Source organism: Rhizobium atlanticum, from assembly GCF_030182485.1.
GTDB lineage: Bacteria > Pseudomonadota > Alphaproteobacteria > Rhizobiales > Rhizobiaceae > Rhizobium.
This window is the reverse complement of record NZ_JAQJCJ010000003.1, coordinates 1-115,343: the sequence shown is the minus strand read 5'-3', so window position 1 is coordinate 115,343 and position 115,343 is coordinate 1. Positions and strand designations below refer to the sequence as shown.

At 59.0% G+C, this 115,343-nt stretch carries 104 protein-coding genes and 1 pseudogene (1 of these 105 running past the window's edge); 62 read left to right on the top strand and 43 right to left on the bottom strand.

Translation table 11 applies throughout. From position 1 onward, the window contains the following. The 4 genes in view from PH551_RS05780 to PH551_RS05765 are tightly spaced (at most 12 nt apart) and all read left to right on the top strand, a layout consistent with a single transcriptional unit that may run on beyond the window. Window positions 1-467: the 3' portion of a DoxX family protein gene (locus tag PH551_RS05780; protein ID WP_285192226.1), read on the top strand. Its footprint begins 7 nt before the window's first position; the window shows 467 of its 474 coding nt (coding positions 8-474); its start codon lies off the left edge, out of view; the stop codon is at window positions 465-467. A 3-nt stretch (window positions 468-470) separates the two neighbouring features. Beyond that, entirely contained in the window at window positions 471-1,778 is a 1,308-nt protein-coding gene (locus PH551_RS05775) for an NAD(P)/FAD-dependent oxidoreductase (protein WP_285192225.1), read from the top strand. Next, window positions 1,768-3,630 (top strand): adenylate/guanylate cyclase domain-containing protein, encoded by a 1,863-nt coding sequence (locus PH551_RS05770; protein ID WP_285192224.1) that lies wholly within the window; start codon window positions 1,768-1,770, stop codon window positions 3,628-3,630. Before PH551_RS05775 ends, PH551_RS05770 begins: the two co-directional genes overlap by 11 nt. A gap of 12 nt (window positions 3,631-3,642) precedes the next feature. After that, window positions 3,643-4,026: a DUF3307 domain-containing protein gene (locus tag PH551_RS05765; protein WP_285192223.1), complete on the top strand. Its 384-nt coding sequence runs from the start codon at window positions 3,643-3,645 to the stop codon at window positions 4,024-4,026. 262 nt (window positions 4,027-4,288) lie between these two features. On the opposite strand, the gene PH551_RS05760 is transcribed toward PH551_RS05765, so the two are convergent. From PH551_RS05760 to PH551_RS05745, 4 genes are all read right to left on the bottom strand, one after another. Then, window positions 4,289-5,356 (bottom strand): cyclic nucleotide-binding domain-containing protein, encoded by a 1,068-nt coding sequence (locus PH551_RS05760; RefSeq protein WP_285192222.1) that lies wholly within the window; start codon window positions 5,354-5,356, stop codon window positions 4,289-4,291. Between the two features lie 338 nt (window positions 5,357-5,694). After that, window positions 5,695-6,078 carry a PIN domain-containing protein gene (locus tag PH551_RS05755; RefSeq protein ID WP_285192221.1) on the bottom strand — a complete coding sequence of 128 codons (384 nt, stop codon included), beginning with the start codon at window positions 6,076-6,078 and terminating at the stop codon, window positions 5,695-5,697. Continuing rightward, complete coding sequence (locus PH551_RS05750; protein WP_285192220.1) at window positions 6,075-6,275, bottom strand: type II toxin-antitoxin system VapB family antitoxin; 201 nt, start codon at window positions 6,273-6,275, stop codon at window positions 6,075-6,077. The genes PH551_RS05755 and PH551_RS05750 overlap by 4 nt, the downstream gene beginning before the upstream one ends. Before the next feature lie 56 nt (window positions 6,276-6,331). Further along, window positions 6,332-6,727, bottom strand: a complete 396-nt coding sequence (locus PH551_RS05745) for a hypothetical protein (protein WP_285192219.1) — start codon at window positions 6,725-6,727, stop codon at window positions 6,332-6,334. Window positions 6,728-6,859: 132 nt separating this feature from the next. On the opposite strand from PH551_RS05745, the gene PH551_RS05740 reads away from it, so the two are divergent. Together PH551_RS05740 and PH551_RS05735 are read left to right on the top strand one after the other, a co-directional pair. Further along, window positions 6,860-9,022 (top strand): ParB/RepB/Spo0J family partition protein, encoded by a 2,163-nt coding sequence (locus PH551_RS05740; protein ID WP_285192218.1) that lies wholly within the window; start codon window positions 6,860-6,862, stop codon window positions 9,020-9,022. A 119-nt stretch (window positions 9,023-9,141) separates the two neighbouring features. Next, window positions 9,142-10,329 carry a DUF932 domain-containing protein gene (locus PH551_RS05735; protein ID WP_285192217.1) on the top strand — a complete coding sequence of 396 codons (1,188 nt, stop codon included), beginning with the start codon at window positions 9,142-9,144 and terminating at the stop codon, window positions 10,327-10,329. Window positions 10,330-10,735: 406 nt separating this feature from the next. On the opposite strand, the gene PH551_RS05730 is transcribed toward PH551_RS05735, so the two are convergent. Then, on the bottom strand, window positions 10,736-11,101 hold the full coding sequence (locus PH551_RS05730; RefSeq protein ID WP_168302397.1) for a MarR family transcriptional regulator: 366 nt from the start codon (window positions 11,099-11,101) through the stop codon (window positions 10,736-10,738). Between the two features lie 101 nt (window positions 11,102-11,202). Here PH551_RS05730 and PH551_RS05725 point away from each other — a divergent pair, with 101 nt between their 5' ends. From PH551_RS05725 to PH551_RS05655, 15 genes are all read left to right on the top strand, one after another. Continuing rightward, on the top strand, window positions 11,203-11,742 hold the full coding sequence (locus tag PH551_RS05725) for a hypothetical protein (RefSeq protein WP_285192216.1): 540 nt from the start codon (window positions 11,203-11,205) through the stop codon (window positions 11,740-11,742). A gap of 2 nt (window positions 11,743-11,744) precedes the next feature. Next, window positions 11,745-12,416 carry a lysozyme family protein gene (locus PH551_RS05720; RefSeq protein ID WP_285192215.1) on the top strand — a complete coding sequence of 224 codons (672 nt, stop codon included), beginning with the start codon at window positions 11,745-11,747 and terminating at the stop codon, window positions 12,414-12,416. After that, entirely contained in the window at window positions 12,413-12,712 is a 300-nt protein-coding gene (locus tag PH551_RS05715; protein ID WP_285192214.1) for a TrbC/VirB2 family protein, read from the top strand. The genes PH551_RS05720 and PH551_RS05715 overlap by 4 nt, the downstream gene beginning before the upstream one ends. 8 nt (window positions 12,713-12,720) lie before the next feature. Then, a complete protein-coding gene (locus PH551_RS05710) occupies window positions 12,721-13,056 on the top strand; it encodes a VirB3 family type IV secretion system protein (RefSeq protein WP_285192456.1) in 336 nt (111 codons plus the stop codon). After that, a complete protein-coding gene (locus tag PH551_RS05705; protein WP_285192213.1) occupies window positions 13,049-15,415 on the top strand; it encodes a VirB4 family type IV secretion/conjugal transfer ATPase in 2,367 nt (788 codons plus the stop codon). Before PH551_RS05710 ends, PH551_RS05705 begins: the two co-directional genes overlap by 8 nt. Next, complete coding sequence (gene virB5 / locus PH551_RS05700; RefSeq protein ID WP_285192212.1) at window positions 15,412-16,113, top strand: P-type DNA transfer protein VirB5; 702 nt, start codon at window positions 15,412-15,414, stop codon at window positions 16,111-16,113. Before PH551_RS05705 ends, virB5 begins: the two co-directional genes overlap by 4 nt. Beyond that, entirely contained in the window at window positions 16,110-16,343 is a 234-nt protein-coding gene (locus tag PH551_RS05695) for an EexN family lipoprotein (RefSeq protein ID WP_285192211.1), read from the top strand. The genes virB5 and PH551_RS05695 overlap by 4 nt, the downstream gene beginning before the upstream one ends. Before the next feature lie 2 nt (window positions 16,344-16,345). Next, on the top strand, window positions 16,346-17,278 hold the full coding sequence (locus PH551_RS05690; RefSeq protein ID WP_285192210.1) for a TrbL/VirB6 family protein: 933 nt from the start codon (window positions 16,346-16,348) through the stop codon (window positions 17,276-17,278). A gap of 37 nt (window positions 17,279-17,315) precedes the next feature. Next, on the top strand, window positions 17,316-17,603 hold the full coding sequence (locus PH551_RS05685; protein ID WP_285192209.1) for a hypothetical protein: 288 nt from the start codon (window positions 17,316-17,318) through the stop codon (window positions 17,601-17,603). Window positions 17,604-17,605: 2 nt separating this feature from the next. After that, window positions 17,606-18,277 (top strand): VirB8 family type IV secretion system protein, encoded by a 672-nt coding sequence (locus PH551_RS05680; protein ID WP_285192208.1) that lies wholly within the window; start codon window positions 17,606-17,608, stop codon window positions 18,275-18,277. Beyond that, window positions 18,274-19,131 carry a P-type conjugative transfer protein VirB9 gene (gene virB9 / locus PH551_RS05675; protein WP_285192207.1) on the top strand — a complete coding sequence of 286 codons (858 nt, stop codon included), beginning with the start codon at window positions 18,274-18,276 and terminating at the stop codon, window positions 19,129-19,131. The genes PH551_RS05680 and virB9 overlap by 4 nt, the downstream gene beginning before the upstream one ends. Before the next feature lie 8 nt (window positions 19,132-19,139). Continuing rightward, window positions 19,140-20,315 carry a type IV secretion system protein VirB10 gene (gene virB10 / locus PH551_RS05670; RefSeq protein ID WP_285192206.1) on the top strand — a complete coding sequence of 392 codons (1,176 nt, stop codon included), beginning with the start codon at window positions 19,140-19,142 and terminating at the stop codon, window positions 20,313-20,315. An 8-nt stretch (window positions 20,316-20,323) separates the two neighbouring features. Continuing rightward, the gene (gene virB11 / locus PH551_RS05665) at window positions 20,324-21,340 is read left to right on the top strand and encodes a P-type DNA transfer ATPase VirB11 (protein WP_285192205.1); all 1,017 of its coding nucleotides are present in this window, start codon (window positions 20,324-20,326) and stop codon (window positions 21,338-21,340) included. Between the two features lie 89 nt (window positions 21,341-21,429). Beyond that, window positions 21,430-21,681, top strand: a complete 252-nt coding sequence (locus PH551_RS05660; protein WP_085781993.1) for an AbrB/MazE/SpoVT family DNA-binding domain-containing protein — start codon at window positions 21,430-21,432, stop codon at window positions 21,679-21,681. After that, on the top strand, window positions 21,678-22,076 hold the full coding sequence (locus PH551_RS05655) for a type II toxin-antitoxin system VapC family toxin (protein WP_285192204.1): 399 nt from the start codon (window positions 21,678-21,680) through the stop codon (window positions 22,074-22,076). The genes PH551_RS05660 and PH551_RS05655 overlap by 4 nt, the downstream gene beginning before the upstream one ends. Before the next feature lie 38 nt (window positions 22,077-22,114). On the opposite strand, the gene PH551_RS05650 is transcribed toward PH551_RS05655, so the two are convergent. Both PH551_RS05650 and PH551_RS05645 read right to left on the bottom strand, forming a co-directional pair. Then, a complete protein-coding gene (locus PH551_RS05650) occupies window positions 22,115-23,305 on the bottom strand; it encodes a DUF1173 domain-containing protein (protein WP_285192203.1) in 1,191 nt (396 codons plus the stop codon). A 117-nt stretch (window positions 23,306-23,422) separates the two neighbouring features. Then, window positions 23,423-23,623, bottom strand: a complete 201-nt coding sequence (locus PH551_RS05645) for a hypothetical protein (protein WP_350223846.1) — start codon at window positions 23,621-23,623, stop codon at window positions 23,423-23,425. Between the two features lie 376 nt (window positions 23,624-23,999). Between PH551_RS05645 and PH551_RS05640 the strand changes: the two genes are divergently transcribed. Then, on the top strand, window positions 24,000-25,031 hold the full coding sequence (locus tag PH551_RS05640; RefSeq protein ID WP_285192202.1) for a DUF7146 domain-containing protein: 1,032 nt from the start codon (window positions 24,000-24,002) through the stop codon (window positions 25,029-25,031). Between the two features lie 327 nt (window positions 25,032-25,358). Further along, window positions 25,359-26,300, top strand: a complete 942-nt coding sequence (locus PH551_RS05635) for a DUF2493 domain-containing protein (RefSeq protein ID WP_285192201.1) — start codon at window positions 25,359-25,361, stop codon at window positions 26,298-26,300. Window positions 26,301-26,378: 78 nt separating this feature from the next. On the opposite strand, the gene PH551_RS05630 is transcribed toward PH551_RS05635, so the two are convergent. The 3 genes from PH551_RS05630 to PH551_RS05620 form a co-directional block, all read right to left on the bottom strand. After that, window positions 26,379-26,885: an RES family NAD+ phosphorylase gene (locus PH551_RS05630; protein ID WP_285192200.1), complete on the bottom strand. Its 507-nt coding sequence runs from the start codon at window positions 26,883-26,885 to the stop codon at window positions 26,379-26,381. After that, entirely contained in the window at window positions 26,882-27,367 is a 486-nt protein-coding gene (gene parS / locus PH551_RS05625) for a type II RES/Xre toxin-antitoxin system antitoxin (protein WP_285192455.1), read from the bottom strand. The genes PH551_RS05630 and parS overlap by 4 nt, the downstream gene beginning before the upstream one ends. Before the next feature lie 183 nt (window positions 27,368-27,550). Continuing rightward, window positions 27,551-27,814, bottom strand: coding sequence for a WGR domain-containing protein (locus PH551_RS05620; RefSeq protein WP_285192199.1), 264 nt, complete (start codon window positions 27,812-27,814; stop codon window positions 27,551-27,553). Between the two features lie 627 nt (window positions 27,815-28,441). Here PH551_RS05620 and PH551_RS05615 point away from each other — a divergent pair. The 5 genes and pseudogenes from PH551_RS05615 to PH551_RS05595 all read left to right on the top strand — a co-directional run bounded on the left by PH551_RS05615 (window position 28,442) and on the right by PH551_RS05595 (window position 30,855). Continuing rightward, window positions 28,442-28,765 carry a DUF736 domain-containing protein gene (locus tag PH551_RS05615; RefSeq protein ID WP_285192198.1) on the top strand — a complete coding sequence of 108 codons (324 nt, stop codon included), beginning with the start codon at window positions 28,442-28,444 and terminating at the stop codon, window positions 28,763-28,765. A gap of 317 nt (window positions 28,766-29,082) precedes the next feature. Continuing rightward, a complete protein-coding gene (locus tag PH551_RS05610; protein WP_285192197.1) occupies window positions 29,083-29,250 on the top strand; it encodes a hypothetical protein in 168 nt (55 codons plus the stop codon). A gap of 332 nt (window positions 29,251-29,582) precedes the next feature. Continuing rightward, window positions 29,583-30,046: pseudogene (locus tag PH551_RS05605) on the top strand (hypothetical protein). Between the two features lie 129 nt (window positions 30,047-30,175). Next, window positions 30,176-30,445, top strand: coding sequence for a type II toxin-antitoxin system prevent-host-death family antitoxin (locus PH551_RS05600; RefSeq protein ID WP_285192196.1), 270 nt, complete (start codon window positions 30,176-30,178; stop codon window positions 30,443-30,445). Further along, window positions 30,442-30,855, top strand: coding sequence for a hypothetical protein (locus PH551_RS05595; protein ID WP_285192195.1), 414 nt, complete (start codon window positions 30,442-30,444; stop codon window positions 30,853-30,855). The genes PH551_RS05600 and PH551_RS05595 overlap by 4 nt, the downstream gene beginning before the upstream one ends. Before the next feature lie 24 nt (window positions 30,856-30,879). On the opposite strand, the gene traG is transcribed toward PH551_RS05595, so the two are convergent. From traG to PH551_RS05580, 3 genes are read right to left on the bottom strand one after another with little or no spacing between them, the layout of a single operon-like run. After that, window positions 30,880-32,796, bottom strand: coding sequence for a Ti-type conjugative transfer system protein TraG (gene traG / locus PH551_RS05590; RefSeq protein WP_285192194.1), 1,917 nt, complete (start codon window positions 32,794-32,796; stop codon window positions 30,880-30,882). After that, a complete protein-coding gene (locus PH551_RS05585; RefSeq protein ID WP_285192193.1) occupies window positions 32,793-33,026 on the bottom strand; it encodes a conjugal transfer protein TraD in 234 nt (77 codons plus the stop codon). The genes traG and PH551_RS05585 overlap by 4 nt, the downstream gene beginning before the upstream one ends. Further along, the gene (locus PH551_RS05580) at window positions 33,016-33,303 is read right to left on the bottom strand and encodes a TraC family protein (RefSeq protein WP_285192454.1); all 288 of its coding nucleotides are present in this window, start codon (window positions 33,301-33,303) and stop codon (window positions 33,016-33,018) included. The genes PH551_RS05585 and PH551_RS05580 overlap by 11 nt, the downstream gene beginning before the upstream one ends. A gap of 220 nt (window positions 33,304-33,523) precedes the next feature. On the opposite strand from PH551_RS05580, the gene traA reads away from it, so the two are divergent. After that, window positions 33,524-38,173: a Ti-type conjugative transfer relaxase TraA gene (gene traA / locus PH551_RS05575; RefSeq protein ID WP_285192192.1), complete on the top strand. Its 4,650-nt coding sequence runs from the start codon at window positions 33,524-33,526 to the stop codon at window positions 38,171-38,173. A 223-nt stretch (window positions 38,174-38,396) separates the two neighbouring features. On the opposite strand, the gene PH551_RS05570 is transcribed toward traA, so the two are convergent. The 3 genes from PH551_RS05570 to PH551_RS05560 form a co-directional block, all read right to left on the bottom strand. Continuing rightward, window positions 38,397-38,729, bottom strand: coding sequence for a type II toxin-antitoxin system RelE/ParE family toxin (locus PH551_RS05570; protein WP_285192191.1), 333 nt, complete (start codon window positions 38,727-38,729; stop codon window positions 38,397-38,399). Further along, window positions 38,726-38,965 carry a type II toxin-antitoxin system ParD family antitoxin gene (locus PH551_RS05565; RefSeq protein ID WP_285192190.1) on the bottom strand — a complete coding sequence of 80 codons (240 nt, stop codon included), beginning with the start codon at window positions 38,963-38,965 and terminating at the stop codon, window positions 38,726-38,728. Before PH551_RS05565 ends, PH551_RS05570 begins: the two co-directional genes overlap by 4 nt. Before the next feature lie 291 nt (window positions 38,966-39,256). Then, entirely contained in the window at window positions 39,257-39,502 is a 246-nt protein-coding gene (locus PH551_RS05560) for a hypothetical protein (RefSeq protein ID WP_285192189.1), read from the bottom strand. A 316-nt stretch (window positions 39,503-39,818) separates the two neighbouring features. Here PH551_RS05560 and PH551_RS05555 point away from each other — a divergent pair, with 316 nt between their 5' ends. Then, entirely contained in the window at window positions 39,819-40,502 is a 684-nt protein-coding gene (locus PH551_RS05555; protein WP_285192188.1) for a winged helix-turn-helix transcriptional regulator, read from the top strand. Between the two features lie 122 nt (window positions 40,503-40,624). After that, complete coding sequence (locus PH551_RS05550; RefSeq protein ID WP_285192187.1) at window positions 40,625-41,866, top strand: 8-amino-7-oxononanoate synthase family protein; 1,242 nt, start codon at window positions 40,625-40,627, stop codon at window positions 41,864-41,866. A 45-nt stretch (window positions 41,867-41,911) separates the two neighbouring features. Here PH551_RS05550 and PH551_RS05545 read toward each other — a convergent pair whose 3' ends face one another. The 4 genes from PH551_RS05545 to PH551_RS05530 form a co-directional block, all read right to left on the bottom strand. Continuing rightward, entirely contained in the window at window positions 41,912-42,970 is a 1,059-nt protein-coding gene (locus PH551_RS05545) for an ABC transporter substrate-binding protein (RefSeq protein WP_285192186.1), read from the bottom strand. 33 nt (window positions 42,971-43,003) lie between these two features. Next, window positions 43,004-43,774 (bottom strand): ABC transporter permease, encoded by a 771-nt coding sequence (locus PH551_RS05540; RefSeq protein ID WP_285192453.1) that lies wholly within the window; start codon window positions 43,772-43,774, stop codon window positions 43,004-43,006. A gap of 70 nt (window positions 43,775-43,844) precedes the next feature. After that, the gene (locus PH551_RS05535; protein ID WP_285192185.1) at window positions 43,845-44,753 is read right to left on the bottom strand and encodes an ABC transporter permease; all 909 of its coding nucleotides are present in this window, start codon (window positions 44,751-44,753) and stop codon (window positions 43,845-43,847) included. After that, window positions 44,754-45,863, bottom strand: a complete 1,110-nt coding sequence (locus PH551_RS05530; RefSeq protein ID WP_285192184.1) for an ABC transporter ATP-binding protein — start codon at window positions 45,861-45,863, stop codon at window positions 44,754-44,756. 240 nt (window positions 45,864-46,103) lie between these two features. On the opposite strand from PH551_RS05530, the gene PH551_RS05525 reads away from it, so the two are divergent. From PH551_RS05525 to PH551_RS05505, 5 genes are all read left to right on the top strand, one after another. Beyond that, window positions 46,104-46,802, top strand: coding sequence for a GntR family transcriptional regulator (locus PH551_RS05525; protein WP_285192183.1), 699 nt, complete (start codon window positions 46,104-46,106; stop codon window positions 46,800-46,802). A 107-nt stretch (window positions 46,803-46,909) separates the two neighbouring features. Next, the gene (locus PH551_RS05520) at window positions 46,910-48,271 is read left to right on the top strand and encodes an aspartate aminotransferase family protein (RefSeq protein WP_285192182.1); all 1,362 of its coding nucleotides are present in this window, start codon (window positions 46,910-46,912) and stop codon (window positions 48,269-48,271) included. A gap of 2 nt (window positions 48,272-48,273) precedes the next feature. Next, window positions 48,274-49,983, top strand: a complete 1,710-nt coding sequence (locus tag PH551_RS05515; protein WP_285192181.1) for an acetolactate synthase catalytic subunit — start codon at window positions 48,274-48,276, stop codon at window positions 49,981-49,983. Further along, window positions 49,980-50,756, top strand: a complete 777-nt coding sequence (fabG, locus tag PH551_RS05510; RefSeq protein WP_285192180.1) for a 3-oxoacyl-ACP reductase FabG — start codon at window positions 49,980-49,982, stop codon at window positions 50,754-50,756. Before PH551_RS05515 ends, fabG begins: the two co-directional genes overlap by 4 nt. 39 nt (window positions 50,757-50,795) lie before the next feature. Next, complete coding sequence (locus PH551_RS05505) at window positions 50,796-51,464, top strand: response regulator transcription factor (RefSeq protein WP_285192179.1); 669 nt, start codon at window positions 50,796-50,798, stop codon at window positions 51,462-51,464. 158 nt (window positions 51,465-51,622) lie between these two features. Here PH551_RS05505 and PH551_RS05500 read toward each other — a convergent pair whose 3' ends face one another. Then, window positions 51,623-52,531 carry a nucleotidyltransferase and HEPN domain-containing protein gene (locus tag PH551_RS05500; RefSeq protein WP_285192178.1) on the bottom strand — a complete coding sequence of 303 codons (909 nt, stop codon included), beginning with the start codon at window positions 52,529-52,531 and terminating at the stop codon, window positions 51,623-51,625. 1,096 nt (window positions 52,532-53,627) lie between these two features. Continuing rightward, a complete protein-coding gene (locus tag PH551_RS05495; RefSeq protein WP_285192177.1) occupies window positions 53,628-54,533 on the bottom strand; it encodes a restriction endonuclease in 906 nt (301 codons plus the stop codon). A 262-nt stretch (window positions 54,534-54,795) separates the two neighbouring features. On the opposite strand from PH551_RS05495, the gene PH551_RS05490 reads away from it, so the two are divergent. From PH551_RS05490 to PH551_RS05445, 10 genes are all read left to right on the top strand, one after another. After that, the gene (locus tag PH551_RS05490) at window positions 54,796-55,686 is read left to right on the top strand and encodes a hypothetical protein (protein ID WP_285192176.1); all 891 of its coding nucleotides are present in this window, start codon (window positions 54,796-54,798) and stop codon (window positions 55,684-55,686) included. Further along, window positions 55,683-56,306 (top strand): hypothetical protein, encoded by a 624-nt coding sequence (locus tag PH551_RS05485; RefSeq protein ID WP_285192175.1) that lies wholly within the window; start codon window positions 55,683-55,685, stop codon window positions 56,304-56,306. The genes PH551_RS05490 and PH551_RS05485 overlap by 4 nt, the downstream gene beginning before the upstream one ends. Window positions 56,307-56,308: 2 nt before the next feature. Next, on the top strand, window positions 56,309-59,644 hold the full coding sequence (locus tag PH551_RS05480; RefSeq protein ID WP_285192174.1) for a UvrD-helicase domain-containing protein: 3,336 nt from the start codon (window positions 56,309-56,311) through the stop codon (window positions 59,642-59,644). A gap of 74 nt (window positions 59,645-59,718) precedes the next feature. Then, on the top strand, window positions 59,719-60,210 hold the full coding sequence (locus PH551_RS05475) for a hypothetical protein (protein WP_285192173.1): 492 nt from the start codon (window positions 59,719-59,721) through the stop codon (window positions 60,208-60,210). A gap of 1 nt (window position 60,211) precedes the next feature. Beyond that, window positions 60,212-60,697: a DUF7665 family protein gene (locus PH551_RS05470; protein ID WP_285192172.1), complete on the top strand. Its 486-nt coding sequence runs from the start codon at window positions 60,212-60,214 to the stop codon at window positions 60,695-60,697. After that, entirely contained in the window at window positions 60,651-61,172 is a 522-nt protein-coding gene (locus PH551_RS05465) for an MPN domain-containing protein (RefSeq protein ID WP_285192171.1), read from the top strand. The genes PH551_RS05470 and PH551_RS05465 overlap by 47 nt, the downstream gene beginning before the upstream one ends. Window positions 61,173-61,174: 2 nt before the next feature. Continuing rightward, window positions 61,175-62,557 (top strand): ThiF family adenylyltransferase, encoded by a 1,383-nt coding sequence (locus PH551_RS05460; RefSeq protein ID WP_285192170.1) that lies wholly within the window; start codon window positions 61,175-61,177, stop codon window positions 62,555-62,557. A 475-nt stretch (window positions 62,558-63,032) separates the two neighbouring features. After that, window positions 63,033-69,014 carry a DUF3320 domain-containing protein gene (locus PH551_RS05455; protein WP_285192169.1) on the top strand — a complete coding sequence of 1,994 codons (5,982 nt, stop codon included), beginning with the start codon at window positions 63,033-63,035 and terminating at the stop codon, window positions 69,012-69,014. A gap of 2 nt (window positions 69,015-69,016) precedes the next feature. Further along, entirely contained in the window at window positions 69,017-70,141 is a 1,125-nt protein-coding gene (locus PH551_RS05450; protein ID WP_285192168.1) for a metallophosphoesterase family protein, read from the top strand. Beyond that, window positions 70,138-72,768, top strand: a complete 2,631-nt coding sequence (locus tag PH551_RS05445) for an AAA family ATPase (RefSeq protein WP_285192167.1) — start codon at window positions 70,138-70,140, stop codon at window positions 72,766-72,768. The genes PH551_RS05450 and PH551_RS05445 overlap by 4 nt, the downstream gene beginning before the upstream one ends. A 289-nt stretch (window positions 72,769-73,057) precedes the next feature. Here the strand turns inward: PH551_RS05445 and PH551_RS05440 are convergent, their stop codons facing one another. The 16 genes from PH551_RS05440 to PH551_RS05365 form a co-directional block, all read right to left on the bottom strand. After that, window positions 73,058-73,711: a hypothetical protein gene (locus PH551_RS05440; protein ID WP_285192166.1), complete on the bottom strand. Its 654-nt coding sequence runs from the start codon at window positions 73,709-73,711 to the stop codon at window positions 73,058-73,060. Between the two features lie 13 nt (window positions 73,712-73,724). Then, window positions 73,725-74,765, bottom strand: a complete 1,041-nt coding sequence (locus PH551_RS05435; RefSeq protein ID WP_285192165.1) for an ImmA/IrrE family metallo-endopeptidase — start codon at window positions 74,763-74,765, stop codon at window positions 73,725-73,727. 484 nt (window positions 74,766-75,249) lie between these two features. After that, the gene (locus tag PH551_RS05430) at window positions 75,250-77,469 is read right to left on the bottom strand and encodes a methyl-accepting chemotaxis protein (protein ID WP_285192164.1); all 2,220 of its coding nucleotides are present in this window, start codon (window positions 77,467-77,469) and stop codon (window positions 75,250-75,252) included. A 221-nt stretch (window positions 77,470-77,690) separates the two neighbouring features. After that, on the bottom strand, window positions 77,691-78,599 hold the full coding sequence (locus PH551_RS05425) for an alpha/beta hydrolase (RefSeq protein ID WP_184469858.1): 909 nt from the start codon (window positions 78,597-78,599) through the stop codon (window positions 77,691-77,693). Window positions 78,600-78,649: 50 nt separating this feature from the next. Then, window positions 78,650-79,582, bottom strand: coding sequence for an electron transfer flavoprotein subunit alpha/FixB family protein (locus PH551_RS05420; protein ID WP_285192163.1), 933 nt, complete (start codon window positions 79,580-79,582; stop codon window positions 78,650-78,652). A gap of 20 nt (window positions 79,583-79,602) precedes the next feature. Continuing rightward, window positions 79,603-80,352, bottom strand: a complete 750-nt coding sequence (locus PH551_RS05415; protein WP_285192162.1) for an electron transfer flavoprotein subunit beta/FixA family protein — start codon at window positions 80,350-80,352, stop codon at window positions 79,603-79,605. 148 nt (window positions 80,353-80,500) lie between these two features. After that, on the bottom strand, window positions 80,501-80,839 hold the full coding sequence (locus tag PH551_RS05410) for an SDR family NAD(P)-dependent oxidoreductase (protein ID WP_285192161.1): 339 nt from the start codon (window positions 80,837-80,839) through the stop codon (window positions 80,501-80,503). Window positions 80,840-80,842: 3 nt separating this feature from the next. After that, window positions 80,843-81,676, bottom strand: a complete 834-nt coding sequence (locus PH551_RS05405; protein ID WP_285192160.1) for an SDR family NAD(P)-dependent oxidoreductase — start codon at window positions 81,674-81,676, stop codon at window positions 80,843-80,845. Beyond that, window positions 81,673-82,527: a 5'/3'-nucleotidase SurE gene (surE, locus tag PH551_RS05400; RefSeq protein WP_184469868.1), complete on the bottom strand. Its 855-nt coding sequence runs from the start codon at window positions 82,525-82,527 to the stop codon at window positions 81,673-81,675. Before surE ends, PH551_RS05405 begins: the two co-directional genes overlap by 4 nt. Before the next feature lie 28 nt (window positions 82,528-82,555). Then, entirely contained in the window at window positions 82,556-83,710 is a 1,155-nt protein-coding gene (locus tag PH551_RS05395) for an NAD(P)/FAD-dependent oxidoreductase (RefSeq protein WP_285192159.1), read from the bottom strand. Window positions 83,711-83,722: 12 nt separating this feature from the next. Beyond that, entirely contained in the window at window positions 83,723-84,517 is a 795-nt protein-coding gene (locus PH551_RS05390; RefSeq protein ID WP_285192158.1) for an SDR family NAD(P)-dependent oxidoreductase, read from the bottom strand. Next, window positions 84,514-85,689, bottom strand: a complete 1,176-nt coding sequence (locus PH551_RS05385) for a saccharopine dehydrogenase family protein (RefSeq protein ID WP_184469874.1) — start codon at window positions 85,687-85,689, stop codon at window positions 84,514-84,516. Before PH551_RS05385 ends, PH551_RS05390 begins: the two co-directional genes overlap by 4 nt. A gap of 187 nt (window positions 85,690-85,876) precedes the next feature. After that, entirely contained in the window at window positions 85,877-86,833 is a 957-nt protein-coding gene (locus PH551_RS05380; protein WP_285192157.1) for a phosphotransferase, read from the bottom strand. Window positions 86,834-86,904: 71 nt separating this feature from the next. Further along, window positions 86,905-88,344 carry an aldehyde dehydrogenase family protein gene (locus PH551_RS05375; protein WP_184469878.1) on the bottom strand — a complete coding sequence of 480 codons (1,440 nt, stop codon included), beginning with the start codon at window positions 88,342-88,344 and terminating at the stop codon, window positions 86,905-86,907. A 334-nt stretch (window positions 88,345-88,678) separates the two neighbouring features. Further along, the gene (locus tag PH551_RS05370) at window positions 88,679-90,154 is read right to left on the bottom strand and encodes a cytosine permease (protein WP_285192156.1); all 1,476 of its coding nucleotides are present in this window, start codon (window positions 90,152-90,154) and stop codon (window positions 88,679-88,681) included. 12 nt (window positions 90,155-90,166) lie between these two features. After that, a complete protein-coding gene (locus PH551_RS05365) occupies window positions 90,167-90,382 on the bottom strand; it encodes a hypothetical protein (protein WP_086156681.1) in 216 nt (71 codons plus the stop codon). Window positions 90,383-90,708: 326 nt separating this feature from the next. Here PH551_RS05365 and PH551_RS05360 point away from each other — a divergent pair, with 326 nt between their 5' ends. Beyond that, on the top strand, window positions 90,709-91,407 hold the full coding sequence (locus PH551_RS05360; protein WP_285192155.1) for a TetR/AcrR family transcriptional regulator: 699 nt from the start codon (window positions 90,709-90,711) through the stop codon (window positions 91,405-91,407). A gap of 60 nt (window positions 91,408-91,467) precedes the next feature. Here PH551_RS05360 and PH551_RS05355 read toward each other — a convergent pair whose 3' ends face one another. The 3 genes from PH551_RS05355 to PH551_RS05345 form a co-directional block, all read right to left on the bottom strand. Then, the gene (locus PH551_RS05355) at window positions 91,468-91,836 is read right to left on the bottom strand and encodes a cupin domain-containing protein (protein ID WP_285192154.1); all 369 of its coding nucleotides are present in this window, start codon (window positions 91,834-91,836) and stop codon (window positions 91,468-91,470) included. Window positions 91,837-91,879: 43 nt separating this feature from the next. Further along, complete coding sequence (locus PH551_RS05350; protein WP_285192153.1) at window positions 91,880-93,394, bottom strand: class I adenylate-forming enzyme family protein; 1,515 nt, start codon at window positions 93,392-93,394, stop codon at window positions 91,880-91,882. Window positions 93,395-93,567: 173 nt separating this feature from the next. Further along, window positions 93,568-94,581 carry a beta-keto acid cleavage family enzyme gene (locus PH551_RS05345; protein WP_285192152.1) on the bottom strand — a complete coding sequence of 338 codons (1,014 nt, stop codon included), beginning with the start codon at window positions 94,579-94,581 and terminating at the stop codon, window positions 93,568-93,570. 138 nt (window positions 94,582-94,719) lie between these two features. Between PH551_RS05345 and PH551_RS05340 the strand changes: the two genes are divergently transcribed. The 9 genes from PH551_RS05340 to PH551_RS05300 all read left to right on the top strand — a co-directional run bounded on the left by PH551_RS05340 (window position 94,720) and on the right by PH551_RS05300 (window position 104,140). After that, window positions 94,720-95,895 carry a saccharopine dehydrogenase family protein gene (locus PH551_RS05340; protein ID WP_285192151.1) on the top strand — a complete coding sequence of 392 codons (1,176 nt, stop codon included), beginning with the start codon at window positions 94,720-94,722 and terminating at the stop codon, window positions 95,893-95,895. A 121-nt stretch (window positions 95,896-96,016) separates the two neighbouring features. After that, complete coding sequence (locus tag PH551_RS05335; protein ID WP_285192150.1) at window positions 96,017-96,721, top strand: CoA transferase subunit A; 705 nt, start codon at window positions 96,017-96,019, stop codon at window positions 96,719-96,721. Next, entirely contained in the window at window positions 96,722-97,351 is a 630-nt protein-coding gene (locus PH551_RS05330; protein ID WP_184469889.1) for a CoA transferase subunit B, read from the top strand. 406 nt (window positions 97,352-97,757) lie between these two features. Next, a complete protein-coding gene (locus tag PH551_RS05325) occupies window positions 97,758-98,747 on the top strand; it encodes a sugar phosphate isomerase/epimerase family protein (protein ID WP_285192149.1) in 990 nt (329 codons plus the stop codon). Window positions 98,748-98,775: 28 nt separating this feature from the next. After that, a complete protein-coding gene (locus tag PH551_RS05320) occupies window positions 98,776-99,822 on the top strand; it encodes a sugar ABC transporter substrate-binding protein (protein WP_285192148.1) in 1,047 nt (348 codons plus the stop codon). Between the two features lie 64 nt (window positions 99,823-99,886). Further along, entirely contained in the window at window positions 99,887-101,398 is a 1,512-nt protein-coding gene (locus tag PH551_RS05315; protein WP_285192147.1) for a sugar ABC transporter ATP-binding protein, read from the top strand. 17 nt (window positions 101,399-101,415) lie between these two features. Then, window positions 101,416-102,390 carry an ABC transporter permease gene (locus PH551_RS05310; RefSeq protein ID WP_285192146.1) on the top strand — a complete coding sequence of 325 codons (975 nt, stop codon included), beginning with the start codon at window positions 101,416-101,418 and terminating at the stop codon, window positions 102,388-102,390. Further along, window positions 102,387-103,259: a MurR/RpiR family transcriptional regulator gene (locus PH551_RS05305; protein ID WP_285192145.1), complete on the top strand. Its 873-nt coding sequence runs from the start codon at window positions 102,387-102,389 to the stop codon at window positions 103,257-103,259. Before PH551_RS05310 ends, PH551_RS05305 begins: the two co-directional genes overlap by 4 nt. Then, the gene (locus tag PH551_RS05300; RefSeq protein WP_285192144.1) at window positions 103,256-104,140 is read left to right on the top strand and encodes a ribokinase; all 885 of its coding nucleotides are present in this window, start codon (window positions 103,256-103,258) and stop codon (window positions 104,138-104,140) included. Before PH551_RS05305 ends, PH551_RS05300 begins: the two co-directional genes overlap by 4 nt. A 302-nt stretch (window positions 104,141-104,442) precedes the next feature. Here PH551_RS05300 and PH551_RS05295 read toward each other — a convergent pair whose 3' ends face one another. Together PH551_RS05295 and PH551_RS05290 are read right to left on the bottom strand one after the other, a co-directional pair. Continuing rightward, window positions 104,443-106,584 (bottom strand): methyl-accepting chemotaxis protein, encoded by a 2,142-nt coding sequence (locus PH551_RS05295; protein WP_285192143.1) that lies wholly within the window; start codon window positions 106,582-106,584, stop codon window positions 104,443-104,445. 17 nt (window positions 106,585-106,601) lie between these two features. Beyond that, a complete protein-coding gene (locus tag PH551_RS05290) occupies window positions 106,602-107,531 on the bottom strand; it encodes a substrate-binding domain-containing protein (RefSeq protein ID WP_350223847.1) in 930 nt (309 codons plus the stop codon). A gap of 928 nt (window positions 107,532-108,459) precedes the next feature. Between PH551_RS05290 and PH551_RS05285 the strand changes: the two genes are divergently transcribed. From PH551_RS05285 to PH551_RS05260, 6 genes are all read left to right on the top strand, one after another. Continuing rightward, complete coding sequence (locus PH551_RS05285; RefSeq protein WP_285192142.1) at window positions 108,460-109,398, top strand: substrate-binding domain-containing protein; 939 nt, start codon at window positions 108,460-108,462, stop codon at window positions 109,396-109,398. 134 nt (window positions 109,399-109,532) lie between these two features. Next, window positions 109,533-110,525 carry an inositol 2-dehydrogenase gene (gene iolG / locus PH551_RS05280; protein WP_285192141.1) on the top strand — a complete coding sequence of 331 codons (993 nt, stop codon included), beginning with the start codon at window positions 109,533-109,535 and terminating at the stop codon, window positions 110,523-110,525. A 32-nt stretch (window positions 110,526-110,557) separates the two neighbouring features. Further along, window positions 110,558-111,520: a Gfo/Idh/MocA family protein gene (locus PH551_RS05275; protein ID WP_285192140.1), complete on the top strand. Its 963-nt coding sequence runs from the start codon at window positions 110,558-110,560 to the stop codon at window positions 111,518-111,520. Window positions 111,521-111,638: 118 nt separating this feature from the next. Further along, window positions 111,639-113,213, top strand: a complete 1,575-nt coding sequence (locus PH551_RS05270; protein ID WP_285192139.1) for a Re/Si-specific NAD(P)(+) transhydrogenase subunit alpha — start codon at window positions 111,639-111,641, stop codon at window positions 113,211-113,213. A gap of 19 nt (window positions 113,214-113,232) precedes the next feature. Next, complete coding sequence (locus PH551_RS05265; protein ID WP_285192138.1) at window positions 113,233-114,666, top strand: NAD(P)(+) transhydrogenase (Re/Si-specific) subunit beta; 1,434 nt, start codon at window positions 113,233-113,235, stop codon at window positions 114,664-114,666. A 443-nt stretch (window positions 114,667-115,109) separates the two neighbouring features. Continuing rightward, a partial coding sequence (locus PH551_RS05260; protein WP_285192137.1) for a Gfo/Idh/MocA family oxidoreductase occupies window positions 115,110-115,343 on the top strand: 234 nt, incomplete at its 3' end.

Below are 115,343 nucleotides of genomic sequence, written 5' to 3'. Positions count from 1 at the left end.
TGATGTCCCCTTCTTCGACGCGACACAGAGGCGGTATTATCGGTCTCTATGTCGCCGCTATCGAGAGCCCCAACAGCCTGCCCTTGTCGCTCGTCCAGCTCGTTGCCCGTCTGGCGGCCGCCCACGTCTTCTGGCAGTCATCGCAGAGCAAGCTTGCCTCCTGGCCAGCAACAGTTCAGCTGTTCACGCTAGAATACCAGCTGCCCATCATCGATCCCGGCGTGGCTGCCGTGCTTGCGACGTCGGCTGAAGTCACTGGCTCGATCCTGATTTTTCTAGGCCTGTTCTCTCGTCCCGCCGCTCTTTTGCTGCTTTGCGTCATCGCGACGATCCAGCTCTTCGTCTACCCGCAGAACTGGCCGGACCATTTGCTCTGGACGGCGCCGTTGCTGTTGATCCTGACGCGCGGGGCAGGCGCCGTTTCGCTCGATTATCTGGCAGCGCGCCTGTTTCCGAGGGGGCGCTGAGCCATGCGCGCAGTTGTCGAAGAGACAAGTGGTGGCTCGCCGCTCATGCGTCAGGCGGCGGGTCACCGCCCGAGGGTCGTCATCCTCGGAGCCGGTTTCGGCGGCCTTGCCGCCGCCAAGGGGCTTCGGCACGCGGACGTGGATGTGACGGTCGTCGATCGTCGCAACTATCATCTTTTTCAGCCGCTGCTTTATCAGGTCGCGACGGCCGCGCTTTCGCCAGCCCAGATCGCCATGCCGATCCGCCGCATTCTCTCTCGGCAATCCAACGTCACTGTGCTGATGGAGCGTGTCGAGGGGATCGACAAGAAGAACCGGTTCGTTCAGACCACAAATAGTCGCATCGCCTACGACTATCTGGTCGTCGCCACCGGTGCAAGGCACGCATATTTCGGAAAGGATGAATGGGCGGAGACCGCGCCCGGGTTGAAAACAATCGCCGATGCGACCGAAATCCGTGCCCGGATCCTGTCGGCCTTCGAACGTGCCGAGGCAGCCGAGGACGAAGCCGAGCGGCGGCGGTTTCTCACCTTCGTCGTTGTTGGCGGCGGCCCGACAGGCGTTGAACTGGCTGGAGCAATCGCCGAGCTGGCAAGAAAGGCCATCGTCCGTGACTTCAGGCGCATTGATCCGTCCTCGGCTCGCGTGGTGCTGGTCGAAGCCGGCAATATCGTTCTGCCGACCATGCCGGCGAAATTGTCGGGAGAAGCCCGGCGACACCTGGAGATGCTCGGCGTCGAGGTGTCCCTCGGGGAAGCTGTAACGCGCTGCGACGCTGAAGGCGTAGCACTTGCCGGCGGCCGGCAAATCCGATCGTCCTGCGTGCTGTGGGCGGCCGGTGTCATGGCCTCCAAGGCGGCAAAATGGCTCGGCGTGCCCGCTGATCGCGCCGGCCGCGTCCACGTCGACCTGAACCTCAACCCGCCGGGCAATGACGAGATCTTCGTGATAGGCGACACGGCGGCGGTCGCGGACAGGAGCGGCAGGCCGGTTCCCGGAGTGGCACCGGCCGCCAAGCAGATGGGCGAATACGCGGCCCGCGCCATTCTCGCCGGTCTCGATGGTCGGACCGCTGGTCTGTTCGGCTATCGCGATTTCGGAAATCTGGCAACCATCGGACGCAATGCGGCGGTCGCCGACTTTCGCCGCATCCGCCTTTCAGGATTTTCCGCCTGGCTGGTCTGGAACATCGCCCATCTCTGGTTTCTCGTGGGCTTCCGCAATCGCGTCGTGGTGTTTGCGGACTGGGCGCTGGCTTATGTCCGGTATGACCGCGCCGCCCGTCTGATTACCGACCGCCATGAACGCTAGAACATTCCCACGCATAAAGATGGGACGTGCGGTCACTGCACTGCTGCTGCTAGCTGTGTTGTCGACGGCGGCGCTCGTGCACCTGGTCTGGTATCGTACCGCAAGCCGGAACATTGAAACGGTTGTTGCGAGCCTTGATGCTCAGAGCACCGCTGCGGTCCGCAACGAGCTTTCTTCTAATCTGGCGCTGGTTTCGAGCAGCGCGGAGATCGTCAGATCGGTCTTTTTCCAGGGAGCGATCAGGCCGGACGACGAGGTGAAGCGTGAATTCCTTTTCCTGTCGTTGCTGCGTGAACAGCCGGCGATTGCCTGGATCGGTTTCGGCTTTCCGGACGGCCAATTCTTTGGGGCGCACGCGCTGCCCGATGGCCAAATCGAAATGGTGGAGATCGGCCACGCACCTCTCGGCAAGCCGCGTCCGCTGCGCCGCGATCTCTATAAGCCAATTCCGGGCGATATCTTTTTCGAAAATCGGCTAAAGGCCGAGAGTGTCTACGTTCCGGAGGGCTCGCCATGGTACAGACTTGGCCGGACCAGTGCAGAACCGGCCTGGAGTCTCGTCAATATTCTTCCGAACGGATTCGAACCGGCGATCGTCGTCTCGAAGAAAGTCGAGGTGTTCGGCCATTTCGAAGGTGTGGTGATGGTGGCGGTCAGCCTGCATCGGTTGTCGGCCATACTTGGAGGGCTCAAGATGCCGGAAGGCAGCAAGGCCTTTGTGCTAGCGCGGGATAACGCGGTACTGGCGACATCCGAGCCGTCAGACGGTATGGTCGCTGCTCATCTCAAGGATTTTGCCGCCTCCGACGCTCTGGCCGCGGCAGTCGCCATGGCTGCCAGCTCCGATAAGCCCGACGGTTCCCGGACGCTGGTGGCAAGCAAGGCGCTCGGCCCAATCTTCGTGTCATCTGGCAAGTTGCCGTTCGAAGACTGGCGTCTGGTCACCGCCATACCGCGGGCGACTTTTGCCCGTGACATCGACGCCAATACCGAGCGACTGATCTTCATCATCGGGGGCATTGCTGTGCTGGCCGCTGTGACGGCGATCCTGTTTGCCAGAATTCTCTTCGCTCGGCCACTGTCGCGCCTTGCCGAGCAGCTGCATATGATCGAGAGGTTCGAACTCGACGCCGTGGAACATCGCCCGGCGCTGTTGACTGAACTCGATCAATTCTCCTCCGCCCTGAAGCGCATGTCGAGCGGCCTTGCCGCGTTCGCGCGCTTCATGCCCGTCGAGGTCGTTCGTCCCCTTGTCGATGGCGGTCTTAAGCCTCGTCCCGGCGGCGAGCTCAGGGACATAACGGTGTTGTTTGCGGATTTGCCAGGCTTTACGGAACTCACGGAAGAGTTCGGCGCTGGCGTTGAACCAAGCCTGACGCGGTTTCTGACCCTGTCGATCGCCGCTATTCATGCCGAAGGCGGCACAGTCGACAAATTCATCGGCGATGCGGTGATGGCGATCTGGAATGCCCCCGGCAATGTGCCGGATCACGCATTGCGCGCGTGCCGCGCCGCAGCGGCAATTCGCGATGCGATGCATGCCATGGCGCCGATTGCGCCCAAGCATGATGAGATTCGGGTGCGTATCGGCATCAACACCGGCGTGGCCCTTGTCGGCAATATTGGCTCGACTGAACGCCTCAGCTATACGGCGATCGGCGACGTCGTCAATCTCGCGAGCCGGCTCGTTGGCGTGGCCAAGGACAAAGGCGTGGAAATTGCGCTAAGCGACGAAACGCTTCGAAAGACCCGAGACATTATTCAGACAAGGCCGCTTGGCTGCGTTGGTATACGGGGAAGGATCGCGCCGGTCCGTGTGCACACGATCGATCCGGCTGATATGGCGGACTGAAGGAGCATGACGATGCTGCTGCTCACAACGCTGATCTGGTTGCAAACCAAGCACTTCATGGCTGACTATGTCCTGCAGCCCGAATGGATGATTGCCGGCAAAGGGAACTTCAAGAAGCCGGGCGCTTATGTCCACGCTGGCATCCACGCCGTCGCCACCGCGCCGATCCTCTTGGTTGCAGTCACGGATCCGACGTGGATTTTCGCCATTGCCTCGGGCGAGTTTCTGATCCATTTCCTTATCGACCACTTGAAGGCCATCCACGGTCAACGTCAGCCGCACCCGGTCAATACACGTTCATTCTGGATACTTCACGGCGCCGACCAGCTCGCTCATCATCTGACCTATTCGGCAATATTGGCGATCGTGGCCTGGGATGCCGACTTTATTCCATGAAGCAGACCTTCGAAATCGAACGGATGACGTCTTCGGAAGGAAACTGCTATTCCGCGCGATAACGACGGTGAGCGCTCTCCGAGCAGGTCGGAATTCCGGGGAGCGGAACCGGACACGATGCGATCGTCAGTCTCAATGCCGTTGCAGGCGATATAAAGCGACAAACTGACGCTCTACTTTTCGACCGCCTGGGAGCTCGCCATGAGCCGATCAAGGCGCAACCTCCACCGGCTGCGGCAATGCCGCAGCCATCAGGCTTTGATTATTCCTTCGGCGGCCCGCCCCGCCGCTCCAGCGCCGTCTTGCGGATGGTCTCCGCGATCTCCGGACTACTGCTCGACAATATCTGGAAATCCACGGCGTAGAGCGACAGCAGCGATACCTCGGTTGCTGCGCTGACCGTCGCTGAGCGAGGTTCGCCACTGATCAACGCCATCTCGCCAAAGAAGTTTCCGGTACCAAGTTCCACGGGATGGTCGGGTGTCGCCACGGTGACCCGCCCCTCGACGATGAAGAACATCTGATCGCCAACATCGCCCTTGCGGCAGATCACGGCACCTGCGGGGACAATGCGCGGTCGCAGCGCCCGGACGATCTCGATCAGTGCAGCGGAACCAAGCTTCTGGAACAGGGGTACGGCAGCGACCAATTGCCAGTTGCGAACGAAGTCTTGGCGGCGAACCTCTTCGTAGAAGCCGGTGGCGAGGATGCCGGCCCAAAGTGCAAAAATACCGATCCCGCTCATCATCACCAATCCGGCCAGAACTCGGCCGGCAAGGGTCTGCGGGATCTCGTCACCGTAGCCGGTCGTCGACAGCGTCACGACCGCCCACCACATCGCCTGCGGAATGCTGCCGAACTTATCGGGTTGGACATCTCGCTCGATGATATAACCAGCCAATGCAGCGCCAAAAAGAACGATGCCGAACACCGATGTCACGCCAAGGAGATTGCGCGATTCATTCGCGACCACCTTTGCCAGCAGCCTGAAGAAGGTCGAGTCGCGCAACGGCTTGAGAAGCCAAATGGCGCAATAGAGGTTTCGATCACGGGACCCAACGAACAAGAATGCAGCAGCCGGAACCAGCACCGCGAGCAAATCGATCACGAGGGCCGGCATCCCGCCCGACCAGCGGTGTCGCCGTGAAAGCAATGTCCCGCTCAATTGGAGGACATAGGCCAGCCAAATTGCCGCAAGTAGCAGCTCAAAGACAAACCTCTCCTGTCCAGTAAGGCCCTGCGTCGTCAGTGCGGCAACGACGAAGAGACCGATTGTAGCGAACAGCGCGTTGAGCGGAGTCGAGATCTTCGAGAACGGCACTGCCGACATTACATACTCCCAACCGCCCGGCATTCGTCGACAATAGATACCTTCGGGCAACAGGCAAGGAAACGAGGGACTGATGCAATGTGTCTTCGCACCAAAGAATTTGGCTTTCAAGCGCTGCGGAGCGTGGAATCAAAGGTGATGTTATTTCTAAGGCGGCCGCTCCAAGGGCGACCACGATAGTCAGCAGATAGCTGAACTTTCCGGCGGCACTTCCTGACCAAATGCGGATAAGTTCCTTAAATCGCAGATATTCCGCACGAGGGAAATCGCTTGGTCGATCGTTCAGATCTCTCAAGGCGAGAGACCAGAGAATCCGAAAAGTCGGACTATCTTGGTGTTTAGTTGCGGGGATGGGCGGGCTTATGCAATGAAGCGCCTGCTTTTTCCGCTGCCGCCTGCAGACGCTTGTCCTTGGTCCATAATGCCGCTCGCCGATCAAGCAGTATCGAGGCGAGTAAGTGGGCATCGGTATAGCCGATGCGCATACTGAAGATGCCGTGACGGTCGATCATTGTCATCACTTCGTCGTGCGTTGCGACGAACGCTTGGCGCTGGGCTGCCAGAAATGTAATCACACGCTCGCGATCTCGGAGGCTGCCAAGTGCCAGTTCGCCGACCACAGCCGGATGGCAGAGTAGACGATCGTGCTCAATGATCGTCCGAAGCTCGGCATCAACATGGCGAAAATGATCAATCCATATAGAAGTGTCTGCCAGTGTCACTTGGCCGTCGGGCTCCGGCGACGTGGAGCCGCCTCCGCATCGGGCATAGTTCCACCGAGCGCGATCAGGCGTTTTCCGGACTCTACTCGGACAAGCGTCTCCAACGCCTGGCGGACGAGAGCCGCGGTTTCTTTTGTGCCGGTCAGGGACCTGGCTCTTTCCATAAGAGTGTCATCGAGATTGATTGTCGATCGCATCGTTAATTATCCTTGTCCTGATGTTTTAAATAGCACCATTAGGTGAAAATCTACGCCTAGGTCCGACGGAGCGTGATAGTTTTTATCTCAACAGGATCGTTGCCATTCCGGCCATCGGCGCCCTGTGCGTTCGCCTTGTACAGCTTTAGTCCGTAGGTGATAGCGCCGAAGAGTTCTCCTATGTCTCCGTAGACATTCAGATGACGGCGTGTCTGAAGGTGGCAGCTTTCTGCCAGCGACAGGAGCTCCTCAAAATACGGAATCAAGGATGTGTCTGAATTCGTATTTGGCGCGCCAGTCATGAAATCGAAGCTGTTCTTCCACATCGGTGCAGGAAACCCATTCGCCGTCGTCATAGAAGGCTCGATCCCAGACATCAGCATCCATACCTCACGGAGTTCCAATTTTGCACCGCCGCCATCGCGGTCTTTCGCACAGAAACGCCATGCCAAGGCTCCTGGTGGAGGCCGACGGTGGGCGTTTCGCAAGCCGGGGGCGCCGCAGAGGGAGAGGAGGGAGGGGGATTTTCCGGCGGGTTTGGAAGGCTGGAGAAAGTTCCGGCCGGCTCGTCACGGAGAAACGATATGGCACAGGCCAATGAGAAAATCACATTGAACGTTGGACGCGACATCCCTTTCAATAAACTGATCCTGAGCGAGCAGAACGTGCGTCGGGTAAAGGCAGGCGTCTCGATCGAAGATCTCGCAGAGGACATAGCCCGCCGCGGATTGCTGACCAGCCTGAATGTTCGCGCTCAAGTCGATGATGACGGCAACGAGACCGGCTTTTATCGCATCCCGGCTGGCGGCCGGCGCTACCGTGCGCTTGAACTGCTCGTGTCACGCAAACGGCTCGCAAAGACCGCGGGCATTCCTTGCATCGTCAGCAGCGGCGAAACCCCCGAAGCTGAGGATTCTCTTGCCGAAAATGTCCAGCGCGTCGATCTTCATCCGCTTGACCAATACCGCGCTTTCCAGACACTGCGTGAGCAGGGCATCGGCGAAGAGGAAATCGCCGCCCGCTTCTTTGTCTCGGCAGGGGCGGTTCGGCAACGGTTGCGTCTGGCATCGGTCTCGCCGCGGCTGCTCGAACTCTATACCAACGAGGACATCAAGCTTGAACAGCTCATGGCCTTTTCCATCACCAACGACCATGTCCGGCAGGAGCAGGTCTGGGACACGATCTCGCGCCAGCAGCTTCGCGAACCCTATTATATCCGCAGGCTTCTGACGGAAACGACGGTCCGCGCGAGCGATCGCCGCTCCGTGTATGTTGGGATCGCTCCCTACGAAGCCGCCGGCGGTGTTGTCATGCGCGACCTGTTCGAGCAGGACAACGGCGGATGGCTTCAGGATCCGGCCCTGCTCGAGCAATTGGCACTGGAGAAATTGACGGCAGACGCCGAGGCGCTCAAAGCTGCGGAAGGCTGGAAGTGGGTCGAAGCGGCCTTCGACTTTCCTTACGGTCATACAGCCGGGCTGCGTCGCTTCTATGGCCACCAGGCCGAGATGACCGAGGAAGAGACTGCTCGATACCGTTCGCTCAAGGCCGAATATGACGATCTCGATGCAGCCTATGCCGAGGCCGACGAACCTTGCGAGGAGACCGAGCATCGCTTGGAGGAACTCGGGAACGAGCTCGACAGGCTTAACGGCCGGCCATATGTCTTCGATCCTCAGGATGTCGCCCGTGGGGGCGTGTTCATCTCGCTCGGCGCCGGCGGCGAACTGAAGATCGAGCGCGGCTTTGTCCGACAGGAGGACGAACCGCAGCCGGAGACGATGGGAGCCGAAGCGGACATCTCCAGGAGCGACTTCGCCCACGACGTGACCGGATCATCGTCCACCGGCGGGGCAACGCTCGACGGTCGGGCCGTTGCTGGTGACGAGCCAGACGAGGGAGACGATGCCATCCGCCCGATATCCGATCGTCTGCTTGTCGATCTGACAGCGACGCGCACGGTGGCACTGCGCAATGCGCTCGCCAACAATCCAGCTGTGGCCTTCATTGCCGTGCTGCACGCCTTCGTCCTGAAGACCTTCTATCATTACGGGTCGGACACGTGCCTGGAACTGACGCTGCAAAGTGCAGGCTTCAGCCAGACCGAAGGGCTCTCCGACACCGTCTGGGCGAGCGAGATCGATCAGCGACAGGAAGCATGGGGCCAGGACCTTCCGAAGTTACCCGAGGAACTCTGGGACTTCCTGGTCGCGCTCGATGAGGTCAGCCGGCTGGCATTGTTTGCCCACTGCGCATCCCTTTCGCTGAATGCCGTGATCGAGCCATGGAACAAGCGCACCCGCGCGGTCGCTCATGCCGACCAGCTTGCCCGTGCAGTCGGCTTCGACATGGCCGATGCCGGCTGGGCGCCGACGGTCGGGGCCTATCTTGGAAGGGTCACCAAGGCGCAGATCCTGCAGGCTGTGCGGGAGGCGAAGGGCGAGCAGCCGGCTCGCCTGATCGGCCATTTGAAAAAAGTCGATATGGCGCGCGAAGCCGAGCGCCTGCTCGATGGCAGCGGCTGGCTTCCCGAGCCCCTGAGAATGGCGATTGAGGTGGCATCGGCAGATAGCTCCGGAACAGCAGTCGGGGATGTCGTCCACCGCAACAGCGACGATGCTCAGGTCGAAGCCGAGGATTCAGATCTTCCGGCTTTCCTCAGTGACGAGGTGAACGCCGAGGAAGCGACAGCAGAGCCGGATGACGCCTTTCGGGACGAGCAGAAACATCTCGACGCGGCCGAGTAGGCTTTAACCATCCAACCCGATGAGGTCCGGCCGGCATGCCGGGCCTTCGATTCCGATCCACTCGCACGGTCCGGCTCCAACAGGAGGCCGGACCGCTTTCGTTTTAAGGAGCAAATGTCATGGACACCATCACCTCCGCCTCGCAACCGGCAACCGGCTTCAGGGTCGACATCTCGCGCGGTGAGCGCAATGGCCGCGTCTCGTCCGAATGGTTCTCTCGACCTGATGATGAGCGCTATCTTTCCCTTGGCGAACTCTACGGTGCAGTCAGGTCCCGTGCGGAGCGCGCCCACGCCCGAACGGTGGAAAGTTCGTCGATCCGCCTCGAGGCCAGTCGCGACAACTCCGAGCGGCTCGCGCTGATTTTACCCGGCAACCGGCGGCCGGTTGCGCCGACGCATTGGAGCTATGGCCAGCTGTGCACCCTGGTAGGCGCCCCCGCCACCTATATGCGCCAACTTCCCGCGCCGCTTGCCGCGATCAATCTGCAGCATGGCCTGCTCAAAAATCGCGCCGAGCTCGTCAAGACGCTTGAAATGGACGACGGTCGCGTCGAGCTGCGGGCGGTGACCGGCCCCGACTACGGCAGGATCTGGGACCACGAGCTCGTTTCCGCCGTGATGAAAATCGCCGGCAATGGAACCGGCGACACGATCTGGAAAGTGCCGGGCCTGCTCGACTGGGCAAGCATGACGCATAATCCCTTCGTCGATATCTCCAAGGATACGACCACACTCTACGCATCCGACCGAGATGTCTTCCTGTTCCTGGTCGACGATACCCATCCGATCGAGGCGGGGCGCCTGCAGAATGGCGAACCTGACCTGTTCTTCCGCGGCTTCTATGCGTGGAATTCGGAGGTGGGGTCGAAAACGCTTGGCATCGCCTCCTTCTACCTGCGCGCCGTTTGCGCCAACCGAAACATCTGGGGCACGGAAAATTTCCAGGAGATCAGCATTCGGCACAGCAAATTTGCCGCCGAGCGCTTCGCCCATGAAGCAGCACCGGCGCTGGCAAGCTTTGCCAATTCCTCACCTGCAGCTTTCGTCGCAGGCATCCAGGCCGCGCGCGAGCGGATCGTCGCCCGCGACGATGAAGATAGACAAACATTCCTGCGCCGGCGCGGCTTCTCGAGAAGCGAAACCGGCAAGATCATCGAGACGGTTCTCTCCGAAGAAGGTCGACCGCCGGAATCGATCTTCGATTTCGTTCAGGGGATCACCGCCCTGGCACGTGACAAGACCCATCAGGACGTCCGTCTCGAGCTGGAAGGCAAGGCGAGGAGGCTACTCGAAAGTGCGGTTTGAGCGCGCCTCGTAACGTGATGCCGTCGATCGGTCCGAGCCCGCTCGTCGGCATTGTCATTTCCACGAACAGCATCACCCCTTTCCAGGCACCTGCGCGGTGATGACGACAGGGCGCGAGAATACTCTCGGAAAAAAGGAACGCACGGGCGGGGGCAGTCGGTTCCGCCTCCCTGCCGGCCGCTATGCTGAGGCTCCCGCGGCTGCCCTTGTTCCGCCCTTAGCGTGGCGAGAATTCCCGAAATCCCGCCTTCGGCGGCGCTATGCTGATTTCTCCGATACTCTTCATTGTTTGTCTGGAACCCGCCACGGGCGGGTTGCCCGAGCATCCCTTTTCTCCGCGTCAGCAGCACGAACAGGCCGCAATTGATTCGCCATCGCGGTTCTGTTGCTTTCGAAAAAAGTCAGTTTAATCCGATTTCTGGCCGACCCGGAACGAGCTCAGCTTGTTCAACAGATCCTCCGAAATCTCGAATTGCCGCGCCGTCCCCCTGCCCATGGAATTCTTCACCATCGTCTCGCTCAGCATTCCACGCTTTACCAGAAGGTCGACGGTTTCCTTCACGCCAGTTCGTGTCAGTTCGGTGATTTCAATGATGTTTGAGAGGGTTAGCTTCTGGTGCGCTTGGCTCATCGTGTAGAGGATCGTCATCATGCCGACCTGTTTCAGTCGCGCCTGCGGCGTCTCGTCCTCCAGCGGATGATCGAGAATCTCATGGAGGATGAGCCCTGAGAAGGCAAGGTTCTGCCATTGCTGTTTAAGTGCGCTTGTCATGTCATTTAACTGTGTTATATAAGCTAGTATGTCGTTTGGAAGGAAGCCATGCAAGCCTTCCCGAATGCGATGGAGCATCGTCGTATCGAAGGGGCCTGTCCATGAAAAGCCTTCTGCTGAATTCATTGCTTGCGATCTGCTGCATGACGCCATCCTATCTTATTTTCGACAGTAAAGCGCAAGCTGAAGATTGGGGATGCGAGGTTATCCTGTGCCTTTCCAATCCCGGTGGCCCAACCCAGTATGGCGAATGCCGGCCGCCGATCCATAAATTGTGGCGGGAGCTTGCCAAAGGGCATTCGTTCCCGACCTGCAGCGGCGTCAGTTTTCACAGCTCGCGGCCCGGTTATGAACCCTACTATTGCGATGCCGGATACAGGTTGAGGGGAGGAGATGGTTCGCGCGGGGGGCAAGTGACCTGCGTGGCGACGTCACCGCAACCGGTGAGCAATGCCCTCTGCTCGCATGATGCTGACGACTTTGGCACCCACGACAATTCGATACTGTCGCCACATTGGCAGGTTCAGGATGGGCGCCGCCAGTGCATGGGTTACCCGATCATGCGACCGAATGTGAGGCCGCAGCCTCACTATATCGACGTCACCATCGATGGCGCGGCCACGCAGCGGGTGTGGTACTGACGATGGCCGCTGCGTTCGTCGATATCGCGCAGACCTGCGCGCCGATGGTCAAGATCGAAACGCTGGCTGCCGTCGTCAGCCTTGAGAGCCGCTTTCAGCCTCTTGCCATTCGAGTCAACAGCGGCCCGCCACTTGCCGACCTGCCTGCTTCGAAAGCCGAGGCGATCGAGGTGGCCACGTCTCTAATGGCTGATCGCCAGGATATCCAGATCGGCCTTGGCGGCCTCGGGATCGAGGCGCTTCAGAAACTCAATCTCTCCCTTGCTGACGCCTTCGACCCTTGCCTGAGCCTCAAGGCCACCGCGACACTTCTCGACCGATACTATCGTGAGGCACTCCGCGTGGGGGACGATCCGGCTCGAGCCGAGACCGTCATGCTCCGCTCCTATTATGGTCGCGATGATCCGTCGGTCGGCGCAATAGTCCGGTATGACGAGCAGGTGCGTCAGGAAATAGGGCGGCTCTCGCCAATGCTGGCTTCGCTTTCCATTGCGGGAACGGACGATCAGGTCCCGCCAGTCCCATCGCCGCAGGATCAGCCGAGTCAAGCGCCTCTGAAACAAGCACCACACACCGCTCAGGCCGCTGAGGCCGCGTTATGGGACGTTTATAACTCCCGACGGCAATCGTCGGCTCTCGTTTTCCGCAATGATAGATCGGAGCAAAGCGAATGATCTCGAAACCCCGTCTTCGCCCCCTTGCCACATCCACACTCATGGCGGCCGCGATCGTCGCCTTCATGGTCGAGCCGGCCTTCGCCCAGGCCGCCGGTATTGAAACCGTGCTGCAGAACATTGTCGACATGCTGACTGGCAATATCGCCCGTCTGCTGGCGGTCATCGCGGTCATCATCATCTGCATTTCCTGGATGTTCGGTTACATGGATCTGAGGCGCGCAGGCTTCTGGATCATTGGCATTGGCGGAATTTTCGGGGCGACCGAACTGGTCAACACCATCGTCGGGAGCTGATCGCCGTGATGAACACCCCGCGCTTCGAAGACGACACGTTGTTTCTCGCATGCACCCGCCCGGCAATGATCGCCGGCGTGACCATGGAGGCCATGGGCGTCAACATCATGCTGACGACCATTCTTTACATCAGCGCAGGATCGATCGCCTATGCGCTCGTCGGCGTCGCCTTTCATGTCCTGTTTCGCGCGCTCGTCAAGCACGATCACAACAGGTTCCGGATCCTGATCGCGTGGATCGAGACCCGGGGCCGCTCGCGCAATAGCGCCTATTGGGGCGGCGCCAGCCTCTCCCCCTTGCCGCTCACTCGCCGTTACCACGAAAGGGATTTCAGCCTTGCCTAGTATTGCGACGCTCCGGTCTCGCGAACTCGGCGCGGAGACCTTCATTCCCTATGTCAGGCATGTCGATGAGGCGATGATCGCGCTTGATTCCAGAGCGCTGATGAGCATGATCGCGCTGGAAGGGGTTTCCTTCGAGACCGCCGATATCCGCGACCTCAGCGGCCTGCACCGCAGCCTGAATACGCTATACCGCAATATCGCCGACGAACGGCTGGCGCTTTGGACGCATGTCATTCGCCGTCGCGACAACGCCTATCCCGAGGGACGTTTCGCCAACCCCTTCTGTGAAGGCCTCAATGTCAAATATCGCGATCGGATGATCGGCGAAGACCTTTTCCGAAATGACCTCTATCTTGCACTCGTGTGGCATCCCGGTCGGGACGCTGCCGAAAGGGCAGCCAATCTTCTCTCCCGGCTGCGCAAGGCGCGCCGATCCCGTATCGAACTTGATGAAGATGCCCTGAAGCATTTGCGCGACCGGGTGGCCGACGTGCTGGCTGGCTTGCAGCGCTTCGAGCCACGTCTCCTCACCCTTCGAGAGCAGGGCGGCATCCTGTTCTCCGAACCGAGCGAAGTTCTCCATCAGATCGTCGGAGGGCGGCGTGAACCGGTTCCGCTGACGGAAGGAAGGATTTCTTCGGCGATTTATTCCGATCGGGTCATCTTCGGGCGCGAGACAGTCGAGATCCGTCACGAGGCAGAAAGCCGCTATGCCGGCATGTTCGGCTTCAAGGAATATCCGGCGACCACGCGTAGCGGCATGCTCGACGGCATCCTGACGGCCCCCTTTGAACTCATTCTGACGCAGTCCTTCGCGTTCACCTCGAAAGCTGACGCCCGCATGATCATGGGCCGCAAGCAGAACCAGATGGTAAGTGCCGGCGACAAGGCAGCAACCCAGATCGAAGAGCTAGGGGTGGCGATGGACGAGCTCGAATCCAATCGCTTCGTTCTGGGAGAACATCACCTTGCGTTGACGGTCTTCGCCCCCTCGGTCAAGGAGCTGACTGACCACATGGCTAAAGCTCGCGCTTGTCTTACCGGGGGCGGCGCGGTCGTCTCTCGCGAGGACCTAGGGCTCGAGGCTGCCTGGTGGGCGCAGCTGCCTGGGAATTTCCGCCATCGGGCGCGCTCGGGGGCGATCACCTCGCGCAACTTCGCCGCTCTTGCTCCCTATCATTCCTACCCTACCGGTCGGAGGGACGGCAACGAATGGGGACCGGCGGTCGCCGTGCTCAAGACCGCATCGGGCTCCCCCTTCTATTTCAATTTCCACCACAGCGATCTGGGCAATACCTTTGTCTGCGGCCCATCAGGCACCGGCAAGACCGTGCTCCTGAACTTCATGTTGTCGCAGCTCGAAAAGCATGATCCCCACATGGTTCTCTTCGACAAGGACCGGGGCGCCGACCTCTTCGTGCGCGCAGCAGGCGGCAATTATTTGCCGCTTAGAAATGGCATTACCACCGGTTGCGCTCCATTGAAGGCGCGGGAGCTCACTCCAGAATACAAGCTATTCCTCACCGGCTGGATCACCAGGCTGGTCGGATCAGCGTTCGGTGAACTATCGATCACGGAGTTGCGCGACATTGCTTCGGCGGTTGACGGGGTGGCGGACCTGCCGGTGGAGCGTCGCTCCATCGGTGCCCTGCGCGCATTTCTCAACAACACCGATCCCGAAGGAATCGCCTCGCGGCTGAGAAGATGGGAGAGGGGAGGACCACTTGGGTGGGTCTTCGACAATGAGGCCGATGATATCGGTGTCGGCGCCAAGTTCATCGGATACGACATGACGGATTTCCTGGATAACGAGGAAATCCGCACGCCCTTGATGGCCTATCTGTTCTATCGCATCGAGCAGCTGATCGATGGGCGTCGCATCATCATTGTCATCGACGAATTCTGGAAGGCGCTGCAGGACGAGGCCTTTCGTGATCTTGCGCAAAACAAGCTGAAGACCATTCGCAAACAGAACGGGCTCATGCTGTTTGCGACCCAGAGCCCGCGCGACGCCATCACCTCGCCGATTGCCCATACGATCATCGAACAGTGCCCGACGCAGATTTTCCTGTCCAACCCGCGCGGCGACCGCACCGACTATGTCGATGGTTTCAAGCTGACCGAACGCGAGTTCGAGCTCGTCTCACGCGAACTCTCCGTCGAGAGCCGCCGGTTCATCGTTAAGCAAGGGCATAACAGCGTCGTGGCCGAGCTGAACCTCAACGGCTTCGACGACGAGCTCGCCATTCTCTCGGGCCGGACAGCCAATGTGGAACTTGCCGATGCCATCCGAGCGGAGCTTGGCGACGGGCCGGAGGACTGGCTTGCCGCATTTCACCAGAGAAGGAGGACAGCATGATCCGCGCAGGAACTATGGCGCCCTTGTTTGCATCCGCCGCTTTTTTTGCGTCGGCAATGCTGGCGTCTGCACAGGGCATTCCCGTCATCGACCAGACGTCGATCGCCAAGCAGATCGAGAGCATCGCGCAGCTCAAGTCCCAGCTCGACACCTTGAACCAGCAGCTCCAGCAGGCTCAGCAGCTGTACGGATCGCTGAACAAGATCACTAACATGGCCAACGTCGCGAGCCTCTTGAACGACCCCTCGATCCGCAAGGCGCTCCCACAAGATTTTAATGCGATCGAGGCGCTGCTCAAAGGAACCGGCAGCGGCGTCTTCGGCAGCTCCGCCTCGAAATTCCTCCAGGACAATTCCACCTATCGCACTGAAGCCAATGATTTCTATGCGCAGGAGTTGTCGCGCCTCCAAAAGCAGAATGCGGGACAGATGAGCCTCGGTCAGCAGATTTATGATGCCGCCACCAAACGCATCGAAGGCATCGATGAGCTGCGCCAGAAGATCTCCGGTGCAGCTGACGCCAAGGACATCGCCGACCTGCAGGCCCGCCTCCAGGCCGAAACCGCCTTCCTGCAGAGCGACGTCCTTCGCATGCAGGCACTGCAGATGGTCCAGCAGGCGCAGGTGCAGGTCGATGAACAGCGCAAAGCCGAGGACTGGCGTAAACGCATGGATGCGATGGGGGCGGCGCTCAAATGAAATGGTATCTTTCTGCCGTGACCGTGCTTTTCCTGTCGGCCTGCTCTGCACCAGTGGACAGGGTTTATACCGTTGATGAACTCATGGCCGACGACGCTCTGCTCGCCAGGATTATCGGCGAGTGCCGCAACAATCCGGGCGAGCTCAGCGAAACCCCAAATTGCCGCAACGCCGAGGCTGCGGACGGCAAGCGGCGGCTGGAGCGCATGGGCAAATCGTTGGGAGGCTGACGATGTATCAGGTCTTCAGCTTCGTCGACGGCCAGTTCAAGACACCGCTGGAAAACTTCATTTCCTCGGGCACCTCGAATATTGCGAGCTGGGTGAGTGGACCACTGACCGCGGCACTGACACTCTATGTGGTGCTCTACGGCTACCTTGTTCTCCGCGGATCCGTCCAGGAGCCCATCCTCGAATTCGCCTTCCGGGCAATGAAGCTTGCCATCATCGTCATGCTGGTCAGGAATGCGAGCGACTATCAGACCTACGTCACCAACATCTTCTTCGACACGCTGCCGCGCGAGATCTCGCAGGCGCTGAACTCGGGAACGGCACCGAGCGCTTCGACTTTCGACAGCCTGCTCGATAAGGGTCAAAACTGCGCCTACGAGATATGGCGCCGGGCCTCCTGGCCGATCGATATCGTCACAGGGATCGGCGGCATGATGGTCATCGGCGCGAGCTTCGTCGTGGCGGCTATCGGGTACATCGTTTCGCTCTATGCCCGGCTGGCGCTCGCTATCGTACTGGCGATCGGCCCCATTTTCATCGCGCTCGCTATGTTCCAGTCGACTCGCCGGTTTACCGAATCCTGGATCGGCCAGCTGGCAAACTTCGTTATCCTGCAGGTCCTGGTCGTCGCGATCGGCTCGCTGCTGATCACCTGTATCGACACGACGTTTACGGCGATCGAAGGCTATAGCGATGTCATGATGCGTCCGATTGCGCTCTGCGCCATCTGCCTTGCTGCTCTCTACGTTTTCTACCAGTTGCCGGGCATCGCTTCGGCACTTGCTGCCGGCGGAGCGTCGCTGACCTACGGATATGGCGCCGCGCGCGATGCCCATGAGAGCACGCTCGCCTGGGCCGCTTCCCGTTCAGCCACGGCGGTCGGCCGCGGGGCGCGCTCGGTCGGTCGCCGCCTGGCGCCAGGCCGGACCGATTGAAAGCTTCACCATCAAGACAATTGGACAGGTTATTCCCATGATCCGTGTCGGTTTATTGCTTTTCCTGATCCCGAGCTTGGCGGCTTGCGGCTCGATGTCCCACCCTCTGCCCAAATGTGATGGCTATTCCCGCCGGCCGATGAACCGTTCGATGTGGCAGTGGCAGGATAATCGAAGTGCAGAACAGCCGACGACCGGGGCTGTTTCCGCACAGCCGCTGAGCCAGGCTGTTGCCTATGTGGAGGATTCGCTGCCATCAGCCGCACCCGCTGCCTTTGCTCCGTTCGATATCGCTGGCTCTTATCGTCCATGCGAGGGCAGGTGAACATGGCTACCACGGACAATTTGAAGAGTTACTTCGAAAAGGCCCGCCGCTTCGATCAGGACCGGATGATGCAGGTCGAGCGATCCGCGCGGATTGCGTGGTTCGTGGCAGTCTGCGCCGGCATCCTTGCAGGCGCTTCCGTATTTGCCATCGCCGGCCTCACTCCATTGAAAACCGTCGAACCTTTCGTGGTGCGGGTCGACAACTCGACCGGAATCGTCGACGTGGTCTCGGCATTGACGTCGGCAGCCGGGACCTACGACGAGGCCGTTACCAAATACTTCGCGGCCAAGTATGTCCGTGCTCGCGAGGGGTATGTCTGGAGTGAAGCGGAGGAGAATTTTCGCACCGTCGCGTTGCTGTCGATGCAGCCGGAACAGACGCGATTTGCCGCTCTCTATCGCGGCAGCAATCCCCAATCCCCGCAGAACATCTATGGCCGCAGCGCCACCTCGCGGGTCAACATTGTTTCCATCTCGTTGATCAACGCCAATGTGGCATCAGTGCGTTACATGAGAACCGTTACTCGCGGGGAGGAGGTGGCCACCACGCACTGGGTCGCAACCCTCACCTTCTCCTATGCCAACGCTCCGATGTCCTCAACCGATCGGCTGATCAATCCCCTCGGCTTCGTCGTCACCGAATATCGCGCCGATCCGGAGGCGATCAATTGAGAGCCTATTTCCTGCTTCCGCTGATCCTGGCAGGCAGCCTTTCATCGGCAGCGGTTGCCCTCGAAACTCCACGTGGGGCGGCGCAGGACAGCCGCATCCGCTTCGTCGATTATCAGCCCTATAACATCACCAAGGTTGTCGGCACGCTGCGGTCTTCGGTGCAGGTCGAGTTCGCAGCCGACGAGGAAGTCGCCCATGTGGCGCTTGGCAACAGTGTCGCGTGGGAGGTGGCGCCAGCGGGCAACATACTGTTCCTGAAACCCCGCGAAAGCCAGCCGGTGACAAATATCTCGGTTGTGACGACACGGCCGGACGGATCGACCCGCAGCTACCAAATGGAACTGACTGTCCGTGACGGCAGCGTCGAGGCCGGGCAGAACACCTATTTCTATCTGAAATATCGCTATCCAGCCGATGAAGCGGAGCGGCGCCGACAGGAGGCGACCGCCCGTGCGCAGGCGGCACAGGCCGGTGAGGCCGATCACGTGCTTGCCCTTCACGAAGCCTATGGACCGCGCAATTGGCGCTATTCGGCGCAGGGGGCGCAAGCGCTCGAGCCGCAGGCGGTCTACGACAACGGCAAGGTCACCACCTTCGCCTTTGCCGGCAACCAGGAAATGCCGGCGATTTACATGGAAAATTCCGATGGCACCGAGAGCCTCGTCCCCAAGTCCGCCAACGGAAATCTCGTCCTCGTTCACGCGATCAGCCGCAAGTTCATCTTGCGCAGGGGCGCAGACGTCCTTTGCGTCTTCAACGAAGCATACGATCGGATCGGCATCAATCCCGAGACCAACACGACGTCACCGTCGGTCGAGCGCGTGGTCAGAGTGCCGCCCGACCCAGTGCAATAGGAGGTGTCATGGCCGAGCAAGAAATGACCCAGATCCCGGGTGAGCGCGCCGAGACGTCGACTGCCTATCGGCTCGACAACAATCCGATCCTCAAACGAGGCGCGGTCGCTCTGGCCATCGTCGTCTTTGTCGCCTTCGCTCTCTGGTCGATGCGCGGACAGGACAAGCCATCTGATGGCACGCAGCCCGAACGGGTCGTCATCCGTCAGACATCGGACTTCGAGCCGGCGAAGGAACCCGTCCAACCGCTGGCGCCGCCGGCAGAGGTCCTGCTCCCGACGCCCGGCGTAACCGAGCAGGCGCCGAGCGACGATGACAAGTTGCTCGATGCTGCGCGCCGTGCGCCGGTCATCGCCTATGGCGGTGAGAAATCGCCGCCGACGCGACAGCAGGAGAAGGACGAAAGATCCGATGAGAACTCAAACTACGTGCCACTCGGCAATAATCCGGTCGGTTTCGCTTCGGTAGGCGAAAACGAGGACCAGCGTTTCAACCGCCTGCTGACGCCGACACAATTGCAGGGTTCGCGCGCCGGAACGCTCGGCAATCGAGACTTTGTTGTCGCAATGGGCACGTCCATCCCTTGTGTTCTGGAAACAGCGCTCTCCTCCGACCAGCCAGGATTCACCAGTTGCGTCATCAACCGCGATGTCCTGTCGGACAACGGTCGCGTCGTCCTGATGGAAAAGGGCACCCAGGTGGTCGGCGAATATCGCGGCGGTCTTCGTCGTGGGCAAAAACGCCTCTTCGTCCTCTGGAACCGGGCCAAGACCCCGAAAGGCGTGATCATCACTCTGGCGTCGCCGGCAACCGATGCCCTTGGCCGGGCCGGCGTGAACGGCTACGTCGATACTCATTGGTGGGAGCGTTTCGGAGGCGCCATCCTGCTCTCCATCGTTGGCGATGCGAGTTCTTACGCCAGCAGCCGGCTTCAAGACAGCGATGTCGAAGCTCAAAACACCACCAGTGCCGGTCAGCAGGCCGCAGCTATTGCGGTCGAGCAGTCGATCAACATTCCGCCGACCCTCATGAAACATCAGGGCGAGCTGGTTTCGATCTTTGTCGCGCGTGATCTCGATTTTTCGAGCGTCTACCGGCTTCGCGTGACCGAACCTCGCAATCGCATCTACGACCGCGCCGTGCTTGGAGATTTCAAGCCCGACTCGAAGCTTGTTACAAAATAGGTTCGAGGATGACTGAAGCTGCTGATTCAGGCGTAGTCCGTGAATTGCTTTCGCCGTTTTCACCCTTCCTTCGCGATAAGACGCTCTATGAGGTCATCGTCAATCGGCCCGGCCAAGTTGTTACGGAGGGGAGGCAGGGATGGCAGACCCACGATATGGCCGAGCTGTCCTATGAAAGGCTCATTCGTCTCGCGCGGGCGGTCGCAAGTTTCTCCAATCAATCGATCGACGAGACGCGACCGATCCTCTCGGCGACCTTGCCAGATGACGAGCGGATTCAGATCGTGATCCCGCCAGCAACGATGAAGGGAAGAGTGAGCATCACCATTCGCAAGCCATCGTCGGTGTCTTTAACCCTTGAAGATCTCGACCATGGGGGCCTCTTTGCCGATGTCGCGCCGGTCGAGGACAACGGAAAGCGATCAGATCAAAGGCTGCTGGAGTACTATCGGATCGGCGCCTACAAGGCGTTTCTGCGCGAGGCAGTGTTCGCAAGAAAGAACATCATCATCTCCGGCGCGACGGGGTCGGGAAAGACGACCCTCTCGAAGGCATTGATCCGCCATATCCCGCAAGACGAGCGGATCATTTCCATCGAGGACACGCCGGAACTAGTGGTGCCGCAGCCCAACCACGTTCGGCTCTTCTACTCCAAGGGCGGCCAGGGGCTAGCCAAAGTCGGCGCAAAGGACCTGCTCGAATCCTGCTTGCGCATGCGGCCCGATCGCATCCTGCTGCAGGAACTGCGGGACGGCACAGCCTTCTATTACATTCGCAATGTCAACTCGGGACATCCTGGCTCGATCACCACGGTTCATGCCGATTCCGCCCGCCTCGCCTTCGAGCAACTGACATTGCTGGTTAAGGAGTCGGAGGGCGGCGGGGATCTCGAACGGCACGACATCCGCGAGATGCTCACAGTCGCGATCGATATCATCGTCCAATGCAAGCGCATCGACGGACGGTTTCGAGTGAGCGAGGTCTATTATCGGGACGCAATTAAGGCGACTAACAATGGAAGCTGAAATTGCCGAGTGCTCGCGTTCCCCGTTTGAACCTTGAATGTAAGTGAAAAATCCATTACTTTCGCGGTGTCTGAAATAGGAGACTTCCCATGGCTTCCCTAGCGGTTACAATGAAGGGGCAAATTACGCTCAGACGGGATTTGCTGACACATCTTGGGGTCAAGCCCGGGGAGCGGATCGAATTCGACAAGCTGCCTGGGGGTGAGTTGCGGGTGAAGGCGGCTCGTCCAACGGGGACGATCGACGACTTTATCGGTCGGCATGCTGGCAAAGCAAAAAGGCCGTTGACCATCGAAGAGATGAACGAAATTACGGCCTCGGGCTGGGCCGGCGAGGAATGAAGGTCTCAGTCGATACCAACATTCTCGCTCGGGCAGTCCTGCAAGACGATGCGAAGCAGGGGAGGGCGGCGGCAAAACTCCTTAAGGAAGCATCGCTGATCGCGGTTTCCCTGGCGAGCCTATGTGAACTGGTCTGGATTCTGCGCCGAGGTGCCAAGCTGTCGAAGGACGATGTTTCACAGACCATCCGCGACCTGCTCAATGCTGGCAATGTGGCAATGAACCGTCCCGCAGTCGAAGCGGGACTGGCCGTCTTGGAGGCTGGTGGCGATTTTGCCGACGGTGTTATCGCCCACGAAGGAGCATGGCTCGGCGGCGAGAGCTTTGTGTCTTTCGACAAGCAGGCAGTTGAACTGGTGACCCGCCAAGGCCAGTCAGCGCGTCTTCTCGCCTGACATTACGCCGGCTCGAGAGCAGATAAAGGAAGGTCTCATCACGGCAAACAGGGCATTTCACCCTCCGCCACACGCCAGATCCATGGCGCCATCTCTAGCCTGGCGGCAATCATCTCGCTCAGTGCAACCTCGTAGTCTTCGTCAGCATTCGTCGGAACGATGAACAGAGCCACGGGCGCCGGCCTTGCGTCAGGCAATGTCACGGAGGCAATCGGCTGACCACGTGAAAGATCGAAGCGCAATCCCTTTTTGCTTCTGCGCTTTAACCCGGAGAGCCGTTCGAGGAGCCGCTGTTCGTAGATATTTTCGAACGGAATCCAGTTCTCGTTCACCACCATCATTGCCACTTCCTCCACGGATGCGATCCCCGCGCTCGAAATGCCGAAAGTGGCGATCACGATAAGATGGAACTCTTCGTTTGATCGCCACAGTTCCAGCTCGGTCTCATATCGTCCATTCAACCGCTTCCATGCTCCCTCATCGATCATGAGAGGAAAGGGGAGGTAGCGAACCAGGATTTTCTGACTGTTGCGGGCTGGCGAAAACTCCTTTACGTCCGCGATGATCAACATCAGTTTGCGCGGTCCTGGTCCATTTGCCTTGGCTCCGGCCAAGGTTGCGGCACGCCGGGCGGAAATTCCTTCCTTGTCCTCTTGGTGAAACACTTCCGGGATAAACAGAATGTCGCTGAGCGGGCCGCCGCGGACGATCATCTGTCTTGCGGCATTCTGCAGGCTGCTGCGGACGCGGCCCCAGCCGCGCTTTCCAGCCCATAGCGACGTCCATTCCGTAAGCTCTCCCATATCCCAGAGATAATGGAGCATCGCCCTCAGCGAGAGTTTTTTGGGATCGCTTAGTACCCTTTCTGATGGGTCTGAAGGCGCCGTCGACGTCGATCGGTTCGCCCGTTTTGAGAGAGAGAAATCAAGTTTCAGCATCGTCGCACCGGTCGCCGCGTCGACCTGGATCGCATGGCCAATTAACGGACCGAGACCGGACAGTTCATAAGGCGGCTCGTATGATGGGCATCCGGGATCGTGCTGCCGGCCTGAAAGCGGCATGCGTTTGATCAGGAATTGGTCTTCCATCCGCGCGATGTACATCGGCACCGGCGGCTCACGACACTGGCAAAGTGGCCTGAGCTTATGTTCATAAGCGCGTTCGAGCCGAGGCAGAAACTCTGGAGAACTGTCATCGAATGCCTGGTCGCCGATCAAAAACTGTCGCACGTCGTTCCTCCCTTTCCTGACCCAAGGCTGATCGAGCCGGAGCACAAGCTTCGTGGATTATACTGGCTTGCAATAGTTAGTATAGCGATATCACAGTCGCTGGGGCCGATCTCATCGTCATTGGCAGGAAAGGGAAACTGCGGTGAGCCGATCGCTGAATGGCGCGACATCGGCGCCGTCGTAAAAAACGATGCCAAAGGCAAAAGTTTGTCCACAGGCGTCCTCAAGCGTCTTCAGGCCCCCGAAATCGGTAGCCCTGACCGTGGTGCTCGCCTTTACCTCGATCCCGACGACCATCCCATCGTCACGCTCGACCACGACCTCCACCTCATGCGTTTGCCGTTTCAACCTCCGAAAATTTGAACAATCGATCATGATAATTAGAAATCAACGACGCGAAGCCGGCCTCAGTTGTCGGTCTGGTGAAAAGAGGAAGAGGAGGGCAGGGACGGGTTGGCACGGCAGGTTGGAGAGCGCCGGCGCGGGCCGGCTCTTCCCTTGCTCTCGGCAGGTTTCCCATGAACGTGATTTCTTCCTCGGCCGTGAGCGCCGGCATTTCCTTGCATGGTTGCTTCGATCGGCCGAGCCGTGCGGGGCCTCATTTTCGAAGCCTGCAAAATACCGCTGCCCGTTCCTAAACAGCAGGACCGATGATCTTTCCCATCCCCAGCCGCTCGTGACGGAGGAACGCCCTATGTCATCCGCCTCCGAACTGGCGGACCGTCTCGCGCGCGACGCGGTCTGCCGCCACTACCTCTCCGCCGGCCATCGCGCCGGCAACTACTGGATCGTCGGCGATACTGCCAATAGCCAGGGCAGGTCGCTTTATGTCCATCTCTCCGGCCCGCGGGCCGGACGGTGGACAGATGCCGCAACCTCTCAATACGGCGATCTGCTCGACCTCGTTCGGGAAACCTGCGGCCTTGTCGATTTCCGCGACGTCGCTGATGAGGCGCGGCGTTTTCTGAACGAACCCCAGCCCCTCCCCGCGTCGTCCCGCAGGGGCAGCGCCAATACCGATCCGCCGGTCGACAGATCAGCTGCAGAACGCGCAAGACGCTTGTTTCGGATGGCAGAGCCGGTTGGCGGTTCACTGGCCGACAGCTATTTGCGTCAGCGGGGCATCCTGCGGGCAGCTCTGCACCCGGCGCTCCGCTTCCATCCCTCATGCTTCTACCGCGACCTTGTAGCCCGCAGAACGAGAACCTTGCCAGCCCTGATCGCAGCTGTGACCGATCCGTCCGGCGCGATCACCGGCGTGCATCGCACATGGCTCGATCCGGAGGGCGAGGGAAAGGCGAAGGTCGATGATCCCCGCCGCGCGCTCGGGGGGCTGCTCGGCAACGCCGTGCGTTTTCGCTTTCCTTTCCATGGCCCGGTGTCAGTCATGGCTGCAGGCGAAGGCCTCGAAAGCATCCTGTCGCTCGCACATGTGATGCCCGGCATGCCGATGGTCTCGGCGCTGACCGCCAATCATCTTGCCGCCTTCCGGCTGCCCGATGGCTGCCGGCGTCTCTATATCGCTGCTGATGCCGATGCGGCCGGCCGCCACGGCATCGAGGGATTGAGCCGCCGCGCCCAGACGCTCGGGATCCTGCCGCTGGTGCTCGCCCCGGAGCTCGGCGACTTCAATGAGGATCTGCGCCGGCTCGGCCCGGAGCGGCTCATCGTCAATCTCAGGGCGCAACTCGCCCCGGAGGACGCCCAGATATTTCTGCTCGCATAATCGCGCCGAAAAGGCAGATGAGGACGCGGACGTAGCAGGATGGCCGGTTCCTTTGGCGGCCGCCGTTCGGGTGGGCGCCCGCCCGCGGGCCTGCCGAAGGGCGACCCTTACCATGCGGCGGGTGGGCCTTCAGCGGGTCAGTCAGGTTTCTTCCCCTGGCGGGGCCGCGTGCGGCCCGCCATTCCCCGCGCGGCAAGAAATCTTCCTTCCGCCGCCCGGCGCTGCGCTGGGCCGCGGCGTCGGTCGCCGCGGTTCCGGCCGTCTGCCGCCTGGACGGGGATCGCCGTCAGGCCGCGAGAGGCGCGGCGCAAACCGACGGAGACCATTATGAACCTTGACCTTCCCATTGACGACGCCTTCGAGCCCCATCACGGCTCTTCCCCAACCGACCGCTTCATCTACGAGATGCAGATTTATGGCCATCGCCCTTTTCACGACGAACCGGACCCGCGCCCGCTGCCAGAGGAGCCGGTCGTCCAGTCGGCGCTGACCGCCATGTTCGGCGCCCTCTTCGAAATGCTCGGCGACACCCGTCTGGAGCCCGATCTCGAGGATCTCCTATGGTCGACGGTCAATCTCTTCCATCGCGCCGGCGAGCGCATCCAGCGGGAACTTCAGAGCAACGAGGATGGCCAGCGCAATGGCCAGCGCGAGCAGGACGGCTCGGAGGTAAAGAGCGTCGAGCTAGAGCGCCTCCTCGCCGAAGGCATCACGCTGCTGGAGCGCCGCAATGCCTTCGAGTTCATGCGGGACTATGCAGCCGATCTTTTCGAGGCGCAGACCGGTTCGGCCTGGCGGCCGCGCACCGGCTCCAAGGTCAACCACGCCCACGTCACCGCGGCGATGATCGACTCCCGGGACTTCCTGTCTGCACGCCGCCGCGCCGAAACCGAAGTGTTGATCCCCGCCGGCACCAAGATCGCCTTCTCAGGCGGCATGGACTACAACGATCATGAACTGATCTGGGCCAGGCTCGACCAGGCCCACGCCAAACATCCCGACATGGTCCTGCTGCACGGCGGCTCGCCGAAGGGCGCCGAGCGCATCGCCGCCTGCTGGGCCGAGGCCCGCAAGGTTACGCAGATCTCCTTCAAGCCGAACTGGACGAAGTATGCCAAGGCTGCTCCCTTTCGCCGCAACGACGAGCTGCTCTCCGTCATGCCGGCGGGCGTCATTATAGTCCCGGGTTCCGGAATCACCGGCAATCTCGCTGACAAGGCACGCCGTCTCGGCATTCCGGTCTGGGAGATAGCGGAGGATGGCGCGTGAGCGCCATCTCTTCCGGCGGCGGCCCCGATTGCAATTGAGATCGCTTTATAGATTGCACGGGTGCGACCAAGGGCCAGTTCAGGTCGGTGGCGGGTGGAGCCGCCTATCGAGGCCAAAGGCCTCTTGAAACTTCAGCGTATAGGCGTCCGCCGCTATATCGGCCAGAAAAATCAGGTTCCAGCTGTATGGAGAAACGGCGCTCGGGATCGCCACGAAACGGTGGCGTCGAAGCAAATCGTCGCCGAAGTCTTGCTGGCCCGCGCCGGGAATGCCTGGACGAAGCCAGTTGGGATTGGGTACGCTTGCCGGATCGACGACATGAACATCGCCAGCATCGGCAATGACGGCGGCGGTCATGATATGCGCCACGGTGTCGAGCGCGCGGAAACCCTTGTGGACAGCGACCTCGAGGATCGCTGTCGCGGGATCGAGCGAGCAGTAGACTGCGCGAACCCCCTTGCTGTTCCAGCGGCCGCCGACCCTATAGGCGCCTTCCCCGCTATCCCACGTCGGCGCATGGACGGCCTGATCGAGCCGCCACGCGACCAGCTCGGTCCCGCCGAGCGCGACCGGCAAAAGGGTCATGCATAGACGCCATATTCGAGACGATCGAGATGATCCTCGACGAGTTCGACGCCGGCAGGTGTCCCTAGAAGATCGATCGGCCGGCGCTGGTCAAGACCGACCGCTGGACGTTCCAGCCATTGTTCGGCTTCTGCTTGGGATCCGAAGATATCCGTTGCTTTTACCAGGATCTCGGCAAATTTCCATGTACGGCCACTCTGTTCCTGGCTGAGGGGTTTGGAAGGCGTGTCCTTCCGCCGCTGCCATGTGCGAAGGCTCATGCCCACCGCCTTTTCCAGGGACTCGTTCTTGCCAATGACAACGAGCGTGCCGACAAGATGATCGAGCGCTGATGCGGGCAGGCCATGCAGAAGTAGTTCATGAGCGTCGAGTGCGTTGGTCAGGCGACGCGACAGAATGCGCGAGCCGCCGAGCAAGGCTTCGATTTTTTGCAGTTCACCACCGACTGCTGCTGAAGAAGAAGATTTTGCTGCGACGGCGATGATCTTTCTCCTGCGTCACCTGTCGCGAATTATATGTCATATGTCGCCGCCAATTTCAAGGTTTGAGGACGCCGCGTGCCCGCCGGACTGGACTTTGTTTCACCGGCGAGCTGGCTCCACCAACCGCGCCGGAACGGGTGACGATCCCTGGCGCGATGATTGCCGCGGTCTTTTGAAGCCAGATCAGGTCATGACCGGCGCCGTCGCAGTCGGTATGTAGCCTTTGCGGTATTTCCGTCGTGCGAGGCCGAGAAAATGTGCCACGGCTTCCTGTTCGGTCGTGAACACGTCGGTCCTCTCGCTGCCACGCCTGCCGATCCGTCCCCAGCTTCGAACGACCGCAGTCTCGCCGAACAAGGTCGGTCGGATGGCAAGCACGTAATAGCGCGCCATGTTGCGGCTGGCATCGATGCGGCGACAATGGAGGTGGAAAGATATCGGGCTCATGTCGAGAATCTTTCCCGCTGGGACCGGCCCCGTCCAACGAGAGTTTTGAATCCTTCGCATCCGATAGATTCCAGTTTGTGATGTATTGACGCGTCAGGACCTGCAAGCAACATCGGCAAAGCCGGCCCCAGGAGATTGGGCGGCTCCCGGGCACGATGGTTTGGTGTTCGGCGGAGAACGTCGGATCCCCAGCCGGCACTGCTGGGTGTGCCGGTCAAGATCCGGTTTCGGCCTCGGAGCGGCAGCTCCAAACGGCATTTGCACATGGCCCGAGCGTCGATGCGATGGCTGCGTCGATTACGCCGGGCCGACCGATGATTGTACATCTGGTGCGCGCTTTCCCCTTTGTCGTGGCCAGGACCGGCGGGGACTTGAGTGGCGGTGGGGATTTCAAAACCCCCTGGCTCTCTCGCAACGCGCGATACGGGGGCTGCCATGATGGTCTGTCCCGCCTTCGTTCAATCCGGGCCATTCCCGTTCTTTTCTGTCGCCTTTCTAAGGGACCGGCCGCCATCAGCGTCAACCCGCAAGGGGTTCCCCTGCGCTGGCGCTCCGGTGACGCCTGCGGCTCGGCCCCTTCTTCGGGCGCCATCGGGAATGGTCCCGAGCAACCGAAGGAGACATACAATGGCAACCACCATCGCAACCCTGACGCAGAAGACCGACGGAACCTTTGAAGGCATCTTTGCCACCATCCGGGTCAACGCCCCGATCGCAATCGTCCCTAACGCCGGCAAGGCAAGCGAGGAAGCGCCTGACTACCGCATCATCCATCGCAAGACCGGCTTCGAGATCGGCGCCGCCTGGAACCGCATCGCCCGCCAGACCGGCGAGGAATATCTCTCCGTCAAGCTGGAGGCACCTGAGATCGGCGTGATCTTCGGCAACGTCGCCCAGGCTCCTGGCGGTGATCCCGGCAAGAAGGTTATCCTCTGGAACAGCCAGGCCTGAGCTGGGCGGCCGGCCCCGTCACCGGGGCTGGCCGCTCTTGCGCACCAGAGATCAGACGCGGGCACCAAGCCCGCGTCACCTGAAATTGGTGCCATACGGAGAGGAAAGGTCTGCTCAGTCGGTCCGAGGGTGCCATGGCGGCATGAAGGCCTCAAGGACGAGCGGTGCCCCCAATTTTCTCTCCACTCCGGTCCCCTCCGCTCCGACAAAATCGGCACCCCCACTCGCCGGCTCCGCCGGTCGCGTTCCGCGATCCTTGACCCCTCCATCCCGCCATGACCGCGGGCGTCGTTTTTCACAACGTCAAGGAGACGACAATGACCACTTGCATCGACGAAGTCATCGAACTGCTGCGCGGCGAACTGCTAAACGCCGAACCGGCTGAGCGCCGACAGATCGAAAACGAACTCGAGTTGGCGCTGGCCGAACGCGAGGTGATCTGGGCCGAGCAGGATGGCCGCATCAGCGCCGAGCCTCCGTTCTGACGGAGGCTTATCGCCATGTCCGTAAGCCCGCCGGCCGGATCGACCGGCCGCCGGGCTGTCAGGGACTTCATCCCTCGACACTCCCGCCGGCTCACGCCGGAAGTGGTCGCGTCCCCTTCGGAGCCGCGGGTCTCTTCTCTCTCTGACGTCCTATTTTACTCCAGCAACTCCGGCGTCAAGGACGGCGCGGTCTCCCCCAATTTTTCCGCCGCTACGCTGCGACTTCGCTCTGGAAAAATCGGTTCCCCCGCTTGCAAGCCGCGTTCCGCGGTCCTTGACCCCTCTTTGCTCAGGAGTGGCCGATCTCCGTCATCAACGAAGGAGATCACATTATGACAACCGTTCAGGACCTGATGCTTTACACCAGGCTTGCCGGCTTCCGGCTCGTCGTCCTGGCAAACCGTCTTTGCTGCGACAGCGATTTTTCCCGACAACTTCATGATCGGCTTATCGATGGTCTCGAGGCGGCAATTGCCCGGGTCCAGACCATCGCGGTTTTGGAGCGCATGCTTCTTGCCGGGGACGATGAATTTGCCGCCTATCGGCTGGAGGGCGAGATCGCGATTTTCGCATGGACGATCTCGAAATCGATCGCGACACGCATGAATTCCGCGTCAATGGCAGCGACTGGACAAATGCCCTGTCTGCCGATGGCAATGGCGTCGACGTCAACTATCCGGAGCTCATTGCGCTGACCGCAGCCGAGCTCGGCTCGCTTGCACCAATCATCGAGGACATCGCACGGGAAACCGGCATTTTCATAAATGCAGGGCGCGCCATGCAATGCGCCTCGTAGCAGCACTTCATATGCTGAGGAGTGCCAGATTTCGCGCCCTCGGTCCGTATTGTCTCGAAGCGATTTGCCAAATTGCAGCAATGTTGCAAATGCTGTATATCTCAGCAATGCTGCAAGAAGGAAGCTCATATGGCCAAATCAAGCGGGTCCTATTCGACCAGCGATCTCTCGCGTAAGTCAGGCGACATCATCGCCGAGGCGCTACGTCATCCGGTGACCATCACCCAGCGGAATAAGCCGCGCCTCGTTCTCCTCAATATCGAAGATTATCGGCGGCTGATGAGGCAGTCGGATCAGCGCACCGTGGGCACCATTGAGACGATGTCCAATGAACTATTCGCCGAGTTCGAAAAAGCCGTCGAGGCCTTTGCCGACGAAGACGAGGCAGGCCGTTCGTGAGCTACGAACTGATCCAGACCGCCAGCGTCATTCGCTATCCGTATCTATGGGCGCGAGAGGCTGAACGCGGAGAAACGGAAGGACGCAAGGAGCGGCCGGTCGCAGTCGGCGTGAGAATGCCGCGGCCGGACGGCGATCTGGTTCTCTTCTTTCCCATCACCACGAAGCAGCCGGAGGCATCGCGGTTCGCCGCGGAAGTGCCGGCGATCGAAAAGCGCCGTGCCGGCCTCGATGCCGACCGGAGGATTTGGATCATCTTTGATGAGTTCAATACCGACATCGTCGGGAATTCATTCTACCTTGAACCTGAGCCGCCAATCGGCCGCTTCAGCAAGGCCTTTTTCCTGCCGTTGCTGCGTGAATTCATCAGTCGCCGCAAGTCTGCTCAGGAGGTCAGTCGATTTCGCTGACCTTCGCTGGCGATAGCCTTGTCCTCACTGCGCCGGTTTGACGAAACGGTTCGCCTTCGCCGCCCGATCCATCTCCTTGCGCCGGAAATAGATCGCCCGACCGCAGCGGATCGGATTGTGGCCCTGTACGATGATGATCTGTTCATCCTTGCGCATCGCCTGGGTGATCTCATGGGGCAAGATCAGCGGTCGGCGCTGAAAATTGACGCTCTCGGATTTGCGCGTGCCGCCTTTTGCATCCCAGCCAATGTTGCGGGAGCGCCCCTGCACTTCGACGGTCATCTCCCCGCATTGGGCCGAGACATTGCGGGCGGTATCGAGTGCCTTGATTGCAGCATAGGAGGCAAAGGCGCAGCCGTCGATCCATGAGGTGGCGCCGTCTTTTCCGAAGTGCCGCTCCAATTGTCCGACTGACTGGTATAGCAACATCATGCTGATGCCGTATTTGCGACCGCGATCGCGGGCCTCTTCCAGCACCCTCATGTAGCCGAGCAAGTCGACCTCATCGAGAATGAACAGCGCCCGGCGGCTGAAGTCGCCGTCGGCCTGGACCATGGCGTTGACCAGAGAGCCGATGATGACCCGCGCAATACCGGGATAAGAGCGCAGGATTGAAGCCGGTATATTGAGGAACACGTCTTTCCTGCCAGCAACGATATCGCTCGGCCTGAAGACATCGCCGCAGACGAGAGCGGCGTAACTGTCCAATGACAGCCATTGCGTATCCTTCGAGGCCGTCGAATAGACACCGGAAAAGGTCTGTTCGGTCATGTTGGTGAAGACGCCGAGCGTTTCCCGGATAAAAGTAGATTTGGAATGTTCCTGAATGTCGCGCAGCATCGCAAGCACCGACGGCTCCGGCTCGGAGACGATCTGGCGCAGACTGCGCAGGTTTCTCCGGCCGGCATATTCCGGCGACAGCATGACATGGGCGAGCAGGCCAGTCAGAAGGTTGTGCGCCTGGTTCTGAAAGTAGGACCCTGTCGAGGATTCGAAGCGCAGGCTCTCGGAGAGGAGCATATGAGCAATGCCGACGATTTCCTCCTCTTTGCGCCGAGAATGCTCAATACCATCCAGGACATTGAAGCCGTTGATCGGGTTGTTCGGGTCGAGCACCATTACCTCACGCCCAAGTACTTGCGTGCGGTGTTCGGTCACCATCGGCGCGACTTCGGTGGAGGGATCAAGGCAGATGAGAGGACCTGTATACCGCAGCGCGGTCGGCAGGACATTGCTCGTCGTTTTGTAGCCTCCCGATCCTGCGAAAAACAGCATGTGGGTGGAATCGAAGTCCTGGCTGTAGGTGAGAAGCGGCGCCTTGCCGCCTTGTCCCCAGGTGCGGTGATCGTTCGGGTCGAAGGGCAACTGATGGACGATCTCCTTGTCAACGCGGTAGCGCTCACCGACGACGATCTCGCCGTTCGGCGGAAAGAGCTTTGCCGCTGCCGACATCGAAAGCCAATCGGCATCGCCGAAGGCTCCGCCCTTCACTCTTTTGACGGCCTCGGACACGACGACGGAGATCCGGGCGGCGACTGCAACCGCCATGAACCCCATGACCGCGCCGATGACAGCAACGAGATCGAGATACGAGAGAGCCCGATTCCATGAAACGGCGCCGGCCTGCACGAAAGGGGCGAGCCGGCTATATTCCCGCAGCGCGTAAAAGCCGATCATGATCAGAAAGCAGGCCAGACTTGCCATTGCCACAGGTCTTCGCAGGTGCAAGGGCAACGCCCAAACGGTCAATAACCCAGCGAGCGGCCCGAACAAAAGTGCGGGCATAGGCGCTGCGCGCAGGAACCAGTATTCGGTCCTGCCAGACAGGCCATGCGCCAGGATCGGCCATCGCCAGTTGACGACGTAGGCACTGATCGCAGTGACGACGAACGGCACCAGGACGCAGAGCAGGCTTGGATGCAATCTTCTTTTGGACGTCATTCCAGTGGTTCCGCAGAATGCGAAGATGAGCTATCGGACGACGGAGCCCTGAATGCCTCTTCGCCGATATCTCGCAGCCGCCGATGCTCGGGTGAGCCCGGCATCACGCCTGCCAATTGGATCAATCCACCAAGCAGGAACGCTCGATCGGTCCTGGTCAGGCCGGCTTTCAAGACAAGGCCGCCAAGAAGAAATTTCTCGCGCGCTTCCTTCTTACGGTCAGCCGTCATGTGAAACCTCAGCCTGCGCTCCAGCGCCACGATCTGGCGGTCGATGCATTTGAGGAGCCTGGATCGCACGTTCATTCTTCTCACCTTTGCGAAATCGAGCCGCGATCTCTTCGAAGATCCGGTCGATCTCCTCATCCGCGATCTCCAGTTCCGCCAGCCCCGACTTCGTTGCGGCACGAGCGAAGCGTTCGGCCGATCTGGCGATCAGAGTTCTTCTGCGCTCTCGTAGTTTTTCGATCTGGGCGTCGAGGTCCAATATCGATGGTCTGTTGGCCATTGGGGTCCGTCCTTCCTGATATCGTTGCGTCGGCACGGCGATTATACTAGCTAGAATAAAATAGTTAAATAGTCTATTTTGGACAGACGCGAACCTCCCAGCCCGAATTGCAGCTCATCGCCGTGTTCCGGAAAAGCGGCATCGGTCTTGTCAGCCCGATCGGTTCGAGGGCGCAATATACGTCGCTGACGCGACGTGCCTGGAAGATCTGGAGCCATCAGTGGCGATCATGTTCGTCAGAGCGCAGGTGATCAGCAGGGGAGCGGGACGCAGCGTCGTCTCGGCCGCCGCCTATCGCCACCGCGCCCGGATGATGGACGAACAGGCCGGCACCTCCTTCAGCTATCGGGGCGGGGCTTCCGAGCTGATGCATGAGGAATTGGCGCTGCCGGAGCAGATCCCGGCATGGCTGCGCGATGCGATCGATGGCCAGTCGGTCGCCGGCGCCAGCGAGGCGCTCTGGAACGCCGTCGACGCTTTCGAGAGCAGGGCCGATGGGCAGCTCGCCCGCGAGCTGATCATCGCGCTGCCGGAGGAACTGACCAGGGCGGAGAACATCGCGCTGGTGCGCGAGTTCGTCCGCGACAATCTCACCTCGAGGGGGATGATTGCCGATTGGGTCTATCACGACAAGGATTGCAATCCGCATATCCACCTGATGACGACGCTGAGGCCTCTGACGGAGGAGGGGTTCGGAGCAAAGAAGGTTCCTGTTCTGGGCGAGGATGGCGCGCCGCTGCGTGTCGCCACGCCGGATCGACCGAACGGCAAGATCGTCTATAGGGTCTGGGCCGGCGACAAGGAAACCTTGAAGGCCTGGAAGATCGCCTGGGCGGAAACGGCCAACCGGCATCTGGCGCTCGCCGGTCATGAGATCCGGCTCGACGGCCGCTCCTATGCCGAACAGGGGTTGGACGGCATCGCGCAAAAACATCTCGGACCGGAGAAGGCAGCCCTCGCGCGCAAGGGCAGGGAGCTCTATTTCGCACCGGCCGATCTCGCCCGCCGCCACGAGATGGCCGACCGGCTGCTGGCAGAGCCGGAGCTTTTGCTGAAGCAGCTCGGCAATGAGCGCTCCACCTTCGACGAGAGGGATATCGCCAAGGCGCTGCACCGCTATGTCGATGATCCCGAAGACTTCGCCAACATTCGCGCCCGGCTGATGGCGTCGGATGAACTTGTGATGCTGAAGCCGCAGGAGATCGATGCAGAAACGCTTAAGGTCACAGACCCGGCAGTCTTCACCACTCGGGCGATGCTGCGCATCGAATACGACATGGCGCGGTCGGCGCGGGTTCTGTCGGAGCAAAAAGGCTATGGGGTATCGGCTCGGCAGGTCGATACGGCGATCGAGCGCGTCGAGAGCGGCGATCCACAAAAGCCGTTCAAGCTCGACGCGGAGCAGGTCGATGCGATCCGTCATGTCACCGGCGACAGCGGTATTGCGGCTGTTGTCGGCCTTGCCGGCGCCGGCAAATCGACGCTGCTGGCGGCAGCCCGCCTTGCCTGGGAAGGCGAGGGGCGCCGGGTGATCGGTGCCGCCGTTGCCGGCAAGGCGGCAGAAGGCCTGGAAGACAGTTCCGGCATCAAGTCACGAACACTCGCCGCCTGGGAGATGGCCTGGGCGAATGGGCGCGACACGCTCCATCGCGGTGATGTGCTCGTCATCGACGAAGCCGGCATGGTGGCCTCGCAGCAGATGGCCCGTGTGCTTGACATCGTCGAGGAGGCGGGCGCGAAAGTCGTCCTCGTCGGCGACGCCATGCAGCTACAGCCAATCCAGGCGGGCGCAGCCTTTCGGGCGATCAGCGACCGCATCGGTTTTGCCGAGCTTGCCGGCGTGCGCCGCCAGCATGAAGAATGGGCGCGCCAGGCCTCGCGGCTCTTTGCCCGCGGCGAGATCGAGAAAGGTCTCGACGTTTATGCCCGGCATGGCCATCTTGCCGAGGCGGGCACGCGCGCGGAAACGATCGACCGGATTGTGGCCGACTGGACCGAGGCGCGCAGAGAGGCAATCGTTCGATCCGTTTCCGAGGGCAGGGATGGTCGGCTGCGCGGCGACGAACTGCTCGTGCTTGCCCACACCAATGACGATGTCGGCAAGCTGAACGAGGCGCTGCGTCAGGTGATGGCAGGCGAGGGTGCGCTTTCCGACAGCCGCACCTTCCAGACGGCACGCGGGGCGCGGGAGTTCGCCGTCGGCGATCGCATCATCTTTTTGGAGAACGCCCGCTTCCTCGAGCCGCGGGCCAGGAGTTATGGTCCGCAATATGTCAAGAACGGCATGCTCGGAACCGTCATCTCCACCGGTGACAAACGTGGCGAAGTGCTGATGTCGGTTCGTCTCGACAACGGCCATAAAGTCGTCTTCAGCGAAGACAGCTATCGCAATGTCGATCACGGCTATGCCGCAACGATCCACAAAGCCCAGGGCACCACCGTCGAGCGCACCTTGGTGCTTGCCACCGGCATGATGGACCAACACCTGACCTATGTAGCGATGACGAGGCATCGCGATCGCGTCGATCTTTATGCGGCAAGCGAGGATTTTGAGCCAAGACCGGAATGGGGACGCAAACCGCGTGTCGATCATGCCGCCGGCGTGACCGGCGAGCTTGTCGAAACCGGAGAGGCCAAATTCCGGCCTGATGATGAGGATGCCGACGACAGCCCCTATGCCGATGTCAGGACCGATGATGGAACCGTCCATCGGCTGTGGGGCGTGAGCCTGCCGAAGGCGCTCGAAGAGGGTGGCATCGCAGAAGGCGACACCGTCACGCTGCGCAAGGACGGCGTGGAACGGGTCAAGGTCCAGATTGCCGTTGTCGATGAAGAGACCGGTCAGAAGCGTTACGAGGAGCGGGAGGTCGACCGCAACGTCTGGACGGCGAGGCAGATCGAAACCGCCGAAGCCAGACAGGACCGCATCGAGCGGGAAAGCCATCGGCCGGATCTGTTCAATCAGCTCGTCGAGCGGCTGTCGCGCTCCGGCGCCAAGACGACGACGCTCGATTTTGAGAGCGAGGCCGGCTATCGGGCCCATGCAGAGGACTTCGCCCGCCGCCGCGGGCTCGATCATCTCTCGCTGGCCGCGGCCGAGATCGAGGGGAACATCTCGCGGCGCTTTGCCTGGATTGCCGCAAAGCGGGAGCAGGTGGAAAAGCTCTGGGAACGGGCCAGCATGGCGCTCGGCTTTGCAATCGAGCGGGAACGGCGCGTCTCCTACAGCGAGGTGAGAACTGGACCTGACACCGGCTCGGGCGCAAACGCCGACAAAGCCCATTATCTGATCCCGCCGACCACCGACTTCACCAGAAGCCTCAATGAAGATGCGCGGCTGGCGCAGCTTTCCTCGCCACGGTGGAAGGATCGGGAAGCGATCCTGCGACCGGTGCTGGAGAAAATCTACCGAGATCCGGATGGCGCACTTGTCGCCTTGAATGCGCTTGCTTCAGATACCGGCATCGAACCCCGCGGGCTCGCCGACGACCTTGCCGTGAGCCCCGATCGGCTTGGCCGCCTGCGCGGCTCCGACTTGATCATCGACGGACGCGCAGCGCGTGAGGAGCGGAATGTCGCCTTGGCGGCTGTGACAGAATTGCTTCCCCTGGCCCGCGCCCATGCAACCGAGTTTCGCAGGAACGCTGAACGGTTCGAGCTCAATGAGCAGGCGCGTCGTTCGCATATGTCATTGTCGATCCCGGCGCTTTCCGAAGGCGCGATGGCGCGTCTCATGGAGACCGAGGCGGTTCGCAGTCAAGGCGGGGACGATGCCTACAAGACAGCCTTTGCGCTTGCCGCGAAGGACCGCTCGGTTGTGCAGGAGATCAAGGCGGTCAGCGAAGCATTGTCTGCCCGCTTCGGCTGGAGCGCATTCACGGCAAAGGCGGATGCGATTGCTGAACGCAACATCGCCGAGCGCATGCCGGACGATCTGATGGCCGGCGAGCGCGAGAAGCTGACCAGCCTGTTCGAAGCCGTCAAGCGTTTTGCCGAGGCGCAGCAACTGGCCGAGCGTCAGGACCGCTCGAGGGTCGTCGCGCCTGCCAGTGCTGGTCCTGACCAGGAGCAAGACAGGGGGCGAGGCAAGGAGAATGTAACCGTGCTGCCGATGCTTGCCGTCGTCACCGAGTTCAAGAGTGCAGTCGACGACGAGGCGCGAACGCGAACTCTCGCCGCTCCCCTTTACCGTCAGCAGCGTGCGGCGCTGGCGAACGCGGCAAGAACGATCTGGCGCGATCCGGCAGGAGCTGTCGGCAAGATCGAGGAACTGCTTGCAAAAGGCTTTGCTGCCGATCGCATCGCTGCTGCGGTGAGCAATGATCCGGCCGCTTATGGCGCGTTGCGCGGCTCGGGCCGTCTGATGGACCGGATGCTGGCTTCCGGTCGGGAGCGCAAAGAGGCGGTGCAGGCCGTGCCGGAAGCAACCGCGCGGCTGCGCTCTCTCGGGAGCGCCTATGCCAATATCTTCGATGCAGAGCGTCAGGGCATCAAGGCAGAGCGGGAGCGCATGGCGGTTGCTATTCCTGGCCTGTCAAAAGCGGCGGAAGAGGCGCTCACACGGCTGACCGCTGAGACGAGGAACAAAAGCCGTCAGCAAGACGCATCGCCTGCCCCTGTCGATCCGGACACCCGACGGGAGTTCGCCGTCGTCAGCAAAGCGCTTGACGAGCGCTTCGGGCGCAATGCCATCATCCGCGGCGACAAGGATCTCATCAACCACGTGCCAGAGGCGCAGCGCCAAGCCTTTGCGGCGATGCAGGAAAGGTTAAAGGTCCTGCAGCAGGCAGTCCGCGCGGACAGCAGTCAGCAGGTCCTTGCGGAACGGCGCAATCGTACTGTCAACCGCGGCCGCGGGATTGATCTTTGAAGTCCATCGAAGAAGTCAAGAATTCGGCCGGACCGAGGAGCCGAATTGGGGTGGCGTCGAGCAATCTACGATGCGCATGAAGTGAGTTTGTGATCGCGGGCCTTTGCCCTGTAGCAACGTCTCGCTGGGGATGTTGATGTCGACGTGGGATAAGCCGCGCTTCCAGCAGTCGACCTTGGCGGATTACAGACGCCGGGCCAATCCAGCTAACGCGCATGCCACGCTACGCAGACGCTTCGAGATCTTGCAGCCATGTGGGAATGTCGCGTTTAGCATGTAGAATGCGCCACACGTCGACGTGATCGGCTTGCTCACGATAGAAGACGATATATGGGAAAGTCTTCAGCGTCATGCTGCGTAGATCGGACAAGCCGAGTTCATATGCGTAGCGCAATGAACCCGATGCAGGATGATTTGCGATCAAACCAAATGTCGACTGCACCGCATCGACGAAGCCAATCGCGACTTGAGCACCGGCCTCGCGAGCATAATAGTCCACGGCGTTCTCGACATCCCTGCGGGCAGACTGGCGGGGGACGATAGACTTAACGGTCACGTGGAGCTTTGCCGCGAGGCACGGGCTCGCAGGCTATCGAAATAGGCGGTATCAGCCGGCTCGGTCGTTTCGGATGCAGCACCCTCAAGCAGGAGATCACGCAAGTGCTGGCGATCTTTGTCGCGGCGGATCAATTCGCGGACGTATTCGCTGCTGGTGCCGTAGCCTCGCCCGGCGACCTGCTGGTCGACGAACTGCTTCAGGTTTTCGGGCAGGGAAATATTCATGGTGCTCATGAGACTAAAATAGCCAGAATGGCAAAATTTGGCAAGGTGCGTGGTCCGGGCAAATACGAGCCTAACGCGACCGCAAGGCGTTTTGCGGCGGCAATTCTCGCTCTCGCATATATCAAAACATAAAGCGCAAGCTATAAGATACCGGGGAGGTTTTTGACATTCCTGGCGGGCGCTTAGGCCCCAGGCGTATGAGGTCCCGATCGAGATGAGGCAGTTTTGACAGAACTTGGTCGGATCAAATCAGCCGCGGGAACGGTATCAGCCAGATCGACGCCTTTCGCCTGCTGGCTTTCACGTCGCTGAGGTGGTGCTCTCCTCTGTGCTCAGGTGTTTGAAGACCCTGACCCAGAAGCTGAAGTCACCTGAGCGGTCGTCCGAGCGCGCGCCTAAAGCGCACCACGCCGCCGCCGTTTTCGCATCTGGTCCGTAAATCGATCGAGCAGCATCACTTGCAAGTGCAATATCTCCATCACTCCAGATATCAGGCGTGGCCGCGACGGCGCAACCGAGCGGGTAGTCTTCGAAAATTTCGCGCATTGAACAAGCCCCGTTACCGTCCGGCAACAGGTGGTCAAATCATGCCGGACGTTGCTCCCATCACACTGGGCCACGATCAACGTGCCGTCCCTGGCAGATGCGCTTCAGCGCTAAATTCCACGCGCGTTCAAGATTATGTTGCAACAAAAAAGAAATGCAAGTTATAAAAAACTCGGAATGAGAGTGCTTTCGCGATCCTTTTACGACCCCTGCGAGGCAATATGATTGATGTGCGGATCGATACGACAAGTTCGGATGACAATTTTGTGATATCAAAATTGCTGGCTGCGAGGCTGCGAGACAGCGAGGCCGGTCGATGAGCGAGCTTTTGGTGATCGTCTCTCAAGATGCCGATTATTATTTGATGCTCTCGCACATTTTAGAGGAAGCAGGATACACAACAGCCCTGATCGATGTTCCGAGCGAAGTCGTGTCGGCTGCGGCGGAGCGCGACGCTGCAGCCATCATCGTCGACTGCCAGCCGGGCTCGCCAATTTTGGCTGACACCGCCTCCAGCATGAAAGAGAGAGGACTTGTCAGCGAGGTCATTCTCATTGCGCTTGTCGCCGAAAAGACCTCCTATCTCGACATCCTGAAGGCCAATGTCGACGAGAGCTTTGCCAGGCCGATGCGGCCGCAACGCCTCCTGTCTTACCTCAGCAGTGTCATCGGTATTTCCCCCGACAAGACGCCTGGTCGCATCCCTCGCGTGTTCGACGACATGAAGTTGGACGTCGGGGGCCGACAGGTTCTGGTGCGGGGCAAGCCGGTCGACCTTAGTCCGATCGAGTTTCGTCTGTTCAGCGCCCTTATGGATAATGCGGGCCGCGTTCTCAGCCGGGCTGAGATGATAAACATCGCTTGGCCGCAGAGTGCATTCGTCGAGCCACGGACGGTCGATGTTCATATCGGCCGCCTCCGTCGGGCGTTGAAGCGTGCACTTGGCCGGGATGTAATCCGCACTGTACCAAAGGTAGGATATGTGATCGACACCGCCTGAAGAATTTGAACATCTCGTGTTCACATCTTCACCAAAAATTTCGAAAAGGTTGCTGTCGCGTGCGTTGTATAAACAAAAGACTCCCGATTAGCGTGTAATAGTCCGTCGGTTGGGAGGAGAAGATGCAAGAGGCTGATTCGGGCGCCGGTTCGCCCATTACATCCCATAGAAACACCGCAAGCTTGATCAGGCATGCCGGACCTCATTTCGCCGTGGCCCATCTCGACGGCTTGATGGCGCTTTATGTCAATCCCTCAGACGGTCGAGCGGTGACGCTGCCAGGCCCGGAGGGTCGGTCAGAGCGAGTAGTCGACTTCGTTCGCTGCTCATATCTCGGGCTCGACAATCACCCATCAATCGTCGAGGGCGCGATCGAGGCCGTACGGCGCTACGGAACACTGCACTGGTCCTGTGCCCGTACACGGCTCAATTTTGCGGCTTTGGGAGATCTCGAGGATGCTCTCTCTGATCTTTTCGCGGCAAGGGTCATCACCTACACAACAGTGCTCGCCGCTAACATGAGCGCCCTTCCGCTGATTGCGTCCGGCGTCCTGACTGGCGGCAAAAAGCCGGTAATGGTGTTTGATCGTTATGCGCATGCGACGCTTGCCTTCAACAAGCCCGTCGTTGCCGAGGAATGCGAGGTCCGAACCATAGGCCACAATGATACTCACGCGCTTGAGGACATTTGCCGCCAGAATGAGACGGTCGCCTATGTCTGCGACGGGGTCTACTCCATGGGCGGCTGTGCACCGATCAAGGATTTGCGCGACCTTCAGGAGCGATACGGTCTCTTCCTTTATATCGATGATGCTCACGGCATATCGCTCTTCGGAGAACGGGGTGAGGGCTTTGCTCGCTCGCAAATGCGCGAAGGTCTCGGAGAACGGACGATAATCGCGGCCTCGCTCGGCAAGGGCTTCGGCGCCTCAGGCGGTATGTTGATGCTTGCAACGCCGTTTCAGGAAGAAATCTTTCGCCGCTTTGCGCTTGCGCATGCCTTTTCCGCCTCGATCAATGTTGCAGCGATAGGTGCCGCCCTTGCCTCCCAGGCGATCCACCGCACGCCGGAACTCGGCGTGCGGCAAAGGGCGCTTTCCGAACATATTTCGCTATTCGATGAGCTGGTGCCGACCGCACAAGCGGGGTCCCGACTGCCCATCCGCACTGTTGTCATTGGTGACGAGCTTGCGGCAATAGGTGCCGCGAGAGTGGTGCTGGACGCTGGTTACTATACATCGGCCATTTTCTTCCCGACGGTCGCCAGGGGAAGGGCAGGTCTGCGGATATGCCCGACCGCCAGTCACACGGCAGCCGAAGTACGCGGCGTTGCTGCTGCCATCAATCGCGCCCTCAAGGGCTGATCATTGACCTTCGTGGCCCGGGGCGCTCTCGCCCGGGGCGGCTCGTTATCGGATCCAAGCGTTCCAACGCTCAAGCATCATCGCGGCATTTTCATTGATCCATTTGGCATCCGGAACGACGATGTGATCCCTGATGTCATCATCGCTTGGAAGCGCCGCACGTGCAGCCGGCGACATCAGTGCGATCGCCTTGCGACTGGGTGGGGTGCAGAGGAGTTCCTCACAGACCTTGGCCTGCGCATCCGGATGGTCAAGCCAGTAGCCGACCAGCTTTAATGCGTTCGCCCGGTTCGGCGCGCCCTTGATGATGGTCAGGCGATCACCGACCAGAAAAGAAGCCTGCTTGGACCAGGCAATCGGGCGCCCTTCCGCCCTCAGGGTGTTCGCGCGCGTCAACCAGATCTGCCCGATGCTGTAATCGCCGTTGCGAAAGCCTTGAACGCTCTGGTCACCGGTCTTCCACCACAGCGATATTGCAGGGCGGATCTCGTCGAGCTTTTTCAGTGCGCGGTCGACGTCGAGCGGAAAAAGCTTGTCGCGCGGGACGCCATCGGCCAGCAGCGCCGCAGCCATGACCCGCCACGGATCGTCGAAATTCGGAAACGAACGGCCGCCGGGAAACTTTGTCTGGTCCCACATGTCGGCCCAGCTCGACGGATTGCCTTCCTTGAAACCGGTTGGATCGTAGGCCATGAGCGTTGCGGTCGAAAACAGCCTCGCGCCCGAACTGACGCAGGCATCCTTAACGAGGTCTGGCCGGCCATCGAAAGGATTGCAAAACTCAGTTAAGTCTTCAGAGGTGAGCTGATGCATTTCAGCGCTCGCCTGAATCTCGCCGTCCGGATACAGATCCCATGTCACATTGCCTGTCTTGACCATGGCCGCAGCTTTCGCCCGCATCTCGGCATTTGTTGCTGCAACGGACACGACCTTGATTCCAGTCTCTTTGGTGAATGGCTCGAACCAGGATTTTCGAAGTGCGGCATCGTAAGCCCCACCAGTTGTCGCGACGACCACTTCTTGCTCGGCTCGCGTCGCCCCGACACCAGCTAGCATCAGGCAAGTCGCAAGCAGCAAGGGCCTAATCTTAAATTGCTTTTTCATCGTGTGTTCCTCTGTGCGGATGAAATGGCCACGTTAGTCCTCCCCGCGGCCGGTAAGGAGGTGAATGGAACCCATGAGGACAATCGATGTCGCGACGAGAAGCGTGGAGACCGATGCGATCACCGGGGTGAGATTGAAATCGATGTCCTCGAACATTTTGCGGCTGATCGTTTTGCCCCCGGAATCGGAGATGAAGAAAGCGACGGTTGCCTCGTCGAACGACGCGAGGAATGCAAAAATCGAAGCGGCAGCGACCGCCGGCGAGATGTTTGGAAGCACGATGCTGAAGAACGCGCGGCTCCGGCTCGCCCCACAATTCAGTGCGGCAAGTTCAAGCGACGGGTCGAAGCGCTCGAGTGCTGCGGATACGGTGATGATGACGTAGGGGATCGAGAGAACGGTGTGCGCGATCAGGAAACCGGCAAAATTGCCGGTCAGGCCAAGCGGCGAAAAAAACAGATAAAGCGCAACGCCGAAGACGACATGCGGGACGATCATCGGACCGAGCGACAGCGCCTGCAGAAGCGCTTTTCCCGGCAGATTGCCGCGGACCAATCCTATAGCCGCCATTGTTCCGAATGCTGTCGAAGCGACGGTCGCCGACAACGCAATCTTGAGGCTGAAGATAGTTGCCGCGCGCCAGTCCGGATCGGAGAGAAATTCTTCGTACCAGCGAAGCGTCAGGCCCTTCGGCGGGAGCTCGATATAGCTGCTGTCATTCAGCGAAATTGGGATGACGAGCAGCGTCGGCAGCACCAGGAAGAACAGGATTGCGCCGATCATCAGCCCCCCGAGAAGCTGCAAGACCGCCTTGCCATAAGGCCGATGGCTGCCGTTTACTCGGGAGGTGGTAAGCGAGGTGGTGGCTGCGGTCTCAGTTGACACTGTTCATTCCCTTGCTGATGGAGAGAGCCTTGCGAAACGCCAGGACAAAGACGAGGGTTGTGGCAAGAAGGACTGTCGCGAGAGCTGCGGCAAATGGCCAGTCAAGCAGGACGACAGTTTGCTGGCCAATGAGCGTTGCCATCATCAAAGCTCCCGGTCCGCCAACGAGTGCGGGCGTGATATAAAAACCGATCGCCAGAATGAAGCACATGACACAACCGGCAAAAATTCCCGGCAGGCTGAGTGGCAAGGTCACGCGAATGAAGGCGCGCAGGGGGCCGGCGCCCAGGTTTCGGGCGGCCTGGCTATACTCGGCAGGAATGGTGCGAAGAGCATTGCAGATCGGCAGGATCATGAACGGCATCAGGACATGTGTCATCGCGAGTATGACGGCGCCATCGGTATAGAGGAGCTTCAAGGGACTGGTGATGACGCCGGTTTCAATGAGCAAGCCATTGACGATTCCGCTTCGCTGCAGCAACACTATCCAGGCGTATGACCGCACCAGCACTGAGGTCCACAGCGGCACGAAAACCGCCGCCGCGACGATCATTGCAGTCTTGCCTTTGGCGCGCGCCATGAGAAAGGCGATCGGATATCCCAGCAGCAGGCTCGCTACGGTGACGATTGCGCCGGTCTGCAGGGTACGAAGCAGGACTTCGAGATATAGTGGCTCGGAGAAGACGCGCTGGTAGTATTCGAGCGTGAAGCCCGGCGCCATGACGCTCAAAGAGATGAGCCGGCCGATAGGATAAAGGAAGCCTCCGGCTAGCAGGAACATCAGTGGAGCAACAAGCATGAGCGTGAGCGCATGCGAATAGCGGCGGGCCGAGCGGGAGAATAGCCAGCTTACTGAAACGGTCGGCGCGAATGCGACATTATCGACTGTCATGGTCACTCAGGCCTCCGCATCGGCAAAGAGCCGCAGGCCATCGCGCTCGGCAATGACATCGACCAGGGTGCCCGCCGCAAAGGGCGATCTCATCCCATCGGCAGGTATCTGCACTTGAATAATCTCTCGGCTTCCAAAGTCAGTGCGAATGAGATGAAGGTCGAAGGAGCCTGCAAAGACGGAGGTCTCGATCCGACCGGGCAGGGCGTTCTTTCCACCCGTGCCGCGCGCTGCGAGGCCAAGGCACTCGGGTCGGAGTGCAAGGCGAACGCGATCGCCGATCCTTGCCTGATCAGCGAAACGTGGGACAGCGCCGGGCGCATCGATGATCAGGTCGTCACCAAGTCTGATGGTCTGGCTGCCGGCGCTTTCGCCCAGGAACTCTCCGGTCAGGAAGTTCATCTTGCCGATGAAATCCGCGACGAAGGCACTCTGCGGATTTCGGTAAATGTCTGCCGGGGTTCCGAGCTGTGCAATTTTCCCCTTTGCCATGACTGCGATCCGGTCGGACATGGTCAATGCCTCCTCCTGATCGTGAGTCACATAGATGACAGTCGCGCCCAGCCGCTGCTGCAACTGCTTGATCTCGATCTGCATGGATTCGCGCAGCTTCTTGTCGAGAGCCCCGAGCGGCTCATCCATCAGGAGAACAGGCGGCTCGAAAACAATTGCTCGCGCGACCGCCACTCTTTGTTGCTGCCCTCCGGACAATTCGTGCGGATAGCGTCTGGCGTAGTCGGGAAGCTGGACGAGGTCGAGCGCCCGGCTTACGCGTTCGGCTCGAAGACCCTTGCCAATGCCACGCATCTTCAGCGGAAATGCAATGTTTTCGGCGATGGTCAGATGCGGGAACAAGGCGTAGCGCTGAAAAACCATCCCGATGTTGCGTCGATCGGGCGAGACGGCCGTCACATCGCGGCCGCCAATCATCAGACGTCCGGCAGACGGGCTCTCGAAACCGGCGATCATTGTAAGCAGCGTTGTCTTGCCCGATCCCGATGGTCCGAGAATCGACAGGAATTCGCCTGCCGGAATGTCCAAGGTAACTTCAGCTACGGCAGTCTGGCTGCCGTAAGCTTTACTTATGCGATCGATGAAAACAGGCGCACCAATCAAAACGATATCTCCTCCATCTTGCGTGCTGGAACGCGCATTGAAACCTCCCGGCCGGTGGATGCGGCCGGTGCTGTGAGTGCTACGCCGAAAAGATCGGCGGCTTGCTGGGCATGCGTCCCGCAACCGCAACGTTGCGGATGTTCACGATCCCGTTATGCTGTCACATTACGTTATCGTTTGGGGTGTCAGTTATTTTTGTTGCAACAAAATTGTGACGATGTCAACGCATGGGGGTCGAAAATGAACAACAATACAACCGCAGAGGAAGCGCGGGCGTCGGACGAGCAGTCCGGCCGCCTGAGTGACTTCGCCTATTCATCCATGAAGGAGCAACTCACGCGCGGCACATACAAGCCGGGGCACAAGCTGCCGATTCGCTCGGTTGCCGAAATGCTGAACATTGGCTCAACGCCGGCACGCGAGGCACTCAACAGGCTTGTCTTCGAGGGCGCGCTCGTCATGGCGGGACCCAAGACTGTTATCGTGCCGCATCTCGATCTCGCCGCGCTCTATGAGGTTACCCAGATGCGGCTGGCGCTTGAGGGATTGGCGACCGAAAAAGGCGCACTTCGCGCAACTGATGACGTCGTTGCCAAGCTCTTGGCGCTGCAAGACAAAATAACATTGTCACTTGATGAAAGGCGCTATTCCGATGCCCTCCATGACAACAAGGAATTCCACTTTACGATCTATCGGCTTTGTGAGATGCCGCACCTCCTTTCGACCATCGAAGCCCTCTGGTTAAGGGTAGGCGCCTCCTTCCACGACCTTTATCCTGAATTTGCGGAAGCGAAATACGGCGTTCGCAACCACATGGCTGCAATAGAGGGGTTGGTGGACAAGGATCCCTCTGCGGTTCGTGCAGCGATGGAAAGTGACATTCGGGACGGCTATCGCCGCTTGAAGAAAGCGGCGCAGGAGCGCCTGAGGCGGCAATAGCATCGGTCGCAGCAAATTTTTGTTGCAACTTCTTCTGGTTCATGATTTTTGTTACAACAAAATTATGAAGGGTCGTGCGACGACCCGCGTTGACCGGAGAGGATCCAATGTTTCATCCAGACTTATCGCGCAGCGGCCGGGTTTTCTCCCGGTCGCGGTCAGAACATTACTTCAAGAGGGGGCGGCGCGTCTTCCCAACGGGAATAACGCGGGTCACGGTGGATCATGAGCCGAGTCCGCTTTACATTTCGCGCGGGGAGGGAGCCTATCTCATCGATGTTGATGGCAACCGGCTCCTCGATCTCAACAATAATTTCACGACGCTTATCCACGGCCACGGCTTCCTTCCAATTGCCGACGCGGTTGCGGATCTTCTTCATCGCGGAACGTGCTTCTCCAACCCCACCGAGCACGAGATCACGCTGGCCGAGCTGTTGATCGAGCGCATCCCGGCGATCGAACATATTCGCTTCGTCAACAGCGGGACCGAGGCTGTGATGTTTGCGATCAAGGCTGCCCGGGCCTTCACCTGCCGGCCAGGCATTGCAAGAATCGAAGGCGCCTATCACGGCGCTTATGACTGGGCCGAAACGGGGCAAGCGGTATTGCCGGCCATTTGGAACGACCCGCAGCGGTCGCCAGCCGTACCCGCTTATCGTGGCATGCCCCCCGCGGTTGGCGAAGAGGTGACCGTCATCCGTTTCAACGACGTCGAAGATCTTGATCGTCGGATTGCCTCGGCAGCCCCGTCACTCGCCTGTATCCTCATTGATCCGATGCCGAGCCGCGCCGGACTGATTGCGCCTGAACCGAGTTTCCTTGCAGCCATTGGTGCGATCGCCAGGCAACATGGCATTCTCGTAGTTGCCGACGAAGTCCTCAATCTTCGACAGTCCTATATGGGCGCTTCGGCCCGCTACGGTTTGCAGCCCGACCTGATCGCCGCAGGGAAGATCATCGGCGGCGGTTTTCCGGTCGGGGCAATTGGTGGGCGCAAGGAGGTCATGCAGGTCTTTGCGAGCGACAGCGGCAAGCCGCTGCTTCCGCAAGGCGGCACGTTTTCGACAAATCCCGTATCGATGGTCGCGGGGCGGGTCGCGATGGAGGCGATAACGGAGGCCGCGTTCGCCTCGCTCGAGAGCCTTGGCGACAGCATCCGGGCCGGTCTTCGCAGGGAGATCGAGCGTCGAGGCGCAGCCTTCAGCGTAACAGGGGCCGCATCATTGTTTCGCATTCATCCGAAGAGCAAGGCGCCAACAGATTTCCGTGAGGCTTATCTGGAGCCTGCAGAGGCGGAATTGATGGCGAGGCTCTCGAGGCATTTCCTTGAGTGCGGCATTCTGCTGCCCAATGGCGCTGCGGCTTGCCTATCGACGGCAATGACGACGGCTGACGCTGACGCGGTAGTTTCTGCCTTCGCAGACTTCCTTTCAGCCCTTGAAGCAAACCCAACAGAAGCAGGCATGTAACCATGGCAACTGATGTTTTCGCCGTCGCCGAACGTATTGCGCATTCTCTCAAGAGACACGACGTCACCCATATTTTCGCTCAGAGCCTGCCTTCTGCGGTGATCCTAGCCGCCGAAGCAATTGGCATCCGTCAGGTCGCATACCGTCAAGAAAACATGGGAGGGACCATGGCTGATGGCTATGCGCGTCTCTCCGGTAAGGTCGGCGTCGTCGCAGCGCAAAACGGACCCGCCGCAACGCTTCTCGTTCCCCCGCTGGCCGAAGCGCTTAAGGCCAGCGTACCGATTGTCGCCCTTGTCCAGGACGTTGAACGAGACCAGGCGGATCGCAATGCATTCCAGGAACTCGACCATCTCGCCCTGTTCCAATCCTGCACGAAATGGGTGCGCAAGGTGATCGTTGCGGAACGCATCGACGATTATGTCGACGCTGCCTTCACGGCAGCGGTGTCGGGCCGACCAGGACCGGTCGCGCTACTGCTTCCCGCGGACCTGTTGCGAGAGAAGATTGCGCCGTCAGCATTTCGGCGCGAGGCGGCTCTCGGCCATTGGCCGCTTGATCGATCGCGTCCACGCGACAGCGACATCGAACGGGCAGCATCGATGATTGCGGCAGCTCAAGCACCCATCATTATCGCCGGAGGCGGCGTTCATGCAAGCCGCGCCGCCGGCGAACTCTCGGCACTACAGGACGAGGCCTCGCTTCCCGTCATCACGACAAACATGGGCAAAGGTGCGGTCGACGAATTCCATCCCCTTTCGGCCGGGGTTCTGGGCGCACTCGTTGGACCAAGGTCACTCGGACGCCACACGATTGCGCTGGTCGAAGAAGCAGACCTCGTCATTCTGGTCGGGACGCGAACCAACCAGAATGGCACGGATAGCTGGCGTCAAATTCCCCGCTCCGCCTCCGTCATCCACGTCGATGTCGATCCCTCCGAAATCGGACGCACCTATGAGGCGGTCAGGTTGACCGGCGATGCCGCCGAAACCATCGGCGCGCTCCGCGGGGCACTTGCTGGCCGCGATCTTTCTTATCGCGCATCGAAGCGCAACGACGTGGCTTCTCGTATAGCCGGGTTCTGGCACGCGTTCGACACGGAACGGCAATCCGTTGCCCGTTCGGACGCCAGTCCCATCCGACCTGAACGGATCATGTTCGAACTTCAACGGGTGCTAACGGCTGATGCGACCGTCGTCGCTGACGCCAGCTACTCGTCCATGTGGGTTGCCGGCCACCTGAGGGCGCTTTCGCCGGGCATGCGTTTCATCTCGCCGCGAGGCCTTGCTGGACTTGGGTGGGGCGTGCCACTTGCACTCGGCGCCAAGGCTGCGAGACCGGAAAAGCCGGTGGTGGCTGTCGTGGGGGATGGCGGCTTCGCCCATAGCTGGGCGGAACTTGAGACCATGGTGCGGAGCAAGCTGCCCGTCCTGATCATCGTCTTGAATAACGGCGTCCTCGGCTTTCAGCGTGACGCGGAAACTGTCAAGTTCGGCAGCTTCACCACCGCCTGCAACTTTGCAGATGTCGACCATCAGAAAATTGCCGAAGCCTGCGGCTGCCCGGCAGTCCGCATCTTCGATCCCGTTGATCTTCCTCGATACCTTGAACTGGGCCTGTCAGGGGACGGCCCCCTGCTGATGGAAGTTATGACCGAGGCTGGCGCGCATCCGCCGCTGTCGTTGTTCGCTGCAATGGATCAAGCGGCATGAACGCCGCTGGCAGCGCGAGGGTTGCGGTCATCAGCGGCGGCACGACGGGGATCGGTCTTGCCACCGCGTTTCGTCTGCTCAGCGCCGGTCATAGAGTCGCCGTCTTCAGCCATGGCGAGGCAAGCGTCACGGCCGCGCGCGCGGCACTTGCCGGAGCTTTCGGGTCGGGGATGTCGCTTGCACGACAGGTTGATATCCGAGAGCCGGCGGCCATCCGAGATTTCTTTAGTGAGGTCGCTGATGTCTTAGGGGTGCCTGAAATTCTCGTCTGCAATGCCGGGATTTCGCCCAAAGGTCCCGAAGGGCCTCCTGACGTCGCCAACCTTTCCCTCGAAGAGTGGAACGACGTACTCACTGTCAATCTCACGGGTTCGATGTTGTGCTGCCAGGCGGTTCTGCCCGCCATGAAGGAGAAAGGCTATGGCCGCATCATTTTCGTGGGATCTCTCGCTGGCCGGACGAGACCGCGGATTGCCGGGGCGAGTTATGTCGCATCAAAGGCGGCCCTTTCAGGGTTATCCCGCGTGCTGGTCTCCCAGTATGCTCAATACGGCATAACATCGAATGTCGTGGCGCCGGGTCGCATTCTTACGCCATTGACCGGATCCCCGGAAACGAAGACCAACATCGACGCACTCACCCGCATTCCGGCGGGCCGGCTTGGTGATCCGGACGAAGTCGCTGCCGTTATCGCGTTCCTCGCGACGGAAGATGCCGGGTTCGTTAATGGAGCCATCATCGATGTGAACGGCGGCGAGTTCGCGCCGAGTTGAGGCTGACTGCTCATTTTAACGAACGCAGAGGCGATCGATATGACCGCTGTCATTCTGGTTTGCTCGCAGGATCCCGAACTTTACCTGCTGCTTGCCCATATTCTGCACCGCGAAGGTTTCGAGGCTCGGCTAGCAGCAACTGAAGGCGATGCAGTGGACGCCTGCACATCAGCAGCAATTTCCGCAGTCCTCCTGGATTGTGCAGGCTGGCCGAGAATCGCGTCGATATGTGCGCTGTTAAAGGAAGCCGGACTTCCCGTCGGGGCGCTCATCGGCGCGAATATGGGTGTACAGCACCTGCAATTGATTAGGGCAGGCCTTGAAGACGTCATTACGCGTCCCTTGTCGCCGTCAAAGCTTCTTGCCTTTCTGAAAAACATAAGGGCGCAGCCGGAGCCTGCGACATCGTCAAGTTTTGTGATCCCTGCCGATTTGGTCGTCGAGCAACATGCCGTTGTTGTCGCAGGGAAGAGAATAAACCTTGCGCCGATCGAGGCGCGAATCCTCCGGTTTCTGGTAGGAAGGCAAGGAGAAATCAGCACCCGAGAGCAACTCATTGAGGCCGTCTGGCCCAATCCGAGGGCGGTGGACCGGCGGACAGTCGACGTGCATATCGGGCGCCTTCGAAGAGCGACCGCGGGAGTTCGGAACCTGCGGATCCGGACCGTCTACGGTGTAGGCTATGCTGCTGAGCTTTACGAGGCGTGAAGGCGCATCTCGTGTAGCTGCGACGCGTTTTGAGGATGGGAATGCGGTCGTCTAAAAGGGCGAGGTTCTCGAACACTTTGAAGATGAATTGCCAAAGGCACCAGCTTCGAGGCTGCGTGGGACTTAAGTGACGTCTGACTGCAAATCAGGCCACGCGGTTAGCCGCCGTTCCGCCTGAGCCTATCCAAATGCTCGGAGCAAGCGGTCTGAACCAGCTCAAGCAACAAAGCCGTTTGCTCTGCCAGCCACCCCAGAGCCTCCTCGCTGATCTCGAAATGCTTGGAATAACGCGCCTTCACGTATGCCTCGTTGAGCGTGTTGAACCAGGCGCGCTCGCGATGCTGATCCCGAGGAAAGGCTTCGGCAAAGCGCCGGTCCTGTTCTTCGGCGAGGGACCGGAGGAATTTGATGTTGTGGGAAGGCTGGCTGTAATTGGTGAGCGTCAGCAGGACACAGGAATAGGCTTGTTCTAACGCCTGATGGAGCTGGAATGCCGCAACGCGTAGGTCGTTTTGGTTTATGCAAGACGTTGCAATCTTTAAGAAGGATCGAGCAAGCGGAAGCCTGTCCTCATAATGCTCATTTGCGACACGAAGCCGATCGATTGCCGAGAGTGGCTTAGGCTCTGGGAGCGGCTCATCGTCTAATTCATATAGAACGATCCCCTCCCTGCGGATGTCCGAGAAGAAGTACTGCCCCTCCTTCAGGTAGGTGTTCACCTCGCGCCGGGAATGGACGATGAAGCTAACTGGCGTTTCGATGGACTTGTCATGGATCAGCCGGTCAGCGGCCTTGTGCCAGTACTCGGCGAACGAGCACAGCTTGCGATTATTGACGATGATCAGCAGATCGAAGTCGGATCGATAGCCCTTCATAGTGAAGGGTTCGTCCACCCAGCCGCCTGTCGCGTAGGAGCCGAACAGAATGATCTTCAGAATTCGGCCGCGCTTCTTGAATTCGGCGGTGCCGTCTTTCAGCGCGTCCTCGAATTCCTCGTGCAGGATTTCCAGAACACGGCCAATCTCGCGCTGTTTGCGAAGGGGGATATGATCGAGGGACGACTTCATTGCACTATCGGTAGGCGAAAGATCCCGCACCGTCCACCCGCAGTTTTAAGGGTTCCGATGGTCGACGATGATTTCGGCAACGATTACTTACCTCAACGTTAAGATAGACTGCTGGCGGTCTACCGCCCTAATCGCCGTCTGTGTCAGCAGACGCCGGCGGCGTTGTGAGCGCGCGATCGTGTCTAAGATTTCCTCATGGCAATCGAAAATGCCGTCATCTGCTCCGGGGTGGTCACCTCGTTTTCGAGACAGCAGCAAGGTACCGTAACTCCTTCCAGCATTGACTTTAACTTTGACCTTTTTTGTTCGTTCATCGCGGACAAAAATTGCTCACAGTAAAGCGCAGGGCCGTCCGCGTCGGTTGTTGCATTACCTTTCCCGCGTCCGTTAGAAAGCTTTGTACAGCTATGCCACGCGTTATAAAACGTTCAGTCGCAAGCGTGCTTTATACGTCAAAAGCGGCTTGCCAGGCTCTAGTCGCCATAAGGAGACGAGCAACAGAGCGTCTGCGTAGGCAAATGCGCGCCAGCGTGTTTCTGTGGCGGAAATGCTGGAACAATAGCGGATTTGGAGATGGTTACGCAAGCAGGAGGCTCTTGCGAAGCGTGGCACACTCTGAATTCGAAGAAAAGCAGGGGCCGCGTGCGCGCCGGCGGCCCTCGGAGTCTGTTTCGGTGAGTCCGGACATCCCAAGCGAAATCACCCTTGAAGCCCCGGAAAATCAATCATTTCCGCCGAGCCAGGAAGACCGACATTTGCCCTTTGGAATCAATCACTTCCGATAAGCAGTACTTATCGGAGGTGAGACGTTGTTCACAACTTCAATATTTGTGACAGAAGTGAATGCTGGATTGGCTTCCGCCTTAGAGAAGAACGATGCAAATTCAGATGGTTAATAAGTTGATAATCAGGGCAGCTTCCTTCTACACTTTGAGATGGGGTGGTAAAGTTAGGGCGCCGCCGCCGGAGATCACCAACTATTGCGGCGCTGGCCGCGTGGCGATGATCATTGGCGCGGCCGGCTGTAGTGCTCAGTTCATTTACTCATCGACAGAACCAAGCCGGCGAGAGGCGGCCACAGCGAGGTGGCTTACCTTCAATCCGAATAGCCCAATCCACCCATCCAGGCCGGGATAATGGCAAGTTCGCGGAGGCGTTCGCTTTCCTTTTGAGTTGGATGGCGTGCGACATACGGAAACAGCTGAAGCAGCAATTCCTTCAAATGATCAAACGCATCGTCCGAGTAGGTCACACCCGAGCGCATCTCGTTTAGAACGGACATGATCCAACGGATGTAGACGGTTGGTATCGAAATATCCTGGATGTCCTCCCACCCATCTATGAGCTTGCTGCCGCGGAGGCGTGTCTTTACGACGTCGTCACAATGGCCGAAGCATGTGAAGTGGATTTGCTCGAACGCGCTTGCTTGCTGAGGGGTCTCACGCATCCTTTGCCACAGCGAAACGATCCCCTTGCCCGGTTTCTCCAGAAGATTGGTCCCACAAATCTCGCATGGTAAATGTGGCTGCTCTCTAAATAATTGGGCAGGCGTCGGATTGTCGTTGCTCCAGCTTTTGATAGACTGCGGAAAGTAACGTTTAGCCAACTCCAGGCCGCGTGACGAATGGAGCAGATGCCCCTCGATTTTTTCTCGGTCGAAAATGTGAAACGGGATTCCCAGCCCGGACACTATAGTCCTCAGCCCGGAACTGGCCAAAGTCGAGTAGAACCCGATAAAACCGTCGCATCCGTTCGCTTTGACTCGGTCGCCGATATTGCTGTCGTCAGTTGTGGAGACGGACTTCCCGCTGGAAACCTTGTGTTTGCAGCTGACAAGCCAGCGAACAATCGTCTCTCCGCCGACTCCCACGCGGCGCTCGATCAGCTTAATGTCGCTGCCGCCATCGGCTCCGCGATCCGGGTCCGAGGCGATCTCATAGCCAAGGAGCTTGAAGAAATCACGGGCGAACAGCTCGAAGGTGTCCTGACGGCCGGTCGCCACGTGAGCTTCGGGTATTTCCTTGAAATCCAGCTGGCATTGCCTATCCTCAATGGTTTTCTCTCAACGCCACAGCCAAAGAGGTTAGGCGCGATTAAGGTAACGGTCGGAACATCTATGGGTTGATTTCACAAGAATCAGTTATTCTACCCCGGATGGATAATGGACGGTTGGCGGATTTTTTCTTCAGACGGTTCCCATTTTTTTGTGCTCGCGCCGCTGTCTCTCAGGGGAGAAACTTTTAACGACGCCGGAGATAACGAAAATGAATGTAAGGGGTGCACCTTCTCCGTCACCGGGTAATCTCGATTTTTGGCGCGAGGCGATCGCAAAAGATCGCCTTGGCGAGTTCAAGCTCGAGGTACTGGTCGCTGCGTTGCAGGACCTTGGGCCGGAGACGAACAGACGTGTTCGCGAGCCTCTGGCGTTCCGAATTTCGAATGCATTGATGCGGATGCTTCGGAACAGAGTCGGCTTCAATCATCCCAACCAAGGCTGCGATATCATCGACCGCGTCCATACCGAGCTTCTCACCGCACTTTTCGATCCCGCTTCGGCAGACGGCAAGGCACTGAGGACGGCATTCTCGGCCCGGGTCAGCTTCCGCATCAAGGATGCCATAGCGACTGAGTTCAAGCATTCTCGTATTCCGACCGATGAACTGGCATGGAAGGCGGCGGACGCCGACACCCAATCGGAGATCGCACTCGAGGAACAGGCCAAGACGGAACAACTCGGTCGCCCAACAGATTCGGATGTCGAGCAGCATGAAGATGGCCATGAACTCGGCGGCAGCAATGAAAGCATTCGCGCCGATTGTCGATCCGCGGAAGCGTGCGATAACGACGGTGAAGACATGGACTTTAACGCGGAGACGATCGGCGATGCAGACCTGTTCGCCGGCGTCAAAGAACTGGACGAGACCATCGATAATGAGCGGATACTTTTGGCAGTCGCTGACCTGAGGAAGCGTCTTGCCTTTCGTCTTCATATGAATCGCATCCCGATCCATTCGAATAGCGGCCCTTCCATAGCCAAGGCGCTTGGCGTCGACAGAAAAACTGTCGGGAGCTGGATTGCCGAAGTGCAGGAACAACTCTCCCAACATAAGGAGGTTACATTACTCGACAGCGCCACGAGTGGAGGAAGACAATGATCAGATCACCCCGAGAAAACGACCGCGATCGTGCGCTTTACGAGTTCCACGTCGCATGTCCGCACCCCACGGGGGCGCAGATAATCGAGTGGACCGAGCGTTATCCCGAGTTTGCGGAGGATATTCGCATTCATGCAGCAATCACGCTTGATTGGGACGCCGCCGATTCGATGGGCGAGCCGACCGATCTGCCGATCAGCGACACAATGATGGCAAGGGCACACAGCCGCGTTTTGAACGCTCTTTTCCAAAGTGAAAGCGAAGCGGCGACCGGGGAGGCCGAGCCGTCGATTGACTTTCACGAAATGCTGGAACGGAGAGGCCAGAGGGTTCATGAGGTGGCAAGGGAACTCGGCATCGGCCGAGATGTGCTTGCCGATCTCTTTAACGGCTGGATGACCGAGCCCGTTGGGCGGATGCTCGTCGACGCCGTTCGCGGTTTTTTTGGAATAAGCGAAGCGACGTTCCAGCGCGCCTACAAGCACGCTTTCGACAACCCCACGCTCCAGCACGCGAAGTCATCCGGACCGCCGATCATACCACGGCGAAGTTATGCCGAGGTCATTGCAGGTAGCAACATGGCCCAGGAACGGAAGAAATACTGGTTGGGAGAAACCTGATCATGGACAGTTGGAGCGATGTCAGACGGAAAGCACGTGAATGTCATCGGCAGGCGCTCGAACGATCCCGGGGTGACAGGAGAGCTGCGTCGATCATCGCCGCGGCCCTTGAAATCGACGATCTGGAAATACGCCGCATCGATCTTGGGAAGGGCACGTTAGGATCTCTTGATCGAACGGCTCTTTTGGTCAACCTATCGCCAGATCAGAAACCAATCGACGAGCGCGTGGTGATTGCCCATGAGATCGGGCATCTCCATCTGCATAACGATCCCCACAGCGAGGTGACTTTATCGACCGGCGGCCTCGGCGGCGACCCCGTCGATAGCGGTGCTGGTCGAGTTGAAGGTTATTCGGCTCGGGAAAGAAAGGAACAGCAAGCCGATGTCTTCGCGGGAGAATTTCTTTGTCCGGCCGAGTGGTTGAAGGAGGAATATCTCAGGGGCAAGAGACCGTCCGACATCGCCGCTGAACTCGAGCTACCGTTCAATCTCGTAATGAACCAGATGGTCCGGGCACTACTGCTGCCACCGTTGAGCGCGCCACCGACGGCGGCCGAGCCCGGACCGAAGATCGAGCTGGACGAAAGCCAGCGGATTGCCGCGACCTGGAGCGGGGGTCCGTTGTTGGTGGATGCCGGCCCGGGTACCGGAAAAACCCGGACCCTCATCCATCGTATTGAGCATCTCCTCGGAAATGGTACGTCGCCCGGAGAATTCTTGGCCCTGACGTTCTCGAACAAGGCGGCGGAAGAGATGAGGGATCGCCTGTCCGCGATGAACGCGGATGCGTCCATAGAAATGTGGGTCGGAACGTTCCACGCCTTTGGCCTCGAGTTGATTATGAAATGGCCGGGCCAGCTCGGACGGACGACCAAGGTCCGTGTGATCGATCAGGCGGGCTCGCTTGCTATCCTTGAAGACAACCTGGAGCGGTTGTCCCTAAAGCATTATCAGAACCTCTATGAACCCGCTTACGAACTCGCGCACGTCCTGAAAGTGATCTCGCGCTGCAAAGACGAGCTTGTGTCGCATGAGCAGTTGGCAGCGGCCGCAACTGTAGATTTGCGCGCAGCGGTCGGGGACGATGAGATAGAAAAAGCGGAACGGTCACTCGAGATCGCCGAGATATACCGAATTTACGAGGAATGTCTAATCGAGCGCGACGCGGTCGATTTCGGGGACTGCGTCAGACTGGCGAACTATCTCATTCGCAACAATGCGGCTGTGAAGTCTTACATTGCCGGTTTCTCGCAGGTGTTGGTCGATGAATATCAGGACGTCAATTTTGCCAGTGCCGAGATGCTCCGGGCAATTCACGAGGCGGGCGCAAGTCTGTGGGTGGTCGCCGACGGCCGGCAATCGATTTATAGGTTCCGCGGTGCCGAACCCACCAATGTGACAAGGTTTGTAGGAGATTTCGGGGGAACGCGGACAGCGCTCACCAACAACTACCGATCCCTTGGTCCCGTCGTCCGTGCCTTCGAGACGTTCTCGGCGTCGATGGGTGGCGGCAGGAGCATGTCGGGCACCTGGAACGTCCAGCGCCTTTCCCGGGACGGACAGACGGCCGAAGAGGTGGCGATGACGGTCGCCCCTTCGGTTGTCGCCGAGGCCGAAGCAATTAAAGACAAGATATTAGAGCTGAAAGAGCGCGGCGTCGCCTTCGCTGGTCAAACCATTTTGGCGCGATCTCATCTGACACTGTCACGCATCACGGGGGTTCTGGAGAGCCTTGGAGTGCCATTGCTTTACCTGGGCGACCTTTTCGAGCGCCAGGAAGTTCGGGACCTTCTTTCGCTGCTTGCACTGGATGCTGAACATGGGGCAGTCGGATTGCCACGCGTGGCGGCCTTGCGAGACTACGCCGTGCCGGAAGACGATTCACTTCGAGTCATACGGTGGGCGAAAGCCAATAATCTCGCGATTTACGAAGCACTTGGACGGGCCGCCGAAGTCGTCGATATTTCGCCGGAGGGTGCACGAGGTCTTGCAAAGCTCGGATCGGAGGTGTCGGGACTGGAAAACGCTTCCCCATGGACGCTTTTGACGAGTTGGCTAATCGACAGAAGCGCATATCTCCAGCCTCTCCTGACCAACAATAGCCCGTCCGCGCAGCAGCAACTGGTCGCAATCTATCAGGTTTTGAAGGTTTGCGGGGAGTTCGCCGCGTTGGGAGAGAAGAGCAGAAAGAAGTTTTTGGCGCGGATACGACGCATCGAGGCGCTAAACGAAGATACTGCCTACAGATCGATCTCGTCGGAAGCGACTGAAATGGACGCCGTTCGCGTCATGACTATCCACGGCAGCAAAGGTCTTGAATTCGAAGCCGTTCATTTGCCCGCACTCGCCACCGGCTACATGCCGGGCTCCTGGCGCGGTGTCCGATATGTCCCTCCCACTGGCCTGGAGCGTTTGGCGATGGATCGCGACGACCATCAAGCTGAAGAGGAATGCCTGTTTTTCGTCGCACTCTCCCGAGCGAGGGATTACCTGTCGCTGACCCGGGCGGAGACATACAAGACGCGAAAAGCTGGTGAATCTGCATTCCTTCCGCCGTTGCGACTGAAAGCCGGTCGTCGAGCGCAGGCCAGTTCAGATCAAGGTGGCGCCCGCCCTCTGATGCCCGTTCCTCGGCAAGACGTCTACCCCGTGAGTGATCTCGACATCTATCTCCAATGCGGCCGCCGCTACCGTTATCAGATTGTGGACGCCCTACGAGGAGGAAGAGACGAATCACCCTACGTCGCTTTCCACCGCTGTGTTTACGAGACAGTGAACTGGGTCGAAGAACAGGTGCGGTCCGGACAACAGGTGGGCGCGGATGCGGCAGTGAAACAGCTCGAGTCGATTTGGGAAGAAAGCGGCCCACTTACGCACGGTTTTGCAGGCTTCTACCTAAATATCGCGCGGGAAATGATAAGCCGGATGGCAATCATCGTCGCGTCAGAGCCAGGGAGTGACCAGCGCGTCGAGTGGACGGTACCGCTCGGCGCGAACGTGATCTCGGTAAGGCCGGATAGGGTGGTGAAAGAGGGGAATACCGTGCGCGTTCAGAGGGTGAGAACCGGGCGGAAAACGAAATCCGAACCGGAAAAGCCCATTTATTCCATCCTCAGGCGCGGTGCGGAGATCAACCACCCGGGAAAGAAAATCGAGGTCGAAACACTCTATTTGTCCACGGGCGAACGTGTACCGTCTTCGTCGAAGACTGATGCCAAAAATCTGAAAGAGTACGAAACCGTCATTTCGAGCATTGAGGCGGGCGATTTCGGCACTGAGAATGCAGACCGTCGATACTGCCCGAACTGCCCCTACTATTTTCGTTGCACCGGTTAGGAGCGCGCCCCATTTTTTGAGCCTCAAGCCGCTTTCTTTATGTGGGTCACCGGGACCCGACGAAAGGAAGCAAAATGAGCATCATTACTGTGTTTATGTTGGGTCACAGCCGCGGCGATCTGGTTGAAGGTCTCCTCAACAGCGCCGCGACGGTTCGCGACCTTCACGACGTTTTGGCGAAAGCCGGCATCGCCGTCGATGGCGAAACGCACGTGTTCCTCGGCGATGCCGAAGAGCCCGTATCGAAGAACCTTACCGATCCGCTCAATCACCTAAATGACGGCCTTCGCATTCATGTCACCCGCTGCCGACGCATCGCGACGACGGTAAACTACCTCGAGCACTCCGATGAACACCGTTTTGCGCCTGGCACACGCGTCCGCACTGTCAAGGAATGGGCGGTCCGCAAGTTCAAGATCAACCCCAAGGATGCCGCCGAACATGTGCTGCAGCTATGCAATTCGACGAAGCGTCCTTCCAGCGACACCACTCTGCAGGAACTGACGGACAATCATACTTGCGCCGTCTGCTTCGACCTCGTTCCGGAAAAGCGCGTCGAGGGCTGAGATGGACGTCGCCTATCCTCCCGATCGCCTGTTGTTGGAACGCGATCTCGCCGCCCCGGGTTTCCGGTGCGGCCAGTTTGACGGTAGGTGGCGCTTGGTTCAGCTCTCTTGGCCGCATGCCACGATCGCTGTTTCAGCGCCGCCGAGAAACGCAGCGCCTTCAGAATATGCCTTTCGGTTCGAATGCTCAGGATATCCGCAAGTTCCGGTTACGGCGCAGCCTTGGGATGTCCAAGTGAATGGCCAGCTGAGCGCCGCGAAATGGCCGACGGGCGTTTCGCACGTCCCGGCGGTGTTCCGCCCCGAATGGCGGAATGGCGAATGCCTTTACCTTCCGTGCGATCGATATTCCATCGAAGGTCACGAAAATTGGCGAACCGAGCACCCGAGCCGTTTGTGGAACCCCGAGCGCGGCATCGTCGGCTACCTGGAGCAGATCTATGACCTTTTCCATCAGAGCGATTATTCGGGCGTTCGTAGCGCCTAATCACGCTATTCGTTGCTCGCTCAGCCTTTGGAATGAGGTGCTCGGCGAGCTCGAGCGACGCGGCGCTGGCCGACACGAGGCAGGCGCTTTCCTCCTTGGCACGATCTCGGGCGAGAAGCGGAACATCCTGGGCGTGGTCTATTACGATGACCTCGATCGGGCCGCCTATGACAGTGGCGTCTGCATTCTTCACGGAGACGCATTTTCCCGGCTCTGGGCGATTTGCAGACACCGCAGTTTAACTGTCGTCGCTGACGTCCACACGCACCCCGGGGGGGCGGATCAGAGTTGGTCCGACAGAACGAACCCTATGGTGGCCCGCGCCGGCCACATCGCCTTGATCATCCCCAATTTCGCCTGCCCGCCCGTCGGCATGTCCGAGATCGGCATATATCAGTATCGTGGCGGTCATCAGTGGATGGATAGGTCCGGATCGCATCAACCGAATTTCTTCTACGTTGGAATGTGGAGCTGAAGATGTCCATTATCACCGCCGATGAACTGCATCGCACCGCCAAATATTTCATGGACAGCGGAAAGGCTGCCAGCCACGCCGAGGCGATGGCGATCCTCGGGTCTTTCAGCCTGTCTATCAGGGTCTCCGAATCTCTGGCGTTGTCTGGCTTAGAACAAACTGCTTTGTTCACTTTGGTAAACCTCGCTTCCAGGACCTTTCTTGGCGGCGTCGAAGTTGTCGACGCGCCCGACTGCGTTGCGACGTCGCCGCTTTATGCAGGCCGAAACGTTCGCGAGGTTGTCCTCGAACTCGGAGGCACGCACTCCATAGCCGGCGGTGAACGCTCGAGCTGCCCGGTCGTCCTCATCGGCGATGCCGTACGGTCGCCGAATACAGCGCCGCAATGGCGTCTGACATGGAGCGGGTGGCGCGGGGGCGTGGTGATGGAGGGGCAGAAGCGGCTCGACGAGCGGCGGGCGATCAGCCTTGCACCAGTGCTCGCGTCAGCGGTATGCGCGGCGGAAGCATTCGCTTTCTTTTCGAAAACGCATGCGCTTGCGGGACGACGATCCGCAGGTTTGTCCTTATGGAATCCCGATGCCGATTGGTGCTTCGAAGGCGACGAACCCGAACTGGCCTACCTTCCCGCCTCGCTTTGGCTGATCGGTCTCGGCAATCTTGGGCAAGCGTATGCCTGGGCTATAGCATCACTCGATTTCGATGGCGCACATAAGGCAAGACTGATGCTTCAAGACATCGACAAGATAGGTGTCTCCAATTACAGCACTTCGCTTCTGTCGTTTCCCAACGATGTAGGAGCGAGGAAAACACGCGTCATGGCAAGATGGCTCGAGGAACGTGGTTTCGAAACCATGCTCGAAGAACGCCTATTCGGTGATTGGAGCCGGCGCACAATATCGGAACCAGGCGTCGCGTTGTGCGGCGTTGATAACGCCGAGGCTCGTTCTGCTCTCGACAAGGCCGGTTTCGGACTTGTTGTAGAAGCCGGCCTTGGTGCAGGCCTCGATTCCTTTCAAAGCATTGCTGTTCATACGTTTCCCGCATCAAGAAGTTCGGGATTGATTTGGGGTCGGCAAATCGGTCAGTCGAATCCATCCTTTCGGGATGCGCCGGCCTATGCCGCGCTTACCAAAGATGGGATGGACGATTGTGGGCTTGTTCACCTGGCAACTCGCACGATCGCCGTACCGTTTGTCGGACTGATAGCGGGGTGTCTTGCTGTCTCTGAGGTGCTTCGTCGGTTGCATTCCGGCCGCGCGGTAGAAGTATTGTCTGTCTCGACACTTGCTCTTGCCGACGTTGAGACGGTCTGGTCGACGGATGCAGAACCATATGCTTTTGGTTTTGTTCATTGCCGGCGTGCTGCGCAAGGAACGCGTTAAATGGATACTCCCGCTGGTTGAACGGCAGGCAACCGCATCGCGAGCCGCCGTCACTTCGCGGAGGTAATCAGTAGAGGAAACATTGAAAGAAATTGCCGCGCCTCGAAATGGACGCGAAATGCTTATGGACTTTGCGATCATTCGCAACGGATTCGCTTCCTGGCGATTTCGAACGCCCTGAGTGGCGCAGCACTGTATCGAGATGCGTGCCCCGAATTTCGAGGCTCTCGTACGAGCGCTCTTCGATTCGCGTTCGTGAAGCAGTCGGCAGTTCGATTCCGTTCAACCGAATGCTCGCTTTGCCTCTTTATCTTCATTGTCCTAGGTAGAGAGATGACTTCCACAAGCGCTTGATACAATAGAAATGGCGTGATGCGTGGCCCTGCAAAAACCTCTTAAAATTCTTCTCCAACCAAAACAAACATCTTCTTAAAGTTGAGAAACGCCGCTAGTCTCTCCCTCTAGGGGGACAGCGATGCAGGTTTTCGAAAATAGTAACGCCGAGGAACAGGCAACCGATAGATCCGACAATCCTGCGATTGTTGTCGATGTTGCGGCCAGCTTCACCTACGCATCTTACCAAAATGCCATTCCGGTCATCCGATCGATCTTGATTGAGAATAATACTGATAGGCATTTTGAAAACTGCCGCCTCGATTTGACGTCTTCGCCTTCGTTCCTAAGACCGAAGTCGTGGATAGTTGATCGTCTGATGCCGGGCGATCGACTCCCTCTGGCCGATCGAAAAGTCGAATTCGACCCCGGCTATCTGTCAGGCCTTAATGAGGCAGAGCGCGGTGAGATCACGCTACGCCTGTCCAGGGATGGAGAGATTCTGGACGAACGACGCCTTCCCGTCAGACTGCTTGCGCGAGACGAATGGGGAGGCGTTGCAGATATGGTGCAACTGCTACCAGCCTTCGTTATGCCGAACGATCCGGGAGTTGCCCAAATCCTGCGGATGGCCGCGGAAAGGCTAGCTGCACACGGTCAGCCGGGAGGATTGGACGGCTATCAGTCGCACGATCCTAAGCGGGCCTACATGATCACCGCAGCTATCTATTCAGCCGTTGCCGGGATGGGGTTGCACTACGCAGAGCCGCCGGCAAGTTTTGAAAGTCGCGGCCAGAAGATTCGGCGTCCCAGCAAAATTGCCGAGGAGCGGCTGGCGACCTGCCTTGACATTACCCTTCTTTTTGCCGCCGGGCTGGAAGCCGCCGGATTGCATCCGGTCGTCTTGATGTTCGATGGGCATGCGGCAGTTGGTGTATGGCTGTCCAAGAGAACTTTCGCCCATGCGATCGAGACGGATCATATGGAGGTCCGAAAGGCCGTGGCATCGCGCGAGTTGATGGCTTTTGAATCGACCGGCGTAACGCATCGCCCTGCCATGACCTTGGAAAGTGCACAGCGAGCCTTAGACAGACGTCTCGGAGAAGGCGAGGCTCACGCATTCGTCGCGGCGATCGATGTCAGGCGATCGAGAAGCGGCGGGGTCATGCCACTCGCCTCACATGAGCCGATCCGGCGCAATGTCCTCGATGACGAAATATCACCCGTCGCAGATCTACCACTTCCCTCAGCCCCCAGTTTTGGCGAGTTACCGGCTGACATCATCGAGGTCAAACCGACCACCGCCGCCGGCCGCATCGACCGATGGCAGAAGAAGCTGTTGGATCTCACCCTTCGCAACCGGCTCCTCAACTTTCCCGAATCGAGGAAGACGATTCCGTTTCTTTGTACCGACGTTGCCTATCTCGAAGACCGACTCGCGAATGGCGCTGCAGTACGGATCATTTCGTTGCCCGAACAGAACCCACTCGGTGAACGGGACGCGGCGCTCTATCGTGACGTGCACGGCCGCGATCTTCAGCGCAATTTTGCTGCCGAAGCTCTACTGAGAGACGAACTTCCGTCGCCACTGGACACTCAACAGCTCGAGGCTCGATTGATCGACCTGTACAGGCAGGTTCGTAATGATTTTGCCGAGGGCGGAGCAAACACCCTCTTTCTTGCCGTTGGCTTCCTGCGGTGGAAGAAGAAACCGGAGGATGAGCGCAGTTATCGGGCGCCGCTTCTATTGGTTCCGGTGAAGCTTGAGCGCCGCAGCGCCAGTTCGCGCTTCACGATGCGCTTTCATGAGGATGAGCCGCGCTTCAATGCGACCCTTTTGCAATTTCTGGAACGGGATTTCGACCTGACGCTTCCCCAGTTCAGTGGCGATCTGCCGCTCGATGACAATGGGGTCGATGTGCCACGTCTTCTCGCTATGATGCGGCAGGCGGTCCGGGACGTGCCCGGTATGGAGGTTGTGGACGAGACAGCGTTGTCGACCTTCTCCTTTGCGAAATTCCTCATGTGGAAGGACCTCGTCGAACGCACCGAGGCGCTTCGCGAGAACCGGGTGGTCCGCCATCTGATCGACACCCCCGAGGAAGCCTTCCAAGAAGGCGGCGGACTATCGGCGTTTCGCGATGAACGTGAGCTCGATCATGCGTATGCGCCGGCAGACATAATTTGCCTTCTTCCTTCAGATTCATCGCAGACAGCGGCAAGCCTCGCGGCTGCCGAGGGGCGGGATTTCGTCATTGTCGGTCCTCCCGGTACGGGCAAGAGTCAGACCATCGCAAACATGATCGCGAACTGCCTTGCGGTGGGGAAGACGGTCCTGTTCGTCGCTGAAAAGACGGCTGCGCTCGACGTTGTCTATCGTCGGTTACGCACGCATGGCCTCGGAGATCATTGCATCGAATTGCACTCGCACAAGGCTGATCGCCGACATTTCCTTGGACAGCTCAAGGCAGCCTGGGAGCATGGTGGTCGGACCGATGCGTCTGAGTGGGTCGCGATCAACGAGCGTCTTCGATTGCGCCGCGACGAGCTCAACGCTTACGTCGAGGCTTTGCACAATCGTTATCCGAACGGGTGGACGCCTTATCTGGCATTAGGAATCGCTCTCAAGGCTGTGGACGCTCCGGCACCAAGTTTGTCATGGTTGGAACGGGACGCTCATGACGCGCAGACGCTACGCGAGCTTGAAGATCTTGCGGGCGAACTCGGCCTCGTCTTCGCATCGGTCGAGCGGCAGCCAGCACTAGACCTTATCAGGGTTGGCGAATGGAGTTCCGGCTGGCAGGATGGGTTGTTAGCGTCCGCACAATCATTGCAGAACGCGATCGATCTGTTGGCCAGCTCAATCGATGGGTATTTTGTGAGGATCGGCCTGAAGCCGCGGGAACGGTTGTCACAAGCCGAACTCCAGGGATTGGAAGGTCTTGCGCGAGCACTACAGAAAAGCCGAGGTCGCGACATCACGATCGTATTCGATCGGGATTTCGCGCGATGCGCCGAAGCGCTAGAAAGTCTTGGACATTCTATCGAGGCCTATCGCGACGCAGAGCGCGGACTCGCTGCATCTTATGGCACCTCCGCCATCCGCGACCTCGATCCGGACGTGCTGGATCGCCAATGGCGAGAGGCAAACGCTTCGTTTTGGCCGAACGCGATGCTTGGCAAGCGCAAAATTCAAAAGCTGCTGCAAAGTTATGCCGATAAAGGTACCGCGGAGCCGGAGCGGGACCTCCCACTGTTGCGCCGCATGAAGGACTGCCTGTCGGCGATCGACCAGAATCTATTGAACGGAAAATCTTTGCCAATACGCGGCCTGGATACAGATGTCGGAGCCATAGCGCAAATTCTCGAACTGGCGCGAGAGTTTCGTGCCACCATGCCGGTTCCGGGACGTGATCAGGAGGAGATACGATCGGCGCTCCGCATCATCGCGCCATCACTCCAAGCCGCGGTTGAAAGCGATGGTGTCCGGCAGGCGGGAGAGAGGCTTCTCGCCGCAGTCGAAGGCTTTAAAGAAGCGCGACAGCGCTTCAGCACGATTGCAGGCTGGGACGGCTTCGTTGAGAACGACGTGGTCGACCTTACGACGCTTAGGGACAAACTTGATGCTCTCATCAGCGCAAGACATCTGCTTCGCGATTGGTCAGCATGGTGCCGGATCAGAAGCCGGGCAATGCACGGGAACCTGTCCTCTCTGGTCGAACAGATTGAGAATGGTGTGATCCGACCCGATGAAGCGCGAGCTGCATTTCGCCTTGGGTACGCCAGGTGGTGGCTCCCGAAGGTTCTCGACGCCGATCCTGTTCTGCGGAATTTCCGGCGTTTCCAGCACGAAAACGCAATCCGTGAATTTCGGGAAATCGATGATCTCGTCCGATCACACGCTACCTCGCGTGTCATCAGCGTGATCGCTCACGGATTACCGCCCGTGCAGAGCGTTCCACGCAATTCGGAACTCGGCCTGCTGCGCTACCAGATGGAGTTACAGCGGCCGAGCCAGTCGATACGAGACATGATCGGCAAGATGCCGCAGAACTTTTCAAAGCTCGCACCCTGTATGCTTATGTCGCCGCTCTCCATTGCTCAGTATCTCCCGCCAAACCAGGCGTTGTTTGATGTTGTGATCTTCGATGAGGCGTCGCAGATAACAACCTGGGATGCTGTTGGCGCGATCGCGCGGGCTCGCCAGACTATTATTGTCGGGGATCCGAAGCAATTGCCGCCGACGAACTTCTTCGGGCGCAACGAGGAAGAGGAGGAAGTCGCCGATCACGAGAAGGATCTGGAGAGCATTCTTGACGAGACGAAGGCTGCTGGTATTCCGGTCCGCGATTTACGATGGCACTACCGCAGTCGAAGCGAATCTCTGATCGCTTTCTCTAATTACTACTACTACCAGAACCGTCTGGTGACGTTTCCGTCGCCCGCCGTCGAAGACCGTGCCGTGCATCTTCGCAAGGTACCTAACGGCATTTATGACCGCGGGAAAAGCCGAACCAACCGGATCGAGGCAGAGGCTGTCGCGAAAGAAGCCGTTTCCCGGATGAAGGCGTGGCTGAAACTGCCTGAAAAGGATCGCCCGACGCTTGGGGTGATCACCTTCAACGCGCAGCAGCAGTCGCTGATCCTCGATCTCCTTGACGCCGCTCGCCGGGACCATCAGGAGCTCGAGTGGTTCTTTGCCGAGGAACGGGTCGAGCCCACGATCGTCAAAAACTTGGAGAACGTTCAGGGCGACGAGCGAGATGTTATCCTTTTTTCGATCACGTTTTGGAAGGACGCCGCCGGCAAGCTGACGATGGACTTCGGCGCGCTCAACCGTGACGGAGGCGAGCGCCGCCTCAATGTTGCTGTGACGCGTGCGCGGCAGGAACTCATCGTCTTCTCGGGTTTTACGGCTGACCAAATCGACCCGACCCGCACCAAGGCGCTCGCCGTACAACATCTGAAGACATTCCTCGACTATGCCGAGCGTGGCGCAATCGCCCTGCCGGCCCAGGATATCGGTTCTGTCGGCAGTTTCGACTCCCCCTTCGAGGAGGCCGTCGCTGCGCAATTGGAGCGGCGCGGCTGGCGAGTCGTGCCGCAGGTTGGGATTTCCGGATTTCGGATCGATTTCGGTATCCGCCATCCGGATCTGGCTGGTAGCTATCTGGCGGGCGTGGAGTGCGATGGCGCCACCTACCACGGATCGGCCACCGCCAGGGACCGCGACAAGGTCCGTGAACAGGTGTTGAGAGACCTTGGCTGGAACATATTGCGAGTCTGGTCGACCGATTGGTGGTTCGATGCAACAGGCTGCGCTGAGCGACTCCATGCCAGCCTCGAAGTCCTCCTGGAGGAGAGCAGGGCGCGCCGTGCTACGGAAACGGAGGACACCGCGACCCGTTGGAATATGGGGCACGAGGAGGGGATTGACGAACTTCATGACGACGAAGCCGCCTCTCCTGTCGAGCAGGCTACGTTGCCTCCAGCGATCGTCGAGACCGAACTCGTCTCTGCGGAGACGCCGCCCTCTTCAAGCATGTTTGAATCGGTGGAAACGCAAACACCTGCCGCTTCGGTCCGCGACGAAGCATCGGATGGACTGCGATATCGTGTCACTGATCTGTCCAGCTTCCGAGCCGATCCCGATCAGTTCTTCGAATTCGGCTATAGAGATACCTTGCGAGGTATGATCGAAGTGGTCATCGAAACCGAAAGCCCGGTACGCGCAGACATATTAGCCCAGCGGATTTCGCGGGCGCATGGCTGGTTGCGTACCGGTGAACGAATCCGAGAGAGGATCGACCTTCATCTCCGCGGTCTCCACACGACCAAGGAATCGAGCGGCGAATTTGTCTGGAAAGCCGGAGCCGTTTCCGAAATTATTCCATACCGGCAACCAGCCAACGAGGATGCACGCAGATCGATCGCCGATATCCCGCTTGCGGAACTTGCTTTTGTGGTACTCGACAATCCCGACTTACAGGACCAATTAGATCCGGCGCGAGATCTGGCTCGGCTGCTTGGTGTCGAGCGTCTTGCCGCTGTCTCCCGCGCACGCCTTGACGAAGCCATTGCGAGAGCCCGGCAGCATATGTCAACCACCCATTCATTCGAGTAGCCATGTTCCGATTTATCCATTCGAGCGACCTCCATCTCGGCAAGCGGTTCGGCAATTTCTCGGGTGACTTGCCCAGTCGACTGCGCGAGGCAAGACACGCAGTTATTGCGCGCCTCGCTCAGCACGCCCGCGAGCAGGGCGCCACCACCATTCTGCTCGCCGGCGATACATTCGATACCGAGACGCCCGCGCCGGACGTGCGGAGACAGGCTCTCGCGGAGATGCGGCACCACGCGCCGATCCGGTGGGTAATTCTGCCCGGCAACCACGATTCGCTGCAGGCAACGCAGCTTTGGACAACGCTGAATGCAGAAGTGCCGGAAAATGTCGTGCTCGCGGTTGAGTCCCGACCGGTCGAGTTGGCGAGGGACGTCATTCTATTGCCGGCCCCTTGCACCACACGCCGCCCTGGCCGGGATTTGACCGAATGGATGGAGAGCGAAGCAACGCCTGAGGGGACGCTCCGCATCGGGCTTGCCCATGGCGCAATTCAGAGTTTCTCAGAAGAGGCAATCGCCTCGGATGTTATTGCGGCGGACCGGGCACGGCGAGCCGGCCTGGACTATCTGGCCCTTGGCGATTGGCACGGCGCGGTCGAGGTCGATCAGCGAACCTATTACTGCGGTACGCCTGAACCCGACCGTTTCAAACACCAACGTCCAGGCACCGCGTTTCTTGTTAGCATTGCCGGCCCCTCCGCCCAGCCCGAGGTAACGCCGTTGCCGACGGAGAGCTTTGCCTGGCGCAGGCTGGATCTCCACCTTCTCGAAGGCGACGATCCCGTCTCGGCCTTAGAAACGCTCCTGCCGGATTCCAGGCATCGAAGGATGACACTTGCCCGCGTGGTGGCGACAGGCCGCAGTCGTCTGGCGGGGCGGGCGGCGTTGGCGGCTGCGGCCGAGAGACTGTTGCCGGATTTCGCATTCCTCGAGTTGGATGACATTGGTATTGCGACGGAGTGCGAGGTCGAAGACCTTGAGCAGATAGATCGCGGAGGCGCGCTTCGCGAGGCCGCAAATGCGTTACGTGCCGAGGCCGACGACGAGAGTCGTGCATCGTCTCAACGTGAGATCGCACGGGCGGCGCTGGTACGCCTTTATTCTTACGCACAGGCGATCACACCATGAAAATATCGGCACTACGCTTGTTCAACGTGAAGCGGTTTGCTGGTCGCGGTGTTGCCATTGACGGTATTGGCGATGGCGTTAACGTCCTTTGCGCTGCCAACGAGTTTGGCAAGTCGACCAGCTTTGAAGCGCTGCACGCACTCTTCTTCCAACCACATTCTGGCACTCCCGCGGATGTTCAAAGATTGCGGCCCTACAGCGGTGGCAATCCATTGCTCGAAGCTGACATCTCTACAGCGGAAGGCCGCTTTCGGATTACCAAGCAATACTTTGGCGGCCGATCCGCACGCGTTACCGATCTTGGGACCGGTCGGCTATTGGCCCAGGCGGACGAGGCCGAAAACTTTATTACTAGTCTAATCAGAGGGGGTACCGCCGGGCCAGCCGGTCTCCTTTGGGTGCGCCAGGGGATTACTGGGATCGAAAAGCGAACCCGCTCAGAAGAAGATGGTGAAAAGCAGGTCCGACAGAGCTTGCTCGAATCCGTGCAGGGCGAGGTTGAGGCCGTTACTGGCGGGCGCAGGATGGCTGAGATCATGGCCGCCGCGAGAGATGCACTTTTGGAGATGGTCACCCCCACCGGGAGACCGAAGAATGATGGACGCTACGCCGCCGCGATCGAGGAGTGCGAAAAACTCGCTGCGGACGAGCAGAGGCTTTCAAACGAAGTCACGATTCTACGAGAGGCGTTGAACAAGCGGGCGAACGCAGCAAAGCGGCTTGCCGAGCTCGACAGTGCCGAGGACAAGGCAGAGCGGCGAAAAGCAGTCGAGAAGGCGCAGGCTGGTTTTGACGCTGCGAAGGCGCATAGGGAGAAGTTGAAGACGGCTGAAGCGGAACTAAAACTCGTTCGAGAACGACGAAGCAATGCGGAGCGGGAGCTTGAGGCGTTCTTGGCAGCCCTTGAAAAGGCAAAGGACCTGCAGGAGAGGCTAGTTGCCGCCGAGCGGCGCCGTGCCGATGCCGTGTGGAAACGCGGCGAGGCCGCGGAGGCGATCGAAAAGATTCGTGAGGACGTAGAGGCTGCTGAGACGGAAGAGCAGGAGGCACGGGATCGGCTTGCTCGGTTGGATGCGGCATTGAGGTCGCGTGAGGCAGCGGAACGCTTAACGCAATTGAAAGAACAACTGGCCCAGTCGGAGGCGGTCCGCCGGGCTCTCGAAGAGGGCGAAGCGCAACTCTCACTTCTGAAGGTTCCTCCGAATGCCATTGATGAGCTTCAAACCCTGGAAGTCGAAATTGCGAAGCTCCGCGCCGTCGATGAGGCCGCTCGTCCTTCACTTGCGATTAACTACAGTAAGGATGCGGCAGGCCTTGTGACAATGAACGGCACGCCGCTGACCGACGGGGAAGAGCGCACTTACGATGCTCAAGCGCAGCTTGAAGTGCCAGGATTTGGAACGATTACGGTACGCTCAAACCATCAGGCTGGGAGCGACCACCGCCTCGAGCAGGCCGAAGCGAAGCGGCGCACGCTACTTGCATCAATGGGTGTGGACAGCCTGGCTTCGGCACGGGCGCGGCAGGTCAGCGCGCAGCAGGTTGACGCTGAGCTGCGTGAGCTGCGGGCTCGGCTGTCGCTTCTCGCGCCGGAGGGACTGTCCAAGCTTCGAGAGGATGTTGCCTCGGACGAGTTGATTAGCGCCGAGACCGTCGAATTGAAAGAGGATCCCACGCTGGTCCGGGCAGCTCTTGTCGAAGCCGAAGAGCGGCGGAAGAAGACGCGACAGGCCTTGCGGGAGGTAGAGCCCCACCGGGCACGAGCCGACGAAGCCTTCGTCGCAGCGGAGACGGCGTTGGCCACGTTGATGGCCGAACAAGCCCAGGTCGAAGCGATCCTGGGTCCAGAAGAAGCTCGGGTTGGACGCACGCAGGCTTTATCGAATACATTGGCTGACCTTGACGTGGCACTCTCCAAGGCCGAAGCGCATATTGAGCAGCTCGGCTCTGCCGCGGTCGACCTGGACTCGGTCGAGGCCGCACTGAAGCGCGCGCTTTCAATCGAGCAAGCAACCGATAGGGAGATCAACGCGCTGCGCGAGCTCATGGCCGGCCTGAACGCCGAGATCCGTGCACAGTCAGACGAGGCGGTGGAAGAGAAATGGCGTGAGGCCGGCGAAGCTTATTCTGCCGCGAAGGCGCGTGCCGAGGCGTTCGAGAAGGAAGTCGCTGTCCTGCAGCGGTTGACTGCAGCATTGGAGACTGCCCGGTCGGAAGCCCGCGAACTTTATCTCAAGCCCGTCATGGCAGAACTGGGGCCCCTTCTCAGGCTGCTCTTCGACGACGTTTCGATTACCTTCGACGAAAAGACGCTGTTGCCTCAGACTATCCTGCGCAATGGACAGGAAGAGGAGGTCGATCGCCTGAGTGGAGGTATGCGAGAGCAGCTCTCTGTACTGACACGGCTTGCCTTTGCGAGGCTGCTCGCGCGCGATGGCCGGCCGGCGCCGGTCATCCTTGACGACGCACTCGTCTATTCGGATGACGATCGCATTGAGAAGATGTTTGACGCACTTCATCGACAGTCGAGAGATCAGCAGATCATTGTTTTTTCCTGTCGCCAACGGGCTTTTCAGAAGCTCGGGGGAAACATACTCCACATGTCAGAGTGGCAGCCGAACCTTTGATCAGCAGCTCTGAATTATAGAGTGAAAATCAATGCTTCGTTGGCGAAGCGTGTTGTTGGGCATTGGATGCCACTTGCTTATTAGCGCTTTCTGGCCTTTCTTAAATCGCGTCGGGTCTTCGAGTGGATGCCCGTTCAGCAGTCAACGCTCTGGCGTCTTTGCCCCCATCCCGGACGGCCGTGTAGTTTGAACGCTCACTGGTCTCGATTTAAGGCATGGATCGTCGGCGGCGAGGGCACGATCAATGCCGGTTCGTATCAGATCGGCACCAACATCACGTTCTTGGCGCCTACTTGTCCACTTCCTCTTCGACGACAACAACTTCAGCCGCAGCCACCTCGACGATGCGGCAAGGATTGAAGGATGTCATGGCGTTCCGGAAATCTTCTGCGTTCGGCTCATGGCCGATGGCGATCCTAAGGCTGCCATCGCAGTGTCTCACCGGCAGGACGCGCTCGACAAGGAAATCGAAGCCGTACCGATCCTCGATTGCCAGCATGCACGCTTCGAACGAGATGATGGACTCGCCTAGAGCGTCCCAGCGATCCGGCAGGTTTTCGCGAAAGGCTTGGACGAACCTCTTATCTCCGGAAAGAAGTATACGTCCTTCAGGATCGTCAATGAGGATGGCGGCCAGCACCTGTTCACCACCATCGATCCCCTCAATATCGGACATTTCTTGGAAGGCTGCAGATCCGTAGATTTGATCGAGAAGATCATCAGGCACGACGGGCACGGCGTCGACGATATCCTGCGTCCGCTGAATGCTTTCCTCGGGATCCACGTCAGCCAGCATCTGCGTGATTTTCTTGCGATTGGATCTCGCACTACTGGTCGCCGCAAGTCGGTAAGGTTGAGTCACACCCAGTGCTTCGACCGCTTCAAACCACAGATTGCAGCAGCAGAGCTTGAGGAATACGTCGCGGTCAAACAGCCCTATCACAGTGATGCACGTCCTAGAGCAGGTCGAGTTTCTCTAGGAATTCGACACTGTCGTCGCGGAGTGCGTACTCGTCGATATTGTCCCGGAGAGCATCCTTGCAGAAATCCGCAGCACTTTTGTCCTCCGATGGAATGAACTTCAGCGCTGCTTGACCGAGTGCGTAAGGCTTCTTTCCATTGATCGATGAGTTGTGGACGGCATTCAAGATCACGTATCCCGGAGCCATCCCGTTTTCCTGTCCATACTTATGCGCCACGGCAGCAAACTCCGTTGCCACGGGGAGCCTCTTACCGATAGTGACCTCTTTTCCACCTGGCGCCAGCAGATGCGTTGCAAAGCTGTTTGCTTCCTCTTCCTGCTGATCACGATCGTCGCCAGCCTTCACCTCGACCGTATCATCTACGATAGCCTGTCCCTCGCCCTCGGGGAGATGGCCTTTCGCCAAGTGGCCGATTTCATGCGCCAATACGAACAGCAGCCAATCCGGATGAGGTACCTTCTTCGTGAGGATGATCACAGGACGTCCGCTGACGAACGTGACCATGCCTTCCATCTTCCGACCTTGGACTGGTAACGAAGGCACGTAGAGAACCGGAATTCCATGCGCCCAGCACGCACAGAGAAGCATTGGCAAGTCGATCCACGACTTGTTAGAACTCCTCAGTACTTTCGCACGAAACGCATCTGCCCCTTCAGGTAGACGAGTGTATGGCTTCGTGGTTGCCTTAGCCACCAGACGCGCGCATGCCGTCGCAATACTGCGAGCTGCGATAACTTGCTCGACAGAAGTAGCAGCGTTCGTCTTGAAGCACGCGGCGGGTAGTTGCTTCGTTGTCAGATGGCCGTCTGAAGTGAGCTGGAGACCCGCATTTCGTGAAAGGAAGGTCTTGAGCTCTACGATTCCCGAACGGCTCTGGAAAGCAGAATCGATCCAGTCAGGGAGAACTTGCTTGAGAGAGTTCCACGCAACGCCGATCTCCGCAAGCTCCGCGCGGAGTTCCCGTTCAAGTTTCATAGCGGTATTTGCGATCGGACTCAGTGCGGCAGCCTCCATCGATAGCTTTACCAATACAAGTAGTATCGATAATTGTGAAGACCATATCATGAACACCCACAACCTAACTTTTCATCTCTGAAAAGCTCGAATCTCGCAGCTATCCAGGCTGGACTCGTGTCATCTGTCGGATCAGCCCCATTAATTCAGCACCGGCTCACACTTCATAGGTTAATCAAAGGAAGCAAAGATGAGACAGAAATAGCCGTTATAGTGCCTTGAAACCTATTAACGGACAGACGGCTTCAGGCCCCAAACCAGTCATCGGCAAACTGGCCAACCACTTGACGTGCCGAACAACTCAGTTTGGCTCGAAATAGCCGGGTCGTCGGTTCCAATCCCTCAAGGCGAACGAGACCAGCCCCATTCGGCGGCGCATATTGCAGCTAGCAAGATCGCCTCGATGCGATGCGCCGCGGGGATTAAAAACACAGTACTCCCATCTTGCGATATTCACCTTCGTTCTACATCGTTCCGGCGACAGCTAAGCTGCCGCTACAGTCCGATCGCGCTCCCTGAACTGGGGCGCTCGTGAAGATACCCTAAAGCGGCCAACGACTTCGCTTAGGAGACGCACCTCGTCCCACAAAGAGGCGCTCGCCGCAGTCATTTCTTCCACCATCACGGTATTTGCCTGAGTGAAGTGCTCCATCTGGTTCAACGCAGCACTTATTCCTTTCAAGCCTGAAGACTGTTCTTGAGCGGATGTCGAGATTTGCTGAACGCTGGCGTTGATATCCAAGATCTGAGTGGTGATGCGCGCCAGCGCGTCTCCGGCGCCTGCCACCCGTTCGACACCCTCTTTGACCTCGACGGCGGAAGCACCGATCAGCGCTTTGATTTCCTTTGCGGCGATCGCTGAGCGCTGAGCAAGCTCGCGCACCTCCTGAGCGACCACGGCAAATCCTTTGCCGGCCTCACCGGCGCGAGCTGCCTCTACACCGGCGTTCAAAGCCAAAAGATTTGTCTGGAAGGCAATTTCATCGATTACACCAGTAATCCGGGTGATCTCCAGCGATGAGCGGCTGATATTTTCCATAGACGAGATCGCTTGCCCTACGATCTCACCAGTGTTCTTGGCATTTTCGGTTGCGGCTCGGACACTTGTTGACGCGGAGCGTGCGTTGGTTGCGCTTGCCTGAACTTGCTCTGTCAGTTCCGTCATTCCCGCGGCGGTTTCCTCAAGTCCTGAGGCCTGCATTTCGGTTCGGCGAGAAAGATTGTCGGAGCTGCTGCTGATCGTGTCGACGCCAGCGCTGATCTGGCACACGCTATTATTTACGGTTGCGATCGTTTGCTCCAGACTTTCCAGCGCGGCATTGAAATCGAGCTGCAATTTACGGTATTCCCCGGGAAACTCCTCGGTGATCCGGCAAGTCAGGTTGCCGGCCGACAGATCGCCAAGAGCTCGGCCAACCGTGCCGACGATCCTGCGCTGCAGGTTTAGTGCATCGATACGCGCCGCCTCGGCGTCGGACCGTTCTTTTGCTGCGATTTGGCGCGTAGCTTCTGACTCGGCCTCAGTGGTCTTGGCATTGATCAGAGCTTTTCGAAGTTTCTCGAGCGCCGTCGCAGCTCCACCAATCTCGTCAGACCGTGATTGATCACTTGGCGATGCACTGAAATCTTCAATGGCCAGTCTCTCGATTGTGCCCATCAAGCGGCCAAGCGGACGCTGAATCATTGCTCTAATCGTAAGATAAAGAGTTCCGGCGATGGCCAACAACACGACTATGCCGGCGCCTACCAGCAGCGTGATTTGCTGACGCGCTGCTGAAGTTATCACTGTGGTGGGAACGTCCACGCACACCATCCAACTGGTATTGAGGCCTGGAACATGAAAAGGAAACAAGATGCGGCTGTACGATGTTTCGTCAAGTTCAACGTTCGCCACTACGACGAGTTCTTGATTAGACAACGCCTGTTGTACGTCTTCCGAACCGGGACCATCGTAAGCTTTGGTAATGAGATCGGGATTCGGGGCAACGATCCATTTCCCTGAATGAGAAATCAATCGAACGCGGCCAGAACCAAACGGCCGCAAGTCGGAGAGCTTTTTCGACAGCGCCGTAAGGTCGATGTCCGTGCCGGTAACACCGATCAACTTACCTGAAGACAGGACCGGATAAGAGATGCTGGCAAGCAAGAAGGAGCCATTCTTGTCGGTCCACACATATGGTTCCGTTAGATATCCTTTGCGCGATTTTGCTGCCACCCGATAATATTCGCCGGTGTAGTCGAGTGAGACCGGCGCCATCGATAGGCTATCTCCGCTTCGGGTCCAGGTTGGCGAAAACGCACCATCTTCGGCAGTGCCAAGCTTGGCGTCACCCTTATGCTCAGATGCCTTGCCGTCGAAGGCATTCGGCTCTTCCATGAACCAACTGCTCAGTACTATTTTTGATCGCGCGTTCGCACGAAGTATGTCGATCACCGCCGATCGATCCAGATAGTCCTTTTCTCGTCCTTGACCGATGACTTCGGCCATCGTGGCGGTGGGCGCCGCAAGCTGTCCGAGCTCGGCTGATATCTCATTTGCGACTTTGGAAGCTTCAAGCCTCGCCTGCTGAACCGTTAGTTCCGCAATGCGGTTGCCGGTTGCGTAGACCAGCAGCGTATTTGCAAGCACGAGAACCACCGTGATCGAAATGACGGTGACCCCAATGACCTTGAAGATAAGTGACTTCCTCGCGCTCTGTTTCATGTCCGACTCCCCTGCGACACCACATCGTCGGATCATAACCCGACTATATTAACGAACGATTGTTAATGTCAGCAATGACTGTGCGCACATTGGGGGGCAGCGGGCAATTTGGTCGCATCTTGGAAGCATTCTATGAACAATCGTTCATGATGTCCGATCAATGACTTGTGCGCTGGGTCATCTGCCTCGGGATAGCCAGGCTATCGCAGGATGACGCGCCGTCAGAGAACCTTCGGTCTTCCGATGAGCTGTTCAACAAACCATTCGGCTGCGACGCGACTGGAGCGCTCGAAAAGGTCGGTGTATGGCGCGAAATGACCGCCAGCCAGAACCTCCAAAGCTTTTGGCTCCCCGGCTCGGTCAAACGCGTCCAATGCAAGGTCGGTTGGGGTGAGGTGGTCGTTTTCCGCAACGATCATCAGCAGTGGCGTCGGGCTGATTAGTCTGACAAAAGCGCCGGGCTCGTTTGCCCTTGCCAATTCAAGACTCCGCAGCGTCACCTGGGGGTTCCAATTTACCGCCATTGTCCGAGAACGGCTAAAATACTCGAAGCTGTCGGCCCCGGGTAAGGCGCACGGTCCTTCGGGATCGCTCGTCACGACGTCAACATATGCGCTTCCCTTACCAAGCACCCGAGCTATACGATCGTTCGAGAGACTTTTCCTCAGTTTCGCAGCTTGCGGGGATGTCGCGCGGCGAACGGCAACTTTTGATCCACTGATTGTCGGAACCTGGGCGACCACTGCTCTTACACGCCGATCCTGAGCCGCGACCACCAGGACATGTCCGCCGCTGTAGCTCGTACCCCATAGGCCGACACGCTCTGGGTCTGGGCCGTCCAGAGTTTGGACAAAGGTTATGGCATCGCGATAGCCCCGCCGCTGTCGTTCCGGATCAACTTCGAATCGCGGTTCACCTTCGCTCTCGCCGAAGCATCCGTGATCATAAACCAGCGCTCCCAACCCATGTGCGGCAAATACCTCGGCGTATCTGTCGAGATATTGCTCTTTCACGGCCGAAAACCCGTGACTCAAGATGACCGTCGGAAATGAAGAGGCGTCTTTCCTTGGCCTATAGAACCAACCCCGTAGTCTGTCTCCCTCTGACCAGAAAGTCACGTCCTCACGCATTCTTCACTCCTTTCATGCAGATCTTGGTCCGTGGGTTGGTCATCCGCAGGCTAAAGAGCACTCACGAGTTGCGGCAGAGCCTCGAAAATATCAGCGACGAGGCCGTAATCGGCGACTTGGAAGATCGGCGCCTCCTCGTCCTTGTTGATGGCGACGATCACCTTCGAATCCTTCATGCCGGCCAGATGCTGGATGGCCCCGGAGATGCCGGCGGCGATGTAGAGATCAGGCGCCACCACCTTGCCGGTCTGGCCGACCTGCCAGTCGTTCGGGGCATAGCCGGCATCGACGGCCGCACGGCTGGCGCCGACGGCGGCGCCGAGCTTGTCGGCAACCGGCAGGATGACTTCCTTGAACTTCTCGGCCGAACCCAAGGCGCGGCCGCCGGAGATGATGATCTTGGCCGAGGTCAGTTCCGGACGCTCGGAGGCCGACAGCGCGTTGGAGACAAACGCCGAAAGATCAGAAGAAAAGGCTGCCGTTGAGATCTCCTCAACGGCAGCAGTTTGGCCTTGGGAGGCCGGGGAAAAGGAAGCCGTGCGCACAGTGATGACGTTCTTGGCATCGGTCACCTGCACGGTCTGGATGGCGTTGCCGGCATAGATCGGCCGCTTGAAGGTGTCGGGGCTGACGACCTCGATGATCTCCGAGACCTGGGCGACATCGATGAGGGCGGCGACCCGCGGCAGCACCGTCTTGCCGACCGAAGTGGCGGCCGAGACGATCGTGTCGTAGGAGCCGGCGAGCGAAACGATCAGGTCGGCCAGCGGTTCGGCCAGATTGTTGGCAAGCTCGTCGCTTTCGGCGAGCAGCACCTTGGAGACGCCGGAAAGTTTGGCCGCCGCATCGGCCGCAGCCCTGGCGCCCTTGCCGGCAACGAGAATGTGGATATCGCCGCCGATCTGGCTTGCAGCCGTCAGCGCCTTGGCGGTCTGGTCGGAAAGGCTGGCATTGTCATGATCGGCCAGAAGAAGAATGGTCATGGTGATATTCCTTTCGAACCTTAGAGCACGCCGGCTTCGTTCTTGAGCTTGTCGACCAGTTCGGCGACCGACTTGACCTTGACGCCGGCCTTGCGGCCAGACGGCTCCTCGGTCTTCAGCACCTTCAGCCGCGGCGTCGTATCGACGCCGAAGTCGGCCGGGCTCTTCTTGTCGAGCGGCTTCTTCTTCGCCTTCATGATGTTCGGCAGCGAGGCATAACGCGGTTCGTTCAGACGCAGATCGGTGGTGACGACCGCCGGCAGCTTGATCTCGATCGTCTGCAGGCCGCCATCGACCTCGCGGGTCACGGTCGCCTTGCCGTCACCAATTTCGATCTTCGAGGCGAAGGTCGCCTGGGCCGAACCCAAGAGCGCCGCCAGCATCTGGCCGGTCTGGTTCGAATCGTCGTCGATCGCCTGCTTGCCGGTGATGATCAAGCCCGGCTGTTCGGCATCGGCGACCGCCTTCAGGATCTTGGCCACAGTGAGCGGCTCGAGGGCATCGTCGGTCTCGACCAGGATCGCCCGGTCGGCGCCCATGGCAAGTGCCGTCCGCAGCGTCTCCTCGGCCTTGGCCGGGCCGATCGACACCACCACCACTTCCTCGGCCTTGCCGGCCTCCTTCAGCCGCAGCGCCTCTTCCACCGAGATCTCGTCGAACGGGTTCATCGACATCTTCACATTGGCAAGCTCGACACCCGTGCCATCCGGACGAACCCGGATCTTCACGTTGTAGTCGACAACCCGTTTCACTGTGACGAGAACTTTCACCTTCGCAGTCTCCGTTTAAATTATTTGGGAAATGGTGCGCGACGAGCCAGCTGCCTAGCACCTAGGATATGCAACGCAGGTTGCAGCCCTCAACCGGCGCTCAAATATCCAGCTGTGGAGCCTCCATCCAGCGCAATGACGGCCCCGTTCAGATAGGCTCCAGCTGTCGATGCAATGAATGCTGCCAATTCGGCAACATCCTCCGGGCGCGCAATCGTCCAAGCGGAACGCTCCTTTCGTAAAAGCCACGGTCGAGCGGGTTGTAAGCAAACAGCTGCTCCAGCATCGGAGTTTGGACGAAGCCCGGGCAGATAGCGTTGCACCGGACACCCTGCGGCCCATGGTCCAATGCCATCGACCTGATCAAGCCCACGACGCCGTGCTTGCTTGCGCAATATGCGGCATAGCCCGATGCGCCTTGCGTACCTGCGTCGGACGCAATCCCCTGTGACGACAGCGGTTTCGCGAGGTGAAGCTTTCTCGCCATCGCTCATGCTGGCGAACCGTCTGCGGTGGACAGCCATTTGGGTTCACCCGGCGTGGAACGATCCTGGCGAACCCATTGCGGTTGGCCATAAATGGATTGCCCGCCGTCGACGAGCAGCGATGCCCCCGTTATGAAACCAGCTGCTGGACTCGCCAGAAACGCGACTGCCTCAGCAATGTCCTCCGGTTTGCCCAGGCGCCCTGCCGGTGTCTCTTGTAACAGCGCATCCCGGCAGCCGGGAACATCAAGCATTGGCCGGGTCATCGCGGTTTCCACGACGCCCGGAAGGACGGAGTTGGTCCTGATACGGTAGATTCCCAGCTCCGCTGCCATGGTCCTGGTCAACATCAGCAGCGCAGCCTTTGTCGCGCTATATGCGCCGGTTTGGTCCGCGTGGAACAGAGCAAGGCAGGACGAGATCAAGGTTATGCTTCCTCCCTTGCCCCCCGCGACCATGTTGCGTGCGACGGACTGGCAGAGATGAAACGTGCCGTTGAGATTGATGTCGACATGGAGATCCCAAACCTTTCTGGAAGTTTCGAGGAAACCGCCAAATCTCGCGAAGCCGGCATTTGCGACAAAAGTTCCGATCGCGCCGAAGCGATCGCCGATCTCAGAAACGGCTTTTTCGAGCGCGTCCGGATCCGTCTGATCGGCAGCCAAGGAAAATACCCTTGCGGCGCCGGCTCGAAGCAACTTCTCCTCGATTGGACCAAATTCGGCGACATCACGATCAAGCAAGACGATATCATGCCCGTCGCGAGCAAATCGGCTGGCCAGCGCCCGCCCCATCTCGCCGCCGGCACCGCTGATCACCACGCAGGAATTGTCGTTCATGATCCCAGCTCCTTTCCCGATTGCTCGGAAGCGAGCGCTTCATTGAGCTCGGCAACAGCGGAGCGCGTCCATCTGGCGAACCCGCGTCGCGCGCCTGGCAAGGTCCATTCGAAGTTGAGGGGCGTGAGCGCCGCATGGCCCTGTGACAGCACCCAGGAATCGGATCCTGGTCGATGCTCAAAAATCGGATCGCGTTCAGGATGCGTGTCGAAAAGCAGCCATCCGGGACCGTTCTCTGTCTCGATCGAGTGGATGCGAGACGGATCCCAGACGCGGCGATCGAGACTTGCGATCTTGATCTCGCCCGCGGGCAGGGCGGGTGCATTGAAGTTCAAAACCGATCGGGGCGGAAGCTTTGACCGGTCCCGGATCATCAGCCTGGTAAGCTCCGCCATTATCTGGGCGCCGCAGCTGAAATCGTAGTCGGTCAGATCGACCAGCCGGAAACGGCCGTCCCGGGACTGCTGGGATGCGGCAAGTGCTGGAAAGCCCAACAAGGCGCCTTCGATTGCAGATCCGAGCGTGCTGGAATAGGTGGCGTCATCGCCGAGGTTCGCACCTTCGTTGATGCCGGACACAACGGCGTCGACTTCCGAAGCAAGGCCGGAAAGAACGGCGACGCGAACGCAATCGGTTGGGGTACCATTGGTGACATAAATCGGATTGACGTCGTCACCGCCGGCCTTGGTCATCGTAATCGCCTTGCGAAACGAGGCGGATCTCGATGTACCGCTGCGCGGCCCGTCGGGCGCAACCGTCAGCACCTGAAGGCCGCAGGCGATCAGCGCGTCGCGTGCCGCTGCAACTCCGGGGGATTGGTAACCATCGTCATTTGTAAGCAGGACTTTCACGTCGGCGCCTTTCCTGGAATGATCTGTTTCAAGCCGCCCGCGATAGCCTATCGGGCAGAAGCTTCACGGCATTGGGAACGCTGGCCGGCTTGCCGAGTATCGCCCACTCGGCACCAAGGGCTCCTGTCAGCGCACCGCTCGTTACTCCCGTGCCACCCATGCCGGCGACGGCGATGACGGAGGGATCAGCGGCGTAGGGGCCGATTTGGAACTCCCCGTCGGCGCTCAATGGATAGAGCCCATGCCAGCCGTTTCTGAAGCCAAGGTCGTCGATCTGCAGCCGATCGCTGACGAGTTGCGCTACCTCGAGAAAATAGTCGTCGCCATCCGGCGGGCTATAGGAGTCGGGATTGCTGACTTCATGGCCTTCGACAGAATAGTAGGTGTGAAGCCCGGCAATCAGCGAATCCTCGCCGTCTTGCCTGAAATAGATACCGGCGCCGTTCTGGCCAGGCATATAGAAGTTGCACATTGGCACAACGTAATCGAGCTTGCGCGGCAGCTTGACGATGATCACCTCGTGCACTTCTGGTTTGATAGGTGCTGCATGTCCCAGCAAATTGCCAACTTGCCCCGCCCAGGCCCCTGCGGCGTTGATCACCACGTCGCATTCGATCTTTCCGCGCGTGGTTGACAGTACATGCGTCGATCCACGCTTTTCGTAGGCAAGCACCTCTGCATTGTTCATTACCTTCGCGCCGAGATCGCGTGCTTCATCGATCAGCGCGGAGCAAAGGAGGTGTCCGTCGAGATGACCGTCGTTGACGCCGTACAGGCCGGCGACGACATCGTCGCAGCGCAGGTCGGGAACGAGAGCCTGCAGCTCCTTTTGTGACAATATCCGCGTATCGTCCGCCCCGAAGCTCTTGATCGTTGCGAGTGCGGATTCCAGTTTGGGGATGTCCGCTTCCGTTGTTGCAATGCGGATATTGCCGATGCGGGCCAGCGGCAGACCGCGGTTGCGTTCGAGCTGGAACAGAATTTCCCGCGAACGGATGCGGATCTCGATCTGCAAGGGATCGAGCGTTTGTGTGTTATAAACCCCTGCCGAGCGGCCCGAAGATCCGGAGGCCGGCGTGCCCTTTTCCAGAACGACGACGTCCTTGGCATGAAGTTGCGCGGCTCTCAGCGCGGCACCGCAGCCTGCGACCCCCGCTCCGATAATGGCGATACGTGGCGACATCGTCGTCCTCCTTCAGAACAAGGGCCGGATGGTTTCGTAGACGTAGAGCGTCGCCAGCGTTCCGCAGTCGACCGGCAAGTCGATTCCGGTAATCGCGGAAGCCTTGTCAGAGACAAGAAAGACGACCGCGTTGGCGAGCTCAGGGATCTCGACAAGCCGCTTCATGGGCACGCGCTGAAAGTCGGTCATCATGTGCTGAAGTGCCTTCTCAGACACGAATTCCTCGACCATTGGCGTGCGCGTCCAGCCCGGGCTGACTGAGTTCACCCGGATACTGTGTTGCGCGAGCTCGACCGCAGCGTTCTTCGTCAGACCGACAAGGCCCGCCTTCGCGGCGACATACGAACCCTGAGGACCGTCGTAGCCATTGGCGTCAATCGAGGCGATGTTGACCACGGAGCCGCCGCCTGTGCCGCGCATCCTGCGTGCGGCCCGCTGGGTCACCAGGAACGCTCCGGTCAGATCTGTGCCGATGGTCTTGTTCCAGCCCTCGAGCGAGATATCGAGGAAATCCGCTTCGTCAACGATGCCAGCATTGTTGACAATGATCTCCAGGCTACCATGTGCGGCCAGTACATCATCAAGCACGCGTTCGACTTCGTCGGGATTACTGACGCTTCCGATATGAACGGAAGCTCTCCCGCCGCCCGCCTGAATACGCGCGTCAACCTCCTCAAGCGGTGCCCGGCTTCGTCCCATGAGGGCCACCGTTGCACCGGCCTGAGCCAGGCCCTCCGCAATGCCGGCGCCAATTCCGCGGCCGCCACCGGTAACAAGGGCAACCTTTCCTTCAAGCTCTTGCATCATGCCACCTCCCTTTGGCCAATTTCTCCCGCCACCAGATCGCGGATTCTCAACCGTTCCGTCGGGACGCCGTCTTCAAGTCTGAAGAGAGACAAGCCGCCGCCGCCCGTGCTCACGCGTCGCAGCACTTCAAAAAAGTCGGCGGGGTGTACCACTTCCGGCGCAAAGGCGCCCCGGCGGTTGATCTTTCCATCAAGCATCAACAACGCGCCGGCTGCGGCCGGAATTCCGGTGGAATCGTCCATCCCACCGTCGCTGCCAGCTGCAAACCTCAGACCGGAGCCAGCCGTGTGCACATCAATGATCATGCCGCTGCCAATCCGTGGCGCTCCAACGCGTCTTTCCCTGTAATGGCGAAAAAGGCTGGCCGCGGGATCGGTAAGTTCTCCATTGGAACGTTGTTCATCGGCAATATGCGCGAGCGCCCAGGCAGTAATGAGTGCCTCTTCCGGATTGAGCCCGCCGAAATTGGAGGCGCGCTTGACCGGAAGAAAACGCGGCACCGTCAAGGGCTCCGGATGGGCGAGCCTGACGACCGTCTGCAGGCCGACCGGCGCCGGGAACTCGACATGCCGGCGCTCCAGGCCATCCCAGCCCGTCACTTCATGTATCGTGCCGTCCGCATCGACCAAATTGAAGCAATGCCAGAAGTGCCGGATTGCGGCTTCGGTCAGATCTGCGACGTCTACGGTCCAGTAGATGTCAACATCGTCGACTGGGCCGAGATGGTCGACAGCACTTCGGATCAGGATGTTCGTCGTTCCGGGGGAGGAGCCCATTCCGATGAGGGCGGAAATGCCGGCCTGTTTGGCGCGGGTGTCCCGCTCGAGCATCGGTAGGGTGATGTCAGCATCATCGCAGATATCGAGATAGTCAGTCCTGGTTTCGATGGCGGCGTCGAGGATGGCAAAGCCGGTCTTATAGTAAGGTCCAGCCATGTTCACCACGAGGCGGGTCGTTTCCAACAGCCTGTGCAGAGTTTCCGGTTGTTCGAGCGGATTCAGTTCCTGAACGGCGAAGCCCATCTCTTCAGTTGCAGCACGTGTCTGCGGCCGCCAGGCGCGATCGATAGCGAGCCAACCCTCAGTCGCTCCGGCGCGCGCAATCCCGCGCAACATCGCTTGTGCCTGCGACCCGCCTGCACCGATTACAATTGTCTTCCACTGACGGGCCATTAGCGGCACTCCTTCATTTTCGCGACTTCGACAAAGCCGTTGCAGTTGGGTGAACCCTCTCTTCCAAGCAAGGGCGATTGATTGGCATGCGACCAAGCTCCAGCATCGCGTAGCCTCCTTGGCGCGGGGTACGTCTGATGCGGGTCGGCGACCGTCTGGAGAAGAACAGTGGACATCGGTTCCTCCGTCAGAATAATGCGCCAGGCCTGACAAATCCCGCCTTGGAAGCGAGGTCGTCGACGGGGTTTTGGCGAATGAGAGCCTCGGCCAAGCGGATGTTGACGTCGGCATGGGAGCGATAGCTCCAACCGTCGAGGAGGGTCGTCTTGGCCGCCATGAATGGCTCCGCCATCGCAGCCCAGGCCACCTCGCGCAGCGCGTTGACGAAACGAAGGACCTGTACGCGGGCGATCTGGTTCTTATCGAGGTTCGGATCGTAGAGCCGCAGAAATGTCGTCGTTTCGTCGTCGGACATTTCCGCTTGCGAAGTTACGCTTGCGAGATCTATCGCGAGCAGGGCTTCGCCAGCGTAGTCGAAATCGACCATCTTCACGCTGTCCGAACATGCGATGAAGTTCTGCGGCACGAGATCGTTGTGGCCGAAGCCGACAGGCGCGTTCGCTCCAGCGAGAATGGATTCGAAGCGTTGGGCAATTTCCCAAAGCGCCGCGTAGGATGCTGGATAGGAGCCTCCCAGTTTGGCGGCTCCCGCCATAAAGCCTCGCAGATCGTCGAAAATGTCAAATTTTCTGGGCGAGAAGTGATGCGCGTGAAGTTGCTTCAGCGTATCGACGATCCTCGGCGCCATGGAAGGATGCCGGATGTGCTGCGGGCGCAACGTTTCCCCCTCCACGAATTCGGACATGAAATGCCCTTCGGGCAGGCATTTGGCGACTACGGCGGGCGCCAGTCCGAAACTCGCAGCCATGGCTTGTGCCTCGACAGCGGCTGTTACCGACGTGCCGGCAAACGATGCATCGGGCTCACGAATCTTCAGGGCCCATTTCCCGTCGGCGTGTCTAAGCACGAGGTTGATGTTGTTTGCGCCGCCCGGCAGGATCGAGAAACGTATGGCACCTTCGTCGGGCAGGAAGCGCCATTGATCGAGAAGATTGACAGCGGTGTTCCGCACAAGGTCGGGCACGTCGTCCTCGAATACACATCGAGCCTGAAGGTCACCGGATCCTGAGTTTTTCGAGCTTGCAGCCGGGATCATCAGATTCGCTCCCGGTGTGTGATGGCTATGTGCTTCAGTTCGGTGTGCGCTTCGATCGCATAGATCGACAGATCGCGGCCGATGCCGGACTGTTTGTAGCCGCCGAACGGCATCTCAGCCGCCGTCGGTCCGTGATCATTGATCCAGACGCTGCCGGCCTTGACCCGGCCAGCGGCGACGATCGCCCGCTCGATGTCGGACGTCCAGATCGAAGCGGCCAATCCGACCTCAAGGTCGTTTGCCTTGGCAATGGCGTCAGCCTCGTCTTCAAACGTGGTGACGGCTACAACAGGCCCGAAAATCTCCTTCTGGATGATCTCGGCGCCGTGCTCGACACCATCGACAACGGTCGGCGCGTAGAAGTAGCCGGGGCCGGCGATAGGTCCACCAGCGACGACGCGTCCCGATGCATTCTTAACGGCTCGATCGACGAATCCCGAGACGAATTCATGGTGTTTTGCAGACACCACGGGGCCCATGTCGATCCCGCGCTCAGCATACCCATTGCCGACCTTGATCCCCTTGGCCATCGATGCCAACGCCTCGACGACGTCCTTTTCGCGCTTTTTCGAGACGTAGACACGGCAGGCGGCTGTGCAGTCCTGACCGGAATTTCCGAAGGCCGCGCTTCTCAGCGTTGTCGCCAAGCGGTCGATATTCGCATCCTCGAAGACAATAACCGGCGCCTTGCCGCCGAGTTCGAGATGAACGACCTTGATGCTCTCAGCTGCGTCCCGCATCACGGAACGCCCGGTGTCCGTGCCACCGGTGAGCGAAACCATGGCAACATCCGGGTGCCGAACCAGATGCGTGCCGGTCGTGCTGCCGAAACCGGTGACAATGTTGACGACGCCCGGTGGAAAAAACTTCTGCGCTACTTCGCCCAGGAGAAGGGCAGTTAGCGGCGTCACCTGCGTGGGCTTCAAAACGACAGTGTTGCCGGCTGCCAACGCGGGGCCGATACGCCAGGCGGTCATGCCCATCGGGTAGTTCCAGGGAGCAATTGCGCCGACGACTCCGATTGGCTCGCGTCGCACCATGCTCGTGATGCCGGGTTTGTATTCACCCATGGCAGGCACCAGCATGGTCCGGCACGCACCAGCGAAGAAACGATATTTGTCTGCGGCAGAGGCCATCTCGGCGCGCGCCTTTTCGAGCGGCTTGCCAACGTCACGTGCTTCGAGTTCGGCAAACTCGTCGACGCGGGCCATGATTTCATCGGTAAACGCAAGCAACGCGGCGGCCCTGTCCTTGGGCGGCGTCGAGGACCAGGTTCCGAAGGCTTCCTTGGCGGCGGCTACGGCAGCATCCACCCCTTCTGGTCCGACATTCGGCACGCGAGCGATCACATTTCCAGTCGCCGGTTCGAAAACGTCGAAGTCGTTTCCCTTCGACCAGAAAGATCCGCCGATAAGCGGACGTAGTTCCCTGATTGTCATTTTTTCCTCCTGTTTAATCGCATGGAGCCGGTTGTGGTGGCTTGTCGCCGCTGGTTCTGGCGCTTCTCCGCGCGATCTCGGCGAAACCATGGTTCGTCGTGCTCGGCGGCTTGGTCGGTTCCCGGTATTCGGGAGTGCCAGATAGCTGGTCGTCATCCCGATATTAATTAACGCTCATTAATCCACGTATTCAGGCGGTAGTCAATGAATCTTTTTGAATTGCGTCATCAAACTGAGGTAATCGCAAATCTGCGTTCGCCGATTTAGAGCGCGAATGTTAACGGCGCCGATGGATACTCCACCGCCGCCGCGATTTCTCGTCAGAGCTGTCTGATTAGAGGGTAGGTATGACTTCCGGCGAAGTAGTCGCGGAACCAGCCTGCTTATATCCGCCCTTGCCGCTGGGAATGACGAGCATCCTCATAATCAGGTAATATGCGATACCGGAAACGACCACAGTCGGAATGCCGGCGCCCAGCGTGTGGGCCAGCGGATGCATCGCAGTCGTGACGGGATTGTACAGGTAGAGGTACAGCGCGACCGAAAGCACCGATATGATCACCGCGACCCAATTGACGCCGCCCCAGAACCAGTACTTGCTCGACGGATCACGCGAGAACAAATGTGCCGGTGCGAGCGTCTCTTTGCGAAGGATGAAGTAGTCGACAAAGGTAACGCCCGTGATGCCGACGAACATCACGCCGTTATAGGAAAGCCAACTCATGACGATCGAGAGAGTCCACTCGGTTCGAAATGCCACATAGACCCCGGGCAGCAGCATCAGAGCGATCAGGATATCCCAGCGAACGCGCGTCAGCGGTTTTATTTGTTGAATCGAAACCCCTGCCAGATAGAGCATGATCACCATCGTCGCGATGTTGGCCGCGAGAACGAAGGTCATGATCAGCGAACCCAATGCGGGGCCGGCGAGTTTGATCATCCAGATCGTCGGATCGGGCGTTCCCGCAGACAGAGCGGCAAAGGCGGCGACCATCGATATGAAGGCGGCGCCCAGCACGCCGACGCCGACGACGGACGGACCGACGATATGCGAACGGCGTTTCACCAATCGTGTTAGGCCACCCATAATGGGCCACCATGTCAGCGAGTTCGAGATGCCGAATTCGACTGCCAGCGCGAAACCCTGTCCTGGCGTGGACGCGAGGCGCTGATCCGCCGGAACCTGCAGCGTCCAGAGGCCGGCGCCATAATGATAGAGCAGGATGGCGAACATCACGACGGTCACCAGAATGTGGCCGGGCGCTATGTAGTTGCTGATGCGTTCGAACAACCATGGTCCTTTGCTCGCGACCAACCAGACGGCGAACATTGTGAACAGCGCCAAGCCGATTACCACGGGCTCGGCCGTCGCCACCTCCGATTGCTCCACTGTCTGCAAGACGTTGGCTGCTCCTCGGGCAGTCAACGCGACCACCACATATGTCCAGCCGACACAAGTTGCCAGCAATCCAAACAGTGGCAGGACAATGCCATAGGGACCGAAAGACGCCTTGGCCGCATCGATCGGCTCAACGCCATATTTGAAAGACGGCAAGCCCGACGCCAACACGACGACGGCCATTCCAATCAGCATCCCGGCCAGGTAACCGAGCACACCTACACGAACATCGCCAACATAGGGAAGGAACCCTCCAATGAGGAACGCCCAGGTCGCGGCGCTGAATGCCGTGCATGTCCAAAGAAACGAGCCGTAGCCGTTGTAGACTCGTTCGCTGCTGCGCAACGGAAGTCGCCCTGATAGAGCCTCCTCCGTGACTCTTGATTGGGTGAGTTTGATATCGCTGCTCATGGGTTCTCCTCCTTAACCGAAATAGAACAGTGTCGCGATCCAGATCGCGACCCCGAGAATTGCCCAACTCGTGGCTTCGACGAAGCAGGCGCGCGTCGGCGCGTAGCATTCGGAGTCGATATGCGGAGACTCTTCTAAGGATTGGATTCGTCTGGCGAGCTCCGCATCCAGAGCAACCTCGAACCCGCGGGCTTCGGGCAGGTGGGCCCGTTCCAATTCAATTGACATCGTCGTTCCCTTTTCTGGACGTTCCCGGCCGGTTGCCGGCTCTTTACTATTTGGCCCGCAGCAGCGGCGCCTCGTTCGCCATTAAACCCTTTTCCAACAAGAGCAGCAATGAATGAACGATCATTAATACTCCTCCCATAACGTCAATATGTCAAGCGCTTCCGTCGCGACCCATGCCGTTCTGAAAAGCCCACAAACGCAGTTGGATATGCTCTAAATGCGCCCGAAAAGTAATTCCGAGCGAGAAGCGAATTTTGACCATGTTCCTTTGACAGATCGGCATTGGTGACGCATTATATGAACAGCTATTCATGAGGATCAATATTGTGAACGAACTCGCACGCAACTATCAGGAGGCCGCTCCTGATGAGGCAGAGCGGCCGCCCCGTCGTAACAATCAGGCCAGCAAAGTGTCGGCGAGTCGGTCGGACACACGAGAGCGACTGCTCGGCGCAGCGATCGAACTTTTTGGGTCAAGGGGTTTTGACGCTACCTCCATGAAGGACATTGCAAACGAGGTCGGCATCAAGGCACCGGCCGTCTACAATCACTATAAGTCCAAGGAAGAACTTCTGGCCGGGGCCGTGACGGAAGCGCTAGGCGCCTTCAACGAAGCGATCGCAGCCGCCGATTCCGCCGGGGCCGCTCCACTTGAACGTCTGCAAAGCATCACTACCGCTCACATCCTCTACCAGATCAACCATTCTAGGATAGCGCAGGCCAACGATCGTCTCCTCGAGTCCGGTATTCTCAGCAAGCTGGATCCGAGTGTCAGACACAAGGTGAAGGGCATGATGAGAGAACATCTCGACCGGTTGACCAAGATCGTCGAGGCAATACCTTCGCCGGCGACAGGCTCGCCACCCGAGGCGCGGCTAACGGCCCTTGCAATCATCACGATGTGCGACAACGTGCTCAATTGGTATCGACCGAGCGGACCCTATACCCCAGAAAAGATCTGCAAACACTTCTATCATCTTGCGCAGAATATGCTTCTCGCTCGGGCAGGTGCGTTTGAGAGTTAGCAATCGACTTCGCGTTGCCCTCGACCGGCATTGATCTCGATGCCGTCGGGTGGATCGCTTTCACACTTGCGTCGCGTCTTGACTGAGCCGGTTGCGCCAATCGACTGGAGCGATCGCGATAAAGACGAGACTGTCTGCGCCGTCGTAAGCGAGTTCGGTGTCCTTCGGGATCCAGATCACATCGCCGGGGTGGAGAGTGTAAAGGATCAGGCCGACGCGAAGACGGAACTCGCCCTCGATACACGTGATGAGCTCATCATAGCGCACTGTCCAACGCACAGACCGACCGTTGAAGCGGGCGAGGTAGGCGCCCATCGTCTCACTTTCCTGGGGCCCGACGAGGCGCGCAATCGATGCCTCACCAGGCCCTTCACCATATTCCGCAAATTCAGTCGTATCCTTGCGGAATACCGTTGGTTCTTTATGCATGGCTTGTTCCTGCTGCTGTAGCCGAGAAGAGGCGGCGGCTCTCCTAGTGACCTTGCGCGGACGAGAGGTAGGCGGCGCGCACGGCACGTCTGTCAAGCTTTCCCGAGGCCGTGCGCGGAAGGTCGTTGCCGACGATAATCGTTTCCGGCACGGCATAGCCCGGAAGTTGCGTACGCAGGAAATCCAGGAGCGCCGGGACATTTACCTTTGTCTCTGGACGAGGCTCGAGCGCGGCGACGATGCTGTTCTGCAGCACTGGGTGAGGAATGCCAAATACCACAGCTTGAGCGACTTCGGGGATCTTTGCCATTGCCGCCTCGATAAAGGAGGGAAGAATCTTTTCCCCACCCCTGTTGATCACGTCATCCCGGCGGCCGACGTGATATAGAAGGCCAAGCTCGCGACGTTCCCCGAGATCGCCGGTTCGAAGCCAGTCGCCTTGGATTTTCTCGGCGGTGACGTCGGGGCGGCGCCAGTATTCGCGCATGCGCGTTTCGCCACGCACCCAAATCTCCCCCGGAACCCCGTCCGGCACATCTTGACCATTCTCATCCACCAGCCGCAACTCCACGCCTTTGGCCGGATAGCCGATCGAGTCGCCGTGGCTTAGGATGAATTCAGGCGGAAGAAGAGTGCAACACGACGTGAATTCGGTCAGGCCATAGCCATGCACCAACCGCAGGTTTGGCCAGCGCTGATGCATTTCCAAGGACCATGGCGCCGGCATCGGTGAACCGCCGAACAGAACCAACCGCGCCGGCCTGTAAATGGCCTCGGCACCTTCGGCTGTCATCATCATCCGCAAAACGCTCGGGACCGCCGTGACGAAGCTGACGGGACGGCGCTTGCATGCCTCAATGGCCCCTAGCGTCCGATATCGTGGCAGAAGATCGGAGCGGCCGCCGAGAAAGAGCATGGTGCAGAGTTGATCGACAAAGCCCGTATTGTGAAACAAGGGGGCAACAATCAACGTCGAGGGCGACGGGTCATCGCCTATTAGGTCAGCGAATACCTCCGCGTTCTGTCGCAGGGCCTTATGAGTGATGACTGCACCCTTGGGAACTCCTGTGGTGCCGGAGGTGAAGCTAATCAAAGCGTCTTCCGACGTCTCTGGCAGGGCAGGGAGTTCCGTGGCTGTTTCAAGCGAGAAGAAGGACCTGCCGGCAGAGCCGGTGATCGAGAACAGGTCGACACCGGCGCATTCCTTAAACATGCCCAAATGGAGGTCGTCCGCGAGGACGATACGTGTCCCGAGTATCTCTAGCAATTCGCCGACTTGCGCGGGTGCCAGCCGATTGTTCATTGGCACGGAGATTGCGCCGATGCGCATCGTCGCCAGATAGCATACGACCCACTGCCAGCTATTGTTACCCACAAGGACCACCCGGTCCTGCCTTTGTACACCGAGAGAGACCAGCCGCCTGGACGCAGCTTCCACTACGGAAGCCAATGACGCATACGAAATCTCCGTATCCCCGTCGGTGACTGCGACAGCGTCGGGCGTGCGCTGGCCCCAGTCGAGCAAGGCATGAAGAATCGTCCGGTTACGGTAAGCCACTGACTTCTCTCCTGATTCGAAGTAAATCCGATCGCTGGTCGGATTGAGAGATCGTCGCTTCCAGACCGCTGGCCCGTTCGGCTAAGCGGTCCTGCGATCGATGCTACCACACAACGCGTGTCGAGACCGCGCCTTTGCGGGAGGCGACACCGTGTCAGTGTCGCCTCAGCGGTTCACAGCCGCAGCGTCATAAGATCGCGATACTCATCGGCGGTCATCAGATCGCGGCCAAGTGCAGCCGCTATTCCGGAAATCTGCTGGAATACCTCGACGTTCGACTGAATCTTGTCGTCACGGTGAGGCCACTTCCAAACCGTGTCTTCCATGCCGACGCGCACATGAACGCCCAGCAGGATTGCGAGGGTCGCAAGATAACTGCTGGTACGACCGCCGGTGCAGGCGATGATGGTAGAGTCTGCGTCGATGTGGCGGATGAGCCGAACGAGCCGAAGGAAGCCGTCGACCATCGTTTCGGGCGAGTACATCGGGCTGCAGCCCGGAAGACCGGGCAGAACCAGCCAGTTCAAAGGGCCCTGAATGAGGCCACTGTCGATCAGGTATCGGCGGGCGTTGTCGATGTCGGCATCGGAGTAAACTGCTATCTGCGGCGTGAGGCCGGCGTCGAGGGCGCGCTTGGTTTTCTCAATGATTGTCGCTGGAGATTTGACGAAGTGATTGTCGCCGAGAATGAGGGCCGTCGTGTTGACCGGCACGCCCTCCATAAGGCCGAGCTTCATCATTTCGGCCATCATTCGCTCTTCATCCGCGTTCACTGCAACGAGGCAGGCGTCCAGTGCGACATGCTGATGGTTGGTGCGCAGATGCGTAAGCGTTTCGCGGAAAAGACCAGTGTCGAGCACGTTGTAGCCGCGTTCGTCTCTCGCGTGAATATGGATGATCTGCGCTCCTGCGGCGATGCATTCCTCAGCGGAGCGGATGATCTCCTCAGGCGTAATCGCCTGGTTGGGGTTCTCGTTCTTCGTATAGAAGGCGCCATTGATCGCGGTCGACAGGATGAGCTTGGACGGAGCCTCCCATTTTGGCATCGGCTCGGCGTCCGAAAAGGCGGTTCGGTCGATCGACATAATCGACGGGAAACCGAAGACTTTCCAATTCGCCTGAGCTCCCTCCCGGGATACCCATTTGTTTACCTGCTCCCAATTTACCGTGTTCGGCCTGCGTGACATTACAACCTCCCTTGCAGCAATATGAATGAACGTTAATGCATATTGATCATTCTGTAAAGCCTTTGTCCGACGAATCACAAGTCACAAATAGCTGGCCTCCAAAAAGGGCACGCTACTCTTGACGAACGAGCAAATTGGGTGCTTGATGAATTAACGTTCATTCTTTCGGAGGCGGCGATGAGTCCAAACGTCATGCTCGTAGGCGCAGGCCACATGGGAAGGAGTGCCCTCGCAATCCTTGCGCGGTCGCTGCCGAGCGCAAGCTTTGTCGTCGTCGACCGGTCAGCAGAAAGCCTGCGTCTGGGTGAAGCGATCGCCCCTGAAAGAATAGCAAGCCGCAAAGTTGATATTTCGAGTGACGGCCTCGACGCATCGGACATGGACCTTGTGGTGAACTTGGCCGGCCCGTTTTTTCTCGGCTCAGATGGGGCGGCGCGCGCTGCAATCGCCGCAGGTGCGGCTTACATTGATGTGGGGGACGATGCCGAATGCACGACCACAATCCTCGCTCTGGACGAGTTGGCCAAATCCAAAAACGTGCCGGTGATAACCGGCGCCGGACTCTCGCCGGGCGTGTCAAATTGGCTTGCCTGCAGCTTGCTTGAAAGTCACCCGGAGCTCGATGGCGTCAAGATTGTCTGGATCACGCGCGAGCCGGATCCGGGTGGTCTCGCCGTATTGCGGCACATGTTGCACATGGCGGTAGCGCCCTGTCCGACGTGGCGCAACGGCCATATGGAATTCACCAAGGGCTTTGTTCCGGAAACCGCCGAAAGCTTCGATGTCCCGCCGCCTTTCCATCGGATTGAGGCCTACGACACTGCCCATCCGGAGCCAGTCACGTTGGGTCGCTTTCGTCCCGGCCTTTCGCTGGTTCAGTGCAAGGGCTCGCTCTTCCCGAACTGGGCGAATGCCGCCTTCTCGACACTCGGACGAATAGGTTTCGGCCACTCAGGAATGTCCGTTGAAATCGACGGCAAGGATGTACAGCCGATCGAGGTTTTGTGGAAGTTGCTCTGGAAGCGACATGAATTGAAGCCAAGCGCGCAACGAATTTCGGCGACCCAGGTCAACGTCATCGGCACGCGAGGGAACAAGGCGATCGTTATGAAGTCGATCACGGATGCGGGAGACATGAGCCGTGGCACGGGGCTCGGCATCTCCGCCGCGGCGCTATCACTTCTTGAGGGCGGTGTTCCAGCGGGAGCCAACGGAGTGGAGGCGATCCCCTATCAGAGTGGCATCGACCGTTTCCTGCGCCTTGCCAGCGACGCGGAGTGTTTCGCCGACGGCGTCGTGACCACTCGCTTCTGAATATTGCGCTCGGCTCGGGCACGAGCACACGCGCTGAGTAGCCCTCGGGGCAACTGTCATGCGATGGGCCGGGTGAGGCGATGCACGCCATGCAGGCCAAAGCAATGGTTAAGGGAGAGCCATGAACAAGACCTATCCAACAGCTGAGGCCGCACTTGCCGGTGTCCTTTTCGATGGAATGACGATTGCGTCGGGCGGCTTTGGGCTGTGCGGCATCCCCGAACTCTTGATTACCGCGATAAGGGACGCCGGAACGAAGAACATAACCATCGCCTCCAACAATTGCGGCGTCGATGATTTCGGACTCGGTATTCTTCTGAAAACGAGGCAGATCAGCAAGATGATCTCGTCCTACGTCGGTGAGAACGCTGAGTTCATGCGGCAATATCTGAGCGGGGAGTTGGAGCTCGAGTTCAATCCGCAAGGCACTCTTGCCGAGCGCATGCGCGCCGGTGGCGCAGGCATTCCCGCTTTCTACACCCCCACTGGCGTGGGCACAGTGATCGCCGAAGGCAAAGAGCATAAGGAATTCGACGGCAGGACCTTTGTCCTCGAACGTGCGATCGTCGCAGACGTTTCCATCGTGAAGGCCTGGAAGGCCGACCCCGCAGGCAATCTGCTGTTCCGAAAGACGGCGCGCAACTTCAATCCCCCTGCTGCCACATGCGGAAAGATTTGCGTTGCGGAGGTTGAGGAGATTGTCCCTCTAGGCTCGCTCGATCCTGACCACATTCACCTTCCGGGAATCTATGTTCATCGCCTGATACAAGGGCAGCACGTGAAACAGGTCGAGCAACGAACGGTTCGTAAACGGGAGGCTCAATAAATGGCTTGGGACCGCAATCAGATGGCCGCCCGCGCAGCGCTGGAACTACAGGACGGCTGGTATGTAAATCTTGGCATTGGCATTCCGACCCTCGTATCGAACTATATTCCGGACGGGGTCAAAGTCACCTTGCAATCTGAAAACGGGATGCTCGGCATGGGCCCTTTCCCCTATGAAGGTGAGGAAGACCCGGATCTCATCAACGCCGGGAAACAGACGATCACGGAACTACCGCAGACGGCCTACTTCGATAGCGCGACTTCCTTTGCAATGATCCGTGGTGGAAAGATCGCAATGGCTATCCTCGGCGCGATGGAGGTGTCCGAGGAAGGAGATCTCGCCAACTGGATGATCCCCGGTAAGCTTGTGAAGGGGATGGGCGGGGCTATGGATCTAGTCGCCGGGGTTGGACGTGTGGTTGTCCTCATGGAGCATACGAACAAAGCAGGCGAATCGAAGATTCTGAAGAAATGCAGTCTACCCTTGACTGGAAAGGGCGTAGCGAACCGGGTCATCACCAATCTCTGCGTATTTGATGTGGTCCCAGGCGGATTGAAGGTAGTGGAATTGGCGCCGGGAACTTCAGAGAGTGATGTTCTGGCAGCGACCGAGGCCCGTATCGTCAGCTGAGTATTGTAGCCTTCTCATGAGCGCGGCGGACGGCGTGTTGCTAGGATGTTCATGTTCTTGGCCAAAAAGATCGCATAATGGATCGACTGGAAGTGGCTGTCTGCCGACGAACGGAAAAAGTCACCGATTGCCAAACACATAGCTATTCAGGCGAGGGATCTCCGGTTCGATTCCTTTCAACTGCAAGACTCTCATCTTCGGCCTGCAGTTGGCTAAAGGCGGCCAGTCTAACCGCTTGTTTTTGCGTCGCACGCAATTGCGGAGCTCCATCATAGTTTAGTAGGTCCCTACTGAAGGCACATCTCACTTCTGGGATTACGCAAGATTCCAGCGCGCACAATTTTGCTTTACAAATGTCCTAAAGTCTGTGAAGTTGTGCGCAAGTTTACAGGATGGGACGAATGCTTTGAGCCAGACACGTTTTGCCACACGACTGAATTCCTTCGCCTCTGGTGCGCACCTCGCCTGGCCGGGGCAGCCCGGAAAGCCTTCAGTGATGCAGATGGCGGCGCGCGCGGCGCGCGTCAACGGCTTGACCGACCTCGATCTCAACTATCCCGATCACGTAAGTGAGAATCCAGCTGAGTTGTCACGCAAGCTTGGCGATCTCGGCCTGCAGATCAATGGCTTCGCCATGCGATACTACACCAATCCGGATTTTAGGCTGGGCGCGTTCACCCATCCAGAAAAGGCTGTCCGCCGTGAGGCGATTGATCTGACGAAGAAGGGCATTGACGCCGCACGTGAAGCCGGCTCGAAGCTGATGACCATCTGGCTCGGACAGGATGGCTTCGACTACGCCTTCCAGGCCGATTACGCGGCGACGTGGCAACACGAAATCGACGGGATCCGTGAAGTTTGCCAGCACGACCTGGATTGCCTGATCTCCATCGAATATAAGCCGAATGAGCCGCGCTCCTACAGCCTCATGCCGGATGCGGCAACGACGCTGCTCGCTATCAAGGAGGTTGGCGCCGAGAACCTCGGAGTGACGCTCGACTTCGCCCATGTCCTGTATGCCGACGAACAGCCCGCCTTTGCGGCCGCGCTGATCGCGCGCCACAGCCGGATTCTCGGCGTCCATCTGAACGATGGATATGCGAAGCGCGATGACGGGCTGATGGTCGGTGCGGTGCATACGCTCCAGACCGTCGAGTTGCTCCGCCAGATCCGCCGGGACGGCTATGACGGCGCGATCTACTTCGACACGTTCCCCGATCTGACCGGCCTCGACCCGGTTCGCGAATGCGAGGTCAACATCAAGACCGTCCAACGGATGTTGAAGGTCGTCGACCGCCTCGAGCAGGACAATCGCCTTTCGAGTGCGATTGACCGACAGGACGCCGTTTCCACGCAGGCCATTGTACAGGAGTTGATGTTCGGCGCGGATCACTGAACCAACTTAACCCTCCGGGAGGATTTCCATGAATAGACTGATCGCCGCGGCTCTCGCCGCCACCCTTTGTGCTGGCATCGCGACAGCCCAGGAGCTGAAGCCGCTCAACTCGGACGCCGAGCCGGACCGCATGGATTGGTCCGACCTCGAAGCCAAGCTTGGCGCATTGCCGAAACTGCCGGAAGGTCTGAAAGTCGGCGGAGTCTCCAAGACTCTGACCAATGAATATTGGCGCTCGCTCGGCGAGGGTTATCAGAAGTTCGCGGACAAGCTCGGTGTGAGCGTCGCCTATCAGGCGGCCCAGAGCGAAGGCGACCAGCTCGGCCAGCTGACAATCGCCGAAGGCATGGTCACTCAGGGTTACAATGTCCTACTCGTGTCTCCGCAGACGGACGCCAATCTCCAGCCCGTCGTGGAACAGGCCAAGGCGGCCAATGTCCCGGTCGTGAATGTCAACGACGCCGTGATCCCGCAAGCGGAGCACTATGTCGGCAATGTACAGCGTGACAATGGCGTCCGAGTAGCTAAGTGGTTCATCGAAAACCGCCCGAATGGCGGCAAGGTCGCGATCATCGAGGGCCAGGCGGGTGTTTATGCTGCTGTGCAGCGCACCGACGGCTTCAAGAGCACGATCGAGAAGGGCGGCAAGTTCACCGTGGTGGCCAGCGTTCCCGGCAACTGGGATCGCCAGATGTCTTATGACGCGGCGACCACAATCCTGCAGCAGCATCCCGACCTCGTCGGCTTCTATTGCAACAACGACGGCATGGCGCTCGGAGTCGTCGAGGCTGTCAAGGCCGCTGGCCTGCAGGACAAGGTGGTGGTCTTCGGCACCGACGGCATCTCCGACGCCTACAAGTCGATCGCCGCCGGCGAGCTCACGGGCACTGTCGACAGTTTCCCGGTTCTGACGGGCGAGGTCGCGATGGAAGTCGCGCTCCGCCTCGTCGCCGGCCAGAAGCTGCCGCGCGTTGTCGCGACGCCGCAGGCCCTGATCACCAAAGAGAATATCAACGACTTCCAGGGCGAGGGTGTCGACGTGCGCTCGGTATTGATGAAGGCCGCAGGCAAATAAACACCACCCAAGACGGTCGGCCGGTGCTCTGCCGGTCGTCCCCACTTTCAAAGGTTTCGGTTCCATGGCTCCTCCCAGACTGGCGTTCGAGAACATCTCCAAGGTGTTCCCCGGCGTGAAGGCACTCTCCGATGTCTCTTTCGATGTCGCGCCAGGCGAAATCCATGCGCTTCTCGGTGAAAACGGTGCTGGAAAATCGACCCTCCTGCGCATCCTCTCCGGTGTCTTCAAGCCGACCGAAGGCGAGGTAAAGATCGACGGGGCGATCCGTCATTTCGGCAAGCCGGAAAGCGCCCGCCAGGCGGGGATCGCCATGATTCATCAGGAACTTCAGCAGGTTCCCCATCTCACTGTCGCTCAAAACATGTTTCTCGGCCATTCCCTCACCAAGCTCGGCGGCATCATCGTCGATCGCCGCGAGCAGGAGCGAAGAGCCGCTGAAGCCCTGGCAATGATCGATCCGGCAATCGATCCGTCTGCGCCGATCTCTTCGTTGAAGGTGGCCCAGCGGCAAGTCGTGGAGATTGCGCGCGCGCTGCTCGACAAGGCCAAGATCGTCGCCATGGACGAACCGACATCGAGCCTGACACCCAGCGAATTCGAGAGGCTCGCTGAAATCGTCGAACGGCTTGCCGCGACCGGTGTGTCGATCATCTATGTATCCCACAAGATGGACGAGGTCTTCCGGGTCTGCCGCAGGGCAACGGTCATGCGTGACGGACGGGTCGTCCGCGCAGGCGTCGATCTCAAGCAGACGGCACCGGACGACGTCATCGCCATGATGGTCGGCCGCGAGTTATTGGCCGAAGAGCACCATTCGCACGCAACTGCGACGGTGAGTGTCGAAGTTCGCCATCTTTCCACCCACCGTATCCGCGACGTCTCGTTCTCCCTTCACCAGGGAGAAGTTCTCGGTGTGGCTGGTCTGGTCGGCTCCGGCCGGACCGAGCTTCTGCGCGCGCTCTCCGGCGCCGACAGGGTGACTTCAGGCACCGTGACGGTGGACGGGACGACATTGGCGCTTTCCGGTCCGCGCGCCGCGATCGCCGCCGGCATCGGCCTTCTGCCTGAGGAGCGCAAGCGGGAAGGGATCATTCCCGGAAGGTCGGTGACGTCGAATATGGCTCTGCCTTCGATGGCGCATTTTTCGAAAGCAGGCATCATCAACCACCGCAAGCTCCAGCGAACGGCGGAAAACCTTCTCAAACGGGTCAATCTGCGGCCCTTTCAGCTCGATCGCCAAATCAGACTTTTCAGCGGCGGCAATCAGCAGAAGGCCATCATCGCGCGCTGGCTCGCCGCCGGCTCACGCATCCTTCTCTTCGACGAGCCGACCCGCGGCATCGACGTCGGCGCGAAATCCGAAATCTATCATTTGATCGAAGACCTCGCCGCGGACGGACATTGCGTGATCGTCGTCTCCTCCGAGCTGCCGGAAGTGATGAGAGTGTCCGACCGAGTGCTGGTGATGCGCGACGGCGCTATCGTCGCTGAACTTGGTCGTGATGAGCTCAGCGAAGAAACCATCGTCTCCCATGCCGTCGGCACGACCGACAGCCGCCTCGGCGCGGCATGACCAACAGGAACAAGCTCATGTCCGACACCATCGAGAATGCCGCAGTGCCGTCGTCCAGGTTTTTCGGATCGTTTTCGGTGCGCGACGCCGGCACGCTGATCGGCCTTGTCGCCATCGTGCTGATCTTCGGCCTGTTGGCTCCTGATTTTCTCTCGCAGCGAAACCTTCTGAACATCCTCCAGCAATCCAGCATCAACGCCTGCCTCGCGCTCGGCATGACGCTGGTGATCATCTCGGGCGGTATCGACCTCTCCGTCGGACCAACCGCGGCGATCGCCGCCGTCATCTCGGCCACGCTGCTTGTTGCCGGCATCCCGGTTCCTCTCGCCATCCTTGCCGGACTCGGCATCGGCGTCCTCTGCGGTCTCGTCAACGGCGTGCTCGTCGCCTATGCCGGGCTGCAGCCTTTCATTGTGACGCTCGGCACGCTCAGCACATATCGGGCCATCGCGCTCATCTATACCGGCGGCAATCCCGTGCTTGGCGTGCCGCAAAGCTTTCGCACGCTGTTCAACGGCAGCCTGGCCGGTATTCCGAATTCGGTCGTCATGGTGGCCGTCGTCGCCCTCTTCGCCTGGGTGCTTCTCAAGAAGACGCCGATGGGTGAATACCTGCTCGCCGTCGGTGGCAACGAAGAGGCGGCCTACGTCGCAGGTGTCCCGATCGCCATTACCAAGATCACCGCCTATGTGATATCAGCCGTTCTCGCTGCGCTCGCCTCGATGATCCTGATCGGCCGCCTTGGGGCCGCCGAGCCGATCCTGGGTAATCTGTGGGAGCTCGACGCGATCGCTGCGGCGGCCATCGGCGGCGCGTCGCTGATGGGCGGCAAGGGCAGCGTCATCGGCACGCTGCTCGGGGCGATCATTCTCGGCGCGATGCGCAACGGATTGACGTTGATGAACGTGCAGGCCTTCTACCAACTTCTCGCCACCGGCCTTATTATCCTTGTCGCGATGATGATCGATCGCGTCACAAGGGGACGGGGATGAATTCTGCAAATGATCTCAAGGCGGTGGGCCCACGCATCCGAATGATGATGCCCAAGCTCACCCCCTTGGAGGCACGGGTCGTCGAGACGGTGTTCGCGCTGAGGGACTTTTCGGAGGACACTGCTCTCAAGGACCTGGCGACCGAGGCCGGAGTGTCCGAGGCGATGGTGGTGAAGATCACCAAGAAGCTGGGCTTTTCAGGATTCCGCGACTTCCGCACGGCGGTCTCGAGCTACAACAAGCTCCCGACAGCGGAAATGCATCAGGAACTGTCTGCGGAAGATAGTTCCCAGGAAATCATTCAGAAGGTCTTCCGTACGTCGATCAACGCGCTGGAAGAAACCCTGGCGATTCTCGATGTCGATGCCTTCGATCGAGCCGCCGACTTGTTGGCCAAACCGGGACAGCGGGATTTCTACGGTGTCGGAGGGTCGGCGCAAATCGCGCGGGACGTCGCGCACAAATTCCTGAGAATTGGCGTTCGGTGCAGCGTCCAGGACGACTCGCACATGATGCTGATGTCGGCATCCCTGCTTGGCGCAGACGACGTGGCCATCGGATTCTCGCATTCGGGCAACACCACTGCGGTGATCGAAGCGATACAACTCGCGCGGAAGTCGGGCGCACGGACGATCGCCATCACGAACTATGGCGGGTCGGCTTTGGCGCAGATCGCCGACATCGTCCTGTGTTCGACGGCACAGGGATCGCCTCTGATGGGCGAAAACGCGGCGGCGCGGATTGCGCAGCTCAACATCCTCGACGCGCTTTTCATGGCGGTCGCCAAGAGAAACTATCAGGCGGCGGAGAGAAATCTGGAAAAGACGATGTCCGCCGTCACATCGAAACGTAAGGACAAACTTCCATGACCACCGCATCGCCTTCCGTCGTCGTCCTCGGCAGCCTGCACTACGATATTATGGTGCATGGCCCGGCGCGCCCGCGGAAGGGTGAAACGGTGACGGGTAGCAGCTGGCATCCCAAATGCGGCGGCAAGGGCGGAAACCAGGCGGTTTCGGCCGCCAAGACTGGCGTTCCCTCGCACATGATCGGTGCCGTCGCAGATGATGATTTCGGACGCGCTTTGACCGACAATCTCGCGCGTGGTCATGTCGATCACCGCTTCGTCAAGACGGTGGGCGGTGTCGGCAGCGGCATGAGTGTCGCACTCTTCGACAGCGAAGGCGACTACGGTGCCGTCATCGTCTCCGGCAGTAACCTCATGCTCGGGCAGTCGGATGTCGAGGCCGCCAAGGAGCTATTTGCCGCGGGCGGCGTCCTGGTATTGCAGAACGAAGTCCCCGATCATGCCAACGTCGCGGCGGCACGGGCAATGAAGGACGTCCGCGGGCAGGTGGTGCTGAATGCTGCGCCGGCGCGGCCATTGCCGGAAGAGCTGGAGCAGCTTGTCGACGTGCTCGTCGTCAATGCTATCGAGGCCGAGCAATTGGGGCGACTTCCGGTCGTCGACAGCCTGGCGGGAGCGCTGACTGCTGCAATGCAGTTGGCGGAACGGTTCCCGGTCGTCGTGGTCACGGCCGGCGGGGAAGGGGTGGCCTGCGCCACCAGGGCAGGCGAAGCTTTCTCGATCGAGGCGATCAAAGTCGAACTGGTGAGCACCCATGGCGCCGGCGACGAGTTCACCGGTGTGCTCGCTGCCGAACTTGCGCTTGGAAAGACAATCCACGCGGCGTTGGACTCGGCCAACCGTGCCGCTGCAGTCTTGGTGAGCACGGCGCGTAGTGAGTGAAGGAGATCTTCGGCTAAGGCAATCGAGGTTTGTGGGAGCACACAATGCTCACAGAAAATGATCTGCCATCCGAGCTGCTCCATATTATAATGTCGATGGGGCAAGCGATGAGTGATCTGTGATATCAACCATGCTGTCTGAATTTTGCGCGGTGGCAGGATTCCTTACCATCGTTCGCACCTCAGAGCCGAATCCTCGAGAAGGACGTCATTTTCGAGAGCTTCGGATCATGGTTGATATGCAGCGTCCTTTAGGGTTGTCGTGCAGCTGGATCCCCAGCCGCACGAACTTTGCCACTTTGCCTAAGACGCCATCGCATAAGCGTTGCGGCTGATGCCGGTCAGGCTTCTCGTTTTGAACTGCCCGATCAAGGCGGCAAGCCTGTCCGTCTCATGCTGCAGGCTTTGTGCGGCAGCGGTCGTTTCCTCGACCATCGCTGCATTTTGCTGAGTGACCTTGTCCATCTGGTCACCGGCGGCCGAGACCTCGCGTAGACTGAGCGCCTGATCGCGGGCCGATACTGCTATTTCAGTCACCGTCGCACTCATGGCGCTGACTTGCTGCACGATCTGTTCAAGCGACGACCCTGACTCGCCGACCAGCTTAACGCCAACATCAACCTGGCCCGTTGATGTCGAAATAAGCTGCTTTATTTCCTTTGCTGCATTTGCGGAGCGCTGCGCAAGTTCGCGGACCTCCTGCGCGACAACGGCAAAGCCTTTGCCCGCTTCGCCGGCCCTAGCTGCTTCGACACCGGCGTTGAGCGCAAGGAGATTCGTCTGAAAGGCGATCTCGTCAATCACGCCGATGATGCTCTCGATTCTTGCGGAAGAAGTCTGGATTTCGTTCATCGCCGAGATTGCGCGATTGACGATTTCTCCGCCCTGTTCGGCGTTCGCACGGGTCGTCGTCACCGCATCGTTGGCCAGGCTGGCACCCTCCGCCATACCGTTGACACTTCGCGTAACCTCCGAAAGCGCGGCGACCGTTTCTTCGAGCGACGACGCCTGCTGTTCAGTCCGACGGGCAAGATCATTCGTCGCGGCGGAGATTTCGCCCAGACCCGACCGTATCGTCGAAACGGCTTGAACGATGGCATCGAATGCGCTTTCCAGACTTGCCACCGAACTGTTGAAGCGGTCGCGAATGATGGAGTAGCGGGCATCGACGTTGCCGATCCTGGCGGTCAAATCTCCGGCCGACAATGCGTCCAAGCCCTTGGAGATTTGGTTGAACGCAATTTCCATCGCGTCTGCCTCGGCCATTCGCCTCCCCTCCTGCAGCCGGCGCTCCTCTTCCGAAGCAAGCCTCGCCCTTTCGGCAGCGACGTCGGCTGCTGCCTTGGCGTGCTTGGTTTCCTGGAACACCATTAGCGAGCGCGCCATCGCGCCGAGTTCATGGCCGTTGTTGGTGCCGTCGAATTCGGCCAGGTCATCGCCATGAGCCAGCCGTTCCATTTTTGCAGCCATGGTGCGCACCGCCGATGAAATCAACCGCCCGAGATAATATGAGAGCGCAAGGCCGATCACGATCAAAGCCGCACTGATAGCGAGCGTCACGGTTATGGCGCTCGAAACAGTCTGTTCGACGGAGCCGTCGAGTTCTTTCTGAGTGCCGGCAACACTTGCCTGCAATGTCTGGAAACCCGTAGATATCTGCGGACCAAGTTCTTTCAGTTCGGTTTCCCTGATGCGCTTGGTTTCACTCCAAACATTCCGCATCTCACCAAGGCGTGCGCTATAATTCTGCATCAGTTGCGCGACACCGGAAAGGCGCGTTCGCTGCCGGTCATTGCGGGCCATTTTTGCGGCGGCGGCATTCAAATCGACCGCTTCGCTCAGCGAAACTTGCGCAATGTCATATGCCTTCAGGTCACCGGAATTGACGAAGCGCTCGGAAAAATAAAGGCTTCTGTTGAGCGCTTCGAGCGTCCTCGTGGTCGCGTAGAGAAGCTGTAGGTCGTTCTGACGCCAAGCACTGCGCAATACGTCATTCAGCGCAACGCTCGTCCATGGCCCGAATTCGGTGACTTTCGAAAGAAGCTGATCATGTCGTGACTGCAGCGCAACCAGCATATCGAACGCCCGGTCATAAGCGGCGATCTGTCCTCTTATCGTGGCGACGGCGGCTTGGAGGTCAGGATTCTGGGCTAGACGCGGATCGTCAAGCTCGAATGAACTGACCCCGGATTTGAAGCGATCAACCAGTTCCTTCGATGGGTCGGACCGAAACGCTTCGGCCGACATCTGAATGTCGCGGAGCCGATCACTATAAGCCGATATGGCGAGGCTTTCACCGACCGTTGCGCGGTAAGAAGAAAACATTGATGTGAGCTTGTCCATCCCGGACATGACGTTGAGCGACAGCAGACTCATGAAGACGATGAGGGGAAGGAAGCCGAGCGTAATTTGGCTACGAATGCTGAGTTTGTTCCAGAAATGCATGATAGCGCCTCGAAAGCTCACCGGATTTTCGTCAGGTATTGATCGACATTTTGTGGAGTGACGAGTTCGAACGGGATGTAGTTTTCCCGCGGCACCTTCTCTCCGTGAACAAGCTTGAGTGCCGCATCGACTGCCCCCGCGCCCTGAGCGGCGCCATTCTGAAACACGGTGACTTTCATCTCGCCGGCTTTAAGCGCTTCGAGGGCAGGTTCAATCGCATCGATGCCGGCGACGACCACATCCTTCGTGGCGTCATGGTTGCGCTTGAGCGCACGAATGGCTCCGAGCGCCATGTCGTCGTTGTTTGCGACGATCGCGTCAAATTTGACGCCCGCCGTTATCCATTCTTCGACCTGGGCTTCGGCAAAGTCGGGGGACCAGTAGGCAGTCTGACGTTCGACGACCTTCAATCCTTTGCAGTCGGGCGTGGCAATGACGGCGTCGACATCTTCAGTGCGGGCCCGAGCCGCCGCGTGAAAGGGCTCGCCGATGAGCACGGTAATGTTGCCTTTTCCGTTGAGAAGTCTGCAAACTTCTTTCGTCTGAAGTGTGCCCGACTCCTTCTCGTCGGAGGCAACGACGACCTGGTTCTGCGGAAGGTCGAGGACATTGGCCGGAACGTTGTTGACATAGACGAGCGGGACGCCCGCACCGATGGCAATCGGCGTCAGTTGCCCGCCGAGGTCACCATCGGCGAGCAGAACAATGAGAGCATCGACTTTGCGAGCAACAAGGTCCTCGACCTGCTTTTTCTGCAAATCGCCGTCGCCATTCGCGTCTGTCGTGATGACGTCGACGCCGGTGGTCTCCTTTGCATGCGCTAGGAGACCGCGAAGCAAAGTGGAATTGAACTCGTCGAGGTTGGAGACCGAAACGCCTAACGTTGCCGCGTTCGCATACGATGTCAACGTTAACATTAGCAAGGACGATATTACAGCTCTGCGCATTTCCCTCTCCAAAAATGTTGCTGATCGGGGAAGCATTGAACAGTTCTGGTAAAAAGAGATTTAATCGCTGGACACTTACTTCGAACGGAGACGTAGCCTGCAGCTCCAAACTGACGTCGTTTGCCAAAGGTTGACTGCGTCCATCAATATCGGGCTCAACGGCCCACTTGCGGCTCGTCCTCGAAAAACCTTGCGAACGGGAAGAGGAGGGCAGCGGCCGAAACTCGCATGAACTGGCGAACATGATCGGGCGATTTAGCCCCTAGAGGGTGGACAACAGCCCGACAGACAGGCTCAGGACCACAACGCAGAGCACGAACAAATCGAGGCGGTGACGATTGGCGAGCCAGTTTTGCTCGTACCCACTCTCGGTATTATCCAACGCCTTCGAAAGCAGGAGGGACGTCGTGAAGTCCGCCGGACTCATCGCGCGGCCGGAGCCGCTATAGGCGCCAAATGCGTTTTGGCGGAATCTCGATCGGCTCCAACGGCACGCTGCAGCACGGCGAGACTAGCCTGGGCCTGCATCAGTCGAAGATCACCGAGAATTGCCCCTTCATGTGCGAGAAAGGCGGAGATTGGATGACCAAATAGAATGCCCAGCATGACGACGCCGGAAAACAATGACGCGTTGCGGATAGCTGCTTTCGATACGTACATTTTGATCTCCTCCTTTCCGTTGATGATAGGTTAAAAAAAACGGACGTCAACATTAATGTAATCGTTGACATGCATAAATTTTGGTGTTGTATACGTTAACATCGATCAAATCTTGCATGATGCAATTGTTGGCTGGCTTCAAGCATGCGGGCAGCACGACAAACTCAGATGATCGAGGTATGTAAACGTTGACATATCGGGCGGTCTCGGAGGAGGCCACTCCGGCAACAGTGGGTGCCGCCGGACACCAATGGAGGAGGGAATTCGCATGAAAAAACTCATCAATGGAACTGCAGCGCTGCTTTTGGCGACGTCGCCTGCCTATGCCGGCGACATTGGCGTAGCGATCTCTCATAGCGACTCATTTCTCGCGGTGATGGTTCAGGGAATGAAGGACGAGGCCGCCAAGACTAAGCAGCCGCTCCAGATCGAGTTTGCTGAAGCCGACATCAACAAGCAGCTGTCGCAAATTCAAAATTTCATTGCAGCGAAGGTCGATGCGATCATCGTCAACGTGGTCGAAAGCTCGGCCTCTCCGGCGATCACCAAGATGGCGGCAGATGCCGGCGTGCCGTTGATCTATGTCAACAATACACCGAGCGACCTGGATGCACTTGGCCCGAAGGCGGCGTTCATTGGATCGAACGAATCCGAAGCGGGGGAAATCGAGACGAAGGAAGTTTGCCGCGTTTTGAAGGAAAGCGGCAAGACCAGTGATGCGGGCATTCTGATCATCCAAGGACTCCTGGCGCAGCACAGTGCCGAACTGCGCAGCAAGGCCGTGCATGACATTATTGCTACGCCCGACTGCAGCTTCATGAAGGTGATCGACGAACAGTCGGCAAACTGGGATCCGGTCAAAGCGCAGGATCTGATGACCAACTGGATTACGGCCGGCTACAAGCCTGCTGCCGTTATTGCCAACAACGATGAAATGGCGCTCGGCGCAATCAACTCCATGAAGGCCGCCGGGTGGGACATGAAGGACGTGGTCGTTGCCGGCATCGACGCGACCAAAGAGGCGATGCATTACATGCAGACGGGTGATCTGGATGTGAGCGTTTTCCAGGACGCAATCGGTCAGGGGGCCGGCTCCGTCGACGCCGCCATCAAGTTGGCGAAAGGAGAAAAGGTGCAGTCGCCCGTTTGGATCCCGTTCGAACTGGTCAATCCGGCCAACGTCGACAAGTACATCAAGAAGAACTGACACTCGGGCGGAAAAAAGATGCGCGTCCTGGCGCGCATCTGTTTTCCGCGCATATCGGCGGTCGGTCCAACGCGTCGCAAAGACGGAAGACCTGTCGGACATTTTTGATCCGTGGATCGGGGAGCTAAATTGTAATGCTTAGACTTGGTATCTTGGGCTGCGGTCGTATCGGCCAAGTGCATGCCAATTCCATCCGGCGTATCGAAGGCGCCGAACTTGCCGCCGTTGCCGACCTTTCTTCCGAGGCCGCATCTGCCTGTGCCGCGCGCTTCAAGACCGTTGTGCGCGGTATCGACGGCATTATTAATGCTGATGACATCGACGCCGTCGTCATCGCTACGTCGACATCCACGCATTTCGATCTGGTCACCGCCGCAGCCCGGGCAGGCAAGGCGATTTTCTGCGAGAAGCCGATCGATCTTTCCTCCGAAAGGGTTCGCTCCTGTATCCAGGCCGTCAATGCCGCGGGCGTCGCCTTTATGACAGCCTTCAACCAGCGTTTTGATCCGCATTTCAGCGCCCTTCAGGCGCGCGTGCGGGCAGGTGAAATCGGCGAAGTGGAGACGGTCTCGATCGTCTCCCGCGACCCCGGCCCGCCGCCTATCTCCTATGTGAAAACCTCGGGCGGACTTTTCCGAGACATGATGATCCATGACCTCGACATGGCGAGGTTCGTTCTCGGCGAGGAGCCGGTGACGGTATTTGCAGTCGGCTCCAATCTCATCGATACGGGCATCAAGGAAGCCGGCGATGTCGACACAGCCGCAGTCATTCTGACGACGGCCGGCGGACGGATCTGCCAGGTCACCAACTCGCGCAGGACGACCTACGGCTACGACAAGCGTCTCGAAGTTCACGGCTCCAAGGGGATGCTCCGTGTCTCCAACGTGCTTGAGAACCTGGTCGAACAGGCGGGAAGCAACGGCTTCGGACAGGCCGTCGCCCAAGCCTTCTTCCTCGAGCGTTTCGAGGCGGCCTACCTCGCCGAAATGCGCCATTTCGTGGAGGCGGTTTCTTTCGGGACCGCTCCGGTTCCGAATGCCGAGGACGGACTTCGCGCCCAACTCATCGCCGATGCGGCAACGCAGTCATGGCGAGAGGGTCGGCCGGTTGAAATCCCTCGCTAACGGTTAACCAGTACAACATTCGGAAAACGTCCATGAAAATCGCGATCATTGGCCTTGGCAAAGTGGCGGAACTCCATGTCCAGGCGCTCCGCCAGATAGGACCGGATATTTTCGCCGGGGGATGGAACCGCTCGGCGGATAAGGCGGAGGACTTCTGCCGGCGCTTCGGGGGAACGGCGTATCCGTCGGTCGAGGCGCTCCTTGCCGACGACGAGATCGATGCCGTTCTCGTCGCTACAAGCACGGCGTCCCATTTCGAATTTGCCACACGTGGTCTGGCGGCGGGAAAGCACGTGCTCCTGGAAAAGCCGCTCTGCGAAAGAGCCGAGCAGATCCGGGAGCTGGCGGACGTCGCCGGCAGGTACAACCGTATCTGCATGCCATCGCACAACTATGTCTACGCTGAGAATATGCGCCGCCTCAAAGCCCATATCGAAGATGGCAGGCTGGGCGATATCGTCAATTTCTGGGCGATCTACAACAAGCGTCACGATGCCTCCATCGGTGAACCCGACCTCACGATGCGGGAATTGATGGTTCATCACGCCTATTGCATGTTGTTTTTCCTGGGGCGTCCCTCGCATGTTTACGCAACGGGAACGAACGTGCATTTCGACGACAAGCGGGCGCACGACCAGCTCATGATCACGGCGGAATACGCCGACGGGAAAATCGCAAACCTCTGGGGCAGCTTCTCGGCCGACGACAGAAGCCGCGAACCATGGTCCTGCTATTTCAAGGTTCTGGGAACCGAGGGAAGCGGTGTCGTCCCGTGGGACGTAACGAAGTTCGGGCAGGCGTCCATCCCGTTCTGGGATGATGCGACCTATTGGGACAGTTTCCTGCAGGTCGAGCAATATTTTCTGAACGAGTGCCTGGCGAAGGCTTCGCCGCCATTATCGACGTTGGCCGACGCCTATGACGCGGCGGTCATTCTCGACGCGGCGCGTCGTTCATTGGTCGAAAAGCGCCGGATCGAAATCGACTATACGTAAGACTTGACGATCAAAGCATTGTCGTTTCGCTGGCTACAGCAACATTTCAAACGGATCCGACGTGGGCCGCGATATTTTCGGCGGCAATCGGCTTGTCAGCAAACATTTGCGAGGAAAAATGAAAATCGGGGCGCCAAAGGAGATTTACGTCGACGAAAAGCGTGTCGCATTGACACCCGAAAGCGCGTTGCATCTCCAAAAGCTCGGACACCAATGCCTCGTGGAAGCGGGTGCGGGGCTCGCGTCAGGTCTTTCGGACGAGGCATATCGCGCAGCTGGCGTCGAGGTCGTGGCCACGGCTCAGGACCTCTGGCAGGCGGCGGATGTCATCGTGAAAGTCAGGCCGCCGCAACAGCGGGAACTGGCACCGCTCACATCAGGCAAGACGATCCTGTCCTTCGTCCATCCTGCACAGAATGCCGATCTGCTCGAAAGCGCCCGCGTGCGCCAGGTCAATCTGATTGCCATGGACATGGTGCCTCGCATCTCAAGGGCACAGAAGATGGATGCTCTGTCGTCCATGGCAAATATCGCCGGTTATCGTGCGGTGATCGAGGCCGGCAATAGTTTCGGACGTTTCTTCACCGGGCAGGTGACCGCAGCGGGTAAAGTTGCGCCAGCCAAGGTCTTGGTCGTCGGCGCGGGCGTTGCCGGACTTGCGGCAATCGGCACGTCGACCGCGCTCGGTGCGATTACCTATGCCTTCGATGTCCGCCCCGAGGTTGCCGAGCAGATCGAGAGTATGGGCGCGGAGTTCGTCTTCCTCGATTTTGCGGATCAGCAACAAGACGGGGCGGCGAGCGGCGGCTATGCGACGCCGTCCTCGCCGGAATTCCGCAACGCGCAGCTGAGCAAGTTCCGCGAGCTTGCGCCACAGATCGACATCGTCATATCGACGGCCCTGATACCTGGTCGCGATGCTCCCAGACTTTGGCTTGCCGGTATGGTCGAAGCGATGAAACCCGGCTCCGTCATCGTCGATCTTGCCGCAGAGCGTGGCGGTAATTGCGAACTTACCATCGCCGACCAGAAGGTGGTGACACCGAACGGTGTCACTATCATCGGCTACACGGATTTTCCAAGCCGGATGGCGGAACAGGCCTCGACGCTTTATTCCAACAACATTCGCCATCTGATCGCGGATCTGACACCGAATAAAGATGGCCGCCTCGTCCACGATATGGAGGACGACGTCATCCGTGGCACGACAGTCACCCATGAGGGCAAGATTACTTACCCGCCGCCGCCGCCCAGAGTTCAGGCCATCGCAGCCCAGAAGCCCAGGGAAAAGGCAAGAGAGCCCAGCCCCGAGGAAAGGCGTTCGCAAGAGTTGGCGGCCTTTCGAAGGCAAACCAGGGCCCAAGCGCTGCTGCTGGCCGGCGGCACCGCGCTTCTTCTGCTGGTCGGCGCAATGGCACCAGCCAGTTTCATGGGGCACTTCGTTGTTTTTGTGCTCGCCTGCTTCATCGGGTTCCAGGTTATCTGGAACGTCAGCCATTCGCTCCACACGCCGCTGATGGCGGTGACAAACGCCGTATCGGGAATCGTGATCGTCGGCGCGCTTATGCAGATCGGGTCCGGCAACAGCATCGTCGTCGGTCTCGCTGCCGTCTCGGTTCTGGTCGCCACCATCAACATTGTCGGTGGCTTTCTCGTGACGCGGCGCATGCTCTCGATGTTCCGGAAGTCCTGATCAAGTTAGGGTTACACATATGACTATCGGTGTCGTTTCGGCCGCCTACGTCTCGGCGGCGGTGCTCTTCATTTTGTCCCTTGGGGGGCTGTCCGGCCAGGAAAGCGCAAAGCGCGCCGTCCGCTATGGCTTCGTTGGAATGGCAATTGCGATTGTTGCCACGGTTTTCGGACCGGGCCTCGGTAATTGGACGGTCACGTTGGCGATGATCGTAGTGGGCGCCGGAGCAGGTTGGCTGGTTGCAAAAAGGGTTCAGATGACGGAAATGCCGCAGCTGGTCGCGGCTCTGCATTCCTTCGTCGGCATGGCGGCCGTGTTGATCGGCTTCAATGCCCATTTCGAAGCAGCGACGATTGCCGCACTGAATGAGGCCGAGAGAGCGCAGCTTTCAGGATTTGCGGCGGTTCTCGCCGGCAAGACATCATTGGAAATGGCGATGATGAAAGTCGAGGTTTTTCTTGGCGTCTTCATCGGAGCCGTCACATTTACCGGCTCGGCAATCGCATTCGGCAAGCTTGCAGGAAAACTCGACGGCAAGGCGCAGAAGCTGCCTGGCGGGCATGCCCTCAATGCCGCCGCGGCCGTCCTTTCCTTCATTCTGCTGCTGCTCTATACACAAGGCGCCGATATCTGGGTACTGGCCGTGATGACGCTTCTAGCTTTCTTCATCGGTTTTCACCTGATCCTGGGCATTGGCGGGGCCGACATGCCCGTCGTCGTCTCTATGCTGAACAGCTATTCCGGCTGGGCTGCGGCTGCGATCGGTTTTACGCTTGGAAACGATCTTTTGATCGTCACCGGTGCACTGGTCGGTTCTTCGGGCGCGATTCTATCTTACATCATGTGCAAGGCGATGAACCGTTCCTTCGTCTCGGTCATTCTCGGTGGCTTCGGAGCGACGGCTGGCATTGCCGTTGCGATTGAAGGCGAGCAGATCGCTATCGATGCCGACGGTGTCGCCTCAGCGCTCAATGATGCCGACAGCATTGTCATCGTTCCGGGATACGGCATGGCCGTCGCGCAGGCCCAGCAGGCGGTTTCAGAATTGACGCGCAAGCTGCGCGCCGCAGGAAAGAACGTAAGGTTTGCGATCCATCCCGTCGCCGGCCGCCTTCCAGGTCACATGAACGTGCTGCTTGCCGAAGCCAAAGTTCCCTATGACATCGTGCTTGAAATGGACGAGATCAACGACGACTTCGCCCATACCGACGTCGTCATCGTCATTGGTTCCAACGATATCGTCAATCCGGCGGCTCAGGACGATCCGTCGTCGCCGATCGCCGGCATGCCTGTGCTGGAAGTTTGGAAGGCAAAACAGGTCTTCGTCTCGAAGCGTGGTCAGGGTGCCGGCTATTCGGGAATTGAAAACCCACTCTTCTATCGCGAAAACACACGTATGCTGTACGGCGACGCGAAAGAGAGTATGGCGCAGTTGCTGCCGCAGATCGCGTGAGCGCCGGCTAGCTAGAATGCTCTGGCTGGCGCGGTCTTGGTTTCCTGGCAGTTATTGACATATCCGTGCGCAATCGCGGTGTCGTTATTGCTATCGCTTGGTCCACGCGATCCGAACAGTCGATGATCGGTGCTGGCAGTCATATCCACTCTCCAACGTCAGCCAGCGCTGGCCTCTACCGTTCGTGAGCCCCGCATTCCCTATTTCGAGCCTGACCGGCCACTCAAGCAATTCCCCGCCTATGTTGCGCCTTGGGTGCGTAGGAGCGCTGTTGTTTGGGTTGTGTGATTTCTCCGATCACATTTCCAATGTAATCGTTGACATTGGGTTTTTCTCGTGTTGTATACGTTAACATTACAGTTTCTTGACGGGCCGGCATTTGTGTCCGGTCTCTGGTTTAGCAGGTGCGGGACGCCTTTCCGCGCCATAAGGAGGCTTTTGCGGTGAAGAAGTTGAATGTTGCGCTGATCGGTACGGGCTTCATGGGGAAGGCTCACTCGATTGCGACCGCGGTTGTGCCGATCCTGTTCGGTTCTCCGGTCGAGATCGAACGCAAGGTGGTTGTCGACATCGACGAGGAATTGGCGCAGAACGCCGCCAAACAATATGGCTTTGCCGAATACGCGACCGACTGGCGCGAGGTCGTTTCGCGCCCGGACATCGACATCGTCGACATC

Excerpts from the sequence above, each read along its gene's own strand:
- PH551_RS05775 (WP_285192225.1), top strand. The coding sequence starts at position 471 with ATGCGCGCAGTTGTCGAAGAGACAAGTGGTGGCTCGCCGCTCATGCGT.
- PH551_RS05770 (WP_285192224.1), top strand. The coding sequence starts at position 1,768 with ATGAACGCTAGAACATTCCCACGCATAAAGATGGGACGTGCGGTCACT.
- PH551_RS05765 (WP_285192223.1), top strand. The coding sequence starts at position 3,643 with ATGCTGCTGCTCACAACGCTGATCTGGTTGCAAACCAAGCACTTCATG.
- PH551_RS05760 (WP_285192222.1), bottom strand. The coding sequence starts at position 5,356 with ATGTCGGCAGTGCCGTTCTCGAAGATCTCGACTCCGCTCAACGCGCTG.
- PH551_RS05750 (WP_285192220.1), bottom strand. The coding sequence starts at position 6,275 with ATGCGATCGACAATCAATCTCGATGACACTCTTATGGAAAGAGCCAGG.
- PH551_RS05740 (WP_285192218.1), top strand. The coding sequence starts at position 6,860 with ATGGCACAGGCCAATGAGAAAATCACATTGAACGTTGGACGCGACATC.
- PH551_RS05735 (WP_285192217.1), top strand. The coding sequence starts at position 9,142 with ATGGACACCATCACCTCCGCCTCGCAACCGGCAACCGGCTTCAGGGTC.
- PH551_RS05730 (WP_168302397.1), bottom strand. The coding sequence starts at position 11,101 with ATGACAAGCGCACTTAAACAGCAATGGCAGAACCTTGCCTTCTCAGGG.
- PH551_RS05725 (WP_285192216.1), top strand. The coding sequence starts at position 11,203 with ATGAAAAGCCTTCTGCTGAATTCATTGCTTGCGATCTGCTGCATGACG.
- PH551_RS05720 (WP_285192215.1), top strand. The coding sequence starts at position 11,745 with ATGGCCGCTGCGTTCGTCGATATCGCGCAGACCTGCGCGCCGATGGTC.
- PH551_RS05715 (WP_285192214.1), top strand. The coding sequence starts at position 12,413 with ATGATCTCGAAACCCCGTCTTCGCCCCCTTGCCACATCCACACTCATG.
- PH551_RS05710 (WP_285192456.1), top strand. The coding sequence starts at position 12,721 with ATGAACACCCCGCGCTTCGAAGACGACACGTTGTTTCTCGCATGCACC.
- virB5 (WP_285192212.1), top strand. The coding sequence starts at position 15,412 with ATGATCCGCGCAGGAACTATGGCGCCCTTGTTTGCATCCGCCGCTTTT.
- PH551_RS05695 (WP_285192211.1), top strand. The coding sequence starts at position 16,110 with ATGAAATGGTATCTTTCTGCCGTGACCGTGCTTTTCCTGTCGGCCTGC.
- PH551_RS05690 (WP_285192210.1), top strand. The coding sequence starts at position 16,346 with ATGTATCAGGTCTTCAGCTTCGTCGACGGCCAGTTCAAGACACCGCTG.
- PH551_RS05685 (WP_285192209.1), top strand. The coding sequence starts at position 17,316 with ATGATCCGTGTCGGTTTATTGCTTTTCCTGATCCCGAGCTTGGCGGCT.
- PH551_RS05680 (WP_285192208.1), top strand. The coding sequence starts at position 17,606 with ATGGCTACCACGGACAATTTGAAGAGTTACTTCGAAAAGGCCCGCCGC.
- virB10 (WP_285192206.1), top strand. The coding sequence starts at position 19,140 with ATGGCCGAGCAAGAAATGACCCAGATCCCGGGTGAGCGCGCCGAGACG.
- virB11 (WP_285192205.1), top strand. The coding sequence starts at position 20,324 with ATGACTGAAGCTGCTGATTCAGGCGTAGTCCGTGAATTGCTTTCGCCG.
- PH551_RS05660 (WP_085781993.1), top strand. The coding sequence starts at position 21,430 with ATGGCTTCCCTAGCGGTTACAATGAAGGGGCAAATTACGCTCAGACGG.
- PH551_RS05655 (WP_285192204.1), top strand. The coding sequence starts at position 21,678 with ATGAAGGTCTCAGTCGATACCAACATTCTCGCTCGGGCAGTCCTGCAA.
- PH551_RS05640 (WP_285192202.1), top strand. The coding sequence starts at position 24,000 with ATGTCATCCGCCTCCGAACTGGCGGACCGTCTCGCGCGCGACGCGGTC.
- PH551_RS05635 (WP_285192201.1), top strand. The coding sequence starts at position 25,359 with ATGAACCTTGACCTTCCCATTGACGACGCCTTCGAGCCCCATCACGGC.
- PH551_RS05630 (WP_285192200.1), bottom strand. The coding sequence starts at position 26,885 with ATGACCCTTTTGCCGGTCGCGCTCGGCGGGACCGAGCTGGTCGCGTGG.
- PH551_RS05620 (WP_285192199.1), bottom strand. The coding sequence starts at position 27,814 with ATGAGCCCGATATCTTTCCACCTCCATTGTCGCCGCATCGATGCCAGC.
- PH551_RS05615 (WP_285192198.1), top strand. The coding sequence starts at position 28,442 with ATGGCAACCACCATCGCAACCCTGACGCAGAAGACCGACGGAACCTTT.
- PH551_RS05610 (WP_285192197.1), top strand. The coding sequence starts at position 29,083 with ATGACCACTTGCATCGACGAAGTCATCGAACTGCTGCGCGGCGAACTG.
- PH551_RS05600 (WP_285192196.1), top strand. The coding sequence starts at position 30,176 with ATGGCCAAATCAAGCGGGTCCTATTCGACCAGCGATCTCTCGCGTAAG.
- traG (WP_285192194.1), bottom strand. The coding sequence starts at position 32,796 with ATGACGTCCAAAAGAAGATTGCATCCAAGCCTGCTCTGCGTCCTGGTG.
- PH551_RS05585 (WP_285192193.1), bottom strand. The coding sequence starts at position 33,026 with ATGACGGCTGACCGTAAGAAGGAAGCGCGCGAGAAATTTCTTCTTGGC.
- PH551_RS05580 (WP_285192454.1), bottom strand. The coding sequence starts at position 33,303 with ATGGCCAACAGACCATCGATATTGGACCTCGACGCCCAGATCGAAAAA.
- PH551_RS05565 (WP_285192190.1), bottom strand. The coding sequence starts at position 38,965 with ATGAGCACCATGAATATTTCCCTGCCCGAAAACCTGAAGCAGTTCGTC.
- PH551_RS05560 (WP_285192189.1), bottom strand. The coding sequence starts at position 39,502 with ATGCGCGAAATTTTCGAAGACTACCCGCTCGGTTGCGCCGTCGCGGCC.
- PH551_RS05555 (WP_285192188.1), top strand. The coding sequence starts at position 39,819 with ATGAGCGAGCTTTTGGTGATCGTCTCTCAAGATGCCGATTATTATTTG.
- PH551_RS05550 (WP_285192187.1), top strand. The coding sequence starts at position 40,625 with ATGCAAGAGGCTGATTCGGGCGCCGGTTCGCCCATTACATCCCATAGA.
- PH551_RS05545 (WP_285192186.1), bottom strand. The coding sequence starts at position 42,970 with ATGAAAAAGCAATTTAAGATTAGGCCCTTGCTGCTTGCGACTTGCCTG.
- PH551_RS05525 (WP_285192183.1), top strand. The coding sequence starts at position 46,104 with ATGAACAACAATACAACCGCAGAGGAAGCGCGGGCGTCGGACGAGCAG.
- PH551_RS05520 (WP_285192182.1), top strand. The coding sequence starts at position 46,910 with ATGTTTCATCCAGACTTATCGCGCAGCGGCCGGGTTTTCTCCCGGTCG.
- PH551_RS05515 (WP_285192181.1), top strand. The coding sequence starts at position 48,274 with ATGGCAACTGATGTTTTCGCCGTCGCCGAACGTATTGCGCATTCTCTC.
- fabG (WP_285192180.1), top strand. The coding sequence starts at position 49,980 with ATGAACGCCGCTGGCAGCGCGAGGGTTGCGGTCATCAGCGGCGGCACG.
- PH551_RS05505 (WP_285192179.1), top strand. The coding sequence starts at position 50,796 with ATGACCGCTGTCATTCTGGTTTGCTCGCAGGATCCCGAACTTTACCTG.
- PH551_RS05500 (WP_285192178.1), bottom strand. The coding sequence starts at position 52,531 with ATGAAGTCGTCCCTCGATCATATCCCCCTTCGCAAACAGCGCGAGATT.
- PH551_RS05490 (WP_285192176.1), top strand. The coding sequence starts at position 54,796 with ATGAATGTAAGGGGTGCACCTTCTCCGTCACCGGGTAATCTCGATTTT.
- PH551_RS05485 (WP_285192175.1), top strand. The coding sequence starts at position 55,683 with ATGATCAGATCACCCCGAGAAAACGACCGCGATCGTGCGCTTTACGAG.
- PH551_RS05480 (WP_285192174.1), top strand. The coding sequence starts at position 56,309 with ATGGACAGTTGGAGCGATGTCAGACGGAAAGCACGTGAATGTCATCGG.
- PH551_RS05475 (WP_285192173.1), top strand. The coding sequence starts at position 59,719 with ATGAGCATCATTACTGTGTTTATGTTGGGTCACAGCCGCGGCGATCTG.
- PH551_RS05470 (WP_285192172.1), top strand. The coding sequence starts at position 60,212 with ATGGACGTCGCCTATCCTCCCGATCGCCTGTTGTTGGAACGCGATCTC.
- PH551_RS05465 (WP_285192171.1), top strand. The coding sequence starts at position 60,651 with ATGACCTTTTCCATCAGAGCGATTATTCGGGCGTTCGTAGCGCCTAAT.
- PH551_RS05460 (WP_285192170.1), top strand. The coding sequence starts at position 61,175 with ATGTCCATTATCACCGCCGATGAACTGCATCGCACCGCCAAATATTTC.
- PH551_RS05455 (WP_285192169.1), top strand. The coding sequence starts at position 63,033 with ATGCAGGTTTTCGAAAATAGTAACGCCGAGGAACAGGCAACCGATAGA.
- PH551_RS05450 (WP_285192168.1), top strand. The coding sequence starts at position 69,017 with ATGTTCCGATTTATCCATTCGAGCGACCTCCATCTCGGCAAGCGGTTC.
- PH551_RS05445 (WP_285192167.1), top strand. The coding sequence starts at position 70,138 with ATGAAAATATCGGCACTACGCTTGTTCAACGTGAAGCGGTTTGCTGGT.
- PH551_RS05435 (WP_285192165.1), bottom strand. The coding sequence starts at position 74,765 with ATGGAGGCTGCCGCACTGAGTCCGATCGCAAATACCGCTATGAAACTT.
- PH551_RS05430 (WP_285192164.1), bottom strand. The coding sequence starts at position 77,469 with ATGAAACAGAGCGCGAGGAAGTCACTTATCTTCAAGGTCATTGGGGTC.
- PH551_RS05425 (WP_184469858.1), bottom strand. The coding sequence starts at position 78,599 with ATGCGTGAGGACGTGACTTTCTGGTCAGAGGGAGACAGACTACGGGGT.
- PH551_RS05420 (WP_285192163.1), bottom strand. The coding sequence starts at position 79,582 with ATGACCATTCTTCTTCTGGCCGATCATGACAATGCCAGCCTTTCCGAC.
- PH551_RS05410 (WP_285192161.1), bottom strand. The coding sequence starts at position 80,839 with ATGGCGAGAAAGCTTCACCTCGCGAAACCGCTGTCGTCACAGGGGATT.
- PH551_RS05405 (WP_285192160.1), bottom strand. The coding sequence starts at position 81,676 with ATGAACGACAATTCCTGCGTGGTGATCAGCGGTGCCGGCGGCGAGATG.
- PH551_RS05395 (WP_285192159.1), bottom strand. The coding sequence starts at position 83,710 with ATGTCGCCACGTATCGCCATTATCGGAGCGGGGGTCGCAGGCTGCGGT.
- PH551_RS05390 (WP_285192158.1), bottom strand. The coding sequence starts at position 84,517 with ATGATGCAAGAGCTTGAAGGAAAGGTTGCCCTTGTTACCGGTGGCGGC.
- PH551_RS05385 (WP_184469874.1), bottom strand. The coding sequence starts at position 85,689 with ATGGCCCGTCAGTGGAAGACAATTGTAATCGGTGCAGGCGGGTCGCAG.
- PH551_RS05375 (WP_184469878.1), bottom strand. The coding sequence starts at position 88,344 with ATGACAATCAGGGAACTACGTCCGCTTATCGGCGGATCTTTCTGGTCG.
- PH551_RS05370 (WP_285192156.1), bottom strand. The coding sequence starts at position 90,154 with ATGAGCAGCGATATCAAACTCACCCAATCAAGAGTCACGGAGGAGGCT.
- PH551_RS05365 (WP_086156681.1), bottom strand. The coding sequence starts at position 90,382 with ATGTCAATTGAATTGGAACGGGCCCACCTGCCCGAAGCCCGCGGGTTC.
- PH551_RS05355 (WP_285192154.1), bottom strand. The coding sequence starts at position 91,836 with ATGCATAAAGAACCAACGGTATTCCGCAAGGATACGACTGAATTTGCG.
- PH551_RS05345 (WP_285192152.1), bottom strand. The coding sequence starts at position 94,581 with ATGTCACGCAGGCCGAACACGGTAAATTGGGAGCAGGTAAACAAATGG.
- PH551_RS05335 (WP_285192150.1), top strand. The coding sequence starts at position 96,017 with ATGAACAAGACCTATCCAACAGCTGAGGCCGCACTTGCCGGTGTCCTT.
- PH551_RS05330 (WP_184469889.1), top strand. The coding sequence starts at position 96,722 with ATGGCTTGGGACCGCAATCAGATGGCCGCCCGCGCAGCGCTGGAACTA.
- PH551_RS05320 (WP_285192148.1), top strand. The coding sequence starts at position 98,776 with ATGAATAGACTGATCGCCGCGGCTCTCGCCGCCACCCTTTGTGCTGGC.
- PH551_RS05315 (WP_285192147.1), top strand. The coding sequence starts at position 99,887 with ATGGCTCCTCCCAGACTGGCGTTCGAGAACATCTCCAAGGTGTTCCCC.
- PH551_RS05310 (WP_285192146.1), top strand. The coding sequence starts at position 101,416 with ATGTCCGACACCATCGAGAATGCCGCAGTGCCGTCGTCCAGGTTTTTC.
- PH551_RS05305 (WP_285192145.1), top strand. The coding sequence starts at position 102,387 with ATGAATTCTGCAAATGATCTCAAGGCGGTGGGCCCACGCATCCGAATG.
- PH551_RS05300 (WP_285192144.1), top strand. The coding sequence starts at position 103,256 with ATGACCACCGCATCGCCTTCCGTCGTCGTCCTCGGCAGCCTGCACTAC.
- PH551_RS05295 (WP_285192143.1), bottom strand. The coding sequence starts at position 106,584 with ATGCATTTCTGGAACAAACTCAGCATTCGTAGCCAAATTACGCTCGGC.
- PH551_RS05290 (WP_350223847.1), bottom strand. The coding sequence starts at position 107,531 with ATGCGCAGAGCTGTAATATCGTCCTTGCTAATGTTAACGTTGACATCG.
- PH551_RS05285 (WP_285192142.1), top strand. The coding sequence starts at position 108,460 with ATGAAAAAACTCATCAATGGAACTGCAGCGCTGCTTTTGGCGACGTCG.
- iolG (WP_285192141.1), top strand. The coding sequence starts at position 109,533 with ATGCTTAGACTTGGTATCTTGGGCTGCGGTCGTATCGGCCAAGTGCAT.
- PH551_RS05275 (WP_285192140.1), top strand. The coding sequence starts at position 110,558 with ATGAAAATCGCGATCATTGGCCTTGGCAAAGTGGCGGAACTCCATGTC.
- PH551_RS05270 (WP_285192139.1), top strand. The coding sequence starts at position 111,639 with ATGAAAATCGGGGCGCCAAAGGAGATTTACGTCGACGAAAAGCGTGTC.
- PH551_RS05265 (WP_285192138.1), top strand. The coding sequence starts at position 113,233 with ATGACTATCGGTGTCGTTTCGGCCGCCTACGTCTCGGCGGCGGTGCTC.